The following is a 115343-nucleotide window of genomic DNA, read 5'->3' on the forward strand; positions in this document are numbered from 1 at the left end:
AACGCCGTAGCGCCGATGGTAGTGTGGGGTCTCCCCATGCGAGAGTAGGGAACTGCCAGGCATCAAACAGTGAAAAAGCCCATCCTGACGGATGGGCTTTTTTGCGTCTGTAGTAAGCCTGTGACAGGTGCAGATAAGCGCAGCGCCACCCGGCAAGTCGTCAGATCGCACTCCACTCCACAATAAACTCCGCAATCACGTCCACATCATTTAAATCCAGCACCGGAACGTCAAGCGGCAATACAACATCACTGGCCACCGCAATCACATGCTCATCCAGCGTTAACTCGCTGAAATCATGCCCGGTATCGCTTCTGAACAGCAGGATCTTAGGCACGGCCTCATGCTTAAATCCTTCAACCAGCACCAGATCCAGCGTGGCATGATCCATCCTGCTGACCAGGTACGCTAAATCCAGTTCGGGCTCTTCTGGCGTCTCGGTCATTAATGCCCAACGTTGCTGACTGGCGACCAGCGTTTGCGCTGCTCCTGCTTTGCGTAGCTCGTAGCTGTCTTTGCCCGGCTGATCCACATCCATATTATGATGCGTATGTTTAATAAGCCCTGGACGGATCCCTGCGGCGCACAGAGCCGGGATTAGCTTCCTGAGCAGCGTCGTTTTTCCCGTTCCGCTCCATGCGGCGATGGCCAGTAGGGGGATCATGGTTTCTCCTGCCATTTATCAAGCTCCTCAAGGGTATTCACATTCACAAACGCTTCCTTGCAGTCGCTGAAGTCGACGGCATGCCCCCCGGCCTGACGCATGAAAATCATTACCCGCCGCTCGCCAGACTGCAGATAGGTCTGCAAAAAAGGCTGGACTGAACGGTGAACCAGCGCAATGGTAGGATGATCCCGCTCTCCATCATGCACCCATACCACCGGCGCCTGATTGCGTCGGGCGCTTAACCTGGCAACCAGTGTCTGCGGGATAAAAGGGGTGTCGCAGGGGCAGAACAGAAACCAGTCGCCCGCCTCCTGTTGGAAAACAGAAAGCATGCCTGCCAGCGGCCCGGGAAAATCCGCCATCATATCTGAAATGACTTTCAGGCCACCCGAACGATAAATTTCTTGATGCCGATTGGCATTGACAACCACCGTATTCAGTTGCGACAACAGCATATCGGCGACATGCTTCCACAGTGGTTTCCCTTTAAGCTCAAGCAGGCCTTTATCGATACCCCCCATCCGCCTGGCCTTTCCGCCAGCCAGTACAACCCCTGTTATTGCACTATCCTGATTCACTGATATCGCCTCTTTTATTGTGGGATTGACCCTGCTAACGTGTCTGTCTCAAGAGTAAGGAGCACGACCATGAAATGTAAACGCCTGAATGAAGTTATTGAACTCCTCCAGCCAGCCTGGCAAAAAGAGCCCGATCTTAACCTGATGCAATTTTTGCAGAAACTGGCGAAAGAGTCAGGTTTTGACGGTGAACTGGCAGATTTAACCGATGACATTCTGATCTATCACCTGAAAATGCGTGACTCTGCAAAAGACGCGGTTATTCCCGGTATTCAGAAAGATTACGAGGAAGATTTCAAAACGGCGCTGTTGCGCGCTCGTGGCGTAATTAAAGAGTAAAAGCTTGTAAGCGGGGCCACCGAAGTTGTTATGAAATGATATCCTGAATCATTCGACGAATTTTCCGGATGATGGGATGAACAACAACGCTTTCAATTTCCAGACATTACACCCGGATACCATCATGGATGCGCTGTTTGAGCAGGGGATCCGGGTGGATTCTGGTCTTACCCCGCTTAACAGCTATGAAAACCGCGTCTATCAGTTTCAGGATGAAGATCGCCAGCGTTTTGTCGTCAAATTTTATCGCCCTGAGCGCTGGTCGGTTGACCAGATCCAGGAAGAGCATCAGTTTGCGATTGAACTGCTCGAAGATGAAGTCCCGGTTGCCGCGCCGCTGGCTTTTAATGGTCAGACGCTGTTATCGCATCAAGGGTTCCACTACGCGATCTTTCCAAGCGTAGGCGGTCGACAGTTTGAAGCGGACAATATCGATCAAATGGAAGCGGTGGGTCGATATCTGGGGCGTCTGCATCAGACCGGTCGTAAGCAGCCATTTACCTGGCGACCGACCATTGGGCTGGACGAATACCTCGTCGCGCCGCGTAAACTCTTCGAGCATGCCCAACTTATTCCGTCCGCACAAAAGGCCGCCTTCCTGAAAGCGACGGATACGCTGATTACGGCCGTCACTGAGCGGTGGCATACGAATTTTGTCAACCTACGTCTGCATGGCGACTGCCACGCTGGAAATATCCTCTGGCGCGAGGGGCCGCTATTTGTCGATTTAGATGATTCCCGCAACGGTCCTGCCATTCAGGATCTGTGGATGCTTCTTAATGGTGATAAAGCTGAGCAACGTATGCAGCTTGAGACGATTATTGAAGCTTATGAAGAAGTTAGTGAGTTCGAAATCTCTGAGATTGAACTGATCGAACCTTTACGTGCTATGCGTTTGGTTTATTATCTTGCCTGGCTGATGCGTCGTTGGGACGATCCTGCGTTTCCTAAAAACTTCCCGTGGTTAACCGAGGAAGATTACTGGCAACGACAGACCGCGACATTTATCGAGCAGGCGAAAGTTTTGCAAGAACCCCCATTACAATTAACACCCATGTATTAATCGGAGACGTAATCATGAAAAAGATTTGGCTGGCGCTGGCTGGTATGGTTTTAGCTTTTAGCGCATCGGCAGCGCAATTCGAGGATGGTAAGCAATATACCACCCTGGAAAAGCCCGTTGCCGGTGAACCGCAGGTGCTGGAGTTTTTCTCTTTCTATTGCCCACATTGCTACCAGTTTGAAGAAGTCCTTCATGTTTCTGAGAACGTGAAGAAAAAACTTCCTGAAGGCGTCAAAATGACCAAATACCACGTTGAGTTCCTGGGTCCGTTGGGCAAGGATCTGACGCAAGCGTGGGCCGTCGCGATGGCTCTGGGCGTAGAAGATAAAGTGACAGTGCCGATGTTTGAAGGTGTACAGAAAACCCAGACCGTACAGAGCGTTGCGGATATTCGTAAAGTATTCGTGGATGCTGGCATTAAAGGCGAAGATTACGATGCCGCGTGGAACAGCTTTGTCGTGAAATCACTGGTTGCGCAGCAGGAGAAAGCCGCTGCCGATCTGCAATTGCAGGGCGTTCCGGCAATGTTTGTTAATGGCAAATATCAGGTGAATCCGCAGGGAATGGATACCAGCAGCATGGATATCTTTGTTCAGCAATATGCTGACACGGTGAAATATCTGGTAGGTAAGAAATAAAAGCAGCGCCGGTCAGTGACCGGCGTTTTTAGTTGTCGCTTTAATCTCTTCTATTAACACGTCTTTTTCACTCCACAACGTATTCAGCCATAGCTGGAAACGACGCTTAAACCCTTTATCGTTAACGTAGTCGCCATGCAGTTCTTCCTGAATGGGCTGCATGTCCACGCGAACCACAATGCGCGTCAGTTTCCCGCTCAGCATATCGAAGAATGGCGTACGGTCGTTTTCCGGATAGCACAGCGTAACGTTAAGTAATTTATCGAACTGCGAACCTAACACGTTCAGCGCCATCGCAATGCCTGCTGCTTTTGGTGGCAACAGGTGTTGATACGGCGAGCGGGTCTGCTGTCGTTTTTCTTCGGTAAAGCGAGAGCCTTCGACGAAATTAACGATCGTGGTGGGATGCGCACGGAATTTCTCACAGGACCGGCGAGTGGTCTCGACATCCTTACCACGACGTTCTGGATGCCGCAGGAGATACGCGCGTGAATAGCGCTTCATAAATGGCATATCCAGCGCCCAGCAGGCGAGGCCGATAAAAGGCACCCAGGCCAACTGCTGCTTAAGGAAATACTTGTTCATGGGAATGTGTTTGCGAAAGAGCACGCACAACACCACGATGTCCGCCCAACTGTGATGATTACACACCAGCAGATACCAGTTTTTTTTGCTCAGTCCTTCCAGACCTTCTACATCCCATTTCAGCCATGGGTTGAGATGCAGCAGCAGGGCGAGTCCTTCACACCAGCAGTACATCATGAAATTACAAAACAAAGACACCTTGCGCCAGACGAAAGGAACGGGTAGCAGAAGCTTTACCAGTCCGGCAAGAATGATCGGTACAGAGCACAAAATCGTAACTACGATGGTCAATGCGATGCTCAGCAACAAGGTGACTGTAGCGAGTAATCTCGCCATGATTAAATTATTCAAAGGATTAGCCATAAACAGTACGCTAAAGTCGCGCAAGGGGGCTGATTTTATCAGAAAATGACTCAAATGATGGTTCTTCGCGACAGAGAAAAGCACGCCATATCTATCCACATTCCGTAATTCAATGAAAACATAAAGGGTTTATATGATAATTTTTATAACCAACTGAAATTAAACAATATAATGTTCGATGATTAAAGCATCACTTTGAAATTAATGGGATGAAAATTAATTATGCACAAAGTTATCCACAGGTGGCTTTGCGAGCGATCCAGAAGATCTACAAAAGAATTACGACAAATGTGGTGAAAAACTCATGTTTTCGTCCTGTCTGTGGCATCCTTTATCCATAATCTGATAAACAGGCACGGACATTATGGTTCAGATCCCAGAAAACCCACTTATCCTTGTAGATGGCTCCTCTTATCTCTATCGCGCATACCATGCGTTTCCGCCGTTGACTAATAGCGCGGGCGAACCGACAGGCGCGATGTACGGTGTCCTCAATATGCTGCGCAGCCTGATCATGCAATATCAGCCAACGCACGCCGCAGTGGTATTTGATGCCAAGGGTAAAACCTTCCGTGACGAATTATTCGAACATTACAAATCGCATCGCCCGCCAATGCCGGACGATTTGCGGGCGCAGATCGAACCGCTGCATGCCATGGTGAAGGCGATGGGGCTGCCGCTGCTGGCCGTATCCGGTGTGGAAGCCGACGACGTTATCGGTACCCTGGCGCGTGAAGCAGAAAAAGTGGGACGCCCGGTGTTGATCAGTACCGGTGATAAAGATATGGCCCAACTGGTCACGCCAAACATCACCCTTATTAATACTATGACCAACACCATTCTTGGTCCGGATGAAGTGGTGACGAAATATGGCGTGCCACCTGAACTGATCATCGACTTCCTGGCGTTGATGGGCGACTCCTCCGATAACATTCCTGGCGTGCCTGGCGTCGGGGAAAAGACCGCGCAGGCGTTATTACAGGGGCTGGGGGGTCTGGATACCCTGTACACTGAGTCAGATAAAATTGCCGGGCTGACGTTCCGTGGTGCGAAAACCATGGCGGGTAAACTCGAACAAAATAAAGAGGTGGCTTACCTCTCCTATAAACTGGCGACAATCAAAACCGACGTTGAGCTGGAACTGACCTGCGAACAGCTGGAAGTTCAACAGCCACAAGCTGACGAACTGCTTGGGTTGTTTAAAAAGTATGAGTTCAAACGCTGGACCGCCGATGTGGAAGCAGGCAAGTGGTTACAGGCGAAAGGGGCGAAGCCAGCGGCAAAACCGCAGGAGACTGTCGTCATTGAGGAAACGCCGGAAGACGCCGCAGTTGTGCTTTCCTACGATAACTACGTGACTATTCTCGATGAGGCGACGCTGGAAACGTGGATCGCGAAGCTGAAAAAAGCACCGGTGTTTGCCTTTGATACCGAAACCGACAGTCTGGATAACATCTCCGCCAACCTGGTAGGCCTCTCATTCGCTATTGAGCCGGGTGTGGCGGCTTATGTGCCAGTCGCGCATGATTATCTGGATGCGCCGGATCAAATCTCCCGCGACCGTGCGCTGGCATTGCTCAAGCCGCTGTTGGAAGATGAAAGCGCGCGTAAGGTTGGACAGAACCTGAAGTACGATCGCGGCATTCTGGCAAATTATGGTATCGAACTGCGCGGCATCGCTTTTGATACCATGCTCGAGTCATACATTCTGAACAGCGTTGCCGGACGTCACGATATGGACAGCTTGTCCGATCGCTGGCTGAAGCATAAAACTATCACCTTCGAAGAGATTGCGGGTAAAGGGAAGAACCAACTGACCTTTAATCAGATCGCACTGGAAGAGGCTGGACGCTATGCGGCAGAAGATGCCGATGTCACCTTACAGCTGCATCTGAAAATGTGGCCAGAGCTGCAGCAGCACAAAGGGCCGCTGAACGTCTTTGAAAACATCGAAATGCCGTTGGTACCGGTGCTATCTCGCGTAGAGCGCAATGGTGTGAAGATCGATCCTGCGGTGCTGCATAAGCACTCCGAGGAGATCACGCTCCGTCTGGCGGAACTGGAACAAAAAGCCCATGAGATTGCAGGAGAAGTGTTTAACCTCTCTTCAACCAAGCAGTTGCAGACGATCCTGTTCGAAAAACAGGGCATTAAGCCGCTGAAAAAAACCCCAGGCGGCGCGCCATCAACATCAGAAGAAGTGCTTGAAGAGCTGGCGCTGGATTATCCGCTACCTAAAGTGATTCTTGAGTATCGTGGTCTGGCGAAGCTGAAATCGACCTACACCGACAAACTCCCGCTGATGATTAACCCGAAAACCGGGCGTGTGCACACTTCGTACCATCAGGCCGTGACCGCGACGGGCCGCTTGTCATCGACCGATCCAAACCTGCAAAACATTCCGGTACGTAACGAGGAAGGGCGTCGTATCCGCCAGGCATTTATCCCGCCGAAGGATTACCTGATTGTTTCTGCGGACTATTCGCAGATTGAACTGCGTATTATGGCGCACCTGTCTCGCGACAAAGGGTTGCTGACAGCGTTTGCTGAAGGAAAGGACATTCACCGCGCCACCGCTGCAGAGGTGTTTGGTCTGCCGCTGGAGACCGTGACCAGCGAACAGCGTCGCAGCGCGAAAGCGATCAACTTTGGTCTGATCTACGGTATGAGTGCGTTCGGCCTGGCGCGCCAGTTGAACATCCCGCGTAAGGAAGCGCAGAAATACATGGACCTCTATTTCGAACGTTATCCTGGCGTGCTGGAGTATATGGAACGCACCCGTGCTCAGGCGAAAGAGCAAGGCTACGTTGAAACGCTGGAAGGCCGTCGCCTCTATCTGCCGGATATCAAATCCAGCAACGGCGCGCGTCGTGCTGGTGCGGAGCGTGCGGCGATTAACGCCCCGATGCAGGGAACGGCTGCCGATATTATCAAACGGGCGATGATTGCGGTCGATGGCTGGCTGGAAGCGGAAAAACCGCGCGTGCGTATGATCATGCAGGTACACGATGAACTGGTGTTCGAAGTGCATAAAGACGACCTGGATGCGGTAGCGAAAAAGATCCATCAGTTGATGGAAAACTGCACGCGCATTGATGTGCCGCTGCTGGTGGAAGTCGGAAGTGGTGAAAACTGGGATCAGGCGCACTAAGTGGTCGTGAAATAACGTGCTTTTTTCGTAATTAAGTAACATAAGCGCGTGGTTTTTGTGATGGGCATTGGAATTTCCTATGTAAAGAATGAAAAAAAATTACAAAAAGTGCTTTCTGAGCTGCTCAAAAAAGAGTAAAGTTATTCGCGTAGGGTACAGAGGTAAGATGTTCTATCTTTCAGACCTTTTACTTCACGTAATCGGATTTGGCTGAATATTTTAGCCGCCCCAGTCAGTTTCTGACTGGGGCGTTTTTTATGGGCGAAAGAAAGATATGGCAGGCGTGCCAGACCGGATAACACGCACCGCGTCGCTATCCGGCATCGCGGAAATTACTCCCCGCCCTGTTCCTCTTCAACCGGTGCCAGTTCGTTAAACCAGCTGTCCAGCTTCTGCCGTAATTTGTCCACACCCTGCTTTTTCAGCGATGAAAAGGTCTCAACCTGCACATCGCCATTGAAGGCTAATACCGCTTCACGGACCATATTCAACTGCGCCTTACGCGCACCGCTCGCCAGTTTGTCTGCTTTCGTCAGCAGTACCAGTACCTGGATGTTACTCTCAACGGCCCACTGGACCATCTGTTGGTCGAGATCTTTCAGCGGGTGGCGAATATCCATCAATACCACCAGTCCCTGCAGGCTCTGGCGTTTTTCCAGATACTCACCCAGCGCGCGTTGCCACTTGCGCTTCATCTCTTCCGGCACCTCGGCGTAACCATAGCCTGGGAGGTCAACAAGACGTTTGCCGTCGACCACTTCAAACAGGTTAATCAACTGAGTACGGCCAGGCGTTTTCGAAGTACGCGCCAGGCTCTTCTGATTGGTCAGCGTGTTCAGCGCGCTGGACTTCCCTGCGTTGGAACGGCCAGCAAATGCCACTTCGATTCCCGTATCGGAAGGTAAATGGCGAATATCAGGCGCACTCATCACAAAGTGCGTCTGTTGATAATTCAGGTTAATCAAAGCGGTCGTCTCCGTCAGTCAAAGCTTTATCGCGATTATACCTGAACAGGAGCAAAAGACTGATTTTTCGACATGGAGCTGCTGTGAGTAAAAACCTTGCTCGTTGTAAGACATTGCCGATCGTTCTTATACGAAATTTAAGAGTAATTGCAGGGAAAATAATTAAATAAATCAACTAAATCATAGTATTAAAAGTATGTAATATTCTGAAAATGTCTGAACTGTGCGGCCAACGACTTGTTACTTTACGGCAATAGAGTAGAGTAGCCCTCATAGCGAGGATAGCTGTACAGGAAGACGACTCAGGATGAGGGTCAGGAGCGCCAGGAGGCGAAGACACAGGATTGTCAGGATGACAGGCGTTCGGAGACGTTGGTATACGGAAACGGAAAAGACACGGAATGTTCCAGGCTGAAGGAAAAACAGGGTGTGTTGACAGCCGACAAGGAATGTAGGACCCGTTCAGGGTTGTGAGTAAGGTGAAAAGGCGACAGAGCAATCTGTCGCCTTTTTTCTTTATTTCTGCTAGATTCCGGCGCAATTATATACTGAATAAAACAGCCAAAGACGAATCACTATGAAATCCACTTCTACACCACGCGGCAAAGGCCCCGCAAAGGCACGCCGTAAAACCCGCGAAGAGCTGAACCAGGAAGCTCGTGACCGCAAGCGTCAGAAAAAACACCGTGGACACGCGGCGGGTAGCCGTGCGACCGGTGGTGACGCAGCGTCAGGCGGCAAAAATAAGCATCAACAGAAAGATCCACGTATCGGCAGTAAAACCCCTATTCCATTGGGCGTGACCGAAAAAGTCACCAAACAGCACAAACCGAAGAGCGAGAAACCTATGCTTTCACCGCAGGCTGAGTTGGATTTACTGGAAACGGATGAGCGCCTGGATGCGCTGTTAGAACGTCTGGAAGCAGGCGAAACCCTGAGCGCGGAAGATCAGTCCTGGGTGGATGCCAAACTGGATCGCATCGATGAACTGATGCAGAAGCTGGGCCTCTCCTACGATGATGACGAAGAAGATGAGGAAGATGACGAGAAGCAGGAAGATATGATGCGCCTGCTGCGAGGCGGCAACTAACGGTTTACACCGTGGGCCTGCCCGTCCTGCTTATAACCCTTCCGGTTATATGTTATCTGGTGTGGTTATTCGTTAAACTACAGCGGTTGTCGCGGCGACAGAAGTGGCTGCGCAGCCGGCTTAGTACTCGAAATGGAGTGCGGCCGGTACGCCGTACCCGCCAGAGACGCCATCGGAAGGAGTGAGCATGTCAGAACAACAAATAGACTGGGATCTGGCCCTGATCCAGAAATATAACTATTCCGGGCCACGCTATACCTCGTACCCGACCGCGCTGGAATTTTCTGATGCGTTTGGCGAACCGGCGTTTTTACAGGCCGTCGCGCGCTATCCTGAGCGTCCACTCTCGCTTTACGTCCATATCCCGTTTTGCCACAAGCTCTGCTACTTCTGCGGCTGCAATAAGATTGTAACCCGCCAGCAGCATAAGGCCGATCAGTATCTGGATGCGCTGGAACAGGAAATTGTGCACCGTGCGCCGCTGTTTGCTGGACGGCAGGTAAGCCAGTTGCACTGGGGCGGCGGTACGCCAACCTATCTGAATAAAGCGCAAATCAGTCGTCTGATGACGCTGCTGCGGAATCATTTCCACTTCAATGCGGATGCGGAGATTTCGATTGAAGTCGATCCCCGAGAGATAGAGCTGGATGTGCTCGATCATTTACGCGCGGAAGGATTTAACCGTCTCAGTATGGGCGTGCAGGACTTCAATAAAGAGGTCCAGCGACTGGTTAACCGTGAGCAAGATGAGGCGTTTATCTTTGCGCTACTCAATCATGCACGTGACATCGGCTTTACCTCGACCAATATCGATCTGATCTACGGTTTACCTAAACAGACGCCGGAAAGTTTCGCCTATACCCTGAAGCGGGTCGCGGAATTAAGTCCCGATCGTCTGAGCGTCTTTAACTATGCGCATTTGCCGACGCTGTTTGCCGCGCAGCGCAAAATTAAAGATGCCGATCTGCCCAGCGCGCAGCAGAAGCTGGATATTTTGCAGGAAACCATCTCCTCGCTAACAGAGACCGGCTATCAGTTTATCGGCATGGACCACTTTGCCCGCCCGGATGATGAGCTGGCGATCGCCCAGCGCGAAGGCGTTCTCCACCGTAATTTTCAGGGATACACCACCCAGGGCGACACCGATCTACTGGGGATGGGGGTTTCTGCCATCAGTATGATTGGCGATTGCTATGCCCAGAACCAGAAAGAGCTGAAACTTTACTATCAGCAGGTGGATGAGCAGGGAAATGCCTTATGGCGCGGTATCGCGCTGACCCGAGATGACTGTATCCGTCGTGATGTCATCAAGTCGCTGATCTGCAACTTCCGTCTCGACTATGCTGCGGTTGAGCAGCAGTGGGGTCTGAACTTCGCAGATTACTTTGCCGAAGACCTGAAGCTGTTGGCCCCGCTGGCGAAAGATGGGCTGGTGGATGTGACAGAGAAGGGGATTCAGGTGACGCCGAAAGGCCGTTTGCTGATTCGTAACATCTGCATGTGCTTTGATGCGTATCTGCGTCAAAAAGCGCGGATGCAGCAGTTTTCGCGGGTGATTTAATCTGTTGCCGGATGGCGCTTCGCTTATCCGGCCTACAACGTGTAGAGCCATTAAGCGTTAGCGCCATCCGGCACAGCGTTAGCTGAACAGCCCAACCAGCGCGGCACACAGTACTGCGGCAACCGCAGTTTGTGGCGTATGGCTGTCGACCGCTCCGCTTGATAGCAGATTTATAATCGATTCCAGCATGTTTTGTCCCCCGTTTGCCGGGCACGATCATACTGAACTCATCGGAACAGTAAAGCGTAAAATAACGGCAATTTGCGCTCAATTATTAATCTTTACACAAGCGTGTGACGTTACTCCATTCCCAGCTCTTTTAACTTACGCGTCAGGGTATTACGCCCCCATCCGAGCAAGCGTGCCGCTTCCTGTTTATGGCCCTGTGTATGGCGCAGCGCTGTGGTCAGCAACGTGCGTTCCATTTCAGGCTGTGCCTCTGACAGCAGGTTTTGATGACCGGATCGCAGTGCCCGATCCGCCCACTGCGCCAGAAGCGTGGCCCAACTGTCCGGCTGGAGATGCGACGGGCTTTCGGGCGCGGTGGCTTCGAACAGTTCAGCGGGGAGATCCTGAATTAATACCTCTTGTCCGGCCGCCATCACGGTTAACCAGCGACAGGTATTTTCCAGTTGGCGAACGTTGCCCGGCCACGCCAGACGCGTCAGCGCCGCTTCAGTTTCCGGATGTAGCAACTTGGCCTCAACGCCCAGTTCGCGAGCAGCAACCTGCAAGAAATGGCGAGCCAGGCGCGGAATATCCTCCCGACGCTCGCGCAGCGGTGGTAAGTGCACGCGGATGACGTTCAGACGGTGGAACAAATCCTCACGAAACTTGCCTTCCTGGACGCGTAACTCAAGATTCTGGTGGGTTGCAGCGATAATTCGTACGTCCACTTTCACTGGCGCATAGCCGCCAACGCGATAAAACTGTCCGTCGGCTAATACGCGCAAAAGACGGGTCTGCACATCCAGCGGCATATCGCCGATCTCATCAAGAAACAGCGTGCCGCCATCGGCCTGCTCGAAGCGTCCCTGACGAATGGTATTCGCTCCGGTAAACGCCCCTTTTTCATGACCAAACAACTCGGATTCGATCAAATCTTTCGGAATCGCTGCCATGTTGAGCGCGATAAACGGCGCTTTGGCGCGTGGGCTGTGGCGGTGCAGGGCATGGGCGACCAGCTCTTTACCCGTCCCGGACTCCCCGTTAATCAGCACGCTGATGGAGGAACGAGAGAGCCGCCCGATAATACGAAACACATCCTGCATGGCCGGCGCCTCACCGATGATGTCGGTTGTCGGGCCATTGATCTGAATATTACGCGGCTGTTGCTGCTCCTGATAATGGCTGATGGCGCGTTCAACCAGTGCGACCGCTTCATCGATATCAAAGGGTTTGGGCAGGTAATCAAACGCCCCTTGCTGATAAGCGCTGACGGCGGCATCCAGATCGGAATGTGCGGTCATTATGATGACCGGCAACATCGGATGACGCTGTTTAATCTGTTTTAACAGCGCCAGCCCGTCCATCCCCGGCATCCGAATATCGGACAACAGCACGTCCGGCGTTTTGCTCGCCAGCGCGCCCAGCACGTCGTTACCGTTTTCAAAGGTGGTACAACTCAGACCCGCTCCGGCGAGAGCACGTTCAAGCACCCAACGGATGGAACTATCGTCATCAACTACCCAGACTATCCCTCGTTGCATAAGCACCTCTATTTCCGAATCGGCAGATAAACCGAGAACTCGGTATGACCTGGCCAACTGGTAAATTCAATTTTGCCGGAATGCTGATCGATCAAATTGCGGGCGATGGATAATCCCAGCCCGGTGCCGCCTTCGCGGCCGCTGACCATAGGGTAAAACAGCGTATCCTGTAAGTGGGAAGGAATTCCCGGTCCGTTATCTTCAACGTCGATACGCGCCGCCAGGCGATAGCGCTCGCCGTGTAGCGTGAGCTGGAACGCGGTACGGGTACGTAGCACGATCTCCCCACCGTCTGGTCCCAGCGCCTGTAACGCATTACGGACAATGTTCAACAACACCTGCTCGATCTGTTCCGGGTCGTGCGGCAGTTCCGGCAGGCTGGGATCGTAATCGCGGACCAGCGTGACGTTGGCCGGTAACTCCATAGAAACTAGCGCCACTACGCGCTCTGCCACCTTATGAATGCTTTCCGTGACATGCGTTCCTGGCATCTGCGGACCCAACAGTCTGTCGACCAGGTTACGTAGCCGGTCAGCCTGTTCAATAATGACTTTTGTGTATTCCAGCAGTGCCGGGTCGGGCAGGGCTTTGCTCAATAGCTGTGCAGCGCCGCGTAAGCCACCGAGCGGGTTTTTAATCTCGTGCGCCAGTCCACGTACCAGATCGCGTGCGGCGACCTGCTGAGCATGCTGTAGCTGCTCCTGGCTCAGGCGGCGCTGGTTATCCATCGGCGCCATTTCAAGCAGGATCTGACCATCCGGCAAACGCTGCGCGGTGAGCGACAGAATGTGCGAACGCCCGTCAATCACCAGCGTGACCTCATTGTCGGTAAACCCTTGCCCCGCCTCTAAGCTTTCGCGCATCAGTTCGATATTCAAAGAAAAATAGCTCAGGAGTTCAGGAAGCGGTGTACCAAACAGTTTGCGGGAACTTTGGGCGAGTAACTGCTGCGCAGCCGGGTTGGCGTAATGCACCGCCAGCTCATCGTCGACCAGTAGGATGCTGTTGATTAAAGAATTAAGGATCTGCCCAGCATCGGGCAGCGTGCCTGTTGCCATACAGCAGTCTCCTGAATAGTTTGCACCAATTTAGTGCATTATAGCTTTTAATGTAGAAAAAGCGCGAAGGATCAGCTTGTTGACGGTGAAAAAAGCCCATCGTGAGATGGGCTAAAAGTTTCCACGGCAACTAAAATTCTCCGTATCTTTCTTACCGCAGCGGTGTTGGCTGCTCTCAGTCACCCGAATCACTTAGTGGACTAAGCTCATCGGGATCCCTTCGATTGCCGCCTTGCTGCAATAAGAAATCTACGGGAATTACAACTAATTATCATTAAACGCTGTAATACAGCTCAAACTCTACCGGGTGCGGCGTCATGCGTACGCGGTCGTTTTCTTCAGTGCGCAGCGCGATGTAAGCATCGATGGCTTCATCAGTGAACACGCCGCCCGCTTTCAGGAATTCGCGGTCCAGATTCAGCTCGTTCAGTGCTTCTTCCAGAGAGCCGGCAACCTGTGGGATCTCTTTGGCTTCTTCCGGCGGCAGGTCATACAGGTTTTTGTCCATGGCTTCGCCCGGGTGGATCTTGTTCTTAATACCGTCAAGACCGGCCATCAGCAGGGCTGCAAAGCACAGATACGGGTTTGCAGCCGGATCCGGGAAGCGGACTTCGATACGACGTGCTTTCGGAGATGCCACCACCGGAATACGGATAGAGGCAGAACGGTTACGCGCAGAGTAAGCCAGCATAACCGGTGCTTCGTAACCCGGGACCAGACGCTTGTAAGAGTTGGTGGTCGGGTTCGCCAGGGCGTTAATCGCTTTAGCGTGTTTAATCACGCCGCCGATGTAGTACAGCGCCTGCTCAGACAGACCCGCATATTTGTCGCCAGAGAACAGGTTGGTACCGTTCTTGGACAGGGACATGTGGCAGTGCATACCGGAACCGTTATCGCCGAACATCGGTTTTGGCATGAAGGTCGCGGTCTTGCCGAAGCGGTGAGCGACGTTGTGTACTACATATTTGTAGATCTGAATTTCGTCCGCTTTTTTGGTCATGGTGTTGAAGCGGGTTGCCACTTCGTTCTGACCTGCAGTGGCCACTTCATGGTGGTGAGCTTCAACGACCAGGCCCATTTGCTCCATCACCAGACACATTTCAGAACGGATGTCCTGAGCGGAGTCTACTGGTGGAACCGGGAAGTAGCCGCCTTTCACTGCCGGACGGTGACCTTTGTTACCACCTTCGTACTGGGTGGAGGAGTTCCATGCGCCTTCGATGTCATCGATAGCCACGTGAGAACCGGAGATTGACGCGCCGAAGCGGATGTCGTCAAACAGGAAGAATTCTGGTTCTGGCCCGAACAGAACGGTATCCGCGATGCCGGTGGAGCGCAGGTATTCTTCAGCACGCTTGGCGATAGAGCGCGGGTCGCGGTCATAGCCTTGCAGGGTACCCGGTTCCAGGATGTCACAACGGATGATCAGCGTAGAATCCGCGAAGAACGGGTCGATGACTGCGGTAGAAGCATCCGGCATCAGCACCATGTCGGATTCGTTGATGCCTTTCCAGCCACCAATCGAAGAGCCGTCAAACATTTTGCCTTCTTCGAAGAATTCGGCATTTACCTGATGAGCAGGAATCGTGACGTGCTGTTCTTTACCTTTAGTATCAGTGAAGCGCAAATCAACAAACTTCACTTCGTGCTCATTCAGCATCGTCAAAACGTGTTCAGCGGACATACTTAACTCTCCAGATTGGTCATAGTCGTCGTGGTAACGAGGTGTTCAATTCTTTAATCATTGGCCGTGTCGCCGTAAAAAAGATAAAGCGAAATCTGTGCCAACTTTTAAATTGCCCCTAAAAGGCGTTATCATGCGCACCATCGTGCAAAAGGGTTGCACCATGCCGTGTATGTTGCACCAGTATAGTGCTTTAATGTGAACATTGAGCACCATATTGGTGCAATGGACCGTGTATAACCCTTTTAACGCTCCGTGAAAGCGATCACAAAGAAACTCTGCAATACTTGTTTGCGGAGGATGTTTGTGATCCTGTTTTGTAGTGCGATTAATCCGTGTACAATAACGCGCTATTTCTAATGCCTGAGGCAAAGTTGTGATCGAAAATTTGCGTAATATCGCCATCATCGCGCACGTTGACCATGGTAAAACTACCCTGGTTGATAAGCTGCTGCAGCAATCCGGTACGTTCGACTCTCGTGCCGAAACTCAAGAGCGTGTGATGGACTCCAACGATTTGGAGAAAGAGCGTGGGATTACCATCCTCGCGAAAAACACCGCTATCAAATGGAATGATTACCGTATCAACATCGTTGATACCCCTGGGCACGCAGACTTCGGTGGTGAAGTTGAGCGTGTCATGTCCATGGTTGACTCTGTGCTGCTGGTGGTTGACGCATTTGACGGCCCGATGCCGCAGACGCGCTTCGTGACCAAAAAAGCCTTTGCGCATGGCCTGAAGCCAATCGTGGTCATCAACAAAGTTGACCGCCCTGGCGCGCGTCCGGACTGGGTTGTCGATCAGGTATTTGACCTGTTCGTGAACCTCGACGCGACTGACGAACAGCTGGATTTCCCGATCATCTACGCTTCTGCGCTGAACGGTATTGCCGGTCTGGATCACGAAGATATGGCGGAAGACATGACCCCGCTGTATCAGGCGATTGTCGACCACGTACCAGCGCCGGACGTTGACCTTGATGGTCCGTTCCAGATGCAGATCTCGCAGCTGGACTACAACAACTACGTTGGCGTTATCGGCATCGGCCGTATCAAACGCGGTAAAGTGAAGCCGAACCAGCAGATCACTATCGTGGATAGCGAAGGCAAAACCCGCAACGGTAAAGTCGGTAAAGTTCTGACTCACCTGGGTCTGGAGCGTATCGACAGCGATCTGGCAGAAGCAGGCGACATCATCGCGATCACCGGTCTGGGCGAGCTGAACATCTCTGACACTATCTGCGATCCGCAGAATGTGGAAGCGCTGCCGGCACTGTCTGTTGATGAACCGACCGTTACCATGTTCTTCAACGTCAACACCTCTCCGTTCTGTGGTAAAGAAGGTAAATACGTTACCTCCCGTCAGATCCTTGACCGCCTGAACAAAGAGCTGGTGCACAACGTTGCGCTGCGTGTTGAAGAAACTGAAGATGCGGACGCGTTCCGTGTATCCGGTCGTGGTGAGCTGCACCTGTCAGTTCTTATCGAAAACATGCGTCGTGAAGGTTTCGAAATGGCGGTTTCCCGTCCGAAAGTTATCTTCCGCGAAATCGATGGCCGTAAACAAGAGCCGTTCGAGAACGTGACGCTGGACGTTGAAGAGCAGCACCAGGGTTCTGTCATGCAGGCACTGGGCGAGCGTAAAGGCGACCTGAAAAACATGAATCCAGATGGCAAAGGCCGCGTACGTCTCGACTACGTGATCCCAAGCCGTGGTCTGATCGGCTTCCGTTCAGAATTCATGACCATGACTTCCGGTACCGGTCTGCTGTACTCCACTTTCAGTCACTACGATGACGTACGTCCGGGTGAAGTCGGTCAGCGCCAGAACGGCGTACTGATCTCCAACGGCCAGGGTAAAGCAGTTGCGTTTGCGCTGTTCAGCCTGCAGGACCGCGGTAAGCTGTTCCTCGGTCACGGTGCCGAAGTGTACGAAGGCCAGATCATCGGTATTCACAGCCGTTCCAACGACCTGACCGTAAACTGCCTGACCGGTAAGAAACTGACCAACATGCGTGCTTCCGGTACTGACGAAGCCACGGTTCTGGTTCCGCCGGTTAAGATGACCCTGGAGCAAGCGCTGGAGTTCATCGATGACGACGAACTGGTAGAAGTGACTCCTCAGTCTATCCGTATTCGTAAACGTCACCTGACGGAAAACGATCGCCGCCGCGCGAACCGTGGTCCGAAAGAAGATTAATACTTACGCTCTTGCTATGAAAAAGCCGCTGATATCAGCGGCTTTTTTTTTGAAATATTTATTTTGAGGTATTTATCAAAGTATTAATATCTTTATCGTTTAATCTGGCTTCGGCGTATCATTCAGAGATTATTCATTCATTTGATTTATCTATAAGGGAGGATTTAATGATTTTTTGTACGTTAAATCTCCGGCAGATTTCCCGTGATGGTAGATTAAAATTGAGATGTGCAGGGGTTGGTGAGTTTGATGTGTTTTCTGGTTTGGGGAAATATAAGAACAATCCAAATTATTATATGCAAAAGAACGGTCCGATTCCTCCAGGCGTATATTGGATTGTTGATCGGCCAACAGGAGGTATTGGTTCATGGTTAACACAGCTAGAAAAAGAGTGGCGGACAGGGAATAATTATGATGATTGGTTTGCCTTATATAAAGATGATGGACTTATAAATGATTATACGATCGTTGTTTTTAAGTCATTCATTGGGTATGGAAAACAAGAAGAATTAACAGATATGCATGCTTTAATCAATAATGACTCACCTTTCGATAACTGGCACGGTGAATATCATTATCAAGATGGCTATCGTTTGAAAGAAAAAAGCAAGGCTTATGTTGGTGTAGATGAACCACCATTTGCGTATAAAACCAGAACACGTTCTTCGTTCAGACTGCATCCATTACGGCCCGATGGAACAGGTGTCTCTGATGGCTGTATAACTTTCTATAATCAGCAGGATTATGACAGGCTCAGGTATAACTTATTAATGGCGCATAAACATCCTATAAATGGTGGACAATTAGAAGCTTATAGACAAATAACGGTAACAGGTAATTGAAATGTCTAATATCAGTTATCTTATTTTGTTTGTTACTTCTGTTGTTTTTGCGATAGTTGGCGCAAGCCTTTTATATTGCTTTTCTATTGATGGGACTGAAATTGATGTGTATTTATGCTTGTATATTATCATTTGTTTTCTGGTATATTTATGGGGAGTGAGAATATTTCACCCGATTAACGCTTCAATTTGTTGCTGCGGAATTGTGTATTTAATTATTTTTGCTTATGGACCATTTTTAATTGGATTAATGGGGTTGTTTGAGGATGTTATTACCAGCGTGTGTTCTTTCTTTGAATGTGACATATATGCAAAAAACAATTTTTTGAGCATATATGAAGTGAATATTTATATAGCGATCACTTCATTTTTTGCACTGAGCGTGGCATGGCTGTTTGACACACTTCTGAAGTTAGTCATAAAAATTACCATAGTCAAAATCCGCTGATCTGAACGTAGGGCTTACTTTAATCGGTTTCATATTGTTGACCAACTTTGCGATAGTTTGCCAGATGGCGGCCAACCCACACCATACTGCAACCTCAATACATTACGCACTCTCTGTAGACCAGATAAGCTTGTGCCATCGGGCATTTCGTCGTTTGTCAGCTCTCTCAAGCCGCTGAAATTCAGCGGCTTTTCTGTTTTCAGATCAGTTAAAAGAAATATTTCACCCCAACGCGAATCTGGTTTTGTTCGCGGTGCCAGGGTTCCACGTTACGATCCAGCCAGCGCAGTTCGAAGTAGGGTAACCAGTTCTGGTTGATCCGATAACGGAAGGTATTGGTAATTTCCCAGTGGTGATCCTTGCCGTTACTGCTATGAAAATCATTCACCCGCATAAAATAGTGGGGTTCAAAGGTATACGAGAACTTATCGGTAATAATAAAGTTCCAGTAGTTGCCTATCTCATAGGTATCGTTATTATCTCGATCGCCGTTTAAATCGACCGAGCTGTAATTATTATGATTGTATCGGTTACGTACCGTCAGATTAAACCACGGAGTAAACTTATAATTGACGTCCAGATAGACCGCGCCGCTGGAACCAATGCTTTTGTCGGTAATCAATCCACCGGGTTGGATGGTTAATTTATCTGTAGGTTTGAATAACGGGTACCAGCCTTCGATTTCGTTATAGCCATGCTTTAACTCGTCTTTACGCTGGAGCGTGTAGGTGTTGGTGAGCATAATGCCTGCTCCCATATCAAAATTATAGCCAACACGTAACATGATCTCTTGCTGGTCGGAGGCCAGATTATACGCTTCTCGGTTTTCGACATAAGCACCAGCCAAAACAGAGGTTGATATCACTGAGGATAACAGAATGATTGTGTTTAAGGTTTTCATCATAAATCCATTTTTTAAGCGTAGGGAAGCCGCCATCCATCAGGATGGAAATAGCGGCAAGTTTTATTTATAGATTTACAGTCGCGATGTTTTTATTGTTATTTTTTAAGTCAGGAATAGTGTCATTCTTTTTTCGTTGATTAATTTCCTCGATAATAAAAGCGAAGCGCGCTTCGTTGAGCTTATAAAAGAAACCCATAGTCAATGCGGCCATTATCGCCAGACCACAGGGCCAGAGAAAAATTAACTGGCGTAATCCCAGTAACGTGGCATCACTTTGCGCGATGTTGGGGACATAGCCAATCTGGGTCAACATAATACCAGGCAGGAACCCTGCCAGCGCGGCGGAAATCTTGCGCGAAAAGGTATATCCCGTGTAAACGGAACCTTCTGCGCGAATCCCCGTTTTCCATTCGCCGTAATCGACAGTATCCGGTACCAGCGCCCAGTTCAGACTGTTGACGAAGGCGGTACCGAAGAAGGCCATACAGGAGAAGATGACGAATAAAAAGGATGTTCCACCCCAGAAGAAATTCAGGATATCCCCGACGGCCCAGAGTGTCAGTCCTCCAAGATAAACCTGTTTTTTGCCGAAACGTCGTACGGTAGTGGGGACTAACAATACGCCAACCAGAATGCACCCCATGCTGAAGAAACCCATCCATGACAGCAAATGGATATCATTCAGTACGTACTGGGTGTAATAGACCTGGATCGCCAGCTTGATGTTGAAGGCGGCCAGCGTACACAAGTTGGCAATACACAGGACTAACAACGGCGGATTGCGGAAAATCGCGCAAAACGATTTGAAAATACTGGGCTTATGGTGAGCGGGCACGATTTCGATGTAGCGCTCCTTCACGCCACGGAAACACCACCCCATACTGAGCAATCCGCACACGGAGAAAATCAGCGCCGCGATCAAATAGCCAAGTGACGGTGAACGGGTAAAAAGCCCCTGAATCGGCATAAATCCGACGGTACACAGAAGCAGTCCGATGGTTGCGCCCCCCTGACGCCAGGCGGCAAGCTGGGCACGTTCATGTGGGTTTTTGGTGATGGCTGGTACCATCGCGCCATAGGAGCAGTTCATCAGGCTGTAAAACAGACCGAACAGCATAAACAGTACAGTAGCCAGCGCCGTTTTTACTGTCAGGGTCAAATCAGTGGCAAAAAACTGCATGCTGGCGACCAGCGCCACGGGAAAAGAGGCATACAGAATAAAGGGACGGAATTTCCCCTTAATGCCAATATTACGACGAGAATCCAGCAATACGCCGGTTAGCATATCGGTAAAGGCGGTAAAGAACTTCGCTACCAGAAAAATAATCCCGCCGTAATACGCAGGGATCCCGAGTTCATCGGTATAAAACTTAAGCAGATACAGCGTCCCGATACACAGCATCAGGTTTGAGCCAAAATCGCCCATGCCGTAGGCGAATTTTTCACGCAGGCTCAGTTTCAGCGTTAGCGGATCATGGTCAAACATAATCGCCTCCCATAACGCCCCGCAGGGCGTTGGATATTATTGTTTTAAGCCGTTTGTTTACGGGCTTCAATCTCTTCCACAATGCGGACATACATCTTTTCGTTGAGATTGTAGAAACAGCCCATTGCAATGATGGTCACGACTGCCAGCGCGCAGGGATAAATAAAGATCAGTTGTCGCAGACCCTCGACTGTTCCCGCCGATTGCACCACGTTAGGCACATAGCCGATTTGGGTCAGCATCCACCCCGGGAAAAAACCTGCCAGCGCTTGTGAGACCTTACGGAAGAAAGTGAAGCCGGTGTAGACCGTCCCTTCTGAACGTACACCAGTCCGCCATTCGCCGTATTCCACCGTGTCGGAGACCAGCGCCCAGTTCAGGCTGTTTACAAACGCAGAACCGAAGAACGCCAGACAAGAGAACGCGACAAAGCTCACCGAACCGCCGCCGAAGAAGTAGTTAAGCAGATCGCCTGTGACCCAAATCAGCAGGCCGCCGATATAAACCTTTTTCTTGCCGAAGCGGCGGACCATCCCCGGCATTAAAAAGACGCCGATGAAAATACAGCCCATGCTGAAGAAGCCCATCCACGACAATAAAATTGGGTCGTTTAAGACGTACTGGGTGTAATAGACCTGGATCGCCAGCTTGACGTTAAATGCGCCGAGCGTGCAGAGGTTAGCAATACACAGAATAAACAGCGGGCGATTACCCGCGATGGCGCGGAATGACTGCAACAACCCCGCTTTCTGCGTCGCGTCGACAGGTTTTACTTCGACATAACGCTCTTTTACCCCGGCATAGCACCACCACATGAAAAACAACCCGAACAAGGAGAACAGCGTCGCGGCGAAGATATACCCCAGTTGCGAGTTGCCTTCGATCAGGTTCATGACCGGCACAAAACCGACGGTACATAGCAACAGGCCAAGCGTCGCGCCGCCCTGTCGCCAGGCGGCGAGCGAGGCGCGCTCGTCCGGGTTTTTCGTAATGGCGGGCACCATTGCGCCATAGGAGCAGTTCATCATGCTGAAGAACAGCCCGTAGAGCATAAACAGGACGGTCGCCATGACCGTTTTTCCGGTGATTTCAAACGGCGTACCGACAAAGTTAGCGATAGCCAGCAGGGTCACCGGAAACGCAGCGTACATCACGAAAGGCCGGAATTTCCCTTTTGGACCGATTTTACGTCGTGAATCGAGCATAATACCGGTTCCCATATCGGTAAACGCGGTAAAAAACTTGGCAATAAGGAAAATGATACCGCCATAGGTGCCCGGTAAACCGAGAACATCGGTATAAAACTTCAGTAAATAGAGCGTACCGATATCCAGAAGAATATTGGAACCTAAATCACCCATCCCGTAGGCGAGTTTTTCCTTAAAAGGCAAGCGTAGGGTTGCCGGATTGGTTATGTTTTGACTCATGATTATCCCTCATTTGCCCGTGAATCTTGCCCACGGGCGAGCCTTATTAGATGTGGCGTAAAGATGTAAACAGCGAAGCCCACTCACTGTTCGCGCGATAAAAGACCGGAGGTTTGCCCAGCGGCGCGTCTACGGTTACCTCGCCACCCCGATGGGTTTCTCCTGTCCAGAGATTCACCCAGTTGTCCTCCGGCAGATACAGTGTCCAGTCATTACGGCCCTGCTCATATACCGGGGCGACCAGCAGATCTTGTCCCAGCAGGTATTGGTATTTCAGGGTGTAGGTGTGCGCATCGTCTTCGTAATGCAGGAATAGCGGGCGCATGACCGGCAGGCCGGTCGCGGCGTTTTGTGCGACGGCTTGTTTGAGATATGGCTTCAGGGTGGTAAAAACGGTCGTCATTCTGGCGAAATGGGCGATGGTTTCGTCATCACCGTCAAACTGCCAGTTGTCACCGGGACGGTTACCTTCATGAGTGCGCATCATCGGCGTGAAAGCGCTGAAATCACACCAGCGCAATAGCAGCTCTTTGCTGCGTTTCATCTCAAACAGCGTGGTGTAACCCCCGATGTCGCTGTGGTGCAGGCCGTGACCGGTCATGGCCAGCGAGAGCGCGGCGGGGACAACGGAAGCAAGGCCATCGTCCAGGCTCCAGTCCACGTTTTGATCGCCAGCCCACATCATGGTGGAGTACTTCTGACTGCCGGTATAACCCGCCCGCATGAAGAACAGGATTTCGCCAAGCTTGCCGGTTTCCTCGAGCGCCTCGTAGTTACATTTTGCCCACAGTGCAGGCCAGGCATTATGCATGATCTCAGCACTGACGCCGTTATGAAGAACCGTGTCGGTCGGCAGATACTCGCCAAAGTCCGCCATCCAGCCGCCGCAACCGAGTTCGATCATGTTTTTCTTGATGACGCCTTTGAACCAGTCATAGGCCGCTGGGTTGGTTAAATCAACCACGCCACCGTAAAATTCACCAAATTCAACGAGGTAATCATTACCCGACACATCTTTTGCCAGATAGCCGTGCTTTGCCGCTTCGGCGCACAGGTCTTTGTCACTGGCGACATACGGGTTGATATAAGAAAGGAATTTCACGCCTTCGGCATTCCATAGTTTTATACGGCTGTCCAGTTGTGGATAGTTGTCGCTGTTCCACTTCCAGTTCCACATCACCCGCTTGCCAAATGAGGTCATGCGGATCCCGGACCAGTCCTGTGCCCAGATGCCGTTCACTTTCACGCCACCACGACGCATCGTATCCAGTTTTTTCTGGCAAACGTCGGTGCCGCCCTGAATGCCCAGCGTGACGCCATCATAAATCCAGTCCGGTAACTCTGGCTGGCGACCTAACAGCGCGGTCATTTTTTCCAGCAGGGTGATATAGCTGTTGGCGCATTCAAAACGCAGAGTTGTTTTATCCTCCCACAACGCCAGTTCGTGATAATCCGGCGCGCTGAAGTCAAAATTCATGTAGCAGCTATTATCAACGTGGCAATAGTATTTCTGCGTACTGACAAATGTGGGTTGCGGGAAGAAGGTCCAGTAGTAGTCGCCGCCCGCGTTCTCTTTGCAGTCAGCTTGCCAGGTGACGTAGCTGGTTTTGTTACGGCCCACCCCCTGTTCGCTGGTCCACAGTGGGAACGGTTTCCCGCGCAGGTCGAAGTAAGAGAACTGTTCACCGCAGCCATAAACATGGTCGTCCGGGTTAGCCGCCAGCCGCAGCCAGATGCGGTTATGGTTGCGATCGTCGTTGTGCAGATCCAACTGCAGACGACCCGCTTCATCGACAGAGATATGCAGCGTCGCATTGACGGCATCACCACGGCTAAAGCGAACTTGCCAGCCGTCGGTTGATTCGCTGATCGCGGCATCGGTCAGGGCAATTTTCTCGTTAAGCTTATCTTTAATGCTGAAGTTACCGCGAAACATATCGATATCGGCGACGCCCGCACCTACCCACAGACAGGGGGTTTCCGTGCTGTGGCACAAAATCAGCCGCTGGTGATACGTCAGCGTAAAGCCATCCTGTAGCGTGGTTAGTTTTAAAGGGGTCGACCGTTGTTGTAGCGAATTCATTATAATTCTCCGTAACAATAGGGTAATTCGATAATCTGTCGGTTTTTTGTTATTCGCAGCCGATTAAAAAACGCATCTCATGGATTTCTCCTGGCTTAAGGTGAATCAGGCTAATCCCGGAATTAAAGGCGTCGGGCGGACAGGTCATGGGTTCCACCGCAAGGCCGCGTCTGTTCAATTTTTCGCCGGTATAGACCTGCAGCCAGGTCTGATGGCTACGTAACCAGGTGGAGAGATTTTGTGCCGGGCTGGTTATTCTGACTTCCCAACCCTTGGCGGGAGCGCTGACCTTAAGAGCATGATCAATAGACGCTTTTGCAATTAAATGCGGTTCCGTGAAATTCCGTTCTGCACAGGAGGTTTCACTGATGGGGAGCGTGAGCTCGCAGTCGTCAATAACTTGCAGATTGCAGGTCAAATAAGGATGCGCACCGGCACCATAAGGAGCTGCGCCGTCGCCTACATTCTGGGTACGAATTAAGACGTGTAATCCAAGGGTGGCATCCAGTCGGTACATGACGGTTGAAACCAGCGCAAAAGGGTAGCCATAAGAAGGCGGCAGAAAAATCGTCAGCGATACCTCAGACGCTGACTGATGGTGGATCTGCCAGTCCCGCCAGGCTAACAGCCCATGGATGGCGGAGTGTGAAACCGGGTCGTTAACCGCAAGCTGATATGTCTTTCCGTTATGCTGATAGCAGCCATTTGCGACACGGTTCGGCCAGGGAATTAATACTTTCCCAAGATGCGCCATCGGCATCTCTTCAGGCTTATGTGGGATAACGATATGACGCCCACGATGCGTAAGCGCCGCAAGGCCTGCGCCAACCGTGACAATCGTTGCCTGGTAAGGCCCGACCTGAAGTTGAATCGTTTTTCCGCCGCTGTGCATGGCTGCTATCCTCATGAACTATTTAGCGTTGATGTCCAGTAAACCCGCGGCAACGGCGGGGGCCAGACCCGGCGCCAGTGGCAAACGTGGGATCACCAGGCAGTGCAGCAGATGATAAATATCCTGCTTGCCGTCCCAGACTTTGGTTGTCACCTGGTTATTGATGTCCAGTTCCTGCCACCATGAACCATTTTCGTAATCCATCAGGTACTTAATGCAGTATTCCCACCATGTCTGATACCAGGTTTCGTACTGACGATCGCCCGTTACCGTATACAGCGCATAGGCGGTGCCCATCGCTTCCACAATGGGCCAGCGCACACGTTCACGGACGATTGGCTTACCGTCCCAGTCCACCGTGTAAACAAAGCCATCGGCACCGTCTGGCGCCCATGCGTCGCGGATAGTGGCGTGAAATAACCCCTTAGCATCTTCCAGCAGCCAGTCAGGCGGTGTTTCAGCGCGCGCTTGCAAGGCCGCATACAGATGCAGCATCAGACGCCCCCATTCAATCCAGTGGCCAGGCGTGCCGCCGTAGGCGCGGAAACGGTGGGCAGGGTTGTCTTTGTTGTAATCGCGGATCGGGTTCCAGTTCACGTCGAAGTGCTCATTGACCCGGTATTCCCCTTTGCGAGCGACATCATGAATGATGACCGAGGCGATGCGGATCGCACGATCCAGCCATTTTTTGTCATGGGTGACGTCGTAAACAATCAGGAAGGCTTCAACGGCGTGCATATTGGCATTGCCGCCGCGATAGTCTTCAGTTTTGCTAAACGCTTCATCCCAGGATTCCAGACACATTTGCTCTTCTTCACTCCAGAAGTATTTCTCAATGACTTCAATGGTATAATCGAGCAGTTTCCTGGCATCAGGGTGTCCGGTGGTGACCGCGCTGGCCGCGCCCAGCAGCGCAAAAAAGTGTTGGTATCCCTGTTTGGAGGCATCTACCACGCCTTCGTCATTCACACAGGCGTACCATCCACCGTATTTTTTATCCCTGAGCGCGCCGTTCATGGCCTTAATACCGTGATCGACCAGGCTGTAAGCGCCTGGCCTGCCCATCGCTGCGGCGACGGAATAGACGTGCAGCATGCGGGCGGTGATCCACAGGTGCGTGCCCATCTCTTCTTTGATCTGTCCTTTGTTACCCAGCCAGCCGAATCCAGTGGAGACGGCGGCATTTTTGCCAAAGTTAAAGATGCGGTCGGTTTCCTGTTCCAGCCAGCGGTTGTGGCTCAGCGTGTTAAACCATTTCATTCTTTTATCCTCACATTAACGACGGCGAGCCATCATTTCGTCGACGATCTCTCCCAATCGCTGTAGCTTAGGGGCAGAGACATCGCGCAGCATCAGTTCGCTGTCCGGCAAACCAATCACTGACGACCACACCGCCCGGCCGGCCAGGAAGCCAGAAGCGCCAGCACTCATCGCGACGCTGACCGCACGTGGAAACAGCTTTTCGTCAACGCCGGAAGAGAGAATGACCCACGGCATATTGATGTGTTCGTTCAGATGTTGAGACGCGCTGAGCAGGGCTTGCTGTGTGCCTTTACCGTGCAGCGGCATTTCGACCTTGTAGAGATCGGCGCCGCAGTCGCCCAGCTCTTTGGCCGCTTCGATAATCGCCTGTTCACGATCGAATTTATCTCCACGACGGGGCGGACGAACCACCGGTTCGATGATGCTCAACAGACCATGGCTATGGCACAGCGCATTGAATTCTTTCACCATTTCAAGACGTTGCTGCGCATCTTCATCACTGCGCCAGAGCACGAGCAGCTTTAAGGCTTTCGCACCATCCTGCTTGACGGCTTGCGGATTGATGCTTTTATCAATCACCACGCTGTCGACGGGAATGCCATTACCTGGGATGAAGGCGTCGGCGGCGACAATCATGGCGCAGCTTTTGGCCACTGCGTTTTGCTCTACCGCCTGGCGGTAGCAAAACTGCTGGTCAAGCAGGATCGCGGAGGCATATGGTGAGAGAATCTTTGCAGCATTGACTTTAAAATCCGTGAGATGCTGATCGGTGACCGGCGTTGGCGTGCCTGCGGCGGCAAACATCAGGCGCATCGCTTCACGCTGGTCAACGGCCAGCATGGCGAAGCCGCCGGAAGGTCGGGTGATATCTTTCAGGGTGTACGTGGTCATTCTTCAGTCCTTTTACCTGTCAATGGTGGTTTTTCAGTCCGGCAGTCGTGCGAACCTGTTCGAGAATGGCGGTCCAGTCTTCCCGCCCACGGCCAGCGGCTCGCGCCTGGTTATAAACTTCCCTGGACGCCGCGCCGAGCGGCATTGGAACGTGCAGTTGGTTGGCGACATCCAGTGCGATACCAAGATCTTTATGGGCCAGGTCGATCATGAAGGCCGGGGAAAGATCGCCTTTCAGCACTTTGTTCGGCCACGAGGTGGTGAAGTGGCCCTTTCCGGCAGGCGTCCCGCTCATGACCTGTAGCGCCACATCGAAGGCGAGGCCCAGTGCTTCACACAGCACGGCGGCTTCGGCTGACAGGGCATTCAGCGCGATGCTCATATAGTTGTTAATCAACTTCACGCGGATCCCCATTCCGGGGCCGCCGGCGTTAATCAGTTCATTCCCCATTGCCATCAGTACCGGTGTGGCGCGCTCGACCTGGTCTGGCGTGCCGCCCGCCAGCAATAGCAATGTACCGGCAACGGCGTGATCGGAGGTTCTGCCGACAGGTACATCCATCATGGCGAAGCCATTGGCGCGCATATCGGCGATCAGTTTGTCGGTCTGTAAGGGATGGATGGTCGACATGTCGATCACCAGCGACTGTGGGGAGAGGCTTTCACAAACGCCTTCTTTACCGAATAACACATTGCGTACCAGATCGCCGTTGGGCAGCATCGTGATAACAAACTCAGCGCCTTCTGTGGCTTGCGCCGGCGAGCGGGCAGGTTGTGCCCCTTTTTCGGCCAGGCGTTTTACGGCATCGGCGTTAATATCAAAAACGCTGAGTTGGTGACCCTGCTTGAGTAAATTGCTCGCCATTGGCGCGCCCATCTGCCCTAACCCGATAAATGCGATTACTGCCATATCGTTCTCCTGAGACGGTGGTGTCATTTTTTGTCATTTATGACCGGTTGTTTCTGTCTGTTTTTGATCGTATTTGTAATTTATGGTCAAAAAATTGACAGCCGTCACTTTTTAAACATTTAGTGAAATTAAAATAGCCTCATCCCAACATGCTTAAGGAACGACCATGATTCGTGTTGCTTGTGTAGGTATTACTGTGCTGGATCGCATCTATTACGTAGAAAGGTTACCGACAGAAGGCGGTAAATATGTGGCGCATCGCTATACCGAGGTCGGCGGTGGGCCGGCCGCGACAGCCGCGGTGGCGGCGGCAAAATTAGGTGCTCAGGTAGACTTTATTGGCCGCGTGGGCGATGACGACACCGGAAACCGTCTGCTGTCGGAGCTGGGAGCCTTGGGGGTAAATACCCGCTACACCCGGCGCTATGCTGGAGCGAAGTCATCGCAGTCCGCCATTATGGTCGACACCCACGGGGAGCGGGTTATCGTCAATTTCCCCAGCCCCGATCTGCCGATAGAGTCTGACTGGCTTAACGACATCGACTTTTCTCAATGGGATGTGGTGCTGGCGGACGTTCGCTGGCATGAAGGGGCAAAACAAGCATTTACGCTGGCGCGTCAGGCGGGCGTGAAGACGCTGCTGGATGGCGATGTGACGCCGCAGGACATCAGCGAGCTGGTGGCCTTAAGCGATCATGCCGCGTTTTCGGCTCCGGGTCTGGCGCGACTGACCGGCATCAATGAAATCGCCAATGCGTTGAAACAATCACAAATGCTCACAAATGGACACGTCTACGTCACGTTGGGTGACGAAGGGTGCTATTGGATAGAGAAGGGGATGTTGCAACACCAGGCTGGTTTTGCCGTGGATGTGGTGGATACCACAGGGGCAGGCGATGTTTTTCACGGAGCACTCGCATTCAGCCTCGCGTCAGGAAACGAAATGAAAGAGGCCGTCAGGTTCGCCAGTGGGGTGGCGGCACTGAAATGCACCCGGCCCGGTGGGCGCGCAGGAATCCCTGACTGTGATCAAACCCGATCTTTTCTGTCACTTTTTGTATAAAATGCAGGGCAATGGTTTTTTGAGGAATTTTCATGAGTTTTACCGAACTGACCGGTAACCCACGGCATGATCAACTGTTGTCGCTCGTTGGTGAACGTGGGTATATGAACATTGATGAACTGGCGGGTTTACTGGATGTCTCCACGCAGACGGTGCGCCGTGATATTCGTAAATTAAGCGAGCAAGGGCTGATTACCCGTCATCACGGTGGGGCAGGCCGCGCGTCCAGCGTGGTTAACACCGCCTTTGAGCAACGTGAAGTCTCGTGGACGCAAGAGAAAAAAGCCATCGCGGAAGCGGTGGCGGACTATATTCCAGATGGTTCAACGGTCTTTATCACCATTGGCACCACCGTGGAGCAGGTGGCGCGGGCATTGTTGAACCACAATCATCTGCGCATTATCACCAACAGCCTACGAGTAGCGCATATTCTCTATAACAATCCCCGTTTCGAAGTCATGGTTCCAGGTGGAACGCTGCGACCACATAACAGCGGTATTATTGGCCCTTCTGCGACCGCGTTTGTCAGTGATTTCCGTGCGGACTACCTTGTCACCAGCGTGGGGGCGATAGAAAGCGATGGGGCGTTGCTGGAGTTTGATGTCAATGAAGCCAGCGTGGTGAAAACGATGATAGCCCACTCCAGGCATATTCTACTTGCTGCCGACCATACCAAATACCACGCCTCAGCGGCGGTTGAGATTGGCAATATCTCTTCTGTCACCGCGTTGTTTACGGATGAACTTCCCGGCCCGGCTCTCCATACGCTTCTCCAGTCTAATCAGGTGGAGATTGTACAGGTGAGCCCGGACCAGGATGATGTGATTTCTGCATGACTGCCTCCTTTTAAATAAACCGCCGCTCAGGCGGTTTTTATCACAAAAAATAAAAATAGTTAAACATCCTGGTATTATGTGTAAAACTCCTAAAGCTCGCATGAATTATCAAAATGTGCTTTTTATTCCTCTTGATTTATAAGCCTTTTTAACCTTCCATATTCTTTTTTTTAGCTGTTTTAAAAAACAGCCAGGAATAATATTAATAAATGGGTAGCCTTTTATTAATTTGCCTTTTTCGTCATTTCAAGCCCCGTTGACATAACATTTGAATAACTGTATTAATCGCGCAAAAGGAAAGATTTATAATTTTAAGGTAAGTGAATCTTTAAGATTTTAAAGATGAACGGACCCGCTTTGCCTTTTAATTAATTTTTACTGCGTCTTTTATGCTCTTATCCGAAAAAAGAGTAGTACGGAAAAGGTATTCCTATGAAAACACAAAAAATGAAATGCAAACCACCCTCACCGGGGAAATTGGCACTTTGTATCGCCAGTGCGCTAGCTCTGGGGAGCCTTAGCGGACAGGCGATTGCTGCGGGATGTAGTTACACGACAACGGCCCAATTTTTCTGTGACGATCAGACGATTTACTATAATGGTAACCCTCTGCTGTCAAATAGCCGCGATTACACTACATTTGACGAAGTCTTAATTAATACAAGTCAGAACGGCACAACCACACCTTTACAAGGTTGGGGTGTCTATATCGATAGCACGGGCTATAAATTTAAAAATCTGGTCATTAACACTACTGGCTCGGAAGCGGATGGGATCCACTCTAAAAATGTCGGTGGTCGATTAGAAGCAGAAAATATTACCATTACGACGACCGGAACGAGTTCTGATGGGATTAACCTCGGTCGTGAACTTACCGCGGCATACTCTGTTGTTGAAGTGAGCGGAAATGTTTCTGTCAATGCTACAGACGGTATGGGGCTGCGTGCAAATATCTCCAGAGCCAACACGAGCGCGCAATCCTCAATCATTGTTCACGGCAATGCTGATATCGTTACTCGCGGTAGCGGTGGTATGAACTCCGGATACGGGATTTATGCGGGCAAAGATCTCGGTGACCTATTTGGTAGTGCGGCGGGCATCGCCGATGTCACCATCGGTGGAACCACAACCATTACGACTTCCGGTTCGAATGCATATGGGGTTTACGCCGGGCGGAAAGGTGAAGTTAACCTCAATAACCTGGATGTCACTACAACTAATAGTGGCGCGCATGGCATCTATGCCTCCGCCAGTAGCGATTTCGCCACGGTGAATCTGGGGGGAAACACGGCTATTGATGCTACAGGCAACAACGCTTACGCGATGTATGCCTATCAAAGCAAAGCGCTCATTCGTTCCTGGGATAAGGCAACCGATACTGCAGCTTCAGGCGTCTATGACATTAAGGGTAATCTGTACGCGCGTTCAAGCGGTGTTATTGACCTGACCATGGATGACGGTAGCCAATTCGTCGGTATCGCTAACTCTTCACAACTGGAAAACACGGCTTCTTACCGTGCAACCATTAATCTGAATATGAAAGGCGCCAGCAGCGAATGGAAGATGACCGGTAAATCCGTCGTTTCTAACCTGACGCTGGATCAAGCCACGCTGCGTTATAGCTCTGACGGTGTTTCTCGCGACGATGCGTTAACGTTCAAAACGCTGACCGTGATGGGGAACTATATCGGTACCAACGCATTGTTAGTGCTGAACACCGTGCTGGAAGGCGATACTTCCCTGACGGATCAACTCATCGTTCAGGGCGATACCTCAGGGAATACCAAAGTCGGCATCAACAACATTGGTGGTGTGGGTGAACTGACCGTCGATGGAATCAAAATTGTTGAGGTCGCCGGGAACTCTGACGGTACCTTTACGAAATCAGGGCGTATCGTTGCTGGTGCGTATGATTATGATGTGGTGAAAAAAGCCAGTGACTGGTATCTGACTAGCGAACTGTCACCGGTGGACCCGCCGCCTGTTGATCCACCACCTGTCGATCCAGAACCTGAGCCCGATCCCGATCCCGCGCAGCCAGACCCAGAGGATCCTCCTGGACCGCCAGTATACCCGGGCCCCGTCGAACACCAGTATCGTCCTGAGTTTGGTAGCTATTTGGCGAACAACTATGCGGCGAACACGATGTTTATCACCCGTCTGCACGATCGTCTGGGCGAAACCCAGTATACCGACATGCTGACCGGTGAAGAAAAAGTCACCACGATGTGGATGCGTAATGTCGGTGGTCATAATCGCTTCACCGACGGCAGCGGACAGTTGAAAACCACCGCTAACCGTTATGTTCTGCAGTTAGGCGGCGACCTGGCGCAGTGGAGCAGCGACGGCCTCGATCGCTGGCATCTGGGCGCGATGGCGGGTTATGCCAATCAGAAAAGCAAAACCCATAACAGCTACACGGGCTATTCGTCCCGTGGACAGGTAGACGGTTACAGTGTGGGTCTGTACGCCACCTGGTACGCCAACGAAGCGGATAAAACCGGCACCTATCTGGATAGCTGGGTGTTGTACAACTGGTTTGATAACACCGTGCGCGGCGATCATCTGGCCAGTGAAAATTATAAATCCGACGGCATCACGGCGTCTGTTGAAGGGGGCTACAGCTTCCTGGTCGGGGAAAGTGAAAATCAAACCTACTGGATCCAACCGAAAGCACAGGTTATCTGGATGGACGTGCAGGCCGATTCACACCGCGAACACAACGGAACTCAGGTGAAAGACAAGACTGACGGTAATCTGATGACTCGCCTTGGCGTTCGTGCTTACCTGAAAGGTCACGCGGAGAAAGATGCGGATAAAGGCCGTGATTTCCAGCCGTTTATTGAAGCGAACTGGATCCACAACACCAATAACCAGACTGTACAAATGGGCTCCATTAAGGATGAAATCAGCGGGACGCGTAATATTGGTGAGCTGAAAGTGGGCATCGAAGGGCAGATCAATCCTCGTCTGCAGGTGTGGGGCAACCTTTCGCAGCAGGTCGGTGATAACAGCTACAGCGATACCTCCGCGATGCTCGGGGTGAAGTACAGCTTCTAAGAAACCGATAAATATCACACCAGAACAAGGCGATGCTGTAACGGCATCGCCTTTTTTCCTTCATCTTTCCCTGACAGGCACATAGTCAAAATGTCCCTTTCCCGCTACAGTTATTCATCCACGGCAAGTAAGGAGAGGGACATGCTCTATATCTTTGATTTAGGTAATGTGATTGTCGATATCGACTTCAACCGCGTGTTAGGTACCTGGAGCGATCTGAGCCGTGTGCCGCTGGCATCGTTAAAGCAGAGCTTTACGATGGGGGAGGCCTTCCATCAGCACGAACGAGGAGAAATCACCGACGAAGCGTTTGCCGAGGCCCTTTGTCATGAGATGGATCTGTCGCTGAGCTACGAACAATTTTCTCACGGCTGGCAGGCCGTTTTTGTCGCGCTGCGGCCTGAGGTTATCGACATCATGCATAAGCTACGCGAGCAAGGGCATCGTGTGGTTGTTCTGTCGAACACCAACCGGCTGCATACGACGTTCTGGCCAGACGAATATCCAGAGATTCGCCAGGCGGCGGACCATATTTATTTGTCGCAGGAACTGGGGATGCGCAAACCGGAGACGCGGATCTATCAGCATGTGTTACAGCAAGAGGATTTTTCAGCGAGCGATACGGTCTTTTTTGACGACAACGTCGATAATATAGCAGGAGCCAACCAGTTGGGGATAACCAGCATTCTGGTGACCGATAAAACCGTTATCCCTGAGTATTTCGCGAAGCTGTTATGCTAAAAACCGTGCATCAAAAAGCCAGGCACCATACCCGACCTATCTGGGCCTGGCTGAAACTCCTCTGGAAGCGCATTGATGAGGACAATATGACAACCCTGGCAGGGAATCTTGCCTATGTCTCGTTGCTCTCATTAGTGCCGCTGATCGCTGTCGTCTTTGCGCTTTTCGCCGCTTTTCCGATGTTTTCCGATGTCAGCATCCAGCTGCGGCACTTTATTTTTGCCAACTTTATCCCGGCAACGGGCGATGTGATCCAGCGTTACATTGAGCAGTTTGTTGCCAACTCCAACAAAATGACGGCTGTAGGAGCCTGCGGGTTAATCGTCACCGCGCTGTTGTTAATGTATGCCATTGATAGCGCTTTGAATACTATCTGGCGAAGTACGCGTACACGGCCAAAAGTGTACTCCTTTGCGGTCTACTGGATGATTTTGACATTGGGGCCGCTATTGGCAGGGGCCAGTCTGGCGATCAGCTCCTATCTCCTCTCATTACGCTGGGCGAGCGATCTGAATACGGTGATCGATGATGTGCTGCGTCTCTTTCCGTTGATTCTCTCCTGGCTTTCATTCTGGCTTCTCTACAGCGTGGTACCGACTACGCGCGTACCAAATCGGGATGCGATTGTCGGCGCCTTTGTGGCCGCTGTGCTGTTCGAGGCAGGGAAGAAAGGTTTCGCGCTTTATATCACCATGTTCCCGTCATATCAGCTTATTTACGGCGTGTTAGCGGTGGTACCCATTTTGTTTGTCTGGGTGTACTGGACGTGGTGTATCGTCTTGCTTGGCGCGGAAATAACTGTCACTCTCGGGGAATACCGCAAACTCAAACAAGCCGCAGAACAAGAAGAAGCAGACCAACCATGATTGCATTAATTCAGCGCGTAACCCGTGCCAGCGTCACCGTGGAGGGCGAAGTGACGGGTGAAATTGGCTCAGGACTTTTAGTGTTGTTGGGTGTCGAAAAGGATGACGACGAGCAGAAAGCGAATCGCCTGTGCGAGCGCGTACTCGGCTACCGTATTTTTAGCGATGCCGAAGGCAAGATGAACCTGAACGTACAACAGGCGGGCGGGAGCGTGCTGGTGGTTTCACAATTTACGCTGGCGGCGGATACTGAACGTGGCATGCGCCCGAGTTTTTCCAAAGGAGCAACGCCGGATCGCGCTGAAGCCCTGTACGACTATTTCGTCGAACGCTGCCGCCAGCAGGAAATGAACACGCAGACCGGACGCTTCGCTGCGGATATGCAGGTTGCGCTGGTGAATGATGGCCCCGTGACGTTCTGGTTACAGGTATGAATCAGCTTCCGGCGTGGCCGCGGGTAACAAGAGAGAGTACTGCTATGTATCACCTTCGAGTACCGCAAACAGAAGAAGAATTAGAACGTTACTATCAGTTTCGCTGGGAAATGTTGCGTAAACCGCTGCATCAGCCGAAGGGTTCCGAGCGTGATGCCTGGGACGCAATGGCGCACCACCAGATGGTGGTGGATGAAGAGGGTAACCTGGTGGCTGTCGGGCGTTTGTATATCAACGCCGATAACGAAGGCTCAATCCGGTTTATGGCCGTTGATCCGGCGGTACAGGAGAAGGGGCTGGGAACGCTGATGGCGATGACGCTGGAATCGGTCGCACGTCAGGAAGGCGTCAAACGAGTGACCTGTAGCGCGCGGGAAGATGCGGTAGAATTCTTTGCCAAACTGGGTTTTGTCAATCAGGGAGAAATCACCACGCCGCAAACCACGCCAGTTCGCCACTTTTTGATGATCAAACCGGTTGCCTCGCTCGATGACATTTTGCATCGCGGTGACTGGTGCGGACAACTGCAGCAGGCGTGGTATGAGCATATCCCGCTGAGCGAGAAGATGGGTGTACGCATTCAGCAGTACACCGGGCAAAAATTCATTACCACGATGCCAGAGACGGGTAATCAAAATCCGCACCACACGCTGTTTGCCGGAAGTTTGTTTTCGCTTGCGACGTTAACCGGCTGGGGACTCATATGGCTGATGCTGCGTGAGCGTCATCTGGGCGGAACGATTATTCTTGCCGACGCCCATATCCGCTACAGCAAACCTATCAGCGGCAGACCCTCTGCGGTTGCCGATCTCGGTTCTTTGAGCGGCGATCTCGACCGTCTGGCGCGTGGGAAAAAGGCGCGAGTCCAGTTACAGGTTGAACTCCTGGGTGACGAGACGACCGGCGCCATTTTTGAAGGGATCTATATCGTCCTGCCCGCCAGACCGTTTGGCCCCTATGAAGAAGGCGGAAACGAGGAAGAGTAGGGATTGCCCCTCTTTATTCGATAACGGTTTCTGAGCGCTGAATACCAACACGCGAGGCAATGTCCTGCATTGCGCTGCGTGCCGCATGGCTGACACCTGCTAGCTGGAAAAAACCATGGATCACGCCGAGATAGCGCTGGCAGGTGCAATCCACGCCTTGTGCCGTCAGTCGGTGATACAAAAGTTCACCTTCGTCGCGCAGCGGATCAAACTCAGCGGTGATGATGTGCGTGGGCGGTAAGCCGCCGAGATCATCTCGCCAGAGTGGGCTGGCTTCGGGATGCTGACGTTCGGTATGGGGCAAATACATCTCATACCCGGTAAGCAGCGTATCGCGGGTAATGATGTAGTCCAGACCATTGCGGGTATAGCTCTCACATTTTGCGCTCGCGTCAAGCATCGGGTAGATCAGCATCAGCTGTGCGGGCAGCCATTGCTTTGCCGCCTTCAGGCGCAATGCTGTCACCAGTGCAAGGTGTCCGCCCGCACTGTCTCCGGCAAGCGTGATGCGCTGGCGTTCAACGCCAAGCTGCTCCGCATATTGCCAGATCAGGTTGGCTCCTTTTTCGGCATCATCATGCGCCGCAGGAAACGTGTGTTCTGGCGCGAGGCGGTACTGTACGGCAATCACCCGGCAACCGCTGGTATACGCCAGTTGCCGCAACTGATTATCGTGGGTGGCAAATCCGCCACTCACGAAACAGCCGCCGTGGTAGTAAATGACGCAGGGCAGAGCACCCGAAGCGTGGCGCGGCGATACGACGCGCAGCGTTATTCCCTCCAGCTCAACATCACTGACTTCTACGCGCGTTTCCGTTTCTCCCGCGAGGGCGGTACTGGCGATATAGCCCGCTCTCCGGTCATCAATATGTTGCCGTCGCGCAGAAGGGCGTCCTGCCGCGATAAATTCCTCGACCAGTTGTGCGATACCGTTTTCAAGTGCCATTTTCTTAATCCCTTAAATCTGTATGAATATACAGTGTTATAACCTGGTTTTTGACGAAAGAAAATGGTGGATTTAGGCCAGGGTTGAACTCTGGAAAGCGTCTCGCAAAAGAGTTATCTGCCCTTCAATTCTGGTGGCAATGTCCTTTTTGCCGCCGTAAGGTGATGAAGTATCAACTATGCGCCATTGACGTATAGTTATATTCGCTTACTATAAGCCAATGGCATAATAAAAATGATATTCATAGAAACGGAATTTTTTACTGAAGACGTCCAACAATTGTTGGACGACGATGAATACCATCGATTTCAGCTGTTCCTGACTGCGCAGCCTGAGTGCGGCGATGTGATCCAGGATACTGGCGGCTTGAGAAAAATTCGTTGGAAAGCGCGGGGGAAGGGGAAGCGAGGTGGTGTCCGAATAATCTACTTTTATCAGAGCAAACGAACAGAAGTTCGGTTATTACTGATTTATCGAAAAGGGATTAAGGATGACCTGACTCAGCAGGAAAAGGCAGTACTCCGTATGTTAAATGAGAGGTGGTAAATGGATAAGGCGCTATTCGAGCGACTGACTAAAAGCATGAACCAAATGAGTGAGATTGTTGAAGGAAAACGCCCACCTTCACGAACTTTTCATATTGATGCGATGAAAATTAAAGAAATCCGTCAGGCTTCAGGATTATCGCAATCGAAATTTGCCGATCTGATATCCGTCAATGTTGATACCTTACGCAACTGGGAGCAGGGAAGACGTTCTCCTACGGGGCCAGCAAAAGCCTTACTAAGGGCAATCGCTAACGATCCGTTGCATGTCATCCCTGCACTAGCGCAATAAAAAACCCGGTAGCGTTCCACTTACCGGGTCAAATTACGCAGAGATTGAGTTTACTCCCCTTCCCCCGGGAACAGGAACGGGTTGATGGAACTGCGGGCGAAGCCTTCTTGTTCCATGCGCGCGTCCAGCACCAGCGACGCGAGGTCGTCGGCAACGGCTTCCACTTTCGGATCTTTTTCCTGATACAGAATCTTCAGGTAAGTTCCGCAGTCACCGCAGCTTTCGGCTTTGATCGCCGCTTGCTCATTGTCCAGTGACCAGTAGTGCAGATCGCGGCTTTGCTCGCAGTTGCTGCATTTAACGCGAACCACATGCCACTCGGTTTCGCAGAGGTTGCAGTGCAGATAGCGCAGTCCCTGGGTGGTGCCAATTTGCACCATGCTGGAGACCGGCATCGAGCCACACACCGGGCAGTATTGACGCTGTTCGCCATATTCTGCGCGGGCTTTCCCTGGGATCAGACTGGCCATTTGCGCCCAGTACAGCGACAGAGCAGCCCAGATGAAGGGAGCCTTATCACTGCTAACAGAGGCGAAATCAGAGGCAAACAGGGCGCTGGCCATCTGCTCCAGTTCCTGTTCGGAGGCTTTTTCCAGATTCTCGATCACCGCCAGCGCCGGGCCGCTCATCTCGGGTTTCAGTTCGGCAATCAGCGAGTGCAGCAGTTTTTGCCAGTGCTTATCGCGCGGCAGAACGTGGATATCCAGCGGCGGCTTACCCTGCTCGTTGGCTTCTTTGATGCGTGCGGTCAGATCCATCTGCAATGGATGGTCATAGAGCACCACTTCCTGGGCATGGGCGATCAGCGCAGCAAAGCGCAGGTAATCCCCCAACGGGTTGTTCTCAGCCAGTTCGCGCAGACGTTCGGCGCGGCGGTTATACAGGTTTTTGAGCCGGGGGAATAATAACGGTGGAATCATATCCGTCGCGCGTTTCTCGCTCTTTTCCAGCTCATCTTGCGGGATGATACGAATGCTCATTCAGTCACTTCCTGGTTAGGCAGATTTAGCTATGTGTAATCCGCTCTGTGAATTGGCGGGGATTTCGCGCCCGCTGTGGTGAATGTCATTAATGATAACCGCAATCGGCCTGCGGGTTATACCGGTGACATCGCAATGTGTGCGTTACGATACCTGATATCGATACCCCAGACCATGCACCGTTCGGATTAGCTGTGGGTGATTGGCATCCTGTTCGATGACTTTGCGGAGCCGTGAAATGTGCTGATCCAGCGTGCGGCTATTCGGCAAATAGTCGTATCCCCATGCCGCATCGAATAACATATCGCGTGTAACCACCTGATTTTGATGCCGCTTCAGGCAGCTTAAAATCCGTACTTCCCGCAGCGTCAGTTCCAGCTTTTGCTCGTCGCGCCAGGCGCACAGTTCATTCGGGAACACCGTCAGGTCGCCAAACGTAAAGCTGAGGTTAGGCTGTGTGGCGTTATGGTTCAAACAGCGACGGGCGATGGTTTTTATCCGCGCCCGCAGCTCATGAATCCCAAACGGTTTGCTGATGTAGTCATCTGCGCCCAGTTCCAGCCCCACGACCCGGTCGATCTCCTCATCTTTGGCGGAGAGAAATACGATGGGAATGTGTTCGTTCTGACGGCGAATTTCCCGGCAGACTGTATAACCATCCATTTCGGGCATCATGATATCTAACAGCACAAAGTCCGGTTTTTCGCGGTGATAACTCTCCAGCGCCGCACGCCCGTCCGGTGTGGCAATAAGCGAATAACCCTCGCGCGACAGCGCATCCACCAGACCCTGGCGGATGTTGGCATCATCTTCAGCAATCAATATCTTCATGTTCTTATCCCTGCGGCAGCATAAGGGTAAAGCGGACGCCGGGCTCTTGCGCCGTTACCTGAATCTTGCCGTGCAGGCGTTGCGCCAGTTGGCAAGCGATGGTGAGCCCAATACCGGTACCTGACACACCTTCGGTAATGGAAGATTTGACCCGATAAAACGGGCGAAAGATCAAGGACATCTCATTCTCCGCAATGCCGGGACCATAGTCACGAACGGCGATCTCCACGTTACCCGCAACGCGTTCAACGATCAGATCCACCCGCTGACCCTGCGACGCGTACTTTTCAGCATTACTCAGGAAATTGCTGACAATTTGTGTGATCACGTCGCGATCGCTGTGCAATGTCAGATTCTCAGGGCAGGACAGTTGAATCGTCATCCCTTTTGCCTGTAATGCAGGCGTAAAGATCTGCGTGATTTCTGTCATCAGGCGGGGGATATCGACCGCCTGAAGATGCAGTTTCGGCGCGCGCGTAAAGGTCAGGATATTCTGGATAAGCCGCGATAACCGCTGACCTTCCTGAGTGATCACATCCACATAGCGTCGCTCGTGCGTTTGTTCATCATCCAGCCCTTCACGCAGCAGTTCAGCATAGAGCGTGATGTTGGTCAGCGGTGTTTTCAGTTCGTGTGACACCTGGCTGACAAAATCGACCTGCTGGCGCGCCTGACGCGCAGCGCGGGTATATTCCCGCCACAGCGAGAAGCCCAACAGGGCGACGGCGACCAGCAGCAGGACAATTAACACGCCGCCCCACAGCCAGATGTGCCAGAGCGGCGTGTTGGCACCGTAAGCGCTGACCTGCCACGTTGTGAGCGGATACTCCAGCGTGCGGGTGTCCAGCAAGTTGAGCCGCCGCAGATCCGCCTGCGCGTTCTGATAAAGCTGCCGGCCGTTTTCCGTCACCCGGACAATCTGCTGAGGATCCTCCTGGTTCACCTGAATACCGTTCGCCATATCCATCATCAGCTGTACCCAGGAGAGGCGAAAGCCGATGATCGCCTCGTCTTTCTGCCGCCAGTAGATCAGCAGCGGCTCCTGAGTCTCAAAGCTAATAAACCAGCCGGCCTGCGGCGTGTCCTGTTCGCTGTGCGTCATATGGCTGGCAAGTTGACTGGGATCGTTGACCAGCGGGCTGAGCAGGCGCACCCACTCTTTATCCTCATTGCTCAACGGCTGACGCTCATCGGGGTAGAGAAGATGATTTTTTCGCAGGATAAAGACGTTGGCAATGTCGCTGTCGTTCTCTTTGAGCGTGCTGAGAGTGGCAATATCTGCGGGGTTGATAAAATCACCGATCGCATGCAGGCGCGAGGCTTTTTGCTGCAGAATGTTTTCGATACCCCTGGCGACGCCGGCGGTTTGCGATTTCGCCAGGGTCTGGGTTTGGTACTGGCGTAATAAGACTTCATGTTCCAGAGTGCGAACGCCCAGGTAAGCAAGCAGGATAAAAAACATCAGTGTAATGACGAGATAAATCGGCTTGCGTCTGAGCATCCAGCACTCCTTGTGGATCAGTTCGATTTCGAACTCTGGTTTTTGGTTTTATAACTCTGTTCTTTCAGCGACTTACGCGAGGCTTCTTTGCTTTCGCTTTCCATCCTGTCCAGCAGCTTAAGATTTTCCTCTGCGCTCTCCTGCGCCTTCATTCTGGCGGCCGGTGCGCTAAGCGGTAACGCGCTGAGTGTACTGGAGTTTTCGCGCAGGATCGCTTTCGCCTCGTCCATTTTGCCTTCGTCGATGAGCTGTAACGCCTGCTCATTCTGAATGGCGGATTTCTGAATGGCGGAATCAACGACCACATCCTCAACCTGCGCTTTCTGAACGTCGCTGGCAGAGGCGGTATAGCTGACGGCCATCTTGTCATCCCAGCGCTCTTTCTGCCCGGTGGCGAGGTTGTTATAGCTGACGTTGACCTCGGCGAGCGGTTTACTCTGTGCGGCCTGACCTTTCGCCGGCAGCACCTCCAGCATGACATATTTCTCCTGATTGGCGTAAAGCTGGTTCAGTTTTACGGTGACCATGTTGTCGCGGATTTCACCTTCACGTCCCAGCAGACGCAGCGGTTTAACGTTGTCGGCAACGTTAATTTGCACCACCACATCCTGAGCGACGACGGACATCACATCGCCAAATTCATGAGCAAAGGCTTTCTCCAGCGCGTCGGTGTTCTGCACAAACACATGGTTGCCATCGCTGTACTGGGCAATCGCCGCCATCAGATCTTCATTGTAGCCTTCGCCAATGCCCATCGTGGTGATGGCAATGCCTTTACGGGCGGCAATTTTACCCAGTTCCGCCAGTTCGCTGGTGGAGGAAGGACCAACATTCGCCTGACCATCAGACAGCAGGATGATGCGGTTAACATGGGCTTTATCGAGGAATTTACTGGTTTCTTTGATGCCGCGGCTGACCCCGGCAAACAGCGCGGTACCGCCACGCGCGGTCAGTCGTTCCCGAATGTGGCTGATGAGTTTTGCTTTGTTGCCGACGTTGGCTGCGGGCACAATGACATCCACAACGTCGTCGTAAATCACCACCGATAGCGTGTCCTGAGCGCTTAAGGTGTTCACCGCCATCACGGCGGCTTCGGTTGCCTGTTCGATGCGGTCGCCGCCCATGGAGCCGGAGCGGTCAATCACCAGCGCGAGGTTGATCGGGCTGCGTTTGGTCGCATGCAGCGGGAAACCCGTCAGTGACACTTTGAGGTAGTTTTTGTCCTGGCTGTTTTCCAGCACCAGCGGGGACGCCAGTTCGGATTTAATTGTCACTTTCGGCGCAGGCGGTTGTGCCGCCGTCGTTGTCGCAAGCAGTCCCAATGCCAGGGCTGCGAAGAGGTGTTTGAGATTCACGGTACGTCTCCTTGTCTTAAGAATCGACTCCATTCTTATGCGACCGCAACGCCGGTTGGTCTGTTATCTGTATAAAGTTGTCAAAAAGTTGTCAAAACTAAAAAAAACATCCTTAAAAAAAACGCCGGAAACACAGTCTCCGGCGCCATCTTATCGGTTCACAAACAGCGTCTGCTTACGACTGATTCTTTTCCTGCTTTTCGCGAACTTCACGGTACCAACGCGGGTGATGTTTCTTCGCCCAGGAGCGAGTTACCCAGCCTTCCACCATGGCGGTAATGGTGCCTTTTACCCACAACGCGGCGTAAATATGCACCATGATAACCACAATCAGCGCGACGGCGGCAAATGAATGCAGCATTAACGCGAAGCGGATCACCGGAATGGAGAACGCTGGCGCAAAGTACGGACGCCAGATGATCACACCACTCACCAGCAACAGTACCAGGAAGATAATCGCCGCCCAGAACACACATTTCTGACCGAAGTTATACCGCCCGGTGTCACCTACCTCTTCGTTGATGACTATCTTGCGAATGTTCTTCGCCCAGAAAATGTCATCCCGGTTAATCAGGTTATGGTGCCAGTAACGGAAAAACATGATGATGAACGAGGCAAACATGACAACGCCCACAAACGGGTGCAGAATACGCGCCAGCTGTGGTGTCCCCATGATTTGCATCAGCCAGTTGAAGGACGGAAAGAAAAAGCCCAGTCCGCTCACCGCCGCCAGCACGAAGCAGAAGGCGGTGACCCAGTGGTTGATGCGTTCCGGCGCCGTGTAGCGCACGATGGTGTCACGTCTTTTCATTTGCGCACCTCATCGTCTTTCTCTTCATGCAGGTTGTTTTCTTCCTCATCCGCACGGTTCGGACCGACACCGACGTAGTGGAAGATGCTGGCCGCAAAGGTCGCGGCAAAGCCGACCGCTGCAAGAGGCTTCCAGATCCCTTTCCAGAATTTCACGGTGGCGCTGATTTCCGGGTTCTCCGGCAGACCGTGGTACAGATTCGGTTTGTCGGCATGGTGCAATACGTACATCACGTGCGTACCGCCAACGCCTGCCGGATCGTACAGACCCGCATTGTCGTAGCCGCGCGTTTTCAATTCTGCCACGCGTTCGCCCGCCAGCGTTTTCATATCCTCTTTGGAACCAAAGTGGATCGCCCCCGTTGGACAGGTTTTTACGCAAGCCGGTTCTTGTCCGACATTCACGCGGTCAACGCACAGCGTACATTTGTAGACGCGGTTGTCTTCCGGGTTCAGTCGCGGCACGTCGAACGGGCAACCGGCGATACAGTAGCCGCAACCGATGCACTGCTCAGACTGGAAGTCGACAATCCCATTGGCATACTGAATGATAGCCCCTTCAGCCGGACACGCCTTCAGGCAGCCCGGATCGGCGCAGTGCATACAGCCATCCTTGCGGATCAGCCATTCCAGTTTGTCGTTCTGTTCCACTTCCGAGAAGCGCATCACCGTCCAGGATTTGGCGGTGAGATCCGCCGGATTGTCATACACCCCAACGTTGCTGCCGATTTCATCACGGATGTCGTTCCACTCTGAACAGGCCACCTGACAGGCTTTGCAACCAATACAGGTGGTGACGTCGATGAGTTTCGCTACCTCTTCCTGGAAGTCCCGCGCCTGAGGCGCGGGGGTGAGACCGTTAGTCGCGGAACGACGGATAATGTCTTGCGATTGATAAGCCATAAGTCGTCTCCGTTACACCTTTTCCACGTTCACCAGGAAGGACTTAAATTCCGGCGTTTGTGAGTTGGCATCACCCACTGACGGCGTCAGGGTGTTTGCAATAAACCCTTTCTTCGCCACACCTTCATAGCCCCAGTGAATAGGAATACCGATAGTATCGATATCCTTACCGTCTGCCTTCAGCGTGCGAATACGCTTGGTCACCACTGCTTTGGCTTTGATATAGCCTCGGTTAGAGGAGACTTTCACGGTATCGCCATGGGCGATGCCAAGCTTATTCGCCAGCGTCTCACCGATCTCCACGAACTGTTCCGGCTGTGCGATGGCGTTGAGCAGCGCATGCTTGGTCCAGTAGTGGAAGTGCTCGGTCAGACGGTAAGTGGTTCCGACGTACGGGAACTTATCGGCTTTACCCAGCGCTTCGGCGTCGCCCTTAAAGATACGGGCTGCAGGGTTGGAAATAACGTTCGGGTGCAGCGGGTTGGTTCCCAACGGCGTTTCAAACGGTTCGTAGTGTTCCGGGAACGGCCCTTCCGCCATCTTGTCGAGGGCGAACAGGCGTCCCATCCCTTCCGGCTGCATGATGAACGGCCCGACGTCGGTGCCCGGTGCGGCGGCGCTGTAGTCAGGAATGTCCATTCCGGCCCATTTCGCACCGTCCCATTTCAGGATCTGGCGCTTCGGATCCCACGGGTTGCCCTGCGGATCAGCGGAAGCACGGTTGTAGAGAATGCGGCGGTTCAGTGGCCATGCCCACGCCCAGCCCAGCGTATTGCCCAGACCGGACGGGTCAGCGTTATCGCGACGCGCCATCTGGTTGCCTTCCGGCGTCCAGCTTCCGGCGAAAATCCAGCAGCCGCTGGAGGTAGTGCCGTCGTCACGCAGTTGGGCAAACGAGCTGAGCTGTTGGCCTTTTTTCACGATCACTGCGCCCGTTGCCGGGTCGATGAGATCGGCCAGCGCTTTGCCGTTGCTCTCCATTGCCACTTCTTCCGATGCCGGTTCATGTGGAGTGGAGTAGTTCCAGGTCATGCTCAGCACCTGTTCCGGGTTGGCGCCGCTCTGCTCGGCATACAGCTTACGCAAACGCAGGAAGATACCGGCCAGGATTTCACCGTCAGTGACCGCGATCCCCGGGGCGTCCGCACCTTTCCAGTGCCACTGTAGCCAGCGACCAGAGTTGACGATTGAACCGTTCTCTTCGGCGAAGCAGGTGGACGGCAGGCGGAACACTTCGGTCTGGATTTTCGACGGATCCACATCGTTCGACTCACCGTGGTTTTGCCAGAAGGTGGAGGTCTCGGTGTTGAGCGGATCGATCGTCACCAGGAACTTCAGTTTGGAGAGTGACGCGATAGTTTTGTTTTTGTTCGGGAATGAGGCGACCGGGTTAAAGCCCTGGCAGATATAGCCATTGACCTTGCCCTCTTTCATCATCTCGAAGTACTGCAGAACGTCGTACCCTTTGTCCCACTTCGGCAGCCAGTCAAAGCCCCAGTTATTTTCCGCCGTTGCTTTATCGCCATAGAAGGCCTTCATCAATGAGACGAAGAATTTCGGGTAGTTGCCCCAGTAGTTGACCTGGTCTTTCAACAGCGGTTTCGGCGTGTTGGCGGTCAGATACGTTTGCAGGTCCGGCTGTTTTTCATTCGGCAGCGTCAGGTAGCCCGGCAGGCTTTGCGACAACAGACCCAGGTCAGTCAGCCCCTGAATGTTGGAGTGACCACGCAGGGCGTTAACGCCGCCGCCCGCCATCCCCATGTTGCCCAGCAGCAACTGGATCATCGCCATGGTACGGATGTTCTGCGAACCGATGGAGTGCTGCGTCCAGCCGAGGGCATACAGGAACGACGCGGTTTTGTCTTTCGCGCTGGTTTCTGCGATGTATTCACAAACCTTCAGGAAGTCGGCTTTTGGCGTACCGCAGATGTTTTCCACCACGTCCGGCGTGTAGCGGGAGACGTGCTGTTTCAGCAGGTTCCAGACGCAGCGCGGGTGTTGCAGGGTGGTATCGCGTTTCGCAAAACCGTCTTCGTCCAGCTCATAGTTCCAACTGGTCTTGTCGTACTTGCGTTGATCCGCGTTATAGCCGGTGAACAGGCCATCTTCGAAGCCAAAATCTTCACGCACGATCAGGCTGGCGTTGGTGTAGGCCTCGGTGTATTCGCGGTTATATTTTTCGTTAGTCAGCAGGTACAGCATCACGCCTGACAGGAAGGCAATGTCAGTACCAGAACGGATTGGGGCATAGAAATCGGCCACCGACGCCGTACGCGTGAAACGTGGATCGATCACAATCAGCTTCGCGCCGTTGTGAATTTTCGCTTCCATCGCCCAACGGAACCCGACCGGGTGTGCTTCTGCGGCGTTACCGCCCATCACCACGACGAGGTTAGCGTTCTTGATGTCGACCCAGTGGTTGGTCATCGCACCGCGACCAAATGTTGGAGCAAGACTTGCTACCGTTGGTCCGTGTCAGACACGCGCCTGGTTGTCGACCGCGAGCATACCGAGCGCGCGGGTAAATTTTTGCGTTAAAAAGCCGGTTTCGTTACTGGACGCGGAAGCACACAGCATCCCGGTCGACAGCCAGCGGTTAACGGTGACGCCTTCTGCGTTTTGCGCAATATAGTTGGCATCACGATCTTCTTTCATCAGCTTCGCGATGCGGTCAAATGCCTCATCCCAACTGATTTGTTGCCATTTATCCGAGCCTGGCGCACGGTATTCCGGGAATTTCAGGCGGCTTTCAGAGTGGATGAAGTCCACCAGACCGGCCCCTTTCGGGCAGAGCGCGCCACGGTTGACCGGATGGTCCGGGTCACCTTCGATATGGAAGATAGATGCTTTGGCGTTTTTCGCACCGTCACCGAGGCTGTACATCAACAGTCCACAGCCAACGGAACAGTAAGTGCAGGTGTTACGGGTTTCGCGGGTGCGCAGCAGTTTGTATTGCCGTGTTTCCGCTAGCGCTACGCCGGGCGCAAAGCCCAGTGCCGCCGCCGTGGTGCCTGCCATACCGCCAGCGCAGATCTTAAAGAACTGCCTTCTGCTGACCTGCATGGTTTGCTCCTTTTCGACATTGTCACATCCCTTTCACATTCATATTGGTGAGCGCTCAGGGCGTGGTTGTTATTTTTCTTTGCGGACGGGACCGCAAAGGTCCAGAATTGGGTCAATTCCCCCCATCCAGGAGGGGCTTGTGACAGAATACCACAATGTTGGTACGTGTGTTCTTATACGGTTAAAAGAAAGTGAATAAGATACATCCAAAAGAAATCGAAAATGTGATAAGTGTCACGGGTTTCCGCCAGGTTAACCTCTGGAAACGAGAGGATTTACAGCACCCTCAGCCGGATGAGGTCGCTGAAGAAGTGCCCGTTGCGCTGGTCTATAACGGCATCTCTCATGTTGTCATGATGGCCTCACCAAAGGATCTGGCACATTTTGCGGTTGGTTTTTCCTTGTCTGAGGGGATTATTGCCAGCCCGCGCGAGATCTATGGCATGGACGTGGTTCCCTCCTGTAATGGTCTTGAAGTTCAGATCGAGCTTTCCAGTCGCCGTTTTATGGGGTTGAAAGAACGCCGTCGCGCGTTGGCGGGGCGCACCGGGTGCGGCGTGTGCGGTGTTGAGCAGCTCAATGACATCGGTAAACCTGTGCAGCCGCTGCCATTCACCCAGACCTTTAATCTCGCCAGGCTTGATCACGCGTTAAGGCATCTGAAAGATTTTCAGCCCGTGGGGCAACTCACCGGATGTACGCATGCTGCGGCGTGGGTGATGCCATCGGGTGAACTGGCGGGCGGGCATGAAGATGTTGGTCGACATGTCGCGCTGGATAAACTGCTGGGGCACCGTGCCGCTGAAGGCGAGGGCTGGATGTCAGGAGCGGCGCTGGTTTCCAGCCGTGCAAGTTATGAAATGGTGCAGAAGTCTGCAATGTGCGGTGTTGAGATCCTGTTTGCCGTTTCTGCCGCCACCACGCTGGCGGTTGAAGTCGCCGAGCGCTGCAATCTGACGCTGGTGGGATTTTGTAAGCCAGGCAGGGCAACCATTTATACTCATCCGCAGCGTTTAATCGCTGAGTGACTTTGATTCAATTAATTTGAATGACATGCGCAAATCCTTCCGCTTTTAGTTGTCTGAGTAACGGCCTATTATTTATCACATCAAGGCACGGTGCCTTACTCGAACAACTAAGTTAAAGGGTTTATATCATGAAAAGCATCAAAACTTTTGTCGCAGTTATCGCTCTCGCTACCTCTTTCGGTTCTTTCGCTGCCCAGTCCGTGACTGCGACCGGTTCTACTCTGGAAAGCACTGAAGCAAAAATCGCTGCGCAGGCTGAACAAGCGGGTGCCAGCTCCTATAAAATCACTCAGGCTTACACCGGTAACCGCGTGCACATGACGGCGGAACTGCTGAAATAAGTTCATCTTCATCGTCGAAAGAGCGCCCCCTTAAGGCGCTTTTTTCGTTTCTGCTATTCCCTTCCAGCCCCCTCTTTTTCCCTCCAAAGGCACTAACTGAAAATAAAAATGGGGTCTCAATCACATTTTTATCTTTTTATAAAATACGTCTGCTAAAGGAAAAACAGTTCGAAGATAAGGGATTTTCCTCTCTGCATTAACTCAATGATTTCTAAATAAATAAAAAAATAAGTGTTAACTCCGTCGCTGATTTTAAATGTGAGGAATATCACAAAAAATGCCTTATTATGATAGCTGTCAATACTACTCTCTAACAAATTTATCGGCATTGTGTGATCTTCGTTGCAAATATGAGTCTTGAAGTCAGGGAAGAATGTTTCCACAGGCGCTTCGGAGGAAACACAATGAAAATTGGTATTGTCATTAGTGGTGGAGACGTTTCTGGAATCAATAATTTTATATTCCAGATTGCCAGACTCGCGGATGCAGAAATTACCTTATTCAATGGTGGTATTCCCGGCTTGCTGGAGAAAAATCACCATGACGTGACCTGGCGCGATTTAGTCGATTTTTCTATCGCGGCGATACCGATTATTACCTCGGGAAGAACAACCCGTAAGTTGCAGCGTAGCGAATATGAAACGATCGCCAGAAAACTTAAGTCGCTGCACATTGATGTGCTGATTATGGCAGGAGGCGACGGTAGTTTACAGTTTCTCAATACCCTGAGCGAGTTTGATATTAATTGTTTTGGCGTAGGGATGACTATCGATAATGATGTTTATGGTAGCCATTATACGATTGGTTTTTCGACCGCCTGCGAACAGATTATTAAGGAGGTTTCACGTTTAAGAAACACGGGCAGAGCGCTACCCGGTCGCGTATTTATGGTGGAATTGTTGGGCGGATATTGTGGTGAATTAACCCTGCAATCCGCCATTAAATGCAATGCAGATATTGCCCTGATCCCGGAGTCCCAGATGCCGCTTGAAACCATAGCGGAACGGGTGAAGCAGAAGCTGGCCGTCCAGAACAGCGTGATTATCCTGTGCTCAGAAGGCTACACCAGAGAATATTCTCCCGGCTTTCAGGGGGCGATTGACACAATGATTAAACAACTCGAACCGCGTATTGGCGAGCGAATTCGTAAAACGATTGTCGGTTACGGTTTACGAAATGGCGATCCGACCTGTGAAGAAATTTATCAGGGCACCATTATGGCGAGCGAAGTGGTTCGGTGTATCCAGTCAGGGATGAAAAATAAAGCGATTATTATAAATCAAAGTAATAAACCTATTCCGATTGATCTCGTAAGTATGAAAAAACGTCTGGTTGATACAGAAGGACATCATTACAAACTTGCCAAACAACTCAATATTATTTGAGGAGACCTTACATGCTGAAAATTCTTTGCGTATGTGGCTGCGGCCTCGGTTCAAGTTTTGCTATTGAAATGACGGCGAAAGCGGTTTTAAAGAAACTGGAAATTCCTGCACATATCGAGCATACCACGGTATCTGAAGCGGGAGCGTTTAAATCCGACATGATCCTGACGCAAAAAACCTTTGCTGACATCTTAACGGCTGATGCCAGTGAAGAAGAAATTAAACGGGTCGTGGTTCTGAATAAGCTCACAGACAAAGACGAAATTGAAGCCAAGATCGTCGCGTTTTTAAAAGAGCGGAATCTGAAGGTAGCCCATTATGAATAGCTTCGTTGAATTCATCGTTAAAGATTTGCTTGGTCAGGCGTCGATATTAATCGCTTTCATTGCCATGCTTGGTCTTATCCTGCAAAAGAAATCGCCCGGGAAAACCGCAGAAGGCACGTTTAAAACGTTGCTTGGTTTTTTAATCATGATGGCCGGGATCAACATTATTGTCGCCACGCTGACCTTCCTGAACGATATTTTTACTCAGGGATTTGGCATGAAGGGCTACATTACCGATGTGGCCGCCATTGCCGGATTAGCCAACCGTGAGTTGGGATCGGAAGTGGCGTTAACCCTGATGGTGATTTTTGCCGTCAATATCATCATCGCCCGTCTGACTCCGTTGAAATATATCTTCCTGACGGGGCAAGCTCTATTGTGGATGGCGACTATTGGTGCGGTCATTGGCTATAAATCGGGTCTTACCGGGCTTCCGCTGATTCTGACCGGCGGTATTTTTGGCGGCATCATGGCGGTTCTGATGCCTGCGCTGGCGCAACCGGTGGTCAGACGTATCACCGGCTCGGATGATGTGGCGCTGGGACACTTTTGCACCATTGGCTACCTGGTTCAGGCGGCGGTAGCAAAAGTGGTGGGCAAAGGGTCTCGATCCACGGAAGACCTCGAATTACCTGATAACTTCAAATTTTTACAGGATACCTACCTCGCCATGGCGGTAGTGATGGTGCCGATGTACCTCATTCCGGCGCTGGCGGCGGGGCCGGAATATATCGCCCAGTTCTCCGGTGGCGTGAACTACCTGATGTATGCCTTCATGCAGTCTATTCAGTTTGTGGCCGGCGTCTTCGTACTCTACAGCGGCGTGCGTTTATTGCTCAACGAACTGGTTCCGGCGTTTCGTGGTATCGCCATGCGTATCGTTCCGGATGCAAAGCCCGCGCTGGATTGCCCGGTTCTGTTCCCTTATGCGCCCAACGCCGTGATTGTGGGATTCCTGGCGACCACGGTTGGTTCAATCATTGGCATGTTGGTGTTCCCGATGTTTGGTCTGGCGATGATCCTGCCGGGGCTGCTAACCAACTTTTTCGCCGGAGGGACGGCGGGTGTCTTTGGTAACGCGCTGGGCGGTCGTCGCGGGGCGATGATCGGGGGTGTGGTCCACGGTCTGTTCATCACCTTCCTGCCTGCGATTCTGGTGCCGATGCTGGAAACCTACGGTTTCACCGGCGTCACGTTCAGCGATTCGGACGTCATCAGTTCCGGCCTCGTCTTAGGCCACGCCTTCCAGAATAACTGGCTGTTTGTTGCGTTATTCATTGTTTTTGTTGCCGCACTGGCATGGTTCGTAAACGGTAAATCCGCTAAGCCAAAAGGGGAAAATGTTCATGAGTCTGTATAACTTCAACGAGATCCTGAAAATCGGCCAGGAAAGAAATTTCAAAGCGATTGGATCCTTTAACCTGCACTGTATTGAAATGCTGCCTGCATTTTTTAAAGCGGCGCAAAAAACAAATAGCCCGTTAATGATTCAGATTTCAACCGGGACGGCGGAATATCTGGGCTACCGCCTGCTGGTCGATGCAGTGCGTTCGCTGGCGGAGAGCGAGAATGTTCCGACCTGCCTGCATCTGGATCACTGCTCAGATATCAGCGCGATTGAGACGGCAATGAATGCCGGATTCTCTTCGGTGATGTATGACGGCTCGCACCTGGGGCTGGAGGAAAATATCGGTAATACCCGCATCGTGGTGGAGATGGCGCGACCGCGTAATATAACGGTGGAAGGCGAACTCGGCGCTATCGGTGGCTCAGAGGATGGTAAAGCGGTGGCGGCAGAAGATATCTGCTTTACGACGGTAGACGATGCCAAACGCTTTGTTGATGAAACGCAGGTCGACATGCTGGCGGTGTCGGTGGGCACAGTGCACGGCCTGTATACCGGCAAGGCGCAGATTCAACATCAGCGGCTGAAAGAGATCAGCGCCGCGACCGGTGTTCCACTGGTATTACATGGTGGAACGGGGGTGAGCGACGACGATATGCGTCTGGCGGTTACCGAAGGCATTAATAAAGTGAATGTCGGTACGGAAATGAACGTACAGTGGGTCGATCAGTGTAAAAATACCTTTGAGAAAGGCAAGGTAAATGACAGCGTACGTAAGTTTTTAATTCCGGCAAATAATGCAGTAACCCAGGTATTAATGGAAAAGATCGCGTTATTTAAATAACTTCGTTATTAATAAATGATATTTTGTTGCCCTGTTGTCCATCAGGGCGGGGGATCGCTATGTTTGAATCTTTGAAATCGTTATGGAAAAAAGAAACACGCCCGCCGGAAGATTATGATGAACAATCCCGTATTCTGGCAGGAGAAATCGTCAGGCTGGAAGGTGAACTGCAGGGCAACCCGGGTAGTAGTGAAATACAGAAAGCATTAATGCTTACCTATAACCGGGCGCTGTCGGTTTATGCGAAAAGCCAGACGCACCGGCAGGATATTGATTCGCTTTTTGTACGTATAGATGAGTTGCGTAATGTTATTCGCCGGAATATATAGCGTCGGATTTATTAAGCGCTTAGGGAGTCGTCATGACGATAAAAGAATTACTGATCGAGGCCGATGCGATTCAGGTTGGCATCGCGGAAAACGACTGGCAGAAGGTGATTCAACTGGCGGCCAGACCATTAGTCGCAAAAGGGTATATTTCAGCGGAATACGGTCAGGCGGTTATCGACAACACCCTCAGTCATGGGGCGTATTATGTATTTGATGAAGGTGTTGCGATCCCTCATGCTCGTCCAGAATGCGGGGTGAAGCGTAACTGTTTTAGCATGGTGCTGTTGGATAAGCCCATTCAGTTTGCCGACAGTGAAGCTGCCGATATTGTCATTATGTTTGGCGCGCAGGACAGTAATACGCATATTGAAGAGGGAATTCGCGCTATCGTTGCTTTACTCGATAACGACGAACGCATGGCGAAGCTGCGGGCGGCACGTTCCCGGGAAGAGGTGGTTGCGTTACTATGAAACGACACCTCTCGCCGGACTGTAAGACAGTCATCCTGATTAATGGCATCCCCGCTTCAGGTAAAAGTACGATCACCCGCCAACTCTCCGAAACCTTCAGTTTGCCGCTGCTGACGATTGATGGGATCAAAGAGCCGTTTATGGCGCGCTTTACGGATATCGACCGGCCTTTCAATCGGCAGTTGGGCTGTGCGGCCTATGAGGTGATCTGGTCGATTATCGGCCACTCTCCGGCAAGCGTTGTCTGGCTGGTTGATGCCTGGTTTGGCTTTCAGCCCCGCGAGACGTTGCAGCAACTCTTGCAGCAGGCGGGCGTTGAGAAGGTGATTGAGGTGTGGAATCACATTACACCCGAACTGGCGGTGACGCGCTACGCCACCCGCTTACAGCATCGTAAGCCGGGTCATCCTGGCGAGGAGTATCTGCCGGAGCTGGCGCAACTGGCAGAACGCGCTGAGCCGATGCGACTCGGGCCGGTGTGTACGGTAGATCAACAGCAAACGCTGGATATTCAATCCGTGATCTCCTGGATCGATACACAAATCTGCAATAAGTAAATGGATGATTGTCCTCATTTTTTTAAAGCGCCTGTTGGCGCTTTTTTTTAATGTACCCCAGCGAGTCGCAACAGTGCGGTCACCACGGCAGCGGCGATAATTACGACAATCAATGGCATCTTACGCCAGGCAAGGAAGACCGCGAACGCCACGCCGAGGACGCGAGCCATGCCGGCAAAGTGCTCACCTTCATAAAAGGTGGTGGCCAGGGCGACGGAAAACAGCAGTACCGTGGCGGCATCGGATAACAGCGCCTGAGAGCGTTCTGAGAGCGCCAGGCGGCTGCCCAGCCTGGCGCCACCGAGGCGCATCAAATAGGTTCCAGCCGATAAAATCGCGATACCGACGATGAACAGTGTCATATTGCCCATTATTTTTTCCTCGTCAGTAAACCCAGCAGGGAGAGCAGTACCGGCAGTCCGACCGGCGCGAAGGGAACGGCGATGAGCGACACGGCGGCCCCGCTCAGACCACGGATCAGTGTGGTGCGGTTTTTAAACGCCGGGACGACGAGTGCCAGTAGGATGGCCGGGAACACGGCGTCCAGTCCGATAGTTTCCGGGGCTGGCAGCAGTTGGCCCACCACCGTGCCCAGCAGGGTTCCCAGCGGCCACAGAATAGCGACGCCGAGGCCACACAGCCAGTAGGCGGCTTTGCGCTGCTCCGGGGTTTTCTGCGACAGACCGAATACCACGCTTTCATCATTCATAATATGACAGCCGAAAAAGCTTGCCGCGCGGGTGCCGACCAGATCGCGTACCGTCACGCCAAACGGGACATGACGGGCGTTAACCAGTAAGCCAGCCGCGGCGGCGGCTAGCGGATTGCCGCCGCTGGCGACAATGCCAATAAACATAAATTCGGATGCCCCCGCCAGCACAAAAATAGAGAGTACAAACGGTACCCAGACCGGGAAGCCGTAAGCCATCGCCAGGGAACCGTAGGACATCCCCACTACGCCCACTGCCAGGCAAACCAGAAAGATTGCTTTTATCGTGTCTGCCTTCAGACAGGAGAAGAAGTGCGTCATGATTTAGCCATATCGAACGAATTTCCATTATAATGAACGCAACGCAGTTGTTTTACAAGATGAACGATTCGTTCGATATAAAAAACGTGGAGTCGTGTATGACGCAACCCATCAGCGTGATCGCCAAAAGTCTGGTTCGCGAACGTCAGCGAACGGGGCTGTCTCTGGCAGAAATCGCCCGACGGGCGGGGATCGCCAAGTCGACGCTTTCCCAACTGGAAGCGGGAAATGGTAATCCTAGCCTGGAAACACTGTGGTCGCTCTGCGTGGCGCTGGATATTCCCTTTGCGCGGCTGCTGGAGCCGCAGGCGCAAAAAACGCAGGTGATTCGTTGCGGTGAGGGCACCAAAGTGGTGGCCGAACAGGCGCACTATCAGGCCATTTTACTGGCCGCCTGCCCGCCGGGCGCACGGCGCGATATCTATCTGCTGTTGACCCAGCCTGGCGCTGACCGCATTTCTCAGCCGCATCCACCGGGATCGATCGAACATATTATTGTAACGAAGGGAAAAGCGCTGGTTGGACTGACGGAAGCGCCAGAAGTGTTAGGCGAAGGTGACTATATTTGTTACCCCGCCGATCAGGAGCATATCTTTAAAGCGCTGGAAGCGGATACCCAGGCGATTCTGGTGGCCGAGCAGAGCTTAGCGAACCTGGAATATCACCGTTATGGCATGCAAAAGGCCCCCCCGAATGATTACTTCTAATTATTTTTTATCTTAATTCATATTTAATTGTTTTTATGATATTTCGTTTATTTTAGCTCTTTTGTTATATTCCTCACGAACTGAAAGCTTTCTGCGTTTACACAAAGAAAGCTGCATGTTAGTAATTGCTGGCCTGTGGCGCTGTAACAGTTGATTATTATTTTCATCAGTTGCTGCCGTTGTTAAATATAAAAATAACACATATTACTTTGTTGTTCATTCTGCGTATTTCTAAAAGAAATACGCTGTTCATTATTTATTTAAAGGAACCAGAATAAATGAAGGAATCAACGCTGGCTTTAGCAATAGGTCTGTTATTAATTTCTAATAATAGTTTTGCTAAAACGCAAAAAATGACACTGGAACAACGACTCGAACAACTGGAAGCGCGACTGGAGGCCGCAGAAAATCGGGCGGCGAAGGCGGAAAATCAGGTTCAGCAATTACAGACCCAGCAGGCAAGTGAAATTCGTGAAATTAAAGCGGCACAGGGCAACACGCCCGTAAACGGCCAGGCCTCTCCTGAGGAGACGAAAAAGAATGCCGCAACACCGAATCTACTGCTTTCCGGCTATGGCGACCTGAAAATCTACGGTGATGTGGAATTCAATATGGATGCGGAAAGTAATCATGGCCTACTGGCGATGACCAATGCCAATGTTAATAGCGATCCGACCAACGAACAGTGGAATATTAATGGCCGAATTTTGCTGGGTTTTGACGGCACGCGTAAGTTAGATAATGGCTATTACGCCGGATTCTCCGCTCAACCGTTGGGTGATATGAAGGGCATGGTGAATATTGATGATGCCGTCTTCTTCTTTGGTAAAGAGAATGACTGGAAGGTGAAGGTCGGACGCTTCGAAGCCTATGATATGTTCCCTCTCAATCAGGATACTTTTGTTGAGCACTCGGGGAATACCGCCAACGATCTGTATGACGACGGCAGCGGTTATATCTACATGATGAAAGAAGGCCGTGGTCGTTCTGATGCCGGTGGCAACTTCCTCGTCAGCAAACAGGTGGATAACTGGTACTTTGAGTTAAACACCTTGCTGGAAGACGGGACGTCGCTGTATAACGATGGCGATTTCCATGGCCGGGAAATGGCTCAACAGAAAAATGTTGCCTATTTGCGTCCGGTTATTTCATGGTCACAGGATGCGTTCTCTGTCGCTGCCGCAATGGAATCGAACGTCGTCAATAACGCTTATGGTTACACTAACGCCAACGGTAAATTTGTCGATCAGTCCGATCGTACCGGTTACGGTATGACAATGACGTGGAATGGTTTAAAGACCGATCCGGAGAATGGCATCGTGGTAAACCTGAATACCGCTTATCTGGATGCCAACAACGAAAAAGATTTTACGACCGGGGTGAACGCGCTGTGGAAGCGTTTTGAGCTGGGTTACATCTACGCGCATAACAAGATTGATGACTTTGAAGGGGTAGTGTGTGATGACGGCTGCTGGATTAACAATGAAGGTACCTATGACATTCATACTATTCACGCGTCGTATCAGTTCGCTAACGTGATGAATATGCAAAACTTCAATATTTACCTTGGCGCATACTATTCCATTCTGGATAGCGACGGAGATAACGTGAACGGTGACGATTCTGACAATCGTTATGGTGGTCGCGTTCGCTTTAAGTATTATTTCTAAACGCAAGGGCCCGGTGGCGATGACGCTCACCGGGCTTATTTTTTACTCCAGATAAAACACTTCTTTCAGCTCCGCGCTCACCGGGCTGTTATCCGGGTTCGCGGGCATAACATCGCGCATATGCTTCCACCAGCGCTGACAAACGTCAGTGCTGGCAACGGCATTCCAGCGTTCTTCAGACTCAATCTCTACGGTTGCAAACAGCAAATTGCGCGACGCATCGAGATAGATCGCGTAATGATGCGCGCCGTGAGCCTTTAACACCGCTTCCAGCTCCGGCCAGATGGGATTATGACGGCGCTGATACTCCTCGTGCGCGTCGGCATTCACCTGCATCACGAACGCTTTGCGGATCATAACGCCTCCAGGTACAGCTCGCGCACTTCGTCACGGCTGGCAGTTCGCGGGTTACACGGTGCGCAGGGGTCAGCCAACGCTTTGTCCAGCCAGCCTTCGATATCCTCTTTGGTGACGCCGAGCTGGCTGAAACCTGCCGGAATACCGACGCGTTTGCTCAGTGCGCGGATGGCGTTGATTGCCTCCTGGCTCGCGGCTTCATCGCTCATGCCACGGGTATCAACACCCATCGCCTGTGCGATACGGGCAAAACGCGCCACGGCGTTCGGGCGGTTAAAGCTTTCGATAATGGGCAGCAGGATAGCGTTACAGACGCCGTGCGGCAGGTTATGCGTGGCGCCCGGCTGGTGCGCCAGGGCGTGAACCAGCCCTAAACCGGCGCTGTTGAACGCCATACCCGCCAGATACTGACCAAACGCCATTTGCTCGCGCGCTTCCAGGTTATGACCTTCATCAACCGCTTTGGGTAGCCACAGGTTGATCAGGCGAATCGCTTCCAGCGCATTGGCATCGGTCAGCGGATGCGCGCCTACAGAAACATACGCTTCCACCGCGTGGGTCAACGCATCCATACCGGTTGCTGCCGTCACGGACGCCGGGATTTCCAGCATCACGCTGGCATCGTCCACCGCGATATCCGGGATGATATTCGGATCGATGATGACCTCTTTCACCTGGCGTCCGGAGTCGATAATCACCGCGTTGCTGGTCATCTCGGCGGCGGTTCCGGCAGTGGTGTTGATGGCAACCAGCGGCACACCAGGGTTTTTCACTTTACCGACGCCGGAATAGGCAGTAGAAGGGCCCGGGTTCGCGGTGAGAATTTTCACGGCTTTGGCGGTATCAATCGGGCTGCCACCGCCAAAGGCAATGATGTAATCACAGTTGGCGTCCTGATAGGCCGCATAGCCTTTTTGTACCAGCGCTTCGGTCGGGTTCGGGAATACCTCATCGAACAGGTGGTACGGCATTTTGTGCTCATCCAGCGCCGTAAACAGGCTGTCGAGCAGGCCCAGCTTAACCAGTTGACCATCGGTGACGATCAGCGCTTTACCCCATTGCTTATTCGCTACGAGGTTCACCATATCGCCGATCGCACCCGCGCCGTGTAGACTGATTTTCGGAAGTGCCAGCATAAAGCTCATGTTTTTTCTCCTTAAGTGATGATATTTCCGGCGGCAAAACTCCATGTCGCCGGAGGGATTCAAATTCGTCGTCGTTGCATTATTCGGCGGGTCAGGATGGGCAGTGAGATCACCACGATCAGCATCGCGCCGATAATGATCGACATCACGATACCCGGCACGTTAAGCAGGCTCAGACCGAAAGTTACCAGCCCCATGAGGAACGCCGCGATGATAACCCCGGTCATGCTGCCGGAGCCGCCGAGAATATTGACGCCGCCCAGCACCGCCATTGTGACCACCGCCAGTTCCCATCCCATTGCGATGGTGGGGCGCGTACTGCCGAGTCTGGAGGTGAGCAACACGGCGGCCAGTCCCGCCATGAGCCCGACCAGAGCGAATAAAATCAGATTGTGACGTTTAACGTTAATGCCGGAGTACCACGCGCCCACCGGGTTATTGCCGATGGCGTAGGTGCGGCGGCCAAAGTTGGTTTTGTGCAGCAGGAAGGTGAACACGATCGCCAGCACGATAAATAGCGCAAACTCGAACGACAGTGCGCCCCAGACGTAGCCCTGACCAAACCACGCGAAGCTCTCCGGGTAAGCATTCAGCGCCTGGTCGCCGAGCAAGATATAGGTTATGCCGCGGTACAAACTCATGGTGCCAATGGTGATCACGATGGATGAGAGGTTAAACCGCGTCACCAGGATGCCGTTCAGCAGCCCACATAGCAGTCCGGTTCCCAGCCCGACGCAGACCAGCAGGGACGTATCCATTCCCGCCGCCGCGCAGAACCCCATGGCGGTAGAACTGAGTGCCAGGGTTGAGGCCACTGAAAGATCGATCTCCCGGGCGATAATCAGCATCGCCATCGGCAGCACGATGATCGCTTTTTCGGTGAAATTGAACGTTGCGTCGGAAAGATTCCAGATGTTGAGGAAGTACGGCGAGGCCAGCGCATTGACGATAAACACCGCCAGGGTGAAGGCGAACAGAAAACCTTCCCAGCACAACAGGCGCTGCCAGACCGCGCGCGCATCGGGGGCGCGTTCGATCGCTTCAGACGTCATCATTTTACTCATGAGTTCACCGCCTGTTTTTGCCGTGCCAGCGCCGCGTTACGCAGAATTAAACGACCTTTGTGTTTATTGCTGCGTTCGTTAAGCAGAACGGCAATCACAATCACCGCGCCGGAAATGGCCATCTGCCAAAAAGGTGAAATGCCAATGACGGGCAACGCGTTATTGATCACGCCAAGGAACAACGCGCCACACAGACAACCGAGAACGCGACCAATCCCTCCCATCGTACTGATACCCCCAATCACACAGGCTGCCACAACCTGTAACTCAAAACCGTTAGCTACATCGACATAGGCAACAGCGAAGCGGGAAATCCACAGGTAGCCGCAGAAACCGGCGAGGGCGCCCGACAGGCAGAAGCTGACGAACTGCATTTTTCCGGCGTTGATCCCGGTGTAATACGCCGCAGTGGCATTGCCGCCTGCGATGTACAGCGCCCGCCCTGTGCGGCTGTAGCGCAGGAAGTAGCTCACCACGATAACGGCGGCGATGGCGCACCAGCTCAGTACCGGCAGGCCAAACAATGCAAAACGCGGAAGGGCGAGGAAGCTGTCGCTCATCTGATGTGAGTTAATCCAGCCGCCGTTCGACAGCAAAAAGATAATGCCGCGATAAATGCTCATTGTGCCGAGTGTGACCACAATCGCCGGAATCCCTAACTTCCAGACCAGCAGACCGTTGATCAACCCCATCACCAGACCGCAGGCGGTTGCCAGTAACATCAACGCCCACACGGGGATCTCAGGATGCTGGAAGTTGAGCAGGGCGACGATCATCCCGGTGAGCGCCAGATTGGCGGCTATCGACAGATCGATACCTTTGGTCAACAGCACCATCATTTGCCCGAGCGCAAGGATGATCAGAATCGAGGTATCATTGAAAATCTCGACCAGGTTACCGGGAGAGACAAATGAGGGAACGCGACTGCCGATGCCGGCGATCATCAGGAGGATGACCGCTGCCAGCAGGGTTTCGCGATGTTTAAGCAGGCGCTGAATCATTATGCTGCCTCCTTACCGATGCCGCTGGCGGCGCTGACAATGGCCTCCGCCGTGGCTTCACCGGCACGGTATTGCGCGACCATCAGCCCTTCGTGCATGACGATAATTCTGTCCGCCATGCCCATCACTTCCGGAAGCTCAGAGGAGACCATGATCACCGCCAGCCCTTGCGCCACCAGTTCGGACATAAACTGGTGTACCGCCGCCTTTGAGCCGATGTCGATGCCTTTGGTCGGTTCGTCGAGAATAATCACTTCAGGATGAGTGGCGAGCCATTTGCCAATTACCACTTTTTGCTGATTGCCGCCAGAAAGCGTTTCGACCGCCTGACGCCAGCTGAACGCTTTAACCTGCAGGCGTTTAGCGTAGCTGTCCGCCAGTTGCCACTCTCGTGTCGCATTGAGCACGCCGCGCGGATTCAGCTTACTCAACTGCGGCAGGCTGATGTTCTCGGCGATACTCATTTCAATGATTGCCCCCTGTTTTTGCCGCTCTTCCGGCACGCAGACGATACCGGCGCGAATCGCATCGGCGGGCTGATGAAATTGAACGGCCCGTCCGTTGAGTCGGATTTCACCGTGAGAAGGCCGGGATACGCCGGACAGCGCCTGCATCAACTCGGTCCGCCCCGCCCCCACCAGTCCGTAGAAGCCGAGGATCTCTCCTTTTCTCAGGGTGAAATCAATGTGTGCAAATTCAGTGGGATGGCAGAGGTCTTTCACCTCCAGCACTGTCTCGCCTTTCTCACTGGCCACTTTCGGGAAAGTCTGGGTAATGGCGCGTCCTACCATCATGGCGACCATCCGTTCTTCACTCATCTCATGAATGTCGCCGGAACTGACGAACGCGCCATCGCGCAGAATGGTGTAGTGATCCGCCAGCTCAAAGATTTCATCGAACTTGTGGGAGATAAACAGGATCGCTTTACCTTCTTGCTTCAGGCGCTCAACGATTTGATAGAACTCCAGAATTTCGTGTTGCGACAGTGCGGCGGTCGGTTCATCGAGAATCACCACCTGGGCTTCAAAGGAGAGCGCACGGGCAATAGCCACCATATGGCGTTGGGCGATGCTCAGGGTTTTCAGCGTGGCGCGCGGATCGATCTGCACTTCAAGGCGGGTGAGGATTGCTTGCGCCCGACGGTGCATTTCTGGCCAGTCGAGCTTTTTGAAAAGGCCGGTGTACAGGTACTGGCCGACAAAAATATTCTCGGTCACCGACAGCTCATCGAACAGCACCGTTTCCTGATGAATGGCGGTAATGCCGACTTTATGCGCCGCTTCCGGGTTCGGGAGCTGAATGGGAATGGCCTTGTAAAGAATTTCTCCCTCTTCAGGCTGATAGATGCCGGTCATGACTTTGACCAGCGTGGATTTTCCCGCGCCGTTTTCACCCACCAGCGCGGTCACTTTGCCTGGCCAGAGATCGAGCTGCACGTTCTCAAGGGCGCGCACGCCGGGGAATATCTTGGTGATCCCGTGAAGTTGTAGTAAAGGGGTGGACATGTCAGTTCTCCTCTTCTTGTAGCGTTGCCGGATGGCGATAACGCGTATCCGGCCTACAAAACGTATCGGTACCCGCAGGCCGAATAAGCAACACGTTATCCGGCGGCGTGACCCTGGGATCAGAAGATTTTTGAGAACTTATCAATGTTACTGGCATCAAAGACGAATGGCTCAGCCATCGCGCCATTGCCATCGGCATCCAGTTGCACTTTGCCCAGTCTCCCCATATTGGCTTCGGTTTTGCTGGCGGTGCCTTTGACCAGATCGTCCGCCAGATACGTTGCCGCATAGCCCAGATCGATAGGGTTCCAGATCGCAAAACTTTTCGACGCGCCTGACTTCACTGCCCCCGCCATTTCAGATGGCAACCCGAGGCCGGTTACGTACACTTTGCCAATTTTGCCCTGGTCCTTCACCGCCTGGGCTGCGGCAACAATGCCGACGGAAGACGGGGAGACGATCACTTTCAGATCCGGATAAGATTTGAGCAGCCCTACCGCTTCGCGGTAGCTCTTGTCTGAGAGATCGTCGCCATAGGCCACGGTCACCAGGTTGACAGACGGATACTGCGCAAGCACCTTTTTCATCTCCGCAATCCAGATATTCTGGTTGGTCGACGTTGGCGTGGCGCTCAGGATCGCCACATCGCCTTTTTCAACGTTCAGCGCCTTCAGCGCATCGGCAGCGAGTTTGACGTTGGTTTCGCCGATCAGCGCGTTATTTGATGGGTTAAGGTGGATCTGCCGCCCCGCAGGCGCAACGCCGGAATCCCATGAAACCACTTTGATCCCGCGCTGCATCGCTTTCTTCAAAACGGGAACGACGGCATCGGGATCGTTGGCGGAGATGGCGATCGCATCAACGCCCTGAGCGATCAACCCATTCAGAACTTCGATCTGAGCTTCCGCGGTGGTCGTGGTGGGACCGGTGTAGATCACGTTGACATCACCGATCTCTTTGGCGGCTTCCTGGGCGCCGACGTTTGCGGCTTCGAAGAATCCATTACCTAACGATTTCGCCACCAGGGCGATTTTTACTTCAGCTAAAGCGGAACCGGACAACGCCAGAATGGCAACGGTGAGGATCAAGCTTGTCTTTATATTCATTGCTTTTACTCCACAGATGTTGATTCCCATAGGGAATGGTTTGGATTTGCAGGTGACAGAGTTCGCCCCGTCTCAGTGAGCGGGGCGCGATGTTGTTATCAATACAGTTCTAATGCACTGGCGAGCGGGGTGACGCCAAAGCGTTTACCCAGCGCGATCAGTTCCTCGCGGCTGATGGTTTGCTTCATACCGCCCATCGACAGCACTTTGACTAACACTTCGGCGGACTTCTCGGCGGTATCAATCAGTCCAAACGTTTCATCCAGCGTCGGGCCGCTGCCAAATACGCCGTGGAATGGCCACAGCACCAGCGAATGTTTCTGCATTTCCTGCGCGGTAGCCTGGCCTATCTCGTCGGTGCCTGGCACCATCCACGGCAGAATGCCCACGCCATCCGGGAAGACCACCAGACACTCGGTACTGCCTTCCCACAGTTTGCGGGTGAAAAGCGCGGTGCTGTTTTCCAGCACATAGGTCAGGGCGATCAGGTTGGTGGCGTGGCAGTGCATGATTACGCGATCTTTACCTTGCGTGGTCTGGATGCGCTCGCAGTGCGACAGGAAGTGTGCCGGTAGCTCAGAGGTGGGAACCGCTTCGTTCGTCAGCCCCCATAGAATGTGGTAGCCCGCTCCATCGCTGTCCACTTTCACAATGCCTAAATTGGCGGCGGGATCGAGTTGTACGTTACGGAAGAATTTACCAGAGCCGGTCACGATAAACGGCGTGTTCGCCAGCAGCGGCATTGGCTGACTCAGCGCAATGTAGCGCGGCGTACGATGGAAGTCGGCGCTGAAGGGAACGATATCCGCGTCGTCGAGACGCAGCGTCAGGTTGCCGCCGTTGCGCTCGTCCCAGCCTTTCAGCCAGGCGTCGGAGGTGGCTTTAATCATCCCCTGGACAAACCAGGCGTCGAGTATATTTTGCATAAAAGAGGTACCTGTCTTAGTCAATGCCCGATGGCGCTGCGCTTATCGGACCTACAATGTTAAGTGTGTCAGTCGGCCGGATAAGCGCAGCGCCATCCGGCAATGATGTGTTAACCGCGTTTGCTCAAAATCTCTTTCTCATAGGCGCGAACGCTCTCCAGCCACTGACTGCCGGCTGGCGTGTCATGGCGCTGGCAATACATCTCCCATACGGCTTGCCACGGCAGACATTTCTGCTCTTCCAGCAGCGCCAGACGTGCGGTGTAATCGCCGCTGGCTTCCAGTTGGCGTAGCTGGTCAGTTGGCTCAAGCAGGGCGCGCAACAGCGCTTTTTTCATGTTGCGGGTGCCGATGACCCATGCCGCGATGCGGTTGATGGAGGCGTCAAAGAAGTCGAGACCGATGTGGACGCGGTCGAACAGGTTGTGGCGTACGATCTCGCTGGCAATCGCCTGCGTTTCATCATCCAGCAGCACCACGTGGTCGCTGTCCCAACGCACCGGGCGGCTCACGTGCAGCAGCAGACGCGGTACGTACAGCATGGCAGCGGAGATCTTATCGGAGATCACTTCTGTCGGATGGAAGTGGCCCGCATCGAGACACAGCGCGGTCTGGCGGCTGGTGGCATATCCCATATAGAACTCATTGGAGCCGACGGTGTAGCTTTCTGCACCGATGCCAAAGAGTTTGCTTTCGACGGCGTCGATATGGTGCGCCGGATTCAGTTTTTCACTGATGACCTCGTCCAGCGCCTCCATCAGACGCTGACGCGGGGCCAGGCGGTCCACGGTGACATCTTTCATGCCATCCGGGATCCAGATATTCATCACCGACGGCGTGCCCAGTTGCTCGCCAAAGTATGCGGATACGTGGCGGCTGGCCTTGCAGTGGTCGATCCAGAACTGGCGGATAGTGTCGTCGGCGTGTGCCAGCGTGAAGCCGTCAGCGCTCAGCGGATGCGAGAAGCAGGACGGGTTGAAATCCAGACCGAGTTGATGCGCTTTTGCCCACTCCACCCAGTTTTTAAAGTGTTCCGGTTTGATGTTGTCACGGGCGACCGGAGTATCGGATTCCAGATAGATTGCGTGCAGATTCAGGCGTTTAGGGCCCGGGATCAGACTGAGCGCCTGTTCCAGATCGGCGCGTAGCTCATGGGCATTACGCGCTTTACCCGGGTAGTTACCGGTGGCCTGAATACCGCCGGTGAGCGATCCTTCCGGGTTTTCGAAACCGGCTACATCATCGCCCTGCCAGCAGTGCATTGAGACCGGCAGACGATCGAGCTGGCGCAGTGCCTCCTCGACATCAATACCTACTGCGGCGAAGCGTTGTTTCGCCAGTTCCCAGGCTTGTTCCAGTTGAGTGGTCATGCGCAAAGCTCCTTTGTCTGTCGTTTTGAATGAAATTGCGTCACATAGCGGGCAATCTCACTGTCAGGATTGGGGGTAAACGTGGTCAGGTTGTAGTTGGCGGTGACCACCTGGCGGAAGTCATCGACGTTGTTGAGTTCATCCAGCGTCATCAGCTGGATTCCGATGTTGCCGAGCGTAGAGGCTTCAACAGGCCCAGCCATGACGCGAATACCGCAGGCATCGGCGCACAGTTGGTTCAGCAGGGCGTTCTGGCAACCACCGCCGACAATGTGCAGTTGGCTGAAGGATTCGCCACGCAGTGTCGCCAGTTCCTGCAGAACATCGGCGTACAGCAGTGCAAGGCTGTCGAAAATACAGCGCGCCAGTTCCGCGTCGCTATCAGGTACCGGCAGCCCGGATTCGCGACAGGCGGCCTGAATTTCAGCGCTCATGTTGGCGGGATTGATAAAGCGATCGTCATTCGGATTGATCAGATAGCGGCAGGCGGGCAATGCTTGCGTTGCGGCAATCAGCGCGGACAGGTCGTCCACCTGACGCTCTTTCAACACACGCTGTAGCAGCCACAGACCCATGATATTTTTCAGTACCCGATAACGTCCTTCCGCGCCGCCTTCATTGGTGATGTTCGCAGCCAGCGCGGCGTCGTTGGTGTAAGGCGTTCTGCTTTCAAAACCCATTAACGACCAGGTGCCTGATGAGAGATACGCGCTGTGTTTATCGGCCAGCGGCGAGGCGATCACCGCGCTGGCGGTGTCGTGGCTGGCGACGGCCACGACGGGGATCTGATTCTTCTGCGGGCAAATCCAGTAACCAATCACGTTGCCCGGATGCGTCGGGTGACCAAACCAGGCGTTGTCCGCTCCCGTCCACGCCAGCAGCGTTTCATCCCAGTCGTCGCTGTTGATATTCACCAGTTGAGTGGTGGTGGCGTTGGTATATTCCCAGTTCAATTCGCCGGTCAGACGAAAGCTGAAGTAGTCGGGGATTAACAGGGCATGCGCGACCTGCTCAACCAGCTCCGGCTGCTGTTCTACCAGCGCACGTAACTGGTAGAGCGTGTTGAACGGCAGAAACTGGATCCCGCTGCGTTGGTAAATAGCGCATTTACCGAGCTGTTCCTGCGCGCGTTGCATCACGCCCGCCGTGCGGCTGTCACGGTAGGAAACCGGCAGCCCGACGCGCTGGCCGTGTTTATCGATCAGGACATAGTCCACGCCCCAGGTATCAATACCGATACTGTCAATGCGGATGCCTTCATCGCAGACTTTTTCCAGCCCCAGGCGGATGGCGTCTTCGAGGCTGTCGAGATCCCAGGTGTCGAAACCGTCCTGCTTTTGCAGGCAGTTGACGAAGCGATGGATTTCACGCAGCGTCAGGGTGCGATGTTCACTGTCATAGCGCGCCAGCATTACACGTCCGCTGGAGGCGCCAAGATCGACAGCGACACAATGGCGAAAAGTCATAGTGAGGTCCTTCTGAGTTTCATTAAGCCCAGTCTAGAAAACCTCGTCATGGCTCACCTTCTTGTTACTGACAGGCAGAATAGGCCGCTGGCAAGAAAGCAAAGGTGAACGTGATAACGTTCACAGTTTCCGGTAATAAGCGCGATTTCCCCTGATGTGACGCCGTCCGCATTTCCGGATCTTTCCCGTCTTTTCTTGAAAAAATGACCCTGTTTGCACGGTTTTATGTCAAAAATTTAAGGTGAGGTGGCTAACCCTTAATTACTATTTCTGACATGTTCATTTGACCTGGATGCCATTATGACCGTACTGCACTGCGTGGATTTTTTTCCATCAGGTAAAGCGCCTGTGGCCATTGAGCCCCGGCTACCTCAGTCCGCTTTTCCAGAACATCATCATGATTTTCATGAAATTGTGATTGTGGAGCATGGCACCGGTATTCATGTATTCAATGGACAGCCCTATACCATCAGCGGCGGTACGGTCTGCTTTGTCCGCGACCATGACCGACATCTGTATGAGCATACGGACAACCTTTGTCTGACCAATGTGCTCTACCGCTCGCCCGATGCGTTCCGCTTTCTGGCCGGGTTGGATCAGTTGCTGCCGCAGGAGCAGGACGGCGTGTATCCCTCCCACTGGCGGGTGAATCAGAGCGCGCTACAACAGGTGCGCCAGCTGGTGGCTAAAATGGAACAGGCCGGCGATGAGAGCGATCTCCCCTGCGTGGCCAATCGTGAAATTCTGTTCATGCAGTTGCTGGTGCTGTTACGCAAAAGTAGCCTGATGGAAGGGGCGGAAAATAACGATGCGCGCCTGAATCATCTGATGGCCTGGCTGGAAGATCATTTTGCAGAGGAAGTCTGCTGGGAGGTGCTGGCCGATCGGTTCTCGCTGTCCCTGCGTACATTGCACCGCCAGTTGAAACAACAGACCGGGTTGACGCCGCAGCGCTATCTCAATCGTCTGCGTTTAATCAAGGCCCGCCATCTGTTACGCCATAGCGATGAAAGCGTCACGGAAATCGCTTATCGCTGCGGTTTTGGCGACAGTAACCACTTTTCGACCCTGTTTCGCCGTGAATTTGACTGGTCGCCTCGCGATATCCGCCAGGGACGGGATGCGTTACTTCAGTAACGCGAATGCTATCAACGTTTTTCGCTGCCAGAATGTTAATAATCATCGGTCTGTGATGCCGGATGGCGACGCGGTGGCGTCTTATCCGGCCTACGTGTTTACGTAATTTGTAGGCCGGGTAAGGCGAAGCCGCCATCCGGCAAGGAATATTCAGGTGGCGAATCAACTGATTCTTCTAAAAGACGACTTCTTTGCGAATGCCGGACAGGCCGTCGCGGTCGCCGATCGCTATCCGCAGGATGTGTTCGCCGAACATACGCATGATTTTTGTGAGCTGGTGATCGTCTGGCGCGGCAATGGTCTGCATGTGCTCAACGATCGCCCCTATCGCATCACCCGTGGCGATCTGTTTTATATTCGCGCCGAAGATAAGCACTCCTACACCTCCGTTAACGACCTCGTGTTACAGAACATCATCTATTGCCCGGAGCGGCTAAAGTTGAATCTGGGCTGGGAGAGCGCGATCCCGGGTTTTAACGGTACGCCGAGACAGCCGCACTGGCGGCTGGGCAGTGTCGGTATGACGCAAGCCCGCCAGGTGATAAGCCAGCTTGAGCATGAAAGTAACCAGCTCGACCCAATCGCCAACGACATGGCGGAACTGCTTTTTGGTCAGTTGGTGATGACGCTGAAGCGCCATCGCTATGCGACCGATACGCTGCCGGCGACTTCCAGCGAAACGCTGTTGGATAAACTGATTACCGCGCTGGCCGCCAGTCTGGAACGTCCGTTTGCGCTGGATGCCTTTTGCTGCCAGGAAGCGTGCAGTGAACGTGTGCTGCGCCAGCAGTTTCGTAGCCAGACCGGGATGACGATAAACCAATATCAGCGCCAGGTCCGCGTCTGCCATGCGCAATATTTGCTTCAGCACAGTCGTTTGATGATCGGTGAGATTTCGATGAAGTGTGGCTTTGAAGACAGTAATTACTTTTCGGTGGTGTTTACGCGGGAAACCGGGATGACGCCCAGTCAATGGCGTCATCTCAGTAACTCAAGTGATTAGCTTGCCATGCCCAGACCGACAATGTTGGCGGCGATAATGATCACCACACATCCCAGACTCAGTACGCCGACAGGACGACGCCCGGCGTTGTTCCACTCTTTCAGCACCAGACCGACAATGCCGCCGCACAATACGTAGAAACTCATGTGCAGCATCCAACTGATGTAGTCATATTGCGCCGGAATGCGCGCGTGGCCCCAGGCGTAGAAAAAGAACTGCAAATACCACATCAGTCCACCCAGCGCGGACAGCAGCACGTTGGTAATGATCAGCGATTTTGCCAGCGAGAAGTCGGCTTTTACCGACAGGTTCTTCACTCTTGCCAGACGAATAAAACAAAAACCCAGGTTGACCAGCGCGCCGCCGCCCATGATCACGACGTAGCTTGGCAGCGCGACATACAGCGGGTCTACACCCAGCGCCGCGGCGGCTTCATGCATCGGCTTCGCGGCGTTCATCGCAAACGACATGCCTGCGGAGAAAATGCCGCACATTACCGCCAGAAGCAGCCCTTTTTTCAGGTTGAACTCTTCAGCTTTGATGCCCATTTTGCGTTCTTTGAGCTGGCCCGCGCGGGTGACGATCCCGACGCCAATCAGTGCAACCAGCACTCCCAGCAGCGTCATACGCCCGCCTTCGGTGTTAATCAGCACATCAAAGTTGCCATTGATGATGGGGGTCATTAGCGTACCGACAATCAGCGTGATGCCAATGGCAATGCCAATCCCCATCGACATGCCGAGGTAGCGCATGGTCAGGCCGTAGTTGATATTGCCGATGCCCCACATTGCGCCGAACAGGAATACCGGTAGCAGAGTGGAGAGGCTGAACGAACTGTAATAGGCCCAGAAGTCGGGCAGCAGTATAGCGCTGATGGTCCAGGGAAGGATCAGCCAGGAGACAATCCCACCGACCGACCACATGGTTTCCCATGACCACTGTTTTACTTGTTTGAATGGGGCATAGAAACAGGCTGCACTGGCCGCACCTATCAAATGCCAAAAAATACCCATCGTAATCGCGTTACTCATCACATCATCCTCATTGTTTTTATCGTCGTTTCTACCCTTCCGACGTCATGAGTTTAAAAATTGCGCATGTGTATAACCTTTTGCCGATTGCCGCGATTTTCCCTTTCTGGCAAAGACCCGGTTAAGTGGGTGATATGGCTCACATATTCAGCAATAGACGCGAATGCAATAACCTTAGTAAAAGTACGGCATTGATAATCATTTTCAATATCATTTAATTAACTATAATGAACCAACTGCTTACGCGGCGTTAACACCCGGCCGCTCGACAATAATGGAGATGATTATGAGTTATACACTGCCATCCCTGCCGTACGCTTATGATGCGCTGGAACCGCACTTCGATAAGCAGACGATGGAAATCCACCATACCAAACACCACCAGACCTATGTAAACAACGCCAACGCGGCGCTGGAAAGTCTGCCTGAATTCGCTAACCTGTCTGCTGAAGAGCTGATCGCTAAACTGGATCAGGTACCGGCCGACAAGAAAACGGTTCTGCGTAACAACGCGGGCGGCCATGCTAACCACAGCCTGTTCTGGAAAGGCCTGAAAAAGGGCACCACCCTGCAGGGCGATCTGAAAGCGGCTATCGAACGTGATTTCGGCTCTGTTGATAACTTCAAAGCGGAGTTTGAAAAAGCCGCTGCAACCCGTTTCGGTTCCGGCTGGGCCTGGCTGGTGCTGAAAGGTGACAAACTGGCGGTCGTTTCTACCGCAAACCAGGATTCCCCGCTGATGGGTGAAGCGATTTCTGGCGCGTCTGGCTTCCCGATTGTGGGCCTGGATGTCTGGGAACACGCTTACTACCTGAAATTCCAGAACCGTCGTCCGGACTACATCAAAGAGTTCTGGAACGTGGTGAACTGGGACGAAGCGGCTGCGCGTTTCGCTGCAAAAAAATAAGTCTTATTTAACAAGACATCGCGTTTGTATGACCCCGTCGGCGTAGCCGGTGGGGTTTTTTTGTGATCAAAATCGAATCAAAAACAGCGATCCGTAAAAATTGAAACATTGTTTTGTTGTGTGGTGAGGATCACTTTTATTATTGTGCTGAATGTCTATCGTTGACACATCTTTACATCGAAAGGTGATGGAAATGCAGATTAAACGCACGATAGAAAAAATCCCTGGCGGCATGATGCTCGTCCCTCTGTTTCTGGGCGCGTTGTGCCACACGTTCTCTCCTGACGCGGGAAAATATTTTGGCTCATTCACCAACGGGATGATCACCGGTACGGTACCTATCCTGGCCGTGTGGTTCTTCTGCATGGGGGCCTCCATCAAGCTGAGCGCGACGGGTACCGTCCTGCGTAAGTCCGGGACGCTGGTAGTGACCAAAATTGCCGTGGCGTGGGTGGTCGCGGCGATCGCCTCGCGGATTATCCCTGAACATGGCGTGGAGGCTGGATTCTTTGCCGGGCTGTCGACACTGGCGCTGGTTGCGGCAATGGACATGACCAACGGCGGGCTGTACGCGTCAATTATGCAACAGTACGGCACCAAAGAAGAAGCGGGAGCATTTGTTCTGATGTCGCTGGAATCTGGCCCGCTGATGACGATGATCATCCTCGGTACGGCCGGGATAGCATCGTTTGAACCGCATGTGTTTGTCGGCGCGGTGCTGCCTTTCCTGGTGGGCTTTGCGCTGGGTAACCTGGACCCGGAACTGCGCGAATTCTTCAGTAAAGCCGTTCAGACGCTGATCCCCTTCTTCGCCTTTGCGTTGGGTAACACTATCGACCTGAGCGTCATTGCACAGACCGGTTTGCTGGGCATTCTGCTGGGTGTGGCGGTGATTATCGTGACCGGTATTCCGCTGATTGTTGCCGATAAACTGATTGGCGGTGGCGACGGTACGGCAGGGATTGCCGCTTCCAGCTCAGCAGGCGCCGCAGTGGCGACACCGGTACTGATTGCTGAAATGGTGCCCGCGTTTAAACCGATGGCACCGACTGCAACTTCTCTGGTCGCCACCTCGGTAATAGTGACGTCAATCCTGGTGCCGATTATCACCTCCATCTGGTCGAAGAAGGTCAAAGCAAAAGCGGCGACAGTCGACATCCAGCATGCAGTGAAATAACCCAATAATGCCGGATGGCACTGCGCTTATCCGGCCTGTTTTTGCCGTGTAAAAAGGCCTGGTGAATCTCACCAGGCCTTGTCTTTTAACGACCAAACACCTCATCAATCGTCCGGCAGTCGTGTTCATTCAACTCGCCGCCCGCATTGCGTGAAACCCCCGTGCAATAGCCAAACTTCCGCGATACCACCGTCTTGATGGTGGTGACGAAATCTTCACCGATGGCATAAATTGACATGTACACGCCAATTTTCTGCTGAATGACGCGAAGGGCCGCCAGGTCACCGGCCCTGAACGCTTCACGCGCACTGACAAACAGTTCCGGCATGACATTGTTGAGTCCGGAGATAATCCCCGCACCGCCAGCCAGCAGGTTGGGAATGAAGTACTCGTCATAGCCAGAGAGGACGGCAAAGTCGTCACGCACGGCCTGAGTTGCCTCGATCATTCTGCGGGTATGTGACTGACAGTCAACAGTATCTTTGATCCCGGCAAAGTTAGGGAACTCGCTGGCAAGCTGGGCGACCAGATCCGGCGTTAAATCGCTGCCGGTGCGCGGCGGGAAGTTGTAGGCGAACCATTTACCACTAAGCTTTTGTCCCAACTGGCGGAAGTAGCTCAGCAGTTGCTTCGGCGTTTGACCGTAGTAATAGGGAGGCAGAACCATCACTGCATCGTAGCCCGTGCGATACGCTTCCTGCGCCATCTGCAAGACATCGTGGATGCAGGTGGAGGAGACGTTAGCCACCATCTTCAGCGGGCTCATGGCGCGTGCCTCGCGAATCAACAGCAGGCGTTCGTCGAGGGTGAAGGAAGCGAACTCCCCGATACTGCCCATCAGCAAAATCACGTCGATTTTTGCGTCAGTCAGGCGTTGAAGGTGTTGGCTCAGACCGTTGAGATCGATATTACCATCCTGATCCATTGGCGTAATGGAGGGGCACCAGACGCCAGCAAACTGCGTTTGACCTGTCACGTTGTTGACTCCTTATTATGAAATGGCGTTTCAAAATCCATTCCATTGATAGCATGGATATCTGAGCGTCGCGTGAACCGTGCTCTCATTTTGCGCGGTTGAGATAAAATAATTGTGGTTAAATAAGGCAAATTTAGCGGGGAGAGGGACCAGATGCGATATCCAGTAGACGTGTTCAGCGGCAAGATTCAGGACTACGCGGGAAGCCGCCCCAGTGCGATTGGCAAAATTCAGGTCGATGGCGAGCTGATGCTGACGGAACTGGGTCTGGAAGGTGATGAACAGGCAGAAACGAAAATTCACGGCGGGCCCGATCGTGCGCTGTGCCACTATCCACGCGAGCATTATCTGTACTGGGCGCGCGAGTTCCCGGAACAGGCGGATCAGTTCGTGGCACCGGCTTTTGGCGAGAACCTCTCAACCGATGGCCTGACGGAACAAAATGTCTATATCGGCGATATTTTTCGTTGGGGTGAGGCGCTGATTCAGGTCACCCAGCCGCGTTCACCGTGCTTCAAGCTCAATTTCCACTTTGGTATCAGCGACATGGCAAGCCTGATGCAAAATTGTGGCAAAACGGGCTGGCTGTGCAGTGTCGTCGCGCCAGGCATGGTGTCAGCCGATGCGCCACTGGAACGGGTCTCGCGCGTTAGCGACGTCAGCGTGCAGGAGGCTGCCGCCATCGCCTGGCATATGCCGTTTGATGATGAACAGTACCATCGTTTGCTGTCAGCGGCGGGGCTGTCGAAGAGCTGGACGCGAACGATGCAAAAGCGTCGGTTAAGCGGCAAGATCGAGGATAATTCGCGGAGATTGTGGGGATAATATAATGCCTGATGGCGCTGCGCTTATCAGGCCTACGCACTGCAATTTATCCATGTAGGCCGGATAAGCGTAAGCGCCATCCGGCGCAACGGCATTTAATTAAGAGCGCTTATACAGCGGCAACCAAATCACCAGCCGTAAGCCGCCCAGCGGGCTGTCTTCGGCTTTCACCCAGCCGCGATGTTGCTGAATGGCGGTTTCCACAATCGCCAGACCCAGACCGGTACCGCCGGATTCGCGATCGCGCGCTTCGTCGGTACGATAGAACGGGCGGAAAATCTGCTCACGGTCTTCCGGGCTGACGCCAGGACCATCATCATCTACCGTGATCGTAATGCCGTCCTTATCCACCGCGAAGCCGACTTCAATCTTCGTGTGCGAATAGCGCAGGGCGTTACGGACGATGTTTTCCAGCGCACTTTCCAACGCGTTAGGGTTTCCGTAAAGCGGCCACGGTCCCGGCGGGAAATTCACCGTTAGCGATTTGCCCATCTGTTCGGCTTCAAAGGCGGCGTTATCCAGCACCTCACCCCACAGATGATTGGCCTTCATCGTTTCGCTGACCAGCGCGTTTTTCTGCTGATTGCGCGACATTACCAGCAGATCGTTGATCATGCTGTCCAGACGCTGTGCTTCGGTCTCAATACGTTCCAGCTCCTTGCTCTCGCCGCTGCGGCGACGCAACAGCGCGGTCCCCAGTTGCAGACGGGTGAGCGGGGTTCTCAGTTCGTGTGAGATGTCAGACAACAGACGCTGTTGCGTGGTCATCATCCGTTCCAGCGCGGTCACCATCTGGTTGAAACTGGCGCCTGCGGCAAGAAATTCCTGCGGGCCGGCTTCCAGTTCCGGATGCTGTCGCAGGTTACCCTGAGCCACCTCATCCGCCGCGTTTTTCAACTTACGCGCCGGTTTTGCCAGGCTCCACGCCAGCCATAACAACAGCGGGGAACTGACTAGCATCGTAACAATCAACAACAACAGCGGGCGGTCAAACAACAGGTTGATAAAATCGGATTGGGAACTGCTGGCTGGTCGAATCAGGTAAAGCTGATAGTTATCTTCCCCGTCTCTGACGGAGAAGGGCCCAACCATTTCGACGCGACCGTACTTTTTCTTCTGCGGATGATCGGCGTTATCCGCCTGACCAATAAAGTTACGAATGATCTGCATTTCGCTACGTTCTGCGCCGATCACGCGTCCTTCGGTAGTGACAAGCAATAACCGCTGTCCCGGTGGAGCCCACTTATCAATCGCACGGAACAGGCGACGCCACCACATCAAATCATTAGGTGGATCGTTCGCGAGTTCAGCTTCTACGTGTTGCTCAATCATCAACCCCTGGCGCTGTTCGCTTTCCAGTAGCTCGGTCATCTGGCGTGAGTCGAGCTTGGGTAACATCAGTACCAACATCAACACCAGTGCCAGCGTCAACCAGAAGATGGCAAAGATGCGCGCGGTTAAGCTCCCTATCATGAAGCGGAAACCATCAGATAGCCGCGGCCACGCAGGGTTTTAAACCAGGGATGCCCATCTTTCCGCTCCGGCAGTTTGCGCCGCAGGTTGGAGATATGCATGTCGATGGCGCGGTCGAACGGCGTCAGACGTTTGCCCAACACTTCCTGGCTCAAATGTTCACGCGATACCACCTGACCGAGATGCTGTGCCAGCAGATAGAGCAGGGTGAATTCGGTACCGGTTAACTCCAGCGTCTGGCCATCAAAGCTGGCTTCCTGGCGGCCCGGATTGAGGCTTAGGGCATCCACTTCCAGCGTCGGCGAGCCGTTATCGCTACTCTGCTGCTGCTCGCTCCAGTGCGAACGGCGCAGAATGGCGCGGATACGCGCGACCAGTTCACGATCGTTAAACGGTTTGGGTAAATAGTCATCCGCGCCCAGCTCAAGGCCAAGTACGCGATCCAGTTCGCTGCCGCGGGCGGTCAGCATAATAACGGGGGTCTGGTGTGTCTGGCGAAGCGCTTTGAGTGTATCAATGCCGTTTTTCTTCGGCATCATCACATCAAGCAAAAGTAAATCAATGCTGTCGTCCAGAAGCTCAAGAGCCTGCTCCCCATCGTGGGCAACCAGCACATTGAAGCCTTCCATTTCGAGCAGCTCCTTTAACAGGGAAGTCAGCTCTCGGTCATCATCAACTAACAGGATTTTATTCATTGTTTAAGTACCTCCGAGGCAGAAATTACGTCATCAGGCGTCGCTAATCCATGACTTTACGTTGTTTTACACCCCCTGACGCATGTTTGCAGCCCGAATCGTAAACTGTCTCTCGTTGAATCGCGACAGAAAAGATTTTGGGAGCAAATGATGCGCAAAGTTACCGCTGCCGTCATGGCCTCAACGCTGGCACTCAGTACGGTTAGCCATGCTGCTGAAGTCGTTACAGGCGATAACTGGCACCCGGGTGAACCCTCTGCGCCGCGCACTGTACAAAGCCATATGTTTGACGGCATAAGTTTAACCGAACATCAGCGTCAACAGATGCGAGATCTGATGCAACAGGCCAGACATGAACAGGCGCCTGTTAATGTTAGCGAAATGGAGACGATGCATCGTCTTATTACCGCAGAAAATTTTGATGAAACCGCTGTACGCGCTCAGGCAGAAAAGATGGCGCAGGCGCAGGTTACCAGACAGGTTGAGATGGCCAGAGTCCGTAATCAGATGTATCGCCTGTTAACACCGGAGCAGCAAGCGGTTTTAAACGAGAAGCACCAACAAAGAATGGAGCAGTTGCGCGACGTGACGCAATGGCAAAAAAGTTCTTCGTTGAAGTTATTGAGTAGTAGCAACTCACGTTCCCAGTAGTAAACCCTGTTTTCCTTGCCATAGACACCATCCCTGTCTTCCCCCACATGATGTGGGGGTTTTTTTTGCCTGTAAATTGTCATCGTCATAATCACTGACTGTCTTACGCCATCCGTTATACTACCGGCAAAAGATGGCAGGAGTGTTTATGAATCAATCCTATGGGCGGTTAGTCAGTCGGGCGGCCATTGCCGCGACAGTGATGGCGTCGCTGTTACTTTTGATCAAAATTTTTGCGTGGTGGTATACCGGATCGGTGAGTATTCTGGCGGCACTGGTCGACTCGCTGGTGGATATCGCCGCGTCGCTCACTAACCTGTTAGTGGTGCGCTATTCGCTGCAGCCAGCGGATGATGAACATACCTTTGGTCACGGCAAGGCGGAATCCTTGGCCGCGCTGGCGCAAAGCATGTTCATTTCCGGTTCGGCGCTGTTTTTGTTTTTAACCGGCATTCAGCATCTGATTTCACCTACGCCGATGAACGATCCCGGCGTGGGGGTTGTTGTGACCATTATTGCCCTGATATGTACAGTGGTGCTGGTCTCGTTTCAGCGTTGGGTGGTGAAGCGGACGCAAAGCCAGGCGGTACGGGCAGATATGCTTCATTATCAGTCTGATGTTATGATGAACGGTGCGATTCTCGTGGCGCTCGGTCTGGCCTGGTATGGCTGGCATCGTGCGGACGCATTGTTTGCATTAGGGATTGGCATCTATATTTTATATAGTGCATTACGCATGGGCTATGATGCTGTGCAGTCGTTACTGGATCGCGCATTACCCGATGAAGAACGTCAGGAAATTTTTGACATCGTGACATCATGGCCGGGCGTCAGTGGTGCTCACGATCTCCGTACGCGGCAGTCAGGGCCGACCCGCTTTATTCAGATTCATTTGGAAATGGAAGATAATCTGCCGCTCGTTCAGGCACATGTTGTGGCTGAACAGGTAGAGCAGGCGATTTTACGGCGTTTTCCGGGATCCGATGTCATTATCCATCAGGACCCGTGTTCCGTCGTCCCCAGGGAAGGCAAAAGGTTTGAGCTTTCGTAAGTGAGCGTAAAAAAGAGAGCCAGGCCCGCATTTTGTGTATAAATTACCGCCATTTGGCCTGACCTGAATCAATTCAGCAGGAAGTGATTGTTATACTATTTGCATATTCGTTGGATCGTCTCGCTATGCAGGATCGACTTCCGGCAACAGACTTCATTTTGCATTCCAAAGTTCAGAGGTAGTCATGATTAAGAAAATCGGTGTGTTGACAAGCGGCGGTGATGCGCCGGGCATGAACGCAGCAATCCGTGGTGTGGTGCGCGCAGCACTGACGGAAGGACTGGAAGTCATGGGGATTTATGATGGCTACCTGGGTCTGTACGAAGACCGTATGGTGCAGCTTGACCGTTATAGCGTGTCCGACATGATTAACCGCGGTGGTACCTTCCTGGGTTCCGCTCGTTTTCCGGAGTTCCGTGATGAAAACGTCCGCGCCGTGGCTATCGAAAACCTGAAAAAACGTGGTATCGACGCGCTGGTGGTCATCGGCGGTGACGGTTCTTACATGGGTGCAAAACGTCTGACTGAAATGGGTTTCCCGTGCATCGGTCTGCCAGGTACTATCGATAACGATATCAAAGGCACTGACTACACCATCGGTTACTTCACGGCGCTGGGCACCGTGGTTGAAGCGATTGACCGTCTGCGCGACACCTCGTCTTCTCACCAGCGTATCTCTATCGTTGAAGTGATGGGCCGTTACTGTGGCGACCTGACGCTGGCGGCAGCGATTGCCGGTGGCTGTGAGTTCGTTGTGGTTCCGGAAGTGGAATTCAGCCGTGACGATCTGGTTGCTGAAATCAAAGCAGGCATCGCGAAGGGTAAGAAACACGCTATCGTGGCGATCACTGAGCACATGTGTGACGTTGACGAACTGGCGCATTACATCGAGAAAGAGACGGGCCGTGAAACCCGCTCAACCGTACTGGGTCACATTCAGCGCGGCGGTTCTCCGGTGCCTTATGACCGTATTCTGGCTTCCCGTATGGGTTCTTACGCCATTGAACTGCTGCTGGAAGGTCACGGTGGTCGTTGCGTCGGTATTCAGAACGAAAAACTGGTTCACCATGACATCATCGATGCTATCGAAAACATGAAGCGTCCGTTCAAAGGTGACTGGCTGGATTGCGCGAAGAAACTGTACTGATCGCAATTGCCGGATGGTGGCTTGCGCCTTATCCGGCCTACAAGTGCAGTATGTAGGCCTGATAAGCGTAGCGCCATCAGGCATAAAGGCGGAGTGATTCCCGCCTTTTTTACTTCCATTTATATTCCCCGTAGTTATAGCCAATCTTTTTTTATTCTTTAATGTTTGAACGCCTTTCTGGCACGCTTTGTTCATCACAACACAACATAAGAGAGTTGGGCGATGAACAAATGGGGCGTGGGGTTAACCTTGCTGCTGGCATCCAGCGGCGTTCTTGCAAAGGATATTCAATTACTGAACGTGTCTTACGATCCAACGCGTGAGCTGTATGAGCAGTACAACAAAGCGTTTAGTGCACACTGGAAGCAAGAGACGGGCGATAATGTAGTGATTCGTCAGTCACACGGCGGTTCTGGCAAACAGGCGACTTCCGTTATCAACGGGATTGAAGCGGATGTGGTGACGCTGGCGCTGGCCTATGACGTGGATGCAATTGCGGAGCGTGGTCGTATTGATAAAAACTGGATAAAACGCTTGCCTGACAACTCTGCGCCTTACACATCCACCATTGTGTTCCTGGTTCGCAAAGGCAACCCGAAACAAATTCATGACTGGAACGATCTGGTTAAACCTGGCATTTCTGTGATCACGCCAAACCCGAAAAGCTCCGGCGGCGCACGCTGGAATTATCTGGCGGCGTGGGGCTATGCGCTGCACCACAACAACAACGACCAGGCGAAAGCGCAGGATTTTGTGAAGGCGCTGTTTAAGAACGTCGAAGTGCTGGATTCTGGCGCACGCGGTTCGACCAATACCTTTGTGGAACGCGGCATCGGCGACGTGCTGATCGCCTGGGAGAACGAAGCGTTGCTGGCGACCAATGAGCTGGGCAAAGATAAATTCGAAATCGTGACGCCGAGCGAATCCATTCTGGCTGAACCGACGGTCTCCGTCGTGGATAAAGTGACCGAGAAGAAAGGCACCCAGGCCGTGGCGGAAGCCTATCTGAAGTATCTCTACTCACCGGAAGGTCAGGAGATTGCGGCGAAAAACTACTACCGTCCGCGCGATGCAGAAGTGGCGAAGAAATACGAAAATGCGTTTCCGAAGCTGAAACTCTTCACCATTGATGAGGAATTCGGTGGCTGGACGAAGGCGCAGAAAGAACATTTCTCTAACGGCGGAACGTTCGATCAGATCAGCAAGCGTTAAGCGCGGATTGCAGAACAGGCCCGGTGCATTTGCCGCCGGGCTTTTTTATTTGTCATCATTTTGCGTTACTCTTGCAGGCCGTTGAGATACAGGGAACGCGTTATGAAAAAAACTGGCTATGGACTACTGGCCGTGGTCGTTATTGCTGTAGCGGCAGGTGTTGGCTACTGGAAACTGGCTGGAAATCCGGATGCGTTGCGTAAGATTGTCCTTGAGCAATGCCTGCCCAACCAGTTACAGCATCAAAACCCGGCACCGTGCGCCGAAGTGAAACCCGATGCCGGCTATGTGGTCTTTAAAGACCGCAATGGTCCGCTGCAATACCTGCTGATGCCGACCTGGCGCATTAACGGCACCGAGAGCCCAATGCTGGTGGAACAACACACGCCGAATTTCTTCTGGCTGGCCTGGCAGGCGCGCGATTTCATGCGCCAGAAGTATGGCGAAGAGATTCCTGACAGCGTCGTTTCACTGGCCATCAATTCACGCAGTGGACGGACGCAAAACCATTTCCACATTCATATTTCCTGTCTTCGTCCTGATGTCAGAGCACTACTGGATGCTAACCAGGTCAAAATCAGCACCCGCTGGTTACCACTGCCAGGCGGACTGCGTGGTCATGAATATCTCGCCCGTCGCGTGACGGAAAGCGAACTGGCGCAACGCAGCCCGTTTATGATGCTGGCCGAAGAGGTGCCGGAGGCGCGGGAGCGGATGGGCAGCTATGCACTGGCGCTGGCACGTCAAAGTGATGACGCTTTTGTTCTGTTGGCGACGCAGCGCAACTGGCTTACGTTTAACCGGGCGTCGGCGGAAGAAATACAGGATCACGACTGTAAGCTCCTGACTCAGCCCTGAGTCGACACGCCGATGTTCTGTCGGCGTTTTTCTGTACAACCTCTCACTTCCGACCGGCGATGATGTATCGTTGGTTAAAATAATGTGAATTTGATCAAAAGATATAAAGGTATACCTTTATATCTTTTGTGGTTCCATTACACTCCCACATAACGCCTGATCCTGGCTTTCCGAATCATGCGTTAATCATAAAAGCTTTTATTTCACGTAGTTACGTCATCCTTTTTTCGACATTCTTGTGCCCAACGGCGCAAAAGGAATACCGATATGAAATTGTCTATCGTGGAAAAAATAGGTTTCGGCGCCGGGGATATGGCGATCAACGTAGTGATTATTGCCATGCAGTTACTACTGGCATATTTCTACACGGATATTTACGGTTTACGTGCAACGGATGTGGGTGTGCTGCTGGTGGTTGTACGGATGATCGATGCCATTATCGATCCGGCAATGGGAATGCTGACTGACAAAGTGTCGACCCGCTGGGGACGCTATCGCCCGTGGTTGTTATGGTTTGCCATTCCATTCGGTTTTGCCGTTTATCTCATGTTCATCACGCCGGATATGGCGTATACGGCGAAGCTGGCATGGGCTTACTTCACTTACATCCTGATGACGCTGGTTTATACGGCGATCACCATTCCTTATATCTCGCTGATTGGCGTTATCACGGACGATCCGGGTGAGCGTCTGAGCGCCAACGGGTATCGTTTTGTGATGACCAAGATCGCCGCGTTTCTGGTGACGATTGTGGTTCCTGTGCTGGCGGTCTGGCTGGGACAGGGCAATAAAGCGCTGGGTTATCAGCTCTCTATGGGCCTGATGGGGGCGATGGGGGCCGTGCTGTTTATCTTCTGCTTTATGACCACCCGCGAACGCAGCGAACCTGAACTGCCGTCACTGTCAGTCAAACAGCAGTTCACGAATCTGTTGCGCAACGATCAATGGCTGATTCTGGGCGTGGTGATTATGTTGCTGATGTGCGGCTACGTGATCCGCGGCTCGGTCGCCGCCTATTACGCCAAATATTATCTCAACGGCGGTGACAGCCTGATTTCACCGTTCCTGACCGTTGGCGTCGTGGCATCTATTCTGGCGATGATTGCGACCACGTGGGTAACGAAGTTCTGGGACAAAATAAAAATGTTCCGCTACACCCAACTGTTGACCTTCGCGCTGAGTATCGGCATGTATCTCTGCGTCGGGCAGCAGAACCTGATCCTCGCCTTTGTCTTTTACTTCCTCATCAACTTCTTCTGCGATATGCAAATGCCGGTGTTCTGGTCTTCGATCGCGGAGGCGGTTGATTACGGCGAGAAGAAAACCGGGCTGCGCGTGTCGGGACTGGCTTTCGGCGGCATTCTGTTCTTTCAGAAATTCGGGATGGGGATTGCCGGCGGTGTCCTCGGCTTCCTGCTGAGCCATTTCGGCTACCAGGCGGATGTCCAGCAGAGCGCGAGCTCGCTAACCGGCATTGCGCTGATGATGACGCTCATCCCCGCTATCTTCCATCTGGTGGTTGGCGTGGTGATGAAAAAGTATCTGATCAACAACGATTATTACCGCGATATCCAGAGTGAACTGGCGCAACGGCAGGCGTGAGGAGGAGCAGATGAGTCATCTCAACAAAGTCTGGGTGATTGGCGATGCGTCCGTGGATCTGGTGCCGGAAGGCGTGGACACCTACCTGAAATGCCCGGGCGGTGCATCGGCTAACGTCGCCGTCTGTATCGCGCGACTGGGTGGCGACTGTGAGTTTATCGGCTGTCTCGGAGAGGATGATGCCGGACGTTTCCTTCGCCAGACGCTGGCGGAAAACGGAGTTGGCGTAGGATCACTGCGCCTCGACCCGCAGCAAACCAGCGCGGTGCTGATCGTCAATCTGACGCCAGAAGGCGAACGTAGTTTTACCTATCTGGTGCATCCCGGTGCGGACACTTTTGTTTCGGTACGGGATTTACCGACCTTTAGCGCCAACGAGTGGTTTTACTTCAGCTCGATTGGCCTGACCGACAGTCCGGCGCGCGAGGCGTGTCTGGAAGGGGCCAGACGCATGAAGGCGGCGGGCGGGCACGTCATGTTCGACGTCAACCTGCGCGTCAGTATGTGGCGGAATGCCGATGAAATCGCGCCCTTACTCGCGCAATCTATAGCGCTGGCCTCCATCTGCAAGGTTTCTGCTGATGAGCTCTGTTGGATGGGCAAGGTCGAACGCTGGCAGGACGCACGCTATCTGATGCGTGATTTCGGTTGTGAAACCAGCGTTATCTCACTAGGCGATGCAGGAGCGTACCTAGTGACGCCAGAGGGCGAATGCGCGTTCCCGGCCGCGAAAATTTCCGTGGTGGATACCACCGGCGCGGGCGATGCCTTTGTCGGCGGACTGCTTTACACCCTTTCACAAGCCGCTTTCTGGGACAGTCGCCTGCTTGCACAGGCGATCGATACAGCCAATGCCTGCGGCGCGATGGTGGTCACGGCAAAAGGGGCGATGACCGCGCTGCCTTACCCTGAACAGCTTGCGGCTTTTCGCGCCAGCCATCCGCTGGAAAAATTATGCTAAACCGTTAAGGAGTCATTCATGCACGTTGAAATTAACAAAATACTGGGCTGCCTGATTGGTGCCGCTGCGGCGGACGCGATGGGCGCGGCGACCGAAGTGCGTACTCAGCAACAGATTCGCGACTACTTCGGTGGCTGGGTGACCGGGTTTGAGAAACCGCCCGCCGATACGTTTGGTCGCTGTAACGAAGCCGGAATGTGTACCGATGACTTTATTCAGGCGAAGTACATCATGGACGCCCTGCTACAGCATCATCGTCAGGTTAGCGATGAAGCAATGCGTGAAGCCTTCCAGCGCTGGCTGGCCTATCCGTTCTACGCCAATTTTACCGGACCAACCACCCGGGCCGCGATGAAAGCCATCTTTAACGATAACCGCGCCTCGCTTCAGGGTGAACTGGAAGGCGAAAAACAGTCGGTGCAAATCATTAATAAAGGTAATGCGGAAGCCACCAACGGCGCGGCAATGAAGATTTGGCCTGCTGCCGTATTGCATCCTGGCGATATAGAAAAAGCGATTCAGACTGCGCTGGATATCTGCCGCTTTACTCACAACAACGTACTGGCGATGTCAGGTGCCGCGGCGATGGCGGCGGCAACCAGCGAGGCGCTACAGTCCGTGGCGAGTGCGGAAAGCATCATTGCAGCCGGGATTTACGGCGCCGATCGGGGCTACGCGCTGGCGGCAGAACAGGGTGCTATGATGGTTGCCGGGCCGTCGGTGGCACGTCGTATTGAACTGGCGGTGGCGATCGGCAAGCGGCACGCCCACTGGGAGACGGCGATTGTCGAGATTGCCGATATCATCGGGTCCGGACTGCACGTCAGCGAGGCGGTGCCGGCGGCGTTTGGTCTGTTCGCGTGTTGTCCGGATTCTGCCGTTGATGCTATTATTTCCGCCGTTAATATCGGCAATGACACCGATACCGTCGCCACCATGGTTGGGGCACTCTCCGGCGCCTGGCACGGTGCTGATGCTTTTCCTGCCGACTATTTAACTACCGTTAATCGTATGAATCATTTCGATTTGGCTGAACTCGCCAGACAGATTAAAGGGTAGTGCGCTGCCCTACGGGGGCGGCGACACCCGTCCCCGACTGGCAGACTTTGAGGTAAATGGCTTGCAGGTTGATAAAACGAGTTTCACTCCGCTGTATAAGCAGTTGTTTTATATCATCTGCCAGCAGATCCAGAACGGCACCCTGCCGCTGGGGAGTCAGTTGCCAACGCAAAAAGCGATTGCGCAAACCTATAATGTGTCGCTGATCGTCGTGAAGCAGGCGTGGAGTGAGTTGATTAACGCCGGTGTGATCACCTCTCAGCGCGGAAGTGGTTCTGTGGTGAGCGCGGTGCCGGAAGGCGTCAGCTATGGCCATACCTTTCGCGGGATCACCAGCGATCTGCGTGATGCCAGCGTGGCGGTTGAAAACCGCATTCTGGAGATTGCCACACGTCGGGCGCGTGACGCGCAGGAAGATGGTTTAAGCCTGCCGGCTCATCATCACTATCTCTATATTTCTCGGGTGCGATACCTGAATAATCGTCCGTTTAACCACGAGAAAATTTATCTCGATCTCTCCTTTTTCCCGGGGCTCACGCTGACGGCTGATGAACTGGCCCATACCTCGCTTTATCATCTGTTGAATGTGAAAAGCGATTCTGCGATCGAAAAAGTCGATGCCATTCTGCCCAGCGCCGATCTCTGCGAGAAGTTGCAGATTGCTGAGAACAAACCGCTTCTTTCCGTGGCGCGTCAGACGTTTATGGCGGGAGAAGAGCATCCCTTTGAGTATTGCCGCTACTATGTGCTGTCTGATTACTTCGGCGAAATCCATTATCACTAACCCTCTGCTTTTTTAGGGGAAGATGCGCGTTTACAGAAGGGATATGCCCCCGTATTCTTGTTAAAAAAACAACAGGAGACAGGCATGTCGCTCTGGTTTTCACACCCTCTGTTTCTGCCTTCGCTGGTGGTGATTGTCACCATCCTGCTCTGGGCCGCCTCGCTCTTGCCGGAATTTATCACTGCGCTGCTGTTTTTCACCGTGGCGATGGTGGCGAAAATTGCCCCACCGGATGTCATCTTTGGCGGCTTTGCCTCCTCGGCGTTCTGGCTGGTATTCAGCGGCTTTGTACTGGGTGTGGCGATCCGCAAAACCGGACTGGCGGACAGGGCGGCAAGAGCGCTGTCATCACGGCTGACTGAGTCCTGGCCGCTGATGGTTTCAAGCGTGGTGCTGTTGAGCTATGCGCTGGCGTTTGTGATGCCCTCCAATATGGGACGTATCGCGCTGCTGATGCCTGTCGTTGCAGCGATGGCGAAACGCGCCGGGATACTCGATGGCACCCGTGCGTGGTATGGTCTGGCGCTTGCCGTGGGTTTTGGCACTTTTCAGCTTTCCGCCACCATTCTGCCCGCTAACGTGCCGAACCTTGTGATGAGCGGGGCGGCGGAAGGGTCGTACGGTATCCACCTGAACTATCTGCCTTACCTGCTTCTGCATACGCCGGTATTAGGTTGGCTGAAAGGCGGGTTGTTGATTGCGCTGATCTGCTGGCTGTTTCCCGGAAAACCCCATGTACCGCGGGAATTTACGCCACCGGAGCCGATGAGCCGCGACGAAAAACGGCTGGCCTGGATGCTGGCAGTGGTACTGGTGATGTGGGTCAGTGAAAGCTGGCATGGCATTGGCCCGGCGTGGACCGGACTGGCGGCCGCGGTCATCACCCTGTTGCCGCGCGTGGGGTTTATCAACGGAGAGGAGTTTTCCACGGGAGTTAACATCCGTACCTGTATTTATGTTGCCGGTATTCTTGGGCTGGCAAGCGTCGTGACGCAAACCGGTATTGGCGATGCGGTCGGTGAGGCGCTGCTGCACGTGATGCCGCTGGATCCGGATAAACCCTTTACCAGTTTTCTCGCCCTGACCGGCATCACCACCGCGCTTAACTTCATCATGACCGCCAACGGCGTGCCGGCGCTGTATACCACCCTGGCGCAGAGCTTTTCGGAGGCAACGCAATTTCCGCTGCTGTCGGTAATTATGATTCAGGTGCTGGGCTATTCAACGCCGCTGCTGCCGTATCAGGCGTCGCCTATTGTGGTGGCGATGGCGCTTGGGAAAGTACCGGCCCGGGCCGGGATGTTGCTGTGCCTGGTACTGGCGGTAGCGACGTATCTGGTCCTGCTGCCGCTGGACTATGTGTGGTTTAATCTATTAGGAAAATTGTAGGGTAATTGACTGATAATTTGATTTTGTGAGAGGGCGGTGAGATTTACCCGCACGAATGGCGGTTAATATCAAAACGCATACTTATGCGCAGGATACTCAAGGATTGATCCATGGAAAGCTTGACCCCCATTCGCTGTTGGCCAGCCATTATTTCGATCGTTATCACACTGACTATCTGGTTTATTATCCCTTGCCCAGCGGACGTGACGCCTCAGGCGTGGCATCTGCTGGCGCTGTTTATCGGCACGATCGCCGCCATTATCGGTAAAGCGATGCCTATCGGGGCGATTGCCGTTGTGGCGATCATGCTGGTGGCGATGACCGGCGTGACGAATCCCGGCAAGCCAGCTGCGGCGCTTAACGATGCGCTGAGTGGCTTTTCCAATCAATTGATCTGGTTGATCGGTTTATCGATCATGCTGTCACAAAGCTTGCTGAAAACAGGACTTGGGGCGCGTATCGGCTACGGATTTATTGCGTTGTTTGGTAAGCGAACCTTAGGTATCGCGTGGGCATTAACCCTCGCAGAAACGCTGATTGCCCCCGTCACACCAAGTAACACAGCACGCGGTGGCGGCATCATTCACCCGGTGATGCGCGCCATTGCCGACAGCCTTGGGTCGCAGCCGGGTAATAGTGAAAATGGCTCAACGGGTCGTTACCTGGCGCTGGTGAATTACAACATTAACCCGATCAGTTCGGCGATGTTCATCACCGCAACGGCGCCTAACCCTCTCATTGTCACCTTTTTGAATGAGGGGACGGATGGGGTTCTGAACATGACATGGGGGATGTGGGCTATAGCGGCGCTTCTGCCGGCGGTAGTCTCACTGCTGGTGATGCCCATCGTTATCTGGTGGCTCTATCCGCCCGCCATTACCCGCACGCCCGATGCGCCGCAGTTCGCCCGGCAAAAGCTGGATCTTCTCGGCCCGCTGTCGCTAGCGGAAAAAATCACGCTGGCGGTGTTCATTCTGCTGCTTTGTTTGTGGGCCGGCGTTCCGGCGATGATCATGGGCAGCGGCTGGACCGTTAACCCCACCAGCGCGGCGCTGATCGGTTTATCGATTCTGTTGGTGACGGGGGTATTACACTGGGAGGACATCCTTAAGTGCCGCGGCGCGTGGGATACCATCGTCTGGTTTGCCGCACTGGTGATGATGGCGGATTTCCTCAGCAAACTGGGGCTGGTTGGTTGGCTCGCGTCCAGCGTTGGTACGGCAATCGATCACCTTGGCGTCCACTGGAGCGTTGCGACGCTGCTGTTGATCCTGCTTTACGTCTATTCACACTACTTTTTCGCCAGTACCACGGCGCATATCACAGCCATGTTCTCCGCCTTCTTCATCGCGGGGCTAGGTCTGGGCGCGCCGCCGGCTCTGCTGGGACTGATGCTCGGTTTCTCTTCCTCGCTGATGATGTCGCTCACCCACTATGGCACAGGTACTGCGCCGATTATTTTTGGCTCTGGCTACGCGACGTTGGCAGAGTGGTGGAAAACGGGGCTGGTGATGAGTGTGGTGAATCTGACTATCTGGGCGGTGACCGGGGCTTTCTGGTGGCACTGGCTGGGATACTGGTAATGCGGAGATAACCGGGGGAGCGTTCCCCCGGCTGTACAACTTAAGCCTGTTTTGCCGCTTCAGCTGCTTTTACGATCACAGCGAAAGCGTCCGCTTTCAGCGAAGCGCCGCCAACCAGTGCACCGTCGATGTCCGGCTGAGTGAACAGTTCTGCCGCATTGGCTGCGTTTACGGAACCGCCGTACTGGATGATGACCTGCTCAGCAATTTTCGCGTCCGCTTTGGCAATGTGGTCACGGATGAATTTGTGAACAGCCTGTGCCTGCGCTGGCGTTGCAGATTTGCCGGTGCCGATTGCCCAAACAGGTTCGTAAGCGATAACCACGCCTTCGAATGCCGCAGCCCCCTGTGTTTTCAGAACGGCGTCAATCTGACGTGCGCATACTTCTTCCGTTTTCCCTGCTTCGTTTTCGGCTTCGGTTTCACCGATGCACAGAACCGGAGTCAGACCTTGCTCTTTCAGCACGGCGAATTTCTTCGCGATCAGTTCGTCAGACTCTTTGTGGTAAGTACGACGCTCAGAGTGGCCGATAATGATGTACTGTGCGCCGATATCTTTCAGCATTTCAGCGCTTGTTTCACCGGTAAATGCGCCGGACAGGTTCAGGTCAACGTTCTGTGCGCCCAGGAGGATGTGGCTACCGGCTGCAGCGTGTTTTGCCAGGTCGATATACATTTCCGGCGGTGCGATCGCTACCGCACAACCCGCGACGCCAGCCAGCTCTTTACGCAGGTTAGCAATCAGTTCGTTTACCATGTGGCGGCTGCCGTTCAGTTTCCAGTTACCCATCACTAAAGGATGTCGCATTTCTATTCTCCACGCTTTATCAGCGAATTAAGGAAGATGGCCACCCCTCAGGGCAGCATGGTCTGTGAAACAGTATAGAGATCACTCCCCGGAAAGGCTTTGCTTTTTATCATCTCCCCGTCATTCTCCGCGTTGCAGGTGCGTTGGCTGTACTCTCTCACCCCAGTCACTTACTGATGTAAGCTCCTGGGGATTCGTTGCGTCGCCGCCTTCCTGAAACGTGGATAATTTAGGGGGAATTGGACCCATCCAGGTTTTCCGATAACGCCAGCTTAATCGGTTCAACCGCGAAGGTCAGCCCTTTTTCGCCGTTATCTGCGACAACATAGCGAATGGCACCTTCGGTCTCCGCGTAATAGCGCTTATTTTTCCCTGCGGTAAGCAACTTTTGTAGCTTTTTCTGGCTCTGCTCTTTGGTCAGTAAGGGAGCAACCGTGCGGATCACCGCCGCCATATACTCCAGCGCTTTGGCTTTCGCTGCTTTCTGTTCCGGTCCCTGTATCGGTAGCCAGGTTATCTGCATGCTCTTGATCTTAAGCGTTCCGCGCTCAAGGGCGGTCGAGGCATACAGGTTTTCATTAATTTTACTGGCCGCACGGGTGAGGTTGGCTTTGTCGCGGCTGCTGTCGATGGCGCGGAATTCATTTAAGGTAAGCTTCGGATTTTGCGTATTAAAGTTTTCGCGAAACTGGCTGATTGAAAGATCAAACGTGGGGGCGCCGGCGAGCAAATACGGCGCGGTGGTGGCCGCCAATGGCTCAGCCGCCAGCGCTGGAAGGCTGGCTAGCATCGCAGAAAACAATAATAAAAACAGTGAACATCCTGGCTTCATCAATCTTACCTTTCGTTATGACTGTTCACGATTAAAACGATAACCGTCTGGCTTGTCAAAAGGGTAAACTGTCGATGATAGTCATTTTAAAGGAACAGACATGACACTACAGCAGTGGTTATTCTCATTTAAAGGGCGTATTGGGCGCCGTGATTTCTGGATCTGGATTGCGCTGTGGATTGTCGGCATGGTGGTTCTGTTTTCGCTCGAGAGTCAAAAATTACTCCCCGATCAGATTGCTCCCTTTGCCCTGGTGTGTCTACTTTGGCCGACGGCGGCGGTGACAGTGAAACGTCTGCACGATCGCGGGCGTTCAGGGCTATGGGCGTTATTGATTATTCTTGCCTGGATGCTGTTAGCCGGCAACTGGGCGATTCTGCCGGGGATGTGGCAATGGGTGGTCGGACGCTTTGCCCCGACGCTTATCCTCATCATGACCCTTATCGACCTGGGGGCGTTTGTTGGCACCCAGGGCGAAAATAAATACGGTAAAGATACGCAGGATGTGAAGTTTAAAGCGGATCACCAGTAATGTTCTGCGGTCATGTGGCCCGGACGGCGGCGCAAATGTTTGGTCATCTGCCGGGTCTCTTTCAGCAACTGCTGCGTGTCGCGCACCATCTGCGGATTTCCACACAGCATTACATGGCTGGTCTCTTTATCCATCGGTAAGCCTACTGCTTTTTCCAGTTCGCCACTTTCAATCAGTGCCGGAACGCGGCCGGTCAGTGAACCAGCGACCGTCTCCCGGCTCACCACCGTCTGGATCCGCAGTTTGCCTTCGTACCGTTTTTGCAGTTCCTGCATCAGCGGCAGGTAGCTTAAATCGGCGGCGTAGCGTGCGGCGTGGACCAGTACCAGATTTCTGAAACGTTCGAGATCTTTACCCAGTTGCAGAATCGATAAATAGGGGCCGATGGCGGTGCCGGTCGCCAGCATCCACAGCGTGTCACAATCCGGTACTTCGTCGAGCACAAAGAAACCGGCGGCTTCGCTCACCACCTGGACTTCATCGCCGGGCTTGAGTGCCGCCAGGCGCGGACTCAATTTGCCGTCAGGTACGGTGACCAGGTAAAACTCCAGATCGGGATTATTGGGAGCATTCACATACGAGTAAGCGCGCTGGACGCGCTCGCCATCAATCTCAAGACCGAGCTTGGTAAATTGACCTGCGGTGAAGGGATGAACGGGAGCGTGAACGGTCAGACTAAACAGCGCATCGGTCCAGTTCTGTACCTTTGTGACTTTGCCTGTTACCCAATCTGCCATGGTTTTCTCCTGTACGGGTCTCGTCCCCATATCTTCGTTCGTTGAAAGAAAGATTTCCAGCCCGACGGGGCTGGAAGGCTCGAACGAACAAATCAATTACAGGATGTGCGCCTGCACGTCCGGGTCTTTGCGATCGAGGTAGTGAATTGACTGAATACGGCGGATGGTGCGCGATTTCCCGCGGATCAACAGCGTTTCGGTGGTCGCGATATTGCCTTTACGGCTTATCCCTTCCAGCAGATCGCCTTTGGTAATGCCGGTTGCGGAGAAGATAACGTTGTCGCTGCGGGCCATTTCATCCAGACGCAGCGCTTTGCCGGCTTCGATACCCATTGCCTGGCAGCGCGCCAGCTCCTGTTCGCCGATACGACGGTTCTCTTCGCTGTCGCCTTTGACATCATGACGCGCCAGCAGACGGCCCTGCATGTCGCCATCCAGTGCGCGGATCACTGCGGCGGACACCACGCCTTCCGGCGCACCGCCAATTCCGTACAGCACATCCACTTCGCTGTCCGGCATGCAGGTCAGAATGGACGCGGCAACATCGCCGTCAGGAATTGCGAATACACGCACGCCCAGCTGCGCCATCTCTGCGATCACGTCATCATGGCGTGGTTTCGCCAGAATCGTCACCGTCAGTTCACTCAGCGGTTTACCCAGCGCGTTGGCAATGTTGCGCAGGTTCTCTTCCAGCGGCAGGTTAAGATCGATACTGCCTTTTGCGCCCGGTCCGACAATCAGCTTTTCCATATACATGTCTGGCGCGTTCAGGAAGCAACCCTTGTCACCAACGGCCAGAACGGCCAGTGCGTTGGCCTGGCCCATCGCTGTCATCCGTGTGCCTTCAATCGGATCGACGGCAATATCCACCGCGTCGCCGCGACCAGTACCGACTTTCTCACCGATATAGAGCATCGGTGCTTCGTCGATCTCGCCTTCACCGATCACGATGGTTCCGTCAATGTTGACCTGGTTTAGCATTATGCGCATGGCGTTAACCGCCGCGCCGTCGGCAGTGTTTTTGTCACCACGCCCTAACCATTTGTAGCCAGCCAGCGCCGCCGCTTCGGTGACGCGGGAAAATTCGATGGCAAGTTCTCGTCTCATAACAAACTCGTAGCAGAAAGGAATTGGCGCGAAGTGTAGCACAGGGGAGAGGAGGGAATTATTGATATCAGAGGGTGAGTGTGCGGGGTAGCCCCCCCGCACACGTAATACAATCCGTAGGCCGGATAAGACGCGTTCGCGTCGTCATCCGGCAATTCACGATTACTCTTCGTGGTCTTCCCACGCCAGCGCGCGTTTAACCGCTTTCTTCCAGCCGCTGTAACGGTAGTTACGTTCAGTGGTTTCGATACCAGGGCGGAATTCACGTTCGATGACCGCTTTCTCCTGCAGTTCATCAAGGTTCTGCCAGAAACCGACCGCCAGACCGGCCAGATATGCCGCCCCCAACGCCGTTACTTCACGCACTTCCGGACGCTCAACGCGTGTTCCGAGAATGTCAGACTGGAACTGCATCAGGAAGTTGTTGGCGACCGCGCCGCCGTCCACGCGCAGGGCATGCAGGCGAATACCGGAGTCTGCCTGCATTGCTTCCAGTACGTCACGAGTCTGGTAAGCGATAGATTCCAGCGTTGCGCGGATGATGTGGTTGGAGTTTACGCCACGGGTCAAACCGAAGATCGCGCCACGCGCATACGGGTCCCAGTACGGTGCGCCCAGGCCCGTAAAGGCTGGTACCACGTACACGCCGTTGGTGTCCTTCACTTTGGTCGCAAAATACTCGGAGTCGAAAGCGTCGCTGATGAGCTTCATTTCATCTCGCAGCCACTGAATGGAGGCGCCCGCCATAAACACGGCGCCTTCCAGCGCATAGTTCACTTCCCCGGTTGGGCCGCAGGCGATGGTAGTCAACAGGCCGTTTTCGGACTTCACTGCTTTCTCGCCGGTGTTCATCAGCATAAAGCAGCCCGTGCCGTAGGTGTTTTTTGCCATCCCTTCCTTCACGCACAGCTGGCCGAACAGTGCGGCCTGCTGGTCGCCGGCGATACCGGAGATAGGAATACGGGTGCCGCCTTTACCGCCGATATTGGTCTGGCCGTAAACTTCGGAAGAACGACGCACTTCCGGCAGCATGGCGCGCGGAATATCCAGCGCATCCAGCATCTTATCATCCCAGTCCAGGGTGTGGATGTTGAACAGCATGGTACGTGAGGCGTTGGTGTAATCCGTCACGTGCACGCGCCCCTGGGTCATTTTCCAGATAAGCCAGGTATCAACGGTACCGAACAGCAGTTCGCCGCGACGTGCACGCTCACGAGAGCCTTCGACGTGGTCGAGGATCCACTTCACCTTGGTGCCGGAGAAATAGGGGTCAATGACCAGACCAGTGTTATTGCGGATGTACTCTTCCATGCCATCGCGCTTCAGGCGCTCGCAGATATCCGCGGTACGACGGCACTGCCAGACAATCGCGTTATAGATAGGTTTACCGGTCTCCCGTTCCCAGACGATGGTGGTTTCACGCTGGTTAGTAATCCCGATAGCTGCAATCTGATCGGAACTGATGTCCGCTTTGGCCAGAACTTCCACCAGCGTAGAGCTCTGCGTTGCCCAGATTTCCATTGGGTCGTGTTCTACCCAGCCTGCTTTCGGGTAGATCTGCTCAAATTCGCGCTGTGAGACGCTGACGATATTGGCATCATGATCCATCACGACGGCGCGGGAGCTGGTCGTTCCCTGGTCGAGCGCAACGATATATTTTTTCTCAGTCATAATTATTTGTCCCGTAGTCACATTACAGCGAAGCTTTTTGTTGTGAAGTGGTCGTGGTTTCCTTCTCTTCCACGGCACAGGTATCGCACGGCAAATGGCGACCGATCAGCTTGCGATAGGCGAAAGCGCCCAAAATAGCGCCAACGATGGGGCCAAACAGCGGCACCAGGAAGTAAGGAATATCTTTGCCGCCGGTAAAGGCGACATTACCCCAGCCCGCGAGCCAGGCGAACGCTTTCGGACCGATGTCACGCGCCGGGTTCATCGCAAACCCGGTCAGTGGGCCCATGGATGCGCCGATAACCGCAATCAGTAAACCAATCAACAAAGGAGCCAGTGGGCCACGCGGTACACCGTTACCGTCATCAGTCAGCGCCAGGATCAGCCCCATCAGGATAGCGGTAATCACCATTTCAACCGCGAAGGCCTGCACAAAATTGATATGTGGGTTGGGATACGTTGAGAAAGTGCCAGCCAGATCAACACTCTCAATGCTGCCACGTACAATATGGTGCGTTTGTTCAAAGTCGGCGAAAAGATTGTAGTAAAGCCCGTAAACTAACGCCGCTGCGCAAAAGGCACCGGCAAATTGAGAAAGGATAAAAGGAACAACTTTGCGCTTGTCGAAACACGCAAACAGCCACAACGCGATGGTGACTGCCGGGTTGAGATGCGCGCCAGACACACCTGCGGTCAGGTAGATAGCCATGGCTACCCCCAGTCCCCAGATGACGCTGATTTCCCACTGTCCAAAAGACGCACCCGCGACTTTAAGCGCAGCGACACACCCCACACCGAAAAAAATCAACAACCCGGTACCGAGGAATTCAGCAATGCACTGGCCTTTCAAGGTTGATGTTTGACTCATAATCGGATCCTGAAGAGTTTAATGGTTATTGTATGCGAGGAGGTCACTGACGTCCGCGATGCCCTGTAGGCACACTGTTAATTTATCGTTAACGAGCACAAACGAGAAATATCGAAATTAAAATGTGTGTGCTCTGTCAATAAAATGAGCGTTTTCGCGCTGTAAGGCGCGTTTTGTTATACAAAAATGGTGTGAGCTGAATCATTTCACTAACCAAAGTGTTAACACTTAAGGGTTAGGTCGTCGTTGTCTGTAAGAGTCGACTGAAAAGTGTTGCAAACCGCAATCAGCGCGGGATGCTGCTGGACAGGGAGGGCGGGGCTTCATACAATCGGCACTATATATTGTGCGCGTTCACGTGAAGCGTCGCCTTGCAATTCAGGAGAGTATGACCATGTCTTTAGAAGTGTTTGAGAAACTGGAAGCAAAAGTACAGCAGGCGATTGATACCATCACCTTGTTGCAGATGGAAATTGAAGAGCTGAAAGAGAAGAACAACTCGCTGTCACAGGAAGTGCAATCTGCACAGCACAGCCGAGAAGAGCTCGAGCGCGAAAATCAGTCTCTGAGAGAACAGCAGAACGGCTGGCAGGATCGTCTGCAGGCGCTCCTTGGTCGTATGGAAGAAGTCTGATTCCGAATTTTTTCAAAAGGCACCCAGGGCGGTGCCTTTTTTATATCAGTGAGGATAGAATCGCTTTTTATTGCAGTCGCAAGGAATGCGAAATGAGCAGAAGAAGCGATATCATTGATGGTTCAGATAGATTTATTACTCGTGATATTACGTATGGCTTAGTCTACACCGATAACCTGGGTTGGATTGACTTAGGGCACGCAAATCCAGGCGGTGCTGAACACTTATGGTCACAAATGACGGCCTATCATAGTGGCAATGATGGATACTTTGAGGTTAATTATTTTCAGAGGATGTCAAAAAATATTGCTGGCATAAGAACTTCCACTGGAATTTATAAGAAATTCCATGTGCGAGGAGGTTTAAGTGAGCCATTATTGAAAAGCGTAGCTTTATCCATTTTTTTGAGTACATCCCTACAATTTGAAGCACTACAGAATCACTGGCCTTATATAATTATCACAGATAGCGGCTATAGTGTCGAAGATCTCGTTTCAGACCTTTTGGGTTTTTACCAGGCCGTCGACTACGCAGATTATACCCCTTTCCTTCATATATGTTCCAAAGAAAAGGCTTACCGTATCTGGGACTATTATGGTCCGGTAGGACAGTTTAAAAACAAAAACATTCGTCCTTTACTTTTTCCAGACCCTCTCGATAAAAGTATTAAACATCAACCCTATTTCGGACATCTACCTGCGTTTATGTGTACGGTAAGCCCTGTAGCAGATCCAAATATTGTTCGTGAGATATTCATATGAATAGGCTCATTATCATTAGTTTGATTATTATATTTGCGTTGCTTTATTGCCTTTTTGCGCTAACACCATTTATCTGTAAGGAGTACACGCAAAGTGATTTTATTGAATATCATATATTGACTCCGAAACCACTAAAATCAGCTCCCAGGGTTACAGAAAACTGGTATTTTATAAGCCAAACTAACGAGGGTAGTGGTCAACAAATAAGTTCTCTTGTATTCACAGGGATAAAGACACAGAATCTTCAGAAGTTGCGAGAAGAACTAGATTTATATATTGAACACTATACAGATAACCATGTGATTATGTCTGTTTCTGAGGAAGACGATAACGGGAGCGTTCGTCTTCGCCTCACCTGTTACGATAACGTTGATGGCAGATAAAAGAAAGGCCATCATTTGCTGACGGCCTTTTTTGATCACTCGATATCGAGCGGGTCTTCGGAGAGGATAATCCCTGTGTTGTCGGCGTAGAGGTGGTCGCCGGAGAAGAAGGTCACGCCGCCAAAATTAACGCGGACATCGCTTTCCCCAATCCCTTCCCCTGCGGCTCCAACCGGAATCGCGGCTATCGCCTGAATGCCGATGTCCAGCTCTTCCAGATCGTCTACCTGACGCACCGCGCCATAGATGACCAGACCCTCCCATTCATTCTGTACCGCCAGACGCGCCAGTTCGGCGTCGACCAGTGCACGACGGACAGAACCGCCGCCGTCGACCAGCAGAATGCGACCACGGCCATTTTGTTCGAGCAGATCGTACAGCAACCCGTTGTCCTCGAAACATTTCACCGTGACGATTTGTCCGCCAAACGACGACCGTCCTCCAAAGTTAGAGAACAGGGGTTCCACGACGTTGACATCTTCTTGATAGATGTCACAAAGCTCGGAAGTATCGTATTTCATAGGCTTAACGTTCAGTTGCTGCGAGAATTTTTAGTATATCGCGCTATGCGTACTGTTGGCAAAATCATCAATTGTTAATTGATATTTGTCAGTTATCTTGCCCACTGGCTTAGGAAAATCCCGACAACAAACAGCAGGTTAGTCAGCAGGGCTGCTTTTACGGTGCGCTCAAGCATCGGGCGCATCGCCGCCGGTTCCATCTGGCGCAGCACGTATTGCGCCTGTTTTACCAGTACCGGTGCAGCCAGCAGGAACAGCCAACCCCACGGACTTTGCAGCGAAAGCAGGTTAAATAGCGCCAGGCAGACCAGTGTTCCCATCAACAGACAGGCATGATAACGGCGGGCATTCACGGCTCCCAGACGGACCACCAGCGTGTTCTTGCCATTTTCCCGATCGCTGTTGATATCACGCAGGTTATTGATATTCAGCACGGCAGTGGCCAGCAGACCACAGGCGGTAGCCGGAAGGATTAACGCCGGGATCAGCGTATGCGCCTGCAGATACCAACTGCCCATCACGCTTAGCCAGCCAAAGAAGACCAGCACGGAAATATCGCCCAGGCCGATGTAGCCATAGGGACGATTACCCACGGTATAAGTGATAGCGGCAATGATCGACAGCACGCCAAGCACCAGGAAACCGACAAAATCTGCCGGTGTGCGGCACGCCACGACAACCAGCGAGAGTCCGGACAAGCAAATGAGTACGACGGTGATGATCAGCGCGCGCTTCATCTCCTGTTGGGTGATTACCCCTTTCTGCATGCCACGCAGCGGCCCGATACGGTCCGGTTTGTCGCTGCCTTTAACAGCATCACCATAGTCATTGGCGAGATTTGACAGGATTTGCAGAAGCCCCGCCGTAATGAGTGCCAGCAGGGCAACCAGCGGATCAAAGTATCCCTGCCACCATGCCAGAGCCGTACCGACGATGATCGCCGCGAAGGCGAGCGGTAGGGTCTTGGGTCGTAAACTTTCCAGCCAGGCCTGGGAGCGGCTAATTTGTTGTTGTTCAGTCATATTTAGCGCCAATAAAAATGGGGCCTTTCAGCCCCATCAACAATGATGAAAATGCAGTGAACGCGATTATAGGATAAAACGGCTCAGATCTTCATCTGCGACCAGCGCATCCAGATGTTTGCTCACATAATCCGCATCAATTGTGATGCTTTGACCATTCAAATCGCTCGCATCATAGGAAATATCTTCCATCAGGCGTTCCAGAACGGTGTGCAGACGACGGGCACCGATGTTTTCGGTGGTCTCGTTAACCTGCCATGCTGCTTCCGCAATACGCTTGATTCCGGATTCCGTAAACTCAATGTTGACACCTTCGGTCGCCATCAGCGCTTTGTACTGCACGGTGACAGAGGCGTTAGGCTCCGTCAGAATGCGTTCGAAGTCGCTGGTGGTCAGCGCCTGTAGCTCTACGCGGATCGGCAGACGTCCCTGCAACTCCGGAATCAGGTCAGACGGTTTCGCCACCTGGAATGCGCCGGAGGCGATAAACAGGATGTGGTCGGTTTTGACCATACCGTGTTTGGTGGAGACGGTGCAGCCTTCAACCAGCGGCAGCAGGTCGCGCTGTACGCCTTCACGGGACACGTCCGGACCGGAGGATTCGCCACGCTTACAGATTTTGTCGATTTCGTCGATAAACACGATCCCGTGCTGTTCAACGGCGTCGATGGCTTCCTGTTTCAGCTCTTCAGGATTGACCAGCTTAGCCGCTTCTTCTTCAATCAGCAGCTTCATCGCGTCTTTGATTTTCAGCTTACGCGCTTTCTGCTTCTGCCCGCCCAGGTTCTGAAACATGGACTGCAGTTGGCTGGTCATCTCTTCCATTCCCGGAGGCGCCATGATTTCCACGCCCATCGGCGCGGCGGCAAGATCGATCTCGATTTCTTTATCGTCGAGCTGGCCTTCACGCAGTTTTTTACGGAACGCCTGACGCGCAGCGGACGGTTCAGACTGTTGCTCCGCCTGGCCCCAGTTATTTTTAGCCGGTGGGATCAGTACATCAAGAATGCGCTCTTCTGCCATTTCTTCCGCACGATAGCGGTTTTTCTCGATCGCCTGGACGCGCACCATTTTGATGGCGGCATCAGTCAGATCGCGGATAATAGAGTCGACTTCTTTACCGACATAACCCACTTCGGTGAATTTTGTCGCTTCCACTTTGATGAACGGTGCGTTGGCAAGTTTTGCCAGTCGACGGGCGATTTCGGTTTTACCGACGCCGGTTGGGCCAATCATCAGAATGTTTTTCGGTGTGACTTCATGGCGCAGCTCTTCGTCGAGCTGCATGCGACGCCAGCGGTTACGCAGGGCAATTGCCACGGAGCGCTTGGCGTTGTCCTGGCCGATGATGTGCTTGTTCAGTTCGCTGACGATTTCGCGTGGGGTCATTTCAGACATGGGAGATCCTTACGCTTTAGACGGTAATTCTTCAATGGTATGGAAATGGTTGGTGTAAATGCAGATATCACCTGCAATATCCAACGCTTTTTCCGCAATGTCGCGAGCGCCGAGCTCGGTGTTTTCCAGTAGAGCACGTGCCGCAGCCTGGGCGTAGGGACCGCCGGAGCCGATGGCAATCAGATCGTTTTCCGGCTGCACGACGTCACCGTTACCGGTGATGATGAGGGAGGCGGTTTCATCCGCGACCGCCAACAGCGCTTCAAGTTTGCGCAGCATGCGATCGGTACGCCAGTCTTTTGCCAGCTCAACGGCGGCTTTGACCAGATGTCCCTGATGCATTTCCAGCTTGCGCTCAAACAGTTCGAACAGCGTGAACGCATCCGCCGTACCGCCCGCAAAGCCAGCAATGACTTTGTCGTTGTACAGACGACGCACTTTCTTCACGTTGCCTTTCATTACGGTGTTGCCCAGTGTGGCCTGACCATCACCGGCGATAACCACATGGCCGTTACGGCGTACGCTTACTATTGTTGTCACGAGCAGACCCCTTGGTTACAAATACAGAATACAAGCCCCGCACGGTGTGCGGGGCATAATGCAACTATAGATGGGGGGGATTTTGGGGGTTTCAACCCCCGGAGGCGAGTCGAATACAGTTTGTGTGACCTGCCATCTTCAGACGGCTAATGGTGCTGTCGGCATTTTCTTTGCCTTTCACTGGCCCGATGACCACTCGATTCCAGCCATTATTGGTGGTGATTTTGGAGTCAAAGCCTTCGAAAGCCAGTTGTGCACGCACGGTTTCTGCCTGCTCAGCACCTTTAAACGAACCACATTGCACCATCCAGCGACGTTCATCTTTCTTCTCTGCTGTCGGCTTCGGTGCGTCTGGCACACGCTCAACCGGCGCGGCTGGCTGTGTTTTCGGCTGCGACGCCGTGGTGTGCGCCGGTGTCTGTAGCAGATCCTGATACGGCTGCGACGTTGCGGCAGGTTTCTGCGGCTGCGCGGCAGGCTTTGACGGTTGCTGTACCGGTGCTGTTTGCGCTGTCCGCGTTTGCGTTTGTGGCTGCGTACGCGGTTGTTGAACCGGTGGCGTATTGTTCCACTGCTGCTGTTGCTGCTCGACCTGACGCTGCTGAGCCTGGCGCTGCAACGTTTGTTGACGTTGTGCCGGTGTCTGCTCGTTCCATGGCACTTCGTTAAGCTGCGTCGGTTGCTGGCGCATATCCGCCTGCATTTGCGCAAGTAACTGGCGCTGTTCGTCAGTCAGTTGATCCGGCTTCATGACTTCACCGCCAGCAGAAGGTTCTGTCGGCGCACGTACGCCCGGCTGACGGCTTTCCAGCTCTTTAATATAGCGCCAGCGCTCTTCCGGCTTCGGTGGAAGCCCGTTGCCGGTCACTTTCTGACCCTGCAACGTTTCGGATTCTTCTTTTTTATGATGCGTAATGAAGTACAGACCACCGATAAAGGCCACAAGTACGGCGGCGGCAATGGCGACCATTGCGGGAGATACCGCAGACGTGTTGCGTTGCTTTTTCCGTGAGGTGCTCTTTTTGCGCCGCGAAGGTGCCGGTTGGCCGCGACGTACATAATCTCGTTGTGCCACTATCGTTTCGCTGTATTGATTCGTTCGTCAGCCCGCCATGTTACTTAAGCGGCGGGCCTTTGACCAGACACGGTGTCTGAAAGGTTTACGTTAAGGCGCGCGTCGTACCCCGAAGGATTAACTCACAGTCCATTAAACGCGAGCCGCTGTTGACATTTTGCCCCTGAATTTGGTCAAGCAGCAACAGCATCGCTTCACGACCAATTTCGAAGCGCGGTTGCGCAACGGTGGTCAACGGCGGATCGCTAAATTCCGCCAGAGCGATATTATCGAACCCAATGATCGACAAATCACCCGGCACTTTGATTCCCTGGCGCTTGGCCCACGAGAGCGCGCCAAGCGCCATGACGTCGCTATGGCAGAACACCGCCGTGGGCGGTTGCGGCAGGTCAAACAGTTGTTTGAGCGCATTGCCGCCTGCTTCGTAGGTAAAATCCCCGCGGGCGATATAGTGCGGGTCAACGGTAATGCCACTGCGGCGTAGCGCCTGCACGTATCCCTGCAAGCGGTAGTGACACAGCGGCATCTCTTCCGGCCCGGCGATGCAGCCAATGCGCTGATGTCCTAGTTCATGCAGATAGTTTACGGCATTGAAGGCAGCGGTCAGGTTATCGATATGGACGGTGGGCAGCTCCAGTTCCGGCGCAAACTCGTTCGCCATCACCATCGGCGGTAGATTGCGCTGTTCTTCAATGCTGGCGTCAAACGGCAGACGAGAGCCCAGCAGCAGCATGCCATCAATTTGCTTGGTGATGATAAGATTAACGAAGGTTTTTTCCTGCTGGTTCTGATGTGCACAATCGCCGATCAGCACCAGATAGCCATGACTGGCGGCGGTGACCTCGATCCCACGGATCAGTTCGCTAAAGAAGGGATCGCAAATATCCGGAACAATCACCAGGATGGTTCGCGATTCATTACGCTTAACGTTGCGCCCCGCCACCTGCGGTAAATACCCTACCTCGACAGCGGCCTGCTCAACCCGGTTTCGGGTGGACTGAGAGACTTTATCCGGGTTCATTAATGCGCGGGACACCGTTGCCGTTGAGACTTTCGCCTTCATAGCAACATCTTTCATTGTAGCGGCAGCAACCTGCTTATTCGGTTTCACTCTTTCTCCTCGCCTGGGAAACCCGGCGCAGCACAATCCTTGTTTAAATTCACATCGGAAACATTTTTATCAGATAGCGAATGGAAACGGTTACAGAATTTTCATAAAAAGTGTGATGGATGTTGAATTTTACGATCCGCCTCGCATCTGAGGGGGTTATCCCTCAATGGGATCGACATCCAGTACCCATTTCACCTTGCGCGAATCCGGTAACGTATTGATGAGCGCGAGTGTTCCACTGACGATATGCTGCAAACGAATTCGTGACGGATGCTGCAATAAAATCTGCCAGCGATAGCGCCCGCCGCGCTTCGGTGCCAGCGCCGGAACCGGGCCTAACACCCAGAGTTTGTCATCTGCCAGCGGGCTGGCCTGAATCAGATTACGCAACTGCTGCAAAAAAAGCGGAGCCTGCTGATTATTATGATCTTCTGCACGCACAATGACATGACTGGTCCACGGCGGCAGTTGCATCGTTTGACGTTCGGCCAGCGCCTGTTCGGCAAACGCGTCATAGCCTTTATGCAACAGGGTTTGCAGTAGCGGATGTTCTGGATGGTGGGTCTGCAACACCACTTCCCCCTGTTTGCCTGCGCGTCCCGCGCGCCCGGAAACCTGAGTGTAAAGTTGGGCAAAGCGTTCCGCCGAGCGGAAGTCTGCCGAGAACAATGCACCATCTACATCCAGCAGCGCAACCAGCGTCACATCAGGGAAGTGGTGGCCTTTCGCCAGCATCTGGGTACCGATGAGGATCCTTGCGCCGCCGCGATGCACCTCCGCCAGATGCTGTTCAAGCGATCCTTTTCGGCTGGTGGTGTCACGGTCAATGCGTGAAATCGGCACGCCGGGAAAGAAGGGGGCTAAGGCTTGTTCAAGCTGCTCGGTGCCTAACCCGACCGGCACCATATGCGTGGAGCCGCAGGAGGGACATTGACGCGGTACTGGGCGCTGACTGTCGCAGTGGTGGCAGCGTAAGTGGTGTTGCGCCTGGTGCAGGGTGTAGTAGTGGTCGCAACGCGGACACTCTGCAATCCAACCGCAGTCGTGACAAAGTAGCGCAGGCGCAAAGCCCCGGCGATTGAGGAATAAAATCACCTGGTTGTCGGCCTGTAAATGCTGCCGCATACGGGCGATCAGCGCTGGAGCCAGTCCGGCCTGTACCTGCTGACCTTTTAAATCCAGCACGTGCTGGGTGGCGGGACGCGCGTTTCCGGCCCGACGCGTCAGGCGTAGCATGCGGTATTTTTTCTGTCGCACGTTGCACAGCGTTTCCAGCGCCGGAGTCGCTGAGCCGAGGATGATCGGGATGCGTTCACTGTGGGCGCGCCAGACCGCCAGATCGCGCGCATGGTAACGCCAGCCTTCCTGCTGTTTATAGGAACTGTCGTGTTCTTCATCGATCACGATCACGCCAAGGTTTTTAAACGGTGTAAATAAGGAAGAGCGGGTGCCAATGACGATTGCCGCTTCGCCGTTTTTCGCCTTCAGCCAGGCAGAGAGGCGTTCGCTGTCATTGAGGCCGGAATGCAACACTTCCACTGGCGCGTTAAAACGTTCGCGAAAACGGGCGATGGTTTGCGGCGTCAGGCCAATTTCCGGCACCATGACCAGCGCCTGCTTCCCCTGCGCCAGAACGTTTTCCAGTACGCTCAGGTAAACTTCGGTTTTACCTGACCCCGTCACCCCGGCCAGCAGCCAGGCGGAGAAACTGTCTGATGCACTGTGAATGGCGCCAACGGCGGTGGCCTGTTCGGTGTTCAGACGCAGTCGTTCGCCGCATAGCGCGTAAGTTGTGCGCCAGTCGCTAAAACCAGGCGTTTCGCTTGCCAGTTCACACAACCCTTTTTTACGCAGGGCCTGAAGCGCGGCATCGTTGAATTCGAGATCGGCCACGCGATCGCGCCAGATTTTTCCTTGCCGCAATGCAGCCAGCGCCTGTTGCTGTTTCGGGGAACGTTTCAGGCTATTGAGATCAACAACCCGGCCTTCTTCGGTGGCAAACCAGTACCACATTGGCGCGTTGGTAGCGGGTTTCCCCTGACGCAACAGGATGGGCAGAGCGTGGAACAGCACATCGCCGATGGGATGATGATAATAATCTGCCGCCCAGACCAGCAGACGCCAGACGGAGGTCGAAAAGAGCGGCTCAACATCCAGCACATCAACGATCGCTTTCAGTTCATGCAGCGGCAGTTCGCTTTTGTCGCTAACCGAAACCACGATCCCGACGCGTTCCTGTTTGCCAAACGGCACGCGCACGCGACACCCTGCCTTGACCTTCATACCTTCCGGCAGAAGATAGTCAAAGGTGCGTGGAAGCGGAACGGGTAAGGCAACGTGCGCTACGGGCATAAATCGTCCTGACTTGAAATCTGGCGGGTTAGTATACACATTAGTGGCGGGTGATGAGCGAATCAGTTTGCATGAGCAGGCTAATTTCTGTATGATTCGCCGCCTTTGATGCAAATTGATTGTGTCAAAACTATACTATCAACATCGCGTGGTGTCTGGCGTTAGGGCTGGAAGAGCGACGCGGCCTTAAACTGAGGTTTCCCATGAAAAAAGATATTCACCCGAAATACGAAGAAATTACTGCTACCTGTTCTTGCGGTAACGTCATGAAAATCCGCTCTACCGTTGGTCACGATCTGAACCTGGACGTGTGCGGTAAATGCCACCCGTTCTACACTGGCAAACAGCGTGATGTTGCAACCGGTGGCCGTGTTGACCGCTTCAACAAGCGTTTCAACATCCCGGGCGCGAAATAAGTTTCGCGGTCAGAAAAAAGCGCCGAAAGGCGCTTTTTTTGTATCTGAACTTTATCTTTTCTATATTTATCATTGATGTCTTGAATAAATAGCAAAGTTGTAATTTGAAATACTGTTTTTAATTTATCGATAAATTGTTTCCATTGGTGATGCTTGTCTCTCTTATCTTTCTTTTTTTGCCACAATTTTTAGTGGCTGGCAAAATTTAAAAGGTTTTCACTTTCCCGCTTAAATAAACTTCACAACGTAATATGCAATTATTTTTATCTTTGTTGTTGACGTTTCCTATTGAGAGGGATTGCTATGAAGCGTGGATATATATTATTACTTATTCCATTATTATTTGGGGCCGCTCACGCAGGCTATGTAGATTATCGTCATGAATATTATGATGATGGGCGTAACTATGACCGTGTTTATATGTCTCACCGTTTTGCAACTGGTTTTGGTGTGGCAGTAGAAGCTATCTCCCGTTCCGATGATGCACAATCTAATGATGCATGGAACAATATGGAAAGCAATGGCAACGAGTACACTGCAAGCTATCAATTCACCTGGCAGGGACTCATCTGGCAGCCGGGCATCGCGGTTGAAACGGGTGATAATATAGCCATCTATAAGCCTTATCTTCGCGTACAGTATAATATTAATGACAACTGGTGGACAGCTTTCCGCTATCGTCAGGAATATATGCGCAGAAACGCTGATGGCAAAGATGACCGGATGGTCTATCGCCCGGAAGCGTGGCTCGGTTATAACGTCAATAACTGGATGTTTGAACTCAACGGCATTTATAAAATTGCCGATAGTGAAGATTTGTATAACAACAAAGATCAAGATTATGAATATAACTTCCGTGTTGCTTATAAGATAGGTTCCTGGGTTCCTTTTATTGAAGTGGGTAATGTGTCCTCTGGTTATAACACGACAACGACGGACGATCGTCAGACGCGTTATCGCGTGGGTCTGGGCTATAACTTCTGATTGTTAATCCCGTTAACGTGAAATTTATCTATATAAAACATCATCAAGTTACCTTGTAATACGCGAAACCACGTTTGTCTTAATTTTCGCGTGAATAAGGTGCTCAGGAGTTGACATAATGTCCAGTGATGAAAACGTTATAAGAAGTAATACAAGCATTGCTATCAGGCCTTTCGGATTCAGAGATAAAATAGGTTACTTGTGTGGCGACCTGGGAAATTGTTTTATTCTTGGGTTGGTAAATAGTTTTTTAATGATTTATTACACTAATGTGCTCGGTGTTTCCGGGGTTATTGTCGGGTCGCTCTATTTTATAACAAAACTCTTTGATGCGTTTGTTGATGTCGCTGTAGGGCGCTTATGCGATACATCAAAACTGACCGTTTACGGGCGTTTTAATCCCTGGGTTCGTCGCATGAAATACCCTTTCTGCATCATTTCGGTCGTTCTTTTTCTGCCGTTTGTTCATGAATTTTCTGAAACGGCGAAAATCATTTATATCTGCTGTTCCTATTTTATTTATGGGGCGTTGTTATCGACCGTTAGCATTCCTTATGGTGCGATGTCAGCCGCGATAAGCTCGAATCCGGACGATCGGGTTTCGCTTTCGACTTACCGCAGCGTTGGCTCGGCGATTGGTGGTGGGGCAACCGGTTTTTTTATTCCCATTCTGATGTATACCACCCTTGTTGATGGAAGCATGGTTATTTCAGGACAACATTTCTTATGGATTGCGATCGGCTGCTCGATACTGGCTTTTATCTTTTTAACACTGACCTGTCATTTAACGACTGAGCGCGTGCGTGTGGAAAGGAAAGAGAGCATGCCCGTCTCTGTTTTGCTGAAAGGATTGCTACGCAATAAGGCGTTGATTGTGCTGGTTGTGGTTGATCTGCTTATTGTTATTAATCAGGGGCTCTCCGGCACCAATATGACTTATCTGTTTAATGATTATTTCCACAATAAAGCAGCCATGTCTGTCGCTCTCTTATTTACCTTTGGCTCCCTGATTCTGCTGGCGCCATCGGCGTCCTGGCTCACTAAGCGGTTTGGTAAAAAAGAAGCCAGCGTAGGCGCACTGTTCTTTTCAGTGGTGATGTATCTGATGATGTACTTCATCCACATTACGGATGCGAAAGTCTATCTGGTCTTTCTTTTCCTTGCGACGCTAGGGGCCGGATTATTCAACCTGATGATTTGGGCGTTTATGACTGATGTTTGCGACTATCATCAGTATGTTACTGGTGATCGCGAAGATGGTACCGTTTATGGGGTGAACTTCTTTGCTCGCAAAGTAGGTCAGGCATGTGCGGGAGCTATTGGGGGTTTTATGCTGGCGCTCATCGGCTATCAATCCTCGTCAACGGGCGGGGCTGTGCAAACCAGCGTCGTACGGGAAAATATTTACACGATGGCGAATCTCATACCGGCTTTATGCCTGTTTTTGGCCGCCGTGATGCTGATTTATTTCTATCCACTGAACCGTAAAGAAACGCTCAAAATGGAAGCAACACTGAATAAATTTAATGGGATTAGCAAATAACCCATAAGCACCGCGATGAAAATCGTGGGCAGTGAGTCTGAAAGGCAGGGGAAAACCTCTGCCTTTGTTGTTTCACCACCAAAGCAGCGGCCAGTAAACTCGCGCCGCTCTTTTTTGCAAATCAATATTCCCACGTCTCCGGGTCGATCCCCAGTTCCCGCATGATCTCTTTCGCCGCTTCCGGGATTTCATCACTGCGCTCTTTGCGCAGGTCTGCATCGTTTGGCAGGGGTTGCCCGGTAAAAGCATGCAGAAACGCTTCGCACAGCAGTTCGCTGTTGGTGGCGTGACGCAGGTTGTTCACCTGACGACGCGTGCGTTCATCAGTGAGGATTTTTAACACCTTCAGAGGAATGGAAACCGTAATTTTCTTTACTTGTTCACTCTTCTTACCGTGCTCAGCGTATGGGCTGATATATTCGCCGCTCCATTCAGCCATGAGATACCTTAATCCTCTTCGTCATTAATATGAGGCCAGACCACACGGTTTGTGTGACTACTCGCCGTAATTCCGCATAGTTTACCGTACAGGCGGTACCGTGACACGGATTAAGCACCTGTAGTTGTGCGCTAATGCAGATAATTTTAACGGCTATTTCCAGTTTGCTCAATCTATACGCAAAGAAGTTTAGATGTCCAGATGTATTGACGTCTATTGTTAACCTGTTTACTCTGGGACCTGATTTTTCATCGACTCAGCTCAGGAACACCCTAACATGACGCGTAAACAGGCCACCATCGCAGTGCGTAGCGGGTTAAATGACGACGAACAGTACGGTTGCGTCGTTCCGCCGATTCATCTTTCCAGCACCTATAATTTTACCGGTTTTAATGAGCCTCGCGCCCATGACTACTCCCGTCGCGGTAACCCCACGCGCGATGTGGTTCAGCGTGCGCTGGCCGAACTGGAAGGCGGTGCGGGTGCGGTGCTGACCAATACGGGTATGTCGGCGATTCACCTGGTGACGACCGTGTTCCTGAAGCCTGGCGATCTGCTGGTCGCACCGCATGATTGCTACGGCGGCAGCTACCGCCTGTTTGACAGCCTGGCGAAGCGCGGATGCTATCGCGTGCGCTTTGTCGATCAGGGCGATGAGCAGGCGTTACAGGCCGCGCTGGCCGAAAAACCTAAACTGGTGCTGGTAGAAAGTCCGAGTAATCCGCTGTTACGCGTGGTGGATATTGCGAAAATCTGCCAACTGGCGCGTGAGGCCGGGGCCATCAGCGTCGTTGACAACACTTTTTTAAGCCCGGCGCTGCAAAATCCGCTGGCATTGGGCGCCGATCTGGTGTTGCATTCATGCACGAAATATCTGAATGGTCACTCTGACGTCGTGGCGGGCGTGGTGATAGCCAAAGATCCGGAAATTGTCACCGAACTGGCATGGTGGGCGAATAATATCGGCGTGACCGGCAGCGCATTTGACAGCTACCTGCTGCTGCGCGGGCTGCGTACGCTGTCGCCGCGCATGGAAGTGGCGCAGCGTAATGCACAGGCAATCGTCGATTACCTGCAAACCCAGCCGCTGGTGAAAAAGCTGTATCACCCGTCGCTGCCAGAAAATCAGGGGCATGAAATTGCAGCGCGTCAGCAGAAAGGTTTTGGCGCAATGTTGAGTTTTGAACTGGATGGCGATGAGCAGACGTTGCGTCGTTTCCTGAGCGGGCTGTCGTTGTTTACGCTGGCGGAATCCTTAGGGGGAGTGGAAAGCTTAATCTCTCACGCTGCAACGATGACGCATGCCGGCATGGCGCCAGAAGCGCGTGCCGCCGCCGGGATCTCCGAGACGCTACTGCGTATCTCTACCGGTATTGAAGATGGCGAAGATTTAATTGCCGACCTGGAAAATGGCTTCCGGGCTGCAAACAAGGGGTAAACATGAGTGTGATTGCGCAGGCAGGGGCGAAGGGTCGTCAACTGCACAAATTTGGTGGTAGTAGTCTGGCTGACGTGAAGTGTTATCTGCGCGTCGCGGGCATCATGGCGGAATACTCACAGCCTGACGACATGATGGTGGTTTCCGCTGCGGGCAGTACGACCAACCAGTTGATCAGTTGGCTGAAATTAAGTCAGACCGATCGCCTCTCTGCGCATCAGGTGCAACAGACTTTGCGTCGCTATCAGTGTGAACTGATCAGCGGCCTACTTCCCGCCGACGTGGCGGAGGCATTAACCAGCCTGTTTATTAGCGATCTGGAGCGTCTGGCAAATCTGCTGGATAGCGGTGTGAATGATGCTGTTTATGCGGAGGTTGTGGGGCACGGTGAAGTGTGGTCGGCGCGACTGATGTCAGCCGTGCTCAATCAGCAGGGCATGGAGTCGGCCTGGCTGGATGCGCGTGAATTTTTACGCGCCGAGCGCGCCGCGCAGCCGCAGGTAGATGAAGGGCTTTCTTACCCGTTATTGCAGCAACTGCTGATCCAGCATCCACAGAAACGTCTGGTGGTAACCGGTTTTATCAGCCGCAGTCAGGCGGGTGAAACGGTGCTGCTCGGCCGTAATGGTTCTGACTATTCCGCTACCCAGATTGGCGCGCTGGCGGGCGTTTCCCGCGTCACCATCTGGAGCGACGTGGCCGGGGTGTACAGCGCCGATCCGCGTAAAGTTAAAGACGCCTGCCTGCTGCCGTTGTTACGCCTGGATGAAGCCAGCGAGCTGGCGCGTCTGGCGGCGCCGGTTCTGCACGCCCGTACGCTGCAGCCGGTTTCCGGGAGCGATATCGATCTCCAGTTGCGCTGTAGCTACACGCCGGATCAAGGTTCCACGCGCATTGAGCGCGTACTGGCTTCCGGGACCGGTGCGCGTATCGTGACCAGCCATGATGACGTTTGCCTGATTGAATTTCAGGTTCCTGCCAGCCAGGACTTTAAGCAGGCGCATAAAGATATCGACCAGGTTCTTAAGCGTGCTCAGGTACGTCCGCTGGCCGTTGGGGTTCATACCGATCGTCATCTGCTGCAGTTCTGCTACACCTCAGAAGTGGCCGACAGCGCTCTGCGCATCCTCGATGAAGCGGGTTTACCTGGAGAACTGCGTTTGCGTCAGAGACTGGCGCTGGTGGCGATGGTGGGCGCGGGCGTCACCCGTAACCCGCTGCACTGCCATCGGTTCTGGCAGCAACTGAAAGGGCAACCCGTCGAATTTACCTGGCAGTCGGAAGAGGGGATCAGCCTGGTGGCCGTGCTGCGCACCGGCCCAACGGAGAGTCTGATTCAGGGTCTGCACCAGTCCATTTTCCGCGCAGAAAAACGCATCGGCCTGGTACTTTTTGGCAAGGGCAACATCGGCTCCCGCTGGCTGGAACTGTTTGCCCGCGAGCAGAGTACGCTCTCGGCGCGTACCGGTTTTGAATTTGTGCTGGCAGGGGTGGTCGATAGCCGTCGCAGTCTGCTGAACTACGAAGGGCTGGATGCCAGCCGGGCGCTGGCGTTCTTCAATGATGAAGCCATTGAACAGGATGAAGAGTCGTTGTTCCTGTGGATGCGTGCGCACCCGTATGACGATTTGGTGGTGCTGGATGTGACGGCAAGCGAACAACTGGCCGATCAGTATCTCGACTTTGCCAGCCATGGTTTTCACGTTATCAGCGCCAACAAACTGGCCGGGGCGAGTGCCAGCAATAAGTATCGTCAAATTCACGACGCGTTTGATAAAACCGGGCGTCACTGGCTGTACAACGCCACCGTGGGGGCCGGGTTGCCGATCAACCACACCGTGCGCGATCTGATCGACAGCGGCGACACGATCCTGTCAATCAGCGGGATTTTTTCCGGCACACTGTCCTGGCTGTTCCTGCAGTTTGATGGTTCTGTGCCGTTTACCGATCTGGTGGATCAAGCCTGGCAGCAGGGGCTGACGGAGCCGGATCCGCGTGTCGACCTGTCGGGTAAAGATGTGATGCGCAAGCTGGTGATTCTGGCGCGTGAAGCAGGCTACGACATCGAGCCGGATCAGGTTCGCGTTGAGTCGCTGGTTCCTGCGCATTGTGAAGAAGGTTCAATCGATCACTTCTTTGAAAATGGTGATGAGCTGAACGACCAGATGGTGCAACGTCTGGAAGCGGCCCGCGAAATGGGGCTGGTGTTGCGCTATGTGGCGCGTTTCGACGCCAACGGCAAGGCGCGCGTTGGCGTAGAAGCTGTTCGTCCAGAGCATCCGCTGGCAGCGCTGCTGCCGTGCGATAACGTCTTTGCTATCGAAAGCCGCTGGTATCGCGATAACCCGTTGGTGATCCGCGGACCCGGTGCCGGGCGTGACGTCACCGCCGGGGCGATTCAGTCGGATATTAACCGTCTGGCGCAACTGTTGTAGTTTTTGCCGGATGGCGCTGCGCTTATCCGGCCTGGGGTTTGTAATCATCCTGGCCGGATAAGACGCATCAGCATCCTCTCCGGCGCGTTACCGACCGGCAAACACCTCTTTGGCGGCGAACAGGCCGTTCAGCGCCGCCGGGAAACCGGCATACACCGCCATCTGCATCATGACCTCTATAATCTCCTCCTGCGTTAACCCGACATGCAGCGCGGCGGCAATATGTACCTTCAACTGCGGCGTGGCGTTGCCCAGTGCGGTCAGGGCGGCAACGGTGGCGATTTCCCGACTGCGTAAATCCAGCCCGGGCCGGGAATAAATGTCGCCAAAAGGAAACTCAATCAGATAGCGAGCAAAGTCTGGAGCAATGTCCTTCAGGCTTTCAACGACGGCATCGCCGCCTTTGCCATCGACCTGCTGCAACATGTTTTGACCGGTGATAAAGCGTTCTGAATGCATGGTGTCTTCCTCATCTGTTAGGGATGGCGTGAGGATAGGACGGGTGGAATGATTTGGATAATACCGTTTCCGTGATACCTTTTCGGTATGACAACACCGCCTCTGCACTCTCTGGATATCCGCCTGCTGCGCTACTTTGCGGTGGTCGCGGAAGAGAACAACATGAGCCGGGCAGCCCTGCGACTGTTTATGTCGCAACCGCCGCTTAGCCGCCATATACGCCAGCTTGAAGAACGTCTGGGGGTGACGCTGTTTGTCCGTCATACCAAAGGGTTGACGCTGACGAATGAGGGGCTGCGCGTGCTGGAGATCGTGCGTCCACTGCTGGAACTACAGGATAAAACCTGGGCGGCCCTGAGTCAGCTTGCGCCAAATGGCGTACCGTCGCTGCGTCTGGGGCTGACGACGGCGTTTGAGCAGGGAGTGTTCGCTGCGCTGGAAACGCAACTGAATACCCGGGTGGACACCCTGCGTCTGGTACGTAAGGGCTCACCCGATCTGGTGCGTCAGGTACGACGCGGAAAACTGGATGCTGCCGTGGTAGCGCTGCCGCTGGAGGCCATCGGACTTGCCGTCACGCCGCTCGAGTGGCGCGAGCCGCTCATCGCTGCACTACCTGCCATCTGGTCAGAGGCTGGCAGTGACGTCCTCTCCCTGAAGGCACTTAATCACCGGCCGCTGTTCTGGTTTAGCCGGGAACGAAACCCGGCCTTCTTCGACGCTACGCGGGCGCGCTTCCAGAACGCCGGTTACGCTCCCACCTGTCTTGAGGAGCCGCTGGAGCATGACGTTCTGCTGGCGCGGATTGCCCATGGCGATGGTCTGAGCTTATTTCCTGCTTCCTTTTCTGCCATTCAGCGTCAGGGCGTGGTTTTTCGTCCACTGAGCGACGGTGAGCTCAGCATTCAGGCGGGGCTGGTGATGCTGCCGGAGAACGTTGCACGCTTACAGTGGCTGAAAAGCGTGATGCCATCTCTCGGAATGGCGGGCTAACGTGAATTTATTTCATCTTCCCTGACTTTTCCTCATCATCAACGATGATTTTTCAGTTGACGTCATCGTGCTTTTCCGTCATTTTTACATCTGGACGTCTAAACGGATAGATGTTCACAACACAACATATAATGACAAGCGATTGATGAGGTAAGGTATGAGCTTTTTTCACGCCAACCAGCGGGAAGCCCTGAATCAGAGCCTGGCGGAAGTCCAGGGTCAGATTAACGTTTCGTTCGAGTTTTTCCCGCCGCGCACCAGTGAAATGGAGCAAACCCTGTGGAATTCCATCGATCGCCTGAGCAGCCTGAAGCCGAAGTTTGTTTCGGTAACCTACGGTGCCAATTCTGGCGAACGCGACCGTACGCACAGCATCATCAAAGGGATTAAAGATCGCACCGGTCTGGAAGCGGCACCGCACCTGACCTGTATTGATGCGACCCGCGATGAACTGCGTACTATTGCACAGGACTACTGGAACAACGGGATCCGCCACATCGTTGCGCTGCGCGGCGATCTGCCGGCAGGCAGCGGCAAGCCGGATATGTATGCTGCCGACCTGGTGAGCCTGCTGAAAGAGGTCGCCGACTTTGATATCTCCGTCGCCGCTTACCCGGAGGTGCATCCGGAAGCGAAAAGCGCGCAGGCGGATCTGCTCAACCTGAAACGCAAAGTGGATGCCGGGGCGAACCGCGCAATCACCCAGTTTTTCTTTGACGTCGAAAGCTACCTGCGTTTTCGTGACCGCTGCGTCTCTGCGGGTATCGACGTGGAAATCATTC

At 53.0% G+C, this 115343-nt stretch carries 109 protein-coding genes and 1 pseudogene (1 of these 110 running past the window's edge); 56 read left to right on the top strand and 54 right to left on the bottom strand.

What is annotated here, in order from left to right:
* Nucleotides 1–160 precede the first annotated feature (160 nt).
* Complete coding sequence (gene mobB / locus KE671_RS20495; RefSeq protein ID WP_206164621.1) at nucleotides 161–664, bottom strand: molybdopterin-guanine dinucleotide biosynthesis protein MobB; 504 nt, start codon at nucleotides 662–664, stop codon at nucleotides 161–163.
* Nucleotides 661–1245 (bottom strand): molybdenum cofactor guanylyltransferase MobA, encoded by a 585-nt coding sequence (mobA, locus tag KE671_RS20500; protein ID WP_206164508.1) that lies wholly within the window; start codon nucleotides 1243–1245, stop codon nucleotides 661–663. The genes mobB and mobA overlap by 4 nt, the downstream gene beginning before the upstream one ends.
* Before the next feature lie 69 nt (nucleotides 1246–1314).
* Between mobA and KE671_RS20505 the strand changes: the two genes are divergently transcribed.
* The 3 genes from KE671_RS20505 (at nucleotide 1315) to dsbA (ending at nucleotide 3285) form a co-directional block, all read left to right on the top strand.
* A complete protein-coding gene (locus KE671_RS20505; protein ID WP_042325406.1) occupies nucleotides 1315–1584 on the top strand; it encodes a YihD family protein in 270 nt (89 codons plus the stop codon).
* A 76-nt stretch (nucleotides 1585–1660) separates the two neighbouring features.
* On the top strand, nucleotides 1661–2647 hold the full coding sequence (locus tag KE671_RS20510) for a serine/threonine protein kinase (RefSeq protein WP_206164509.1): 987 nt from the start codon (nucleotides 1661–1663) through the stop codon (nucleotides 2645–2647).
* 14 nt (nucleotides 2648–2661) lie between these two features.
* Nucleotides 2662–3285, top strand: a complete 624-nt coding sequence (dsbA, locus tag KE671_RS20515) for a thiol:disulfide interchange protein DsbA (RefSeq protein WP_042325410.1) — start codon at nucleotides 2662–2664, stop codon at nucleotides 3283–3285.
* A gap of 12 nt (nucleotides 3286–3297) precedes the next feature.
* Here dsbA and KE671_RS20520 read toward each other — a convergent pair whose 3' ends face one another.
* Nucleotides 3298–4233 carry an acyltransferase gene (locus tag KE671_RS20520; RefSeq protein WP_206164510.1) on the bottom strand — a complete coding sequence of 312 codons (936 nt, stop codon included), beginning with the start codon at nucleotides 4231–4233 and terminating at the stop codon, nucleotides 3298–3300.
* A 364-nt stretch (nucleotides 4234–4597) separates the two neighbouring features.
* Between KE671_RS20520 and polA the strand changes: the two genes are divergently transcribed.
* Nucleotides 4598–7384, top strand: coding sequence for a DNA polymerase I (polA, locus tag KE671_RS20525; RefSeq protein WP_206164511.1), 2787 nt, complete (start codon nucleotides 4598–4600; stop codon nucleotides 7382–7384).
* A gap of 332 nt (nucleotides 7385–7716) precedes the next feature.
* On the opposite strand, the gene yihA is transcribed toward polA, so the two are convergent.
* A complete protein-coding gene (gene yihA, locus KE671_RS20530) occupies nucleotides 7717–8349 on the bottom strand; it encodes a ribosome biogenesis GTP-binding protein YihA/YsxC (protein WP_206164512.1) in 633 nt (210 codons plus the stop codon).
* Nucleotides 8350–8634: 285 nt separating this feature from the next.
* Here yihA and KE671_RS22970 point away from each other — a divergent pair, with 285 nt between their 5' ends.
* The 3 genes from KE671_RS22970 (at nucleotide 8635) to hemN (ending at nucleotide 11000) form a co-directional block, all read left to right on the top strand.
* Complete coding sequence (locus KE671_RS22970; protein WP_432759343.1) at nucleotides 8635–8823, top strand: hypothetical protein; 189 nt, start codon at nucleotides 8635–8637, stop codon at nucleotides 8821–8823.
* A gap of 103 nt (nucleotides 8824–8926) precedes the next feature.
* Entirely contained in the window at nucleotides 8927–9439 is a 513-nt protein-coding gene (yihI, locus tag KE671_RS20535) for a Der GTPase-activating protein YihI (RefSeq protein ID WP_206164513.1), read from the top strand.
* 187 nt (nucleotides 9440–9626) lie between these two features.
* Nucleotides 9627–11000, top strand: a complete 1374-nt coding sequence (gene hemN, locus KE671_RS20540) for an oxygen-independent coproporphyrinogen III oxidase (RefSeq protein WP_206164514.1) — start codon at nucleotides 9627–9629, stop codon at nucleotides 10998–11000.
* A 78-nt stretch (nucleotides 11001–11078) separates the two neighbouring features.
* On the opposite strand, the gene KE671_RS20545 is transcribed toward hemN, so the two are convergent.
* The 4 genes from KE671_RS20545 to glnA all read right to left on the bottom strand — a co-directional run bounded on the left by KE671_RS20545 (nucleotide 11079) and on the right by glnA (nucleotide 15451).
* Complete coding sequence (locus KE671_RS20545) at nucleotides 11079–11189, bottom strand: YshB family small membrane protein (RefSeq protein WP_090050632.1); 111 nt, start codon at nucleotides 11187–11189, stop codon at nucleotides 11079–11081.
* Nucleotides 11190–11299: 110 nt separating this feature from the next.
* On the bottom strand, nucleotides 11300–12709 hold the full coding sequence (glnG, locus tag KE671_RS20550; RefSeq protein WP_042998847.1) for a nitrogen regulation protein NR(I): 1410 nt from the start codon (nucleotides 12707–12709) through the stop codon (nucleotides 11300–11302).
* An 8-nt stretch (nucleotides 12710–12717) separates the two neighbouring features.
* On the bottom strand, nucleotides 12718–13767 hold the full coding sequence (gene glnL, locus KE671_RS20555; protein ID WP_206164515.1) for a nitrogen regulation protein NR(II): 1050 nt from the start codon (nucleotides 13765–13767) through the stop codon (nucleotides 12718–12720).
* Between the two features lie 274 nt (nucleotides 13768–14041).
* Nucleotides 14042–15451: a glutamate--ammonia ligase gene (gene glnA, locus KE671_RS20560; RefSeq protein WP_206164516.1), complete on the bottom strand. Its 1410-nt coding sequence runs from the start codon at nucleotides 15449–15451 to the stop codon at nucleotides 14042–14044.
* Nucleotides 15452–15827: 376 nt separating this feature from the next.
* On the opposite strand from glnA, the gene typA reads away from it, so the two are divergent.
* The 3 genes from typA to KE671_RS20575 all read left to right on the top strand — a co-directional run bounded on the left by typA (nucleotide 15828) and on the right by KE671_RS20575 (nucleotide 18941).
* On the top strand, nucleotides 15828–17651 hold the full coding sequence (gene typA / locus KE671_RS20565) for a ribosome-dependent GTPase TypA (protein WP_042325427.1): 1824 nt from the start codon (nucleotides 15828–15830) through the stop codon (nucleotides 17649–17651).
* Nucleotides 17652–17818: 167 nt separating this feature from the next.
* Nucleotides 17819–18493 carry a DUF2778 domain-containing protein gene (locus tag KE671_RS20570; protein ID WP_206164517.1) on the top strand — a complete coding sequence of 225 codons (675 nt, stop codon included), beginning with the start codon at nucleotides 17819–17821 and terminating at the stop codon, nucleotides 18491–18493.
* Between the two features lies 1 nt (nucleotide 18494).
* A complete protein-coding gene (locus KE671_RS20575; protein ID WP_206164518.1) occupies nucleotides 18495–18941 on the top strand; it encodes a hypothetical protein in 447 nt (148 codons plus the stop codon).
* Nucleotides 18942–19149: 208 nt separating this feature from the next.
* Here the strand turns inward: KE671_RS20575 and ompL are convergent, their stop codons facing one another.
* From ompL to yihU, 8 genes are all read right to left on the bottom strand, one after another.
* On the bottom strand, nucleotides 19150–19842 hold the full coding sequence (gene ompL / locus KE671_RS20580; protein WP_206164622.1) for a porin OmpL: 693 nt from the start codon (nucleotides 19840–19842) through the stop codon (nucleotides 19150–19152).
* Between the two features lie 67 nt (nucleotides 19843–19909).
* A complete protein-coding gene (locus KE671_RS20585; protein WP_206164519.1) occupies nucleotides 19910–21331 on the bottom strand; it encodes an MFS transporter in 1422 nt (473 codons plus the stop codon).
* A 44-nt stretch (nucleotides 21332–21375) separates the two neighbouring features.
* Nucleotides 21376–22758, bottom strand: a complete 1383-nt coding sequence (locus tag KE671_RS20590; RefSeq protein ID WP_206164520.1) for an MFS transporter — start codon at nucleotides 22756–22758, stop codon at nucleotides 21376–21378.
* Nucleotides 22759–22804: 46 nt separating this feature from the next.
* Nucleotides 22805–24841, bottom strand: coding sequence for an alpha-glucosidase (locus KE671_RS20595; protein ID WP_206164521.1), 2037 nt, complete (start codon nucleotides 24839–24841; stop codon nucleotides 22805–22807).
* Nucleotides 24842–24890: 49 nt separating this feature from the next.
* Entirely contained in the window at nucleotides 24891–25748 is an 858-nt protein-coding gene (locus KE671_RS20600) for an aldose-1-epimerase (RefSeq protein WP_432759342.1), read from the bottom strand.
* Nucleotides 25749–25751: 3 nt separating this feature from the next.
* Nucleotides 25752–26993, bottom strand: coding sequence for an AGE family epimerase/isomerase (gene yihS, locus KE671_RS20605; protein WP_206164523.1), 1242 nt, complete (start codon nucleotides 26991–26993; stop codon nucleotides 25752–25754).
* A gap of 15 nt (nucleotides 26994–27008) precedes the next feature.
* Nucleotides 27009–27887, bottom strand: coding sequence for a sulfofructosephosphate aldolase (gene yihT / locus KE671_RS20610; protein ID WP_206164524.1), 879 nt, complete (start codon nucleotides 27885–27887; stop codon nucleotides 27009–27011).
* A 19-nt stretch (nucleotides 27888–27906) separates the two neighbouring features.
* The gene (yihU, locus tag KE671_RS20615; RefSeq protein ID WP_206164525.1) at nucleotides 27907–28797 is read right to left on the bottom strand and encodes a sulfolactaldehyde 3-reductase; all 891 of its coding nucleotides are present in this window, start codon (nucleotides 28795–28797) and stop codon (nucleotides 27907–27909) included.
* A gap of 166 nt (nucleotides 28798–28963) precedes the next feature.
* On the opposite strand from yihU, the gene KE671_RS20620 reads away from it, so the two are divergent.
* The 7 genes from KE671_RS20620 to fabY all read left to right on the top strand — a co-directional run bounded on the left by KE671_RS20620 (nucleotide 28964) and on the right by fabY (nucleotide 36783).
* A complete protein-coding gene (locus KE671_RS20620; protein ID WP_206164526.1) occupies nucleotides 28964–29860 on the top strand; it encodes a sugar kinase in 897 nt (298 codons plus the stop codon).
* Between the two features lie 32 nt (nucleotides 29861–29892).
* Entirely contained in the window at nucleotides 29893–30696 is an 804-nt protein-coding gene (locus KE671_RS20625) for a DeoR/GlpR family DNA-binding transcription regulator (protein WP_206164527.1), read from the top strand.
* Between the two features lie 432 nt (nucleotides 30697–31128).
* Nucleotides 31129–33756, top strand: a complete 2628-nt coding sequence (locus KE671_RS20630) for an autotransporter outer membrane beta-barrel domain-containing protein (protein WP_206164528.1) — start codon at nucleotides 31129–31131, stop codon at nucleotides 33754–33756.
* A gap of 141 nt (nucleotides 33757–33897) precedes the next feature.
* The gene (gene yihX, locus KE671_RS20635) at nucleotides 33898–34497 is read left to right on the top strand and encodes a glucose-1-phosphatase (protein WP_206164529.1); all 600 of its coding nucleotides are present in this window, start codon (nucleotides 33898–33900) and stop codon (nucleotides 34495–34497) included.
* Nucleotides 34491–35363 (top strand): virulence factor BrkB family protein, encoded by an 873-nt coding sequence (locus KE671_RS20640; protein WP_206164530.1) that lies wholly within the window; start codon nucleotides 34491–34493, stop codon nucleotides 35361–35363. The genes yihX and KE671_RS20640 overlap by 7 nt, the downstream gene beginning before the upstream one ends.
* A complete protein-coding gene (gene dtd / locus KE671_RS20645) occupies nucleotides 35360–35797 on the top strand; it encodes a D-aminoacyl-tRNA deacylase (RefSeq protein WP_206164531.1) in 438 nt (145 codons plus the stop codon). Before KE671_RS20640 ends, dtd begins: the two co-directional genes overlap by 4 nt.
* A gap of 44 nt (nucleotides 35798–35841) precedes the next feature.
* Complete coding sequence (fabY, locus tag KE671_RS20650) at nucleotides 35842–36783, top strand: bifunctional GNAT family N-acetyltransferase/hotdog fold thioesterase (protein WP_206164532.1); 942 nt, start codon at nucleotides 35842–35844, stop codon at nucleotides 36781–36783.
* Nucleotides 36784–36796: 13 nt separating this feature from the next.
* Here the strand turns inward: fabY and KE671_RS20655 are convergent, their stop codons facing one another.
* A complete protein-coding gene (locus KE671_RS20655; protein WP_206164533.1) occupies nucleotides 36797–37729 on the bottom strand; it encodes an alpha/beta hydrolase in 933 nt (310 codons plus the stop codon).
* Between the two features lie 234 nt (nucleotides 37730–37963).
* Here KE671_RS20655 and KE671_RS20660 point away from each other — a divergent pair, with 234 nt between their 5' ends.
* Together KE671_RS20660 and KE671_RS20665 are read left to right on the top strand one after the other, a co-directional pair.
* Complete coding sequence (locus KE671_RS20660; RefSeq protein ID WP_206164534.1) at nucleotides 37964–38275, top strand: type II toxin-antitoxin system RelE/ParE family toxin; 312 nt, start codon at nucleotides 37964–37966, stop codon at nucleotides 38273–38275.
* Nucleotides 38276–38566: a helix-turn-helix domain-containing protein gene (locus KE671_RS20665; protein WP_206164535.1), complete on the top strand. Its 291-nt coding sequence runs from the start codon at nucleotides 38276–38278 to the stop codon at nucleotides 38564–38566.
* A gap of 50 nt (nucleotides 38567–38616) precedes the next feature.
* On the opposite strand, the gene fdhE is transcribed toward KE671_RS20665, so the two are convergent.
* The 7 genes from fdhE to fdnG all read right to left on the bottom strand — a co-directional run bounded on the left by fdhE (nucleotide 38617) and on the right by fdnG (nucleotide 48009).
* Nucleotides 38617–39546, bottom strand: coding sequence for a formate dehydrogenase accessory protein FdhE (gene fdhE, locus KE671_RS20670; protein WP_206164536.1), 930 nt, complete (start codon nucleotides 39544–39546; stop codon nucleotides 38617–38619).
* A gap of 144 nt (nucleotides 39547–39690) precedes the next feature.
* Nucleotides 39691–40377, bottom strand: coding sequence for a response regulator transcription factor (locus tag KE671_RS20675; RefSeq protein WP_206164537.1), 687 nt, complete (start codon nucleotides 40375–40377; stop codon nucleotides 39691–39693).
* A gap of 4 nt (nucleotides 40378–40381) precedes the next feature.
* Nucleotides 40382–41878 carry a sensor histidine kinase gene (locus KE671_RS20680; protein WP_206164538.1) on the bottom strand — a complete coding sequence of 499 codons (1497 nt, stop codon included), beginning with the start codon at nucleotides 41876–41878 and terminating at the stop codon, nucleotides 40382–40384.
* A gap of 17 nt (nucleotides 41879–41895) precedes the next feature.
* Nucleotides 41896–43233 carry a vWA domain-containing protein gene (locus KE671_RS20685; RefSeq protein WP_206164539.1) on the bottom strand — a complete coding sequence of 446 codons (1338 nt, stop codon included), beginning with the start codon at nucleotides 43231–43233 and terminating at the stop codon, nucleotides 41896–41898.
* Between the two features lie 175 nt (nucleotides 43234–43408).
* The gene (fdoI, locus tag KE671_RS20690) at nucleotides 43409–44044 is read right to left on the bottom strand and encodes a formate dehydrogenase cytochrome b556 subunit (RefSeq protein WP_206164540.1); all 636 of its coding nucleotides are present in this window, start codon (nucleotides 44042–44044) and stop codon (nucleotides 43409–43411) included.
* Entirely contained in the window at nucleotides 44041–44946 is a 906-nt protein-coding gene (gene fdoH / locus KE671_RS20695; protein WP_206164541.1) for a formate dehydrogenase subunit beta, read from the bottom strand. Before fdoH ends, fdoI begins: the two co-directional genes overlap by 4 nt.
* Nucleotides 44947–44958: 12 nt before the next feature.
* The gene (gene fdnG / locus KE671_RS20700; protein WP_206164542.1) at nucleotides 44959–48009 is read right to left on the bottom strand and encodes a formate dehydrogenase-N subunit alpha; all 3051 of its coding nucleotides are present in this window, start codon (nucleotides 48007–48009) and stop codon (nucleotides 44959–44961) included.
* A gap of 191 nt (nucleotides 48010–48200) precedes the next feature.
* Between fdnG and fdhD the strand changes: the two genes are divergently transcribed.
* From fdhD to KE671_RS20745, 9 genes are all read left to right on the top strand, one after another.
* On the top strand, nucleotides 48201–49037 hold the full coding sequence (fdhD, locus tag KE671_RS20705; RefSeq protein WP_206164543.1) for a formate dehydrogenase accessory sulfurtransferase FdhD: 837 nt from the start codon (nucleotides 48201–48203) through the stop codon (nucleotides 49035–49037).
* A gap of 128 nt (nucleotides 49038–49165) precedes the next feature.
* Nucleotides 49166–49378, top strand: coding sequence for a DUF1471 domain-containing protein (locus KE671_RS20710; protein WP_042325482.1), 213 nt, complete (start codon nucleotides 49166–49168; stop codon nucleotides 49376–49378).
* 404 nt (nucleotides 49379–49782) lie between these two features.
* A complete protein-coding gene (locus tag KE671_RS20715; protein WP_206164544.1) occupies nucleotides 49783–50763 on the top strand; it encodes a 6-phosphofructokinase in 981 nt (326 codons plus the stop codon).
* 11 nt (nucleotides 50764–50774) lie between these two features.
* Complete coding sequence (locus tag KE671_RS20720) at nucleotides 50775–51089, top strand: PTS sugar transporter subunit IIB (RefSeq protein ID WP_042325486.1); 315 nt, start codon at nucleotides 50775–50777, stop codon at nucleotides 51087–51089.
* Nucleotides 51082–52449 carry a PTS sugar transporter subunit IIC gene (locus tag KE671_RS20725; RefSeq protein WP_125370347.1) on the top strand — a complete coding sequence of 456 codons (1368 nt, stop codon included), beginning with the start codon at nucleotides 51082–51084 and terminating at the stop codon, nucleotides 52447–52449. The genes KE671_RS20720 and KE671_RS20725 overlap by 8 nt, the downstream gene beginning before the upstream one ends.
* A complete protein-coding gene (locus tag KE671_RS20730) occupies nucleotides 52436–53278 on the top strand; it encodes a class II fructose-bisphosphate aldolase (RefSeq protein ID WP_206164545.1) in 843 nt (280 codons plus the stop codon). The genes KE671_RS20725 and KE671_RS20730 overlap by 14 nt, the downstream gene beginning before the upstream one ends.
* A 59-nt stretch (nucleotides 53279–53337) precedes the next feature.
* A complete protein-coding gene (locus KE671_RS20735; RefSeq protein WP_206164546.1) occupies nucleotides 53338–53607 on the top strand; it encodes a hypothetical protein in 270 nt (89 codons plus the stop codon).
* A gap of 32 nt (nucleotides 53608–53639) precedes the next feature.
* A complete protein-coding gene (locus KE671_RS20740) occupies nucleotides 53640–54077 on the top strand; it encodes a PTS sugar transporter subunit IIA (protein WP_206164547.1) in 438 nt (145 codons plus the stop codon).
* Entirely contained in the window at nucleotides 54074–54634 is a 561-nt protein-coding gene (locus KE671_RS20745) for an AAA family ATPase (protein WP_206164548.1), read from the top strand. The genes KE671_RS20740 and KE671_RS20745 overlap by 4 nt, the downstream gene beginning before the upstream one ends.
* Nucleotides 54635–54681: 47 nt before the next feature.
* Here the strand turns inward: KE671_RS20745 and KE671_RS20750 are convergent, their stop codons facing one another.
* Both KE671_RS20750 and KE671_RS20755 read right to left on the bottom strand, forming a co-directional pair.
* Nucleotides 54682–55005 (bottom strand): AzlD domain-containing protein, encoded by a 324-nt coding sequence (locus tag KE671_RS20750; protein ID WP_206164549.1) that lies wholly within the window; start codon nucleotides 55003–55005, stop codon nucleotides 54682–54684.
* Nucleotides 55005–55664, bottom strand: coding sequence for an AzlC family ABC transporter permease (locus KE671_RS20755; RefSeq protein WP_206164550.1), 660 nt, complete (start codon nucleotides 55662–55664; stop codon nucleotides 55005–55007). Before KE671_RS20755 ends, KE671_RS20750 begins: the two co-directional genes overlap by 1 nt.
* 98 nt (nucleotides 55665–55762) lie before the next feature.
* On the opposite strand from KE671_RS20755, the pseudogene KE671_RS20760 reads away from it, so the two are divergent.
* Together KE671_RS20760 and KE671_RS20765 are read left to right on the top strand one after the other, a co-directional pair.
* Nucleotides 55763–56308, top strand: a pseudogene (locus KE671_RS20760) (helix-turn-helix domain-containing protein); the annotation flags it as partial.
* A 341-nt stretch (nucleotides 56309–56649) separates the two neighbouring features.
* Nucleotides 56650–58041, top strand: a complete 1392-nt coding sequence (locus KE671_RS20765) for a carbohydrate porin (protein WP_206164551.1) — start codon at nucleotides 56650–56652, stop codon at nucleotides 58039–58041.
* A gap of 42 nt (nucleotides 58042–58083) precedes the next feature.
* Here the strand turns inward: KE671_RS20765 and rhaM are convergent, their stop codons facing one another.
* From rhaM to rhaB, 9 genes are all read right to left on the bottom strand, one after another.
* The gene (rhaM, locus tag KE671_RS20770) at nucleotides 58084–58398 is read right to left on the bottom strand and encodes an L-rhamnose mutarotase (protein ID WP_206164552.1); all 315 of its coding nucleotides are present in this window, start codon (nucleotides 58396–58398) and stop codon (nucleotides 58084–58086) included.
* Complete coding sequence (gene fucO / locus KE671_RS20775) at nucleotides 58395–59543, bottom strand: lactaldehyde reductase (protein WP_206164553.1); 1149 nt, start codon at nucleotides 59541–59543, stop codon at nucleotides 58395–58397. The genes rhaM and fucO overlap by 4 nt, the downstream gene beginning before the upstream one ends.
* 59 nt (nucleotides 59544–59602) lie before the next feature.
* Nucleotides 59603–60607, bottom strand: a complete 1005-nt coding sequence (locus KE671_RS20780) for an ABC transporter permease (RefSeq protein WP_206164554.1) — start codon at nucleotides 60605–60607, stop codon at nucleotides 59603–59605.
* Entirely contained in the window at nucleotides 60604–61608 is a 1005-nt protein-coding gene (locus tag KE671_RS20785; protein ID WP_206164555.1) for an ABC transporter permease, read from the bottom strand. The genes KE671_RS20780 and KE671_RS20785 overlap by 4 nt, the downstream gene beginning before the upstream one ends.
* Nucleotides 61608–63113, bottom strand: a complete 1506-nt coding sequence (locus tag KE671_RS20790) for a sugar ABC transporter ATP-binding protein (RefSeq protein WP_206164556.1) — start codon at nucleotides 63111–63113, stop codon at nucleotides 61608–61610. Before KE671_RS20790 ends, KE671_RS20785 begins: the two co-directional genes overlap by 1 nt.
* Nucleotides 63114–63232: 119 nt before the next feature.
* Nucleotides 63233–64219 (bottom strand): rhamnose ABC transporter substrate-binding protein, encoded by a 987-nt coding sequence (gene rhaS / locus KE671_RS20795; RefSeq protein WP_206164557.1) that lies wholly within the window; start codon nucleotides 64217–64219, stop codon nucleotides 63233–63235.
* Between the two features lie 98 nt (nucleotides 64220–64317).
* Nucleotides 64318–65145, bottom strand: coding sequence for a rhamnulose-1-phosphate aldolase (rhaD, locus tag KE671_RS20800; protein WP_206164558.1), 828 nt, complete (start codon nucleotides 65143–65145; stop codon nucleotides 64318–64320).
* Between the two features lie 110 nt (nucleotides 65146–65255).
* The gene (gene rhaA, locus KE671_RS20805) at nucleotides 65256–66515 is read right to left on the bottom strand and encodes an L-rhamnose isomerase (RefSeq protein ID WP_206164559.1); all 1260 of its coding nucleotides are present in this window, start codon (nucleotides 66513–66515) and stop codon (nucleotides 65256–65258) included.
* Complete coding sequence (rhaB, locus tag KE671_RS20810) at nucleotides 66512–67981, bottom strand: rhamnulokinase (RefSeq protein WP_206164560.1); 1470 nt, start codon at nucleotides 67979–67981, stop codon at nucleotides 66512–66514. The genes rhaA and rhaB overlap by 4 nt, the downstream gene beginning before the upstream one ends.
* 300 nt (nucleotides 67982–68281) lie before the next feature.
* On the opposite strand from rhaB, the gene rhaS (KE671_RS20815) reads away from it, so the two are divergent.
* Together rhaS (KE671_RS20815) and rhaR are read left to right on the top strand one after the other, a co-directional pair.
* Entirely contained in the window at nucleotides 68282–69118 is an 837-nt protein-coding gene (gene rhaS / locus KE671_RS20815; protein WP_206164561.1) for an HTH-type transcriptional activator RhaS, read from the top strand.
* A 154-nt stretch (nucleotides 69119–69272) separates the two neighbouring features.
* The gene (rhaR, locus tag KE671_RS20820; RefSeq protein ID WP_206164562.1) at nucleotides 69273–70121 is read left to right on the top strand and encodes an HTH-type transcriptional activator RhaR; all 849 of its coding nucleotides are present in this window, start codon (nucleotides 69273–69275) and stop codon (nucleotides 70119–70121) included.
* On the opposite strand, the gene rhaT is transcribed toward rhaR, so the two are convergent.
* Nucleotides 70118–71152 carry an L-rhamnose/proton symporter RhaT gene (rhaT, locus tag KE671_RS20825; RefSeq protein WP_206164563.1) on the bottom strand — a complete coding sequence of 345 codons (1035 nt, stop codon included), beginning with the start codon at nucleotides 71150–71152 and terminating at the stop codon, nucleotides 70118–70120. The genes rhaR and rhaT overlap by 4 nt on opposite strands.
* Nucleotides 71153–71438: 286 nt before the next feature.
* On the opposite strand from rhaT, the gene sodA reads away from it, so the two are divergent.
* Together sodA and kdgT are read left to right on the top strand one after the other, a co-directional pair.
* Nucleotides 71439–72059 carry a superoxide dismutase [Mn] gene (gene sodA, locus KE671_RS20830; protein WP_044257452.1) on the top strand — a complete coding sequence of 207 codons (621 nt, stop codon included), beginning with the start codon at nucleotides 71439–71441 and terminating at the stop codon, nucleotides 72057–72059.
* 193 nt (nucleotides 72060–72252) lie between these two features.
* Nucleotides 72253–73236, top strand: coding sequence for a 2-keto-3-deoxygluconate transporter (kdgT, locus tag KE671_RS20835; RefSeq protein ID WP_206164564.1), 984 nt, complete (start codon nucleotides 72253–72255; stop codon nucleotides 73234–73236).
* Nucleotides 73237–73321: 85 nt separating this feature from the next.
* Here kdgT and KE671_RS20840 read toward each other — a convergent pair whose 3' ends face one another.
* Nucleotides 73322–74212 (bottom strand): dihydrodipicolinate synthase family protein, encoded by an 891-nt coding sequence (locus tag KE671_RS20840; RefSeq protein WP_206164565.1) that lies wholly within the window; start codon nucleotides 74210–74212, stop codon nucleotides 73322–73324.
* Between the two features lie 153 nt (nucleotides 74213–74365).
* On the opposite strand from KE671_RS20840, the gene yiiM reads away from it, so the two are divergent.
* A complete protein-coding gene (gene yiiM / locus KE671_RS20845; RefSeq protein ID WP_206164566.1) occupies nucleotides 74366–75037 on the top strand; it encodes a 6-hydroxyaminopurine reductase in 672 nt (223 codons plus the stop codon).
* 99 nt (nucleotides 75038–75136) lie between these two features.
* On the opposite strand, the gene cpxA is transcribed toward yiiM, so the two are convergent.
* Together cpxA and cpxR are read right to left on the bottom strand one after the other, a co-directional pair.
* Entirely contained in the window at nucleotides 75137–76510 is a 1374-nt protein-coding gene (gene cpxA / locus KE671_RS20850; RefSeq protein WP_206164567.1) for an envelope stress sensor histidine kinase CpxA, read from the bottom strand.
* On the bottom strand, nucleotides 76507–77205 hold the full coding sequence (cpxR, locus tag KE671_RS20855; RefSeq protein WP_001033731.1) for an envelope stress response regulator transcription factor CpxR: 699 nt from the start codon (nucleotides 77203–77205) through the stop codon (nucleotides 76507–76509). The genes cpxA and cpxR overlap by 4 nt, the downstream gene beginning before the upstream one ends.
* A 150-nt stretch (nucleotides 77206–77355) precedes the next feature.
* On the opposite strand from cpxR, the gene cpxP reads away from it, so the two are divergent.
* From cpxP to KE671_RS20910, 11 genes are all read left to right on the top strand, one after another.
* On the top strand, nucleotides 77356–77856 hold the full coding sequence (cpxP, locus tag KE671_RS20860; RefSeq protein ID WP_206164623.1) for a cell-envelope stress modulator CpxP: 501 nt from the start codon (nucleotides 77356–77358) through the stop codon (nucleotides 77854–77856).
* Nucleotides 77857–78004: 148 nt separating this feature from the next.
* Nucleotides 78005–78907 (top strand): CDF family cation-efflux transporter FieF, encoded by a 903-nt coding sequence (gene fieF / locus KE671_RS20865; protein ID WP_192479265.1) that lies wholly within the window; start codon nucleotides 78005–78007, stop codon nucleotides 78905–78907.
* Nucleotides 78908–79091: 184 nt separating this feature from the next.
* Nucleotides 79092–80054, top strand: a complete 963-nt coding sequence (pfkA, locus tag KE671_RS20870) for a 6-phosphofructokinase (RefSeq protein ID WP_042998908.1) — start codon at nucleotides 79092–79094, stop codon at nucleotides 80052–80054.
* Nucleotides 80055–80276: 222 nt separating this feature from the next.
* Nucleotides 80277–81266, top strand: a complete 990-nt coding sequence (gene sbp / locus KE671_RS20875; protein ID WP_206164568.1) for a sulfate ABC transporter substrate-binding protein — start codon at nucleotides 80277–80279, stop codon at nucleotides 81264–81266.
* A gap of 102 nt (nucleotides 81267–81368) precedes the next feature.
* On the top strand, nucleotides 81369–82124 hold the full coding sequence (locus KE671_RS20880; RefSeq protein ID WP_206164569.1) for a CDP-diacylglycerol diphosphatase: 756 nt from the start codon (nucleotides 81369–81371) through the stop codon (nucleotides 82122–82124).
* 267 nt (nucleotides 82125–82391) lie between these two features.
* Nucleotides 82392–83726, top strand: a complete 1335-nt coding sequence (locus tag KE671_RS20885; protein WP_206164570.1) for an MFS transporter — start codon at nucleotides 82392–82394, stop codon at nucleotides 83724–83726.
* A 10-nt stretch (nucleotides 83727–83736) separates the two neighbouring features.
* A complete protein-coding gene (locus tag KE671_RS20890; RefSeq protein ID WP_206164571.1) occupies nucleotides 83737–84687 on the top strand; it encodes an aminoimidazole riboside kinase in 951 nt (316 codons plus the stop codon).
* Nucleotides 84688–84705: 18 nt separating this feature from the next.
* On the top strand, nucleotides 84706–85746 hold the full coding sequence (locus tag KE671_RS20895; RefSeq protein WP_206164572.1) for an ADP-ribosylglycohydrolase family protein: 1041 nt from the start codon (nucleotides 84706–84708) through the stop codon (nucleotides 85744–85746).
* A gap of 61 nt (nucleotides 85747–85807) precedes the next feature.
* Nucleotides 85808–86530, top strand: coding sequence for a GntR family transcriptional regulator (locus tag KE671_RS20900; protein WP_206164573.1), 723 nt, complete (start codon nucleotides 85808–85810; stop codon nucleotides 86528–86530).
* Between the two features lie 84 nt (nucleotides 86531–86614).
* A complete protein-coding gene (locus tag KE671_RS20905) occupies nucleotides 86615–87919 on the top strand; it encodes an SLC13 family permease (protein WP_206164574.1) in 1305 nt (434 codons plus the stop codon).
* Between the two features lie 110 nt (nucleotides 87920–88029).
* Nucleotides 88030–89502: a DASS family sodium-coupled anion symporter gene (locus KE671_RS20910; RefSeq protein WP_206164575.1), complete on the top strand. Its 1473-nt coding sequence runs from the start codon at nucleotides 88030–88032 to the stop codon at nucleotides 89500–89502.
* A 40-nt stretch (nucleotides 89503–89542) separates the two neighbouring features.
* On the opposite strand, the gene tpiA is transcribed toward KE671_RS20910, so the two are convergent.
* Nucleotides 89543–90310: a triose-phosphate isomerase gene (tpiA, locus tag KE671_RS20915; protein ID WP_042325562.1), complete on the bottom strand. Its 768-nt coding sequence runs from the start codon at nucleotides 90308–90310 to the stop codon at nucleotides 89543–89545.
* Between the two features lie 229 nt (nucleotides 90311–90539).
* Nucleotides 90540–91142 (bottom strand): YiiQ family protein, encoded by a 603-nt coding sequence (locus KE671_RS20920; protein ID WP_206164576.1) that lies wholly within the window; start codon nucleotides 91140–91142, stop codon nucleotides 90540–90542.
* Nucleotides 91143–91242: 100 nt separating this feature from the next.
* On the opposite strand from KE671_RS20920, the gene KE671_RS20925 reads away from it, so the two are divergent.
* Nucleotides 91243–91674: a DUF805 domain-containing protein gene (locus tag KE671_RS20925; RefSeq protein WP_206164577.1), complete on the top strand. Its 432-nt coding sequence runs from the start codon at nucleotides 91243–91245 to the stop codon at nucleotides 91672–91674.
* Here the strand turns inward: KE671_RS20925 and fpr are convergent.
* The 4 genes from fpr to glpF all read right to left on the bottom strand — a co-directional run bounded on the left by fpr (nucleotide 91665) and on the right by glpF (nucleotide 96057).
* On the bottom strand, nucleotides 91665–92411 hold the full coding sequence (gene fpr, locus KE671_RS20930; protein ID WP_206164578.1) for a ferredoxin--NADP(+) reductase: 747 nt from the start codon (nucleotides 92409–92411) through the stop codon (nucleotides 91665–91667). The genes KE671_RS20925 and fpr overlap by 10 nt on opposite strands.
* A gap of 96 nt (nucleotides 92412–92507) precedes the next feature.
* Nucleotides 92508–93518, bottom strand: coding sequence for a class II fructose-bisphosphatase (glpX, locus tag KE671_RS20935; RefSeq protein ID WP_206164579.1), 1011 nt, complete (start codon nucleotides 93516–93518; stop codon nucleotides 92508–92510).
* 162 nt (nucleotides 93519–93680) lie between these two features.
* Nucleotides 93681–95189 (bottom strand): glycerol kinase GlpK, encoded by a 1509-nt coding sequence (gene glpK, locus KE671_RS20940; protein ID WP_042325572.1) that lies wholly within the window; start codon nucleotides 95187–95189, stop codon nucleotides 93681–93683.
* A gap of 22 nt (nucleotides 95190–95211) precedes the next feature.
* Nucleotides 95212–96057, bottom strand: a complete 846-nt coding sequence (glpF, locus tag KE671_RS20945) for a glycerol uptake facilitator protein GlpF (RefSeq protein ID WP_042325574.1) — start codon at nucleotides 96055–96057, stop codon at nucleotides 95212–95214.
* Nucleotides 96058–96445: 388 nt separating this feature from the next.
* On the opposite strand from glpF, the gene zapB reads away from it, so the two are divergent.
* Entirely contained in the window at nucleotides 96446–96691 is a 246-nt protein-coding gene (zapB, locus tag KE671_RS20950) for a septal ring assembly protein ZapB (RefSeq protein WP_195506317.1), read from the top strand.
* A gap of 92 nt (nucleotides 96692–96783) precedes the next feature.
* Nucleotides 96784–97452 carry a hypothetical protein gene (locus KE671_RS20955; RefSeq protein ID WP_206164580.1) on the top strand — a complete coding sequence of 223 codons (669 nt, stop codon included), beginning with the start codon at nucleotides 96784–96786 and terminating at the stop codon, nucleotides 97450–97452.
* Nucleotides 97453–97870: 418 nt separating this feature from the next.
* Here KE671_RS20955 and rraA read toward each other — a convergent pair whose 3' ends face one another.
* The 7 genes from rraA to priA form a co-directional block, all read right to left on the bottom strand.
* The gene (rraA, locus tag KE671_RS20960; RefSeq protein WP_042998924.1) at nucleotides 97871–98356 is read right to left on the bottom strand and encodes a ribonuclease E activity regulator RraA; all 486 of its coding nucleotides are present in this window, start codon (nucleotides 98354–98356) and stop codon (nucleotides 97871–97873) included.
* A 92-nt stretch (nucleotides 98357–98448) separates the two neighbouring features.
* Nucleotides 98449–99378: a 1,4-dihydroxy-2-naphthoate polyprenyltransferase gene (gene menA, locus KE671_RS20965; RefSeq protein ID WP_206164581.1), complete on the bottom strand. Its 930-nt coding sequence runs from the start codon at nucleotides 99376–99378 to the stop codon at nucleotides 98449–98451.
* Nucleotides 99379–99444: 66 nt separating this feature from the next.
* Nucleotides 99445–100776, bottom strand: a complete 1332-nt coding sequence (hslU, locus tag KE671_RS20970) for an HslU--HslV peptidase ATPase subunit (protein WP_044257468.1) — start codon at nucleotides 100774–100776, stop codon at nucleotides 99445–99447.
* A gap of 9 nt (nucleotides 100777–100785) precedes the next feature.
* Entirely contained in the window at nucleotides 100786–101316 is a 531-nt protein-coding gene (hslV, locus tag KE671_RS20975) for an ATP-dependent protease subunit HslV (protein ID WP_015966504.1), read from the bottom strand.
* 91 nt (nucleotides 101317–101407) lie between these two features.
* Nucleotides 101408–102391, bottom strand: coding sequence for a cell division protein FtsN (gene ftsN / locus KE671_RS20980; protein ID WP_206164582.1), 984 nt, complete (start codon nucleotides 102389–102391; stop codon nucleotides 101408–101410).
* Nucleotides 102392–102476: 85 nt separating this feature from the next.
* Complete coding sequence (cytR, locus tag KE671_RS20985) at nucleotides 102477–103502, bottom strand: DNA-binding transcriptional regulator CytR (RefSeq protein WP_206164583.1); 1026 nt, start codon at nucleotides 103500–103502, stop codon at nucleotides 102477–102479.
* 156 nt (nucleotides 103503–103658) lie between these two features.
* Nucleotides 103659–105854: a primosomal protein N' gene (gene priA, locus KE671_RS20990; RefSeq protein ID WP_206164584.1), complete on the bottom strand. Its 2196-nt coding sequence runs from the start codon at nucleotides 105852–105854 to the stop codon at nucleotides 103659–103661.
* A gap of 203 nt (nucleotides 105855–106057) precedes the next feature.
* Between priA and rpmE the strand changes: the two genes are divergently transcribed.
* The 3 genes from rpmE to KE671_RS21005 all read left to right on the top strand — a co-directional run bounded on the left by rpmE (nucleotide 106058) and on the right by KE671_RS21005 (nucleotide 108797).
* The gene (gene rpmE / locus KE671_RS20995) at nucleotides 106058–106270 is read left to right on the top strand and encodes a 50S ribosomal protein L31 (RefSeq protein ID WP_206164585.1); all 213 of its coding nucleotides are present in this window, start codon (nucleotides 106058–106060) and stop codon (nucleotides 106268–106270) included.
* Nucleotides 106271–106573: 303 nt separating this feature from the next.
* Complete coding sequence (locus tag KE671_RS21000; protein WP_206164586.1) at nucleotides 106574–107254, top strand: oligogalacturonate-specific porin KdgM family protein; 681 nt, start codon at nucleotides 106574–106576, stop codon at nucleotides 107252–107254.
* Between the two features lie 118 nt (nucleotides 107255–107372).
* Nucleotides 107373–108797: an MFS transporter gene (locus KE671_RS21005; protein WP_206164587.1), complete on the top strand. Its 1425-nt coding sequence runs from the start codon at nucleotides 107373–107375 to the stop codon at nucleotides 108795–108797.
* 121 nt (nucleotides 108798–108918) lie between these two features.
* Here the strand turns inward: KE671_RS21005 and metJ are convergent, their stop codons facing one another.
* On the bottom strand, nucleotides 108919–109236 hold the full coding sequence (gene metJ / locus KE671_RS21010; RefSeq protein WP_042325599.1) for a met regulon transcriptional regulator MetJ: 318 nt from the start codon (nucleotides 109234–109236) through the stop codon (nucleotides 108919–108921).
* 277 nt (nucleotides 109237–109513) lie between these two features.
* On the opposite strand from metJ, the gene metB reads away from it, so the two are divergent.
* Together metB and metL are read left to right on the top strand one after the other, a co-directional pair.
* Nucleotides 109514–110674: a cystathionine gamma-synthase gene (metB, locus tag KE671_RS21015; RefSeq protein WP_206164588.1), complete on the top strand. Its 1161-nt coding sequence runs from the start codon at nucleotides 109514–109516 to the stop codon at nucleotides 110672–110674.
* Nucleotides 110675–110676: 2 nt separating this feature from the next.
* The gene (gene metL / locus KE671_RS21020) at nucleotides 110677–113109 is read left to right on the top strand and encodes a bifunctional aspartate kinase/homoserine dehydrogenase II (RefSeq protein ID WP_206164589.1); all 2433 of its coding nucleotides are present in this window, start codon (nucleotides 110677–110679) and stop codon (nucleotides 113107–113109) included.
* Between the two features lie 87 nt (nucleotides 113110–113196).
* On the opposite strand, the gene KE671_RS21025 is transcribed toward metL, so the two are convergent.
* Complete coding sequence (locus KE671_RS21025) at nucleotides 113197–113568, bottom strand: carboxymuconolactone decarboxylase family protein (protein ID WP_206164590.1); 372 nt, start codon at nucleotides 113566–113568, stop codon at nucleotides 113197–113199.
* An 87-nt stretch (nucleotides 113569–113655) separates the two neighbouring features.
* Here KE671_RS21025 and KE671_RS21030 point away from each other — a divergent pair, with 87 nt between their 5' ends.
* Together KE671_RS21030 and metF are read left to right on the top strand one after the other, a co-directional pair.
* A complete protein-coding gene (locus tag KE671_RS21030) occupies nucleotides 113656–114561 on the top strand; it encodes a LysR family transcriptional regulator (RefSeq protein ID WP_206164591.1) in 906 nt (301 codons plus the stop codon).
* 157 nt (nucleotides 114562–114718) lie between these two features.
* On the top strand, nucleotides 114719–115343 hold the 5' portion of the coding sequence (metF, locus tag KE671_RS21035; protein WP_061075659.1) for a methylenetetrahydrofolate reductase. The gene runs 266 nt beyond the window's last position; the window shows 625 of its 891 coding nt (coding positions 1–625); its start codon is at nucleotides 114719–114721; its stop codon lies off the right edge, out of view.

The organism is Citrobacter amalonaticus (assembly GCF_018252635.1).
GTDB classification, from domain to species: domain Bacteria; phylum Pseudomonadota; class Gammaproteobacteria; order Enterobacterales; family Enterobacteriaceae; genus Citrobacter_A; species Citrobacter_A amalonaticus_E.

Bases quoted from the DNA above. Each gene is read 5' to 3' on its own strand.
- mobB (WP_206164621.1), bottom strand. From the start codon at position 664: ATGATCCCCCTACTGGCCATCGCCGCATGGAGCGGAACGGGAAAAACG.
- KE671_RS20505 (WP_042325406.1), top strand. From the start codon at position 1,315: ATGAAATGTAAACGCCTGAATGAAGTTATTGAACTCCTCCAGCCAGCC.
- KE671_RS20510 (WP_206164509.1), top strand. From the start codon at position 1,661: ATGAACAACAACGCTTTCAATTTCCAGACATTACACCCGGATACCATC.
- dsbA (WP_042325410.1), top strand. From the start codon at position 2,662: ATGAAAAAGATTTGGCTGGCGCTGGCTGGTATGGTTTTAGCTTTTAGC.
- KE671_RS20520 (WP_206164510.1), bottom strand. From the start codon at position 4,233: ATGGCTAATCCTTTGAATAATTTAATCATGGCGAGATTACTCGCTACA.
- polA (WP_206164511.1), top strand. From the start codon at position 4,598: ATGGTTCAGATCCCAGAAAACCCACTTATCCTTGTAGATGGCTCCTCT.
- yihI (WP_206164513.1), top strand. From the start codon at position 8,927: ATGAAATCCACTTCTACACCACGCGGCAAAGGCCCCGCAAAGGCACGC.
- hemN (WP_206164514.1), top strand. From the start codon at position 9,627: ATGTCAGAACAACAAATAGACTGGGATCTGGCCCTGATCCAGAAATAT.
- KE671_RS20545 (WP_090050632.1), bottom strand. From the start codon at position 11,189: ATGCTGGAATCGATTATAAATCTGCTATCAAGCGGAGCGGTCGACAGC.
- glnG (WP_042998847.1), bottom strand. From the start codon at position 12,709: ATGCAACGAGGGATAGTCTGGGTAGTTGATGACGATAGTTCCATCCGT.
- glnL (WP_206164515.1), bottom strand. From the start codon at position 13,767: ATGGCAACAGGCACGCTGCCCGATGCTGGGCAGATCCTTAATTCTTTA.
- glnA (WP_206164516.1), bottom strand. From the start codon at position 15,451: ATGTCCGCTGAACACGTTTTGACGATGCTGAATGAGCACGAAGTGAAG.
- KE671_RS20570 (WP_206164517.1), top strand. From the start codon at position 17,819: ATGATTTTTTGTACGTTAAATCTCCGGCAGATTTCCCGTGATGGTAGA.
- KE671_RS20575 (WP_206164518.1), top strand. From the start codon at position 18,495: ATGTCTAATATCAGTTATCTTATTTTGTTTGTTACTTCTGTTGTTTTT.
- ompL (WP_206164622.1), bottom strand. From the start codon at position 19,842: ATGAAAACCTTAAACACAATCATTCTGTTATCCTCAGTGATATCAACC.
- KE671_RS20585 (WP_206164519.1), bottom strand. From the start codon at position 21,331: ATGTTTGACCATGATCCGCTAACGCTGAAACTGAGCCTGCGTGAAAAA.
- KE671_RS20590 (WP_206164520.1), bottom strand. From the start codon at position 22,758: ATGAGTCAAAACATAACCAATCCGGCAACCCTACGCTTGCCTTTTAAG.
- KE671_RS20595 (WP_206164521.1), bottom strand. From the start codon at position 24,841: ATGAATTCGCTACAACAACGGTCGACCCCTTTAAAACTAACCACGCTA.
- KE671_RS20600 (WP_432759342.1), bottom strand. From the start codon at position 25,748: ATGAGGATAGCAGCCATGCACAGCGGCGGAAAAACGATTCAACTTCAG.
- yihS (WP_206164523.1), bottom strand. From the start codon at position 26,993: ATGAAATGGTTTAACACGCTGAGCCACAACCGCTGGCTGGAACAGGAA.
- yihT (WP_206164524.1), bottom strand. From the start codon at position 27,887: ATGACCACGTACACCCTGAAAGATATCACCCGACCTTCCGGCGGCTTC.
- yihU (WP_206164525.1), bottom strand. From the start codon at position 28,797: ATGGCAGTAATCGCATTTATCGGGTTAGGGCAGATGGGCGCGCCAATG.
- KE671_RS20620 (WP_206164526.1), top strand. From the start codon at position 28,964: ATGATTCGTGTTGCTTGTGTAGGTATTACTGTGCTGGATCGCATCTAT.
- KE671_RS20625 (WP_206164527.1), top strand. From the start codon at position 29,893: ATGAGTTTTACCGAACTGACCGGTAACCCACGGCATGATCAACTGTTG.
- KE671_RS20630 (WP_206164528.1), top strand. From the start codon at position 31,129: ATGAAAACACAAAAAATGAAATGCAAACCACCCTCACCGGGGAAATTG.
- yihX (WP_206164529.1), top strand. From the start codon at position 33,898: ATGCTCTATATCTTTGATTTAGGTAATGTGATTGTCGATATCGACTTC.
- KE671_RS20640 (WP_206164530.1), top strand. From the start codon at position 34,491: ATGCTAAAAACCGTGCATCAAAAAGCCAGGCACCATACCCGACCTATC.
- dtd (WP_206164531.1), top strand. From the start codon at position 35,360: ATGATTGCATTAATTCAGCGCGTAACCCGTGCCAGCGTCACCGTGGAG.
- fabY (WP_206164532.1), top strand. From the start codon at position 35,842: ATGTATCACCTTCGAGTACCGCAAACAGAAGAAGAATTAGAACGTTAC.
- KE671_RS20655 (WP_206164533.1), bottom strand. From the start codon at position 37,729: ATGGCACTTGAAAACGGTATCGCACAACTGGTCGAGGAATTTATCGCG.
- KE671_RS20660 (WP_206164534.1), top strand. From the start codon at position 37,964: ATGATATTCATAGAAACGGAATTTTTTACTGAAGACGTCCAACAATTG.
- KE671_RS20665 (WP_206164535.1), top strand. From the start codon at position 38,276: ATGGATAAGGCGCTATTCGAGCGACTGACTAAAAGCATGAACCAAATG.
- fdhE (WP_206164536.1), bottom strand. From the start codon at position 39,546: ATGAGCATTCGTATCATCCCGCAAGATGAGCTGGAAAAGAGCGAGAAA.
- KE671_RS20675 (WP_206164537.1), bottom strand. From the start codon at position 40,377: ATGAAGATATTGATTGCTGAAGATGATGCCAACATCCGCCAGGGTCTG.
- KE671_RS20680 (WP_206164538.1), bottom strand. From the start codon at position 41,878: ATGCTCAGACGCAAGCCGATTTATCTCGTCATTACACTGATGTTTTTT.
- fdoI (WP_206164540.1), bottom strand. From the start codon at position 44,044: ATGAAAAGACGTGACACCATCGTGCGCTACACGGCGCCGGAACGCATC.
- fdoH (WP_206164541.1), bottom strand. From the start codon at position 44,946: ATGGCTTATCAATCGCAAGACATTATCCGTCGTTCCGCGACTAACGGT.
- KE671_RS20710 (WP_042325482.1), top strand. From the start codon at position 49,166: ATGAAAAGCATCAAAACTTTTGTCGCAGTTATCGCTCTCGCTACCTCT.
- KE671_RS20715 (WP_206164544.1), top strand. From the start codon at position 49,783: ATGAAAATTGGTATTGTCATTAGTGGTGGAGACGTTTCTGGAATCAAT.
- KE671_RS20720 (WP_042325486.1), top strand. From the start codon at position 50,775: ATGCTGAAAATTCTTTGCGTATGTGGCTGCGGCCTCGGTTCAAGTTTT.
- KE671_RS20725 (WP_125370347.1), top strand. From the start codon at position 51,082: ATGAATAGCTTCGTTGAATTCATCGTTAAAGATTTGCTTGGTCAGGCG.
- KE671_RS20730 (WP_206164545.1), top strand. From the start codon at position 52,436: ATGAGTCTGTATAACTTCAACGAGATCCTGAAAATCGGCCAGGAAAGA.
- KE671_RS20735 (WP_206164546.1), top strand. From the start codon at position 53,338: ATGTTTGAATCTTTGAAATCGTTATGGAAAAAAGAAACACGCCCGCCG.
- KE671_RS20740 (WP_206164547.1), top strand. From the start codon at position 53,640: ATGACGATAAAAGAATTACTGATCGAGGCCGATGCGATTCAGGTTGGC.
- KE671_RS20745 (WP_206164548.1), top strand. From the start codon at position 54,074: ATGAAACGACACCTCTCGCCGGACTGTAAGACAGTCATCCTGATTAAT.
- KE671_RS20750 (WP_206164549.1), bottom strand. From the start codon at position 55,005: ATGGGCAATATGACACTGTTCATCGTCGGTATCGCGATTTTATCGGCT.
- KE671_RS20755 (WP_206164550.1), bottom strand. From the start codon at position 55,664: ATGACGCACTTCTTCTCCTGTCTGAAGGCAGACACGATAAAAGCAATC.
- KE671_RS20765 (WP_206164551.1), top strand. From the start codon at position 56,650: ATGAAGGAATCAACGCTGGCTTTAGCAATAGGTCTGTTATTAATTTCT.
- rhaM (WP_206164552.1), bottom strand. From the start codon at position 58,398: ATGATCCGCAAAGCGTTCGTGATGCAGGTGAATGCCGACGCGCACGAG.
- fucO (WP_206164553.1), bottom strand. From the start codon at position 59,543: ATGAGCTTTATGCTGGCACTTCCGAAAATCAGTCTACACGGCGCGGGT.
- KE671_RS20780 (WP_206164554.1), bottom strand. From the start codon at position 60,607: ATGAGTAAAATGATGACGTCTGAAGCGATCGAACGCGCCCCCGATGCG.
- KE671_RS20785 (WP_206164555.1), bottom strand. From the start codon at position 61,608: ATGATTCAGCGCCTGCTTAAACATCGCGAAACCCTGCTGGCAGCGGTC.
- KE671_RS20790 (WP_206164556.1), bottom strand. From the start codon at position 63,113: ATGTCCACCCCTTTACTACAACTTCACGGGATCACCAAGATATTCCCC.
- rhaS (WP_206164557.1), bottom strand. From the start codon at position 64,219: ATGAATATAAAGACAAGCTTGATCCTCACCGTTGCCATTCTGGCGTTG.
- rhaD (WP_206164558.1), bottom strand. From the start codon at position 65,145: ATGCAAAATATACTCGACGCCTGGTTTGTCCAGGGGATGATTAAAGCC.
- rhaA (WP_206164559.1), bottom strand. From the start codon at position 66,515: ATGACCACTCAACTGGAACAAGCCTGGGAACTGGCGAAACAACGCTTC.
- rhaB (WP_206164560.1), bottom strand. From the start codon at position 67,981: ATGACTTTTCGCCATTGTGTCGCTGTCGATCTTGGCGCCTCCAGCGGA.
- rhaS (WP_206164561.1), top strand. From the start codon at position 68,282: ATGACCGTACTGCACTGCGTGGATTTTTTTCCATCAGGTAAAGCGCCT.
- rhaT (WP_206164563.1), bottom strand. From the start codon at position 71,152: ATGAGTAACGCGATTACGATGGGTATTTTTTGGCATTTGATAGGTGCG.
- sodA (WP_044257452.1), top strand. From the start codon at position 71,439: ATGAGTTATACACTGCCATCCCTGCCGTACGCTTATGATGCGCTGGAA.
- kdgT (WP_206164564.1), top strand. From the start codon at position 72,253: ATGCAGATTAAACGCACGATAGAAAAAATCCCTGGCGGCATGATGCTC.
- yiiM (WP_206164566.1), top strand. From the start codon at position 74,366: ATGCGATATCCAGTAGACGTGTTCAGCGGCAAGATTCAGGACTACGCG.
- cpxA (WP_206164567.1), bottom strand. From the start codon at position 76,510: ATGATAGGGAGCTTAACCGCGCGCATCTTTGCCATCTTCTGGTTGACG.
- cpxR (WP_001033731.1), bottom strand. From the start codon at position 77,205: ATGAATAAAATCCTGTTAGTTGATGATGACCGAGAGCTGACTTCCCTG.
- cpxP (WP_206164623.1), top strand. From the start codon at position 77,356: ATGCGCAAAGTTACCGCTGCCGTCATGGCCTCAACGCTGGCACTCAGT.
- fieF (WP_192479265.1), top strand. From the start codon at position 78,005: ATGAATCAATCCTATGGGCGGTTAGTCAGTCGGGCGGCCATTGCCGCG.
- pfkA (WP_042998908.1), top strand. From the start codon at position 79,092: ATGATTAAGAAAATCGGTGTGTTGACAAGCGGCGGTGATGCGCCGGGC.
- sbp (WP_206164568.1), top strand. From the start codon at position 80,277: ATGAACAAATGGGGCGTGGGGTTAACCTTGCTGCTGGCATCCAGCGGC.
- KE671_RS20880 (WP_206164569.1), top strand. From the start codon at position 81,369: ATGAAAAAAACTGGCTATGGACTACTGGCCGTGGTCGTTATTGCTGTA.
- KE671_RS20885 (WP_206164570.1), top strand. From the start codon at position 82,392: ATGAAATTGTCTATCGTGGAAAAAATAGGTTTCGGCGCCGGGGATATG.
- KE671_RS20890 (WP_206164571.1), top strand. From the start codon at position 83,737: ATGAGTCATCTCAACAAAGTCTGGGTGATTGGCGATGCGTCCGTGGAT.
- KE671_RS20895 (WP_206164572.1), top strand. From the start codon at position 84,706: ATGCACGTTGAAATTAACAAAATACTGGGCTGCCTGATTGGTGCCGCT.
- KE671_RS20905 (WP_206164574.1), top strand. From the start codon at position 86,615: ATGTCGCTCTGGTTTTCACACCCTCTGTTTCTGCCTTCGCTGGTGGTG.
- KE671_RS20910 (WP_206164575.1), top strand. From the start codon at position 88,030: ATGGAAAGCTTGACCCCCATTCGCTGTTGGCCAGCCATTATTTCGATC.
- tpiA (WP_042325562.1), bottom strand. From the start codon at position 90,310: ATGCGACATCCTTTAGTGATGGGTAACTGGAAACTGAACGGCAGCCGC.
- KE671_RS20920 (WP_206164576.1), bottom strand. From the start codon at position 91,142: ATGAAGCCAGGATGTTCACTGTTTTTATTATTGTTTTCTGCGATGCTA.
- KE671_RS20925 (WP_206164577.1), top strand. From the start codon at position 91,243: ATGACACTACAGCAGTGGTTATTCTCATTTAAAGGGCGTATTGGGCGC.
- fpr (WP_206164578.1), bottom strand. From the start codon at position 92,411: ATGGCAGATTGGGTAACAGGCAAAGTCACAAAGGTACAGAACTGGACC.
- glpX (WP_206164579.1), bottom strand. From the start codon at position 93,518: ATGAGACGAGAACTTGCCATCGAATTTTCCCGCGTCACCGAAGCGGCG.
- glpK (WP_042325572.1), bottom strand. From the start codon at position 95,189: ATGACTGAGAAAAAATATATCGTTGCGCTCGACCAGGGAACGACCAGC.
- glpF (WP_042325574.1), bottom strand. From the start codon at position 96,057: ATGAGTCAAACATCAACCTTGAAAGGCCAGTGCATTGCTGAATTCCTC.
- zapB (WP_195506317.1), top strand. From the start codon at position 96,446: ATGACCATGTCTTTAGAAGTGTTTGAGAAACTGGAAGCAAAAGTACAG.
- KE671_RS20955 (WP_206164580.1), top strand. From the start codon at position 96,784: ATGAGCAGAAGAAGCGATATCATTGATGGTTCAGATAGATTTATTACT.
- rraA (WP_042998924.1), bottom strand. From the start codon at position 98,356: ATGAAATACGATACTTCCGAGCTTTGTGACATCTATCAAGAAGATGTC.
- menA (WP_206164581.1), bottom strand. From the start codon at position 99,378: ATGACTGAACAACAACAAATTAGCCGCTCCCAGGCCTGGCTGGAAAGT.
- hslU (WP_044257468.1), bottom strand. From the start codon at position 100,776: ATGTCTGAAATGACCCCACGCGAAATCGTCAGCGAACTGAACAAGCAC.
- priA (WP_206164584.1), bottom strand. From the start codon at position 105,854: ATGCCCGTAGCGCACGTTGCCTTACCCGTTCCGCTTCCACGCACCTTT.
- rpmE (WP_206164585.1), top strand. From the start codon at position 106,058: ATGAAAAAAGATATTCACCCGAAATACGAAGAAATTACTGCTACCTGT.
- KE671_RS21000 (WP_206164586.1), top strand. From the start codon at position 106,574: ATGAAGCGTGGATATATATTATTACTTATTCCATTATTATTTGGGGCC.
- KE671_RS21005 (WP_206164587.1), top strand. From the start codon at position 107,373: ATGTCCAGTGATGAAAACGTTATAAGAAGTAATACAAGCATTGCTATC.
- metJ (WP_042325599.1), bottom strand. From the start codon at position 109,236: ATGGCTGAATGGAGCGGCGAATATATCAGCCCATACGCTGAGCACGGT.
- metB (WP_206164588.1), top strand. From the start codon at position 109,514: ATGACGCGTAAACAGGCCACCATCGCAGTGCGTAGCGGGTTAAATGAC.
- metL (WP_206164589.1), top strand. From the start codon at position 110,677: ATGAGTGTGATTGCGCAGGCAGGGGCGAAGGGTCGTCAACTGCACAAA.
- KE671_RS21025 (WP_206164590.1), bottom strand. From the start codon at position 113,568: ATGCATTCAGAACGCTTTATCACCGGTCAAAACATGTTGCAGCAGGTC.
- KE671_RS21030 (WP_206164591.1), top strand. From the start codon at position 113,656: ATGACAACACCGCCTCTGCACTCTCTGGATATCCGCCTGCTGCGCTAC.